This is a genomic window from Streptomyces sp. NPDC001530 (genome assembly GCF_042894545.1).
Lineage (GTDB): Bacteria > Actinomycetota > Actinomycetes > Streptomycetales > Streptomycetaceae > Streptomyces.
In genome coordinates this window covers 1-113395 of record NZ_JBIAVS010000016.1, presented here as the reverse complement: position 1 = coordinate 113395, position 113395 = coordinate 1, and the positions used below count along the sequence as shown (strand labels likewise).

Annotated in this window: 102 protein-coding genes and 2 pseudogenes (1 of these 104 cut by a window edge); 41 read left to right on the top strand and 63 right to left on the bottom strand. The window is 69.6% G+C overall.

Features of this window, described 5'->3' with window-relative positions; translation table 11 throughout:
• Positions 1-109, bottom strand: the 5' end (the start) of a protein-coding gene (locus ACFY0T_RS31255) for an isoprenyl transferase (RefSeq protein WP_388877838.1). It extends 665 nt beyond the left edge of the window; the window shows 109 of its 774 coding nt (coding positions 1-109); the start codon lies at positions 107-109; its stop codon lies beyond the left edge, outside the window.
• A 176-nt stretch (positions 110-285) separates the two neighbouring features.
• Between ACFY0T_RS31255 and mgrA the strand changes: the two genes are divergently transcribed.
• Positions 286-1323: an L-glyceraldehyde 3-phosphate reductase gene (gene mgrA / locus ACFY0T_RS31250; RefSeq protein WP_388877835.1), complete on the top strand. Its 1038-nt coding sequence runs from the start codon at positions 286-288 to the stop codon at positions 1321-1323.
• 536 nt (positions 1324-1859) lie between these two features.
• Positions 1860-2195 carry a DUF192 domain-containing protein gene (locus ACFY0T_RS31245; RefSeq protein ID WP_388877832.1) on the top strand — a complete coding sequence of 112 codons (336 nt, stop codon included), beginning with the start codon at positions 1860-1862 and terminating at the stop codon, positions 2193-2195.
• Positions 2196-2399: 204 nt separating this feature from the next.
• Here the strand turns inward: ACFY0T_RS31245 and ACFY0T_RS31240 are convergent, their stop codons facing one another.
• The gene (locus tag ACFY0T_RS31240; RefSeq protein WP_388877829.1) at positions 2400-2762 is read right to left on the bottom strand and encodes a winged helix-turn-helix transcriptional regulator; all 363 of its coding nucleotides are present in this window, start codon (positions 2760-2762) and stop codon (positions 2400-2402) included.
• A gap of 107 nt (positions 2763-2869) precedes the next feature.
• Here ACFY0T_RS31240 and ACFY0T_RS31235 point away from each other — a divergent pair, with 107 nt between their 5' ends.
• The gene (locus ACFY0T_RS31235) at positions 2870-4021 is read left to right on the top strand and encodes a winged helix DNA-binding domain-containing protein (protein ID WP_388877826.1); all 1152 of its coding nucleotides are present in this window, start codon (positions 2870-2872) and stop codon (positions 4019-4021) included.
• A gap of 3 nt (positions 4022-4024) precedes the next feature.
• On the opposite strand, the gene ACFY0T_RS31230 is transcribed toward ACFY0T_RS31235, so the two are convergent.
• A complete protein-coding gene (locus tag ACFY0T_RS31230) occupies positions 4025-4798 on the bottom strand; it encodes a class I SAM-dependent methyltransferase (protein WP_388877823.1) in 774 nt (257 codons plus the stop codon).
• Between the two features lie 85 nt (positions 4799-4883).
• Between ACFY0T_RS31230 and ACFY0T_RS31225 the strand changes: the two genes are divergently transcribed.
• Positions 4884-5396, top strand: coding sequence for a DinB family protein (locus ACFY0T_RS31225; RefSeq protein ID WP_388877820.1), 513 nt, complete (start codon positions 4884-4886; stop codon positions 5394-5396).
• Positions 5397-5876: 480 nt separating this feature from the next.
• Here ACFY0T_RS31225 and ACFY0T_RS31220 read toward each other — a convergent pair whose 3' ends face one another.
• The 17 genes from ACFY0T_RS31220 to ACFY0T_RS31140 form a co-directional block, all read right to left on the bottom strand.
• Positions 5877-6332: a GNAT family N-acetyltransferase gene (locus ACFY0T_RS31220; RefSeq protein WP_388877817.1), complete on the bottom strand. Its 456-nt coding sequence runs from the start codon at positions 6330-6332 to the stop codon at positions 5877-5879.
• 57 nt (positions 6333-6389) lie between these two features.
• On the bottom strand, positions 6390-7262 hold the full coding sequence (locus tag ACFY0T_RS31215; RefSeq protein ID WP_388877814.1) for an LLM class flavin-dependent oxidoreductase: 873 nt from the start codon (positions 7260-7262) through the stop codon (positions 6390-6392).
• 40 nt (positions 7263-7302) lie between these two features.
• Complete coding sequence (locus ACFY0T_RS31210) at positions 7303-7896, bottom strand: dihydrofolate reductase family protein (RefSeq protein WP_388877812.1); 594 nt, start codon at positions 7894-7896, stop codon at positions 7303-7305.
• Between the two features lie 78 nt (positions 7897-7974).
• The gene (locus ACFY0T_RS31205; RefSeq protein ID WP_388877810.1) at positions 7975-9519 is read right to left on the bottom strand and encodes a hypothetical protein; all 1545 of its coding nucleotides are present in this window, start codon (positions 9517-9519) and stop codon (positions 7975-7977) included.
• Positions 9520-9523: 4 nt separating this feature from the next.
• Positions 9524-10174, bottom strand: a complete 651-nt coding sequence (locus ACFY0T_RS31200) for an OmpA family protein (protein WP_388877807.1) — start codon at positions 10172-10174, stop codon at positions 9524-9526.
• Positions 10175-10177: 3 nt separating this feature from the next.
• Entirely contained in the window at positions 10178-10771 is a 594-nt protein-coding gene (locus ACFY0T_RS31195; RefSeq protein ID WP_388877804.1) for a hypothetical protein, read from the bottom strand.
• A 15-nt stretch (positions 10772-10786) separates the two neighbouring features.
• Positions 10787-11395, bottom strand: a complete 609-nt coding sequence (locus ACFY0T_RS31190) for a pilus assembly protein TadG-related protein (RefSeq protein ID WP_388878229.1) — start codon at positions 11393-11395, stop codon at positions 10787-10789.
• Positions 11392-11592, bottom strand: coding sequence for a hypothetical protein (locus ACFY0T_RS31185; RefSeq protein WP_388877802.1), 201 nt, complete (start codon positions 11590-11592; stop codon positions 11392-11394). The genes ACFY0T_RS31190 and ACFY0T_RS31185 overlap by 4 nt, the downstream gene beginning before the upstream one ends.
• 102 nt (positions 11593-11694) lie before the next feature.
• Positions 11695-12426: a response regulator gene (locus tag ACFY0T_RS31180; RefSeq protein WP_388877799.1), complete on the bottom strand. Its 732-nt coding sequence runs from the start codon at positions 12424-12426 to the stop codon at positions 11695-11697.
• Positions 12419-13912, bottom strand: a complete 1494-nt coding sequence (locus tag ACFY0T_RS31175; RefSeq protein WP_388877796.1) for a sensor histidine kinase — start codon at positions 13910-13912, stop codon at positions 12419-12421. The genes ACFY0T_RS31180 and ACFY0T_RS31175 overlap by 8 nt, the downstream gene beginning before the upstream one ends.
• A gap of 26 nt (positions 13913-13938) precedes the next feature.
• On the bottom strand, positions 13939-14829 hold the full coding sequence (locus ACFY0T_RS31170; protein WP_388877794.1) for a DUF5936 domain-containing protein: 891 nt from the start codon (positions 14827-14829) through the stop codon (positions 13939-13941).
• A gap of 13 nt (positions 14830-14842) precedes the next feature.
• Complete coding sequence (locus ACFY0T_RS31165; protein ID WP_388877792.1) at positions 14843-15784, bottom strand: type II secretion system F family protein; 942 nt, start codon at positions 15782-15784, stop codon at positions 14843-14845.
• Between the two features lie 73 nt (positions 15785-15857).
• Positions 15858-17198, bottom strand: a complete 1341-nt coding sequence (locus tag ACFY0T_RS31160) for a CpaF family protein (protein WP_388877790.1) — start codon at positions 17196-17198, stop codon at positions 15858-15860.
• A gap of 18 nt (positions 17199-17216) precedes the next feature.
• Complete coding sequence (locus ACFY0T_RS31155) at positions 17217-17576, bottom strand: TadE/TadG family type IV pilus assembly protein (RefSeq protein ID WP_388877787.1); 360 nt, start codon at positions 17574-17576, stop codon at positions 17217-17219.
• Positions 17573-19189 (bottom strand): CpaE family protein, encoded by a 1617-nt coding sequence (locus ACFY0T_RS31150; protein ID WP_388878227.1) that lies wholly within the window; start codon positions 19187-19189, stop codon positions 17573-17575. The genes ACFY0T_RS31155 and ACFY0T_RS31150 overlap by 4 nt, the downstream gene beginning before the upstream one ends.
• Positions 19190-19306: 117 nt before the next feature.
• Positions 19307-20020 (bottom strand): Flp pilus assembly protein CpaB, encoded by a 714-nt coding sequence (gene cpaB / locus ACFY0T_RS31145; RefSeq protein WP_388877784.1) that lies wholly within the window; start codon positions 20018-20020, stop codon positions 19307-19309.
• A gap of 70 nt (positions 20021-20090) precedes the next feature.
• On the bottom strand, positions 20091-20990 hold the full coding sequence (locus tag ACFY0T_RS31140) for a hypothetical protein (RefSeq protein WP_388877781.1): 900 nt from the start codon (positions 20988-20990) through the stop codon (positions 20091-20093).
• Between the two features lie 366 nt (positions 20991-21356).
• Between ACFY0T_RS31140 and ACFY0T_RS31135 the strand changes: the two genes are divergently transcribed.
• A complete protein-coding gene (locus ACFY0T_RS31135) occupies positions 21357-23048 on the top strand; it encodes a chitinase (RefSeq protein WP_388877778.1) in 1692 nt (563 codons plus the stop codon).
• Between the two features lie 89 nt (positions 23049-23137).
• Here ACFY0T_RS31135 and ACFY0T_RS31130 read toward each other — a convergent pair whose 3' ends face one another.
• Positions 23138-23506 (bottom strand): hypothetical protein, encoded by a 369-nt coding sequence (locus ACFY0T_RS31130; protein ID WP_388877776.1) that lies wholly within the window; start codon positions 23504-23506, stop codon positions 23138-23140.
• A gap of 213 nt (positions 23507-23719) precedes the next feature.
• Between ACFY0T_RS31130 and ACFY0T_RS31125 the strand changes: the two are divergent.
• Positions 23720-24136: pseudogene (locus ACFY0T_RS31125) on the top strand (hypothetical protein); the annotation flags it as partial.
• A gap of 22 nt (positions 24137-24158) precedes the next feature.
• On the opposite strand, the gene ACFY0T_RS31120 reads toward ACFY0T_RS31125, so the two are convergent.
• Entirely contained in the window at positions 24159-25532 is a 1374-nt protein-coding gene (locus tag ACFY0T_RS31120; protein WP_388877774.1) for an Nramp family divalent metal transporter, read from the bottom strand.
• A 233-nt stretch (positions 25533-25765) separates the two neighbouring features.
• Here ACFY0T_RS31120 and ACFY0T_RS31115 point away from each other — a divergent pair, with 233 nt between their 5' ends.
• The gene (locus ACFY0T_RS31115) at positions 25766-27142 is read left to right on the top strand and encodes a M14 family metallopeptidase (protein WP_388877772.1); all 1377 of its coding nucleotides are present in this window, start codon (positions 25766-25768) and stop codon (positions 27140-27142) included.
• A 15-nt stretch (positions 27143-27157) separates the two neighbouring features.
• Here ACFY0T_RS31115 and ACFY0T_RS31110 read toward each other — a convergent pair whose 3' ends face one another.
• The 6 genes from ACFY0T_RS31110 to ACFY0T_RS31085 all read right to left on the bottom strand — a co-directional run bounded on the left by ACFY0T_RS31110 (position 27158) and on the right by ACFY0T_RS31085 (position 33164).
• Entirely contained in the window at positions 27158-27691 is a 534-nt protein-coding gene (locus tag ACFY0T_RS31110; RefSeq protein WP_388877770.1) for a hypothetical protein, read from the bottom strand.
• Between the two features lie 135 nt (positions 27692-27826).
• The gene (locus ACFY0T_RS31105; protein ID WP_388877767.1) at positions 27827-29071 is read right to left on the bottom strand and encodes a serine/threonine-protein kinase; all 1245 of its coding nucleotides are present in this window, start codon (positions 29069-29071) and stop codon (positions 27827-27829) included.
• Positions 29072-29153: 82 nt separating this feature from the next.
• Positions 29154-30638: a GntP family permease gene (locus ACFY0T_RS31100; protein ID WP_388878224.1), complete on the bottom strand. Its 1485-nt coding sequence runs from the start codon at positions 30636-30638 to the stop codon at positions 29154-29156.
• Between the two features lie 194 nt (positions 30639-30832).
• On the bottom strand, positions 30833-31243 hold the full coding sequence (locus tag ACFY0T_RS31095) for a RidA family protein (RefSeq protein ID WP_388877764.1): 411 nt from the start codon (positions 31241-31243) through the stop codon (positions 30833-30835).
• A 14-nt stretch (positions 31244-31257) separates the two neighbouring features.
• Complete coding sequence (locus tag ACFY0T_RS31090; RefSeq protein ID WP_388877761.1) at positions 31258-32019, bottom strand: IclR family transcriptional regulator; 762 nt, start codon at positions 32017-32019, stop codon at positions 31258-31260.
• Positions 32016-33164, bottom strand: a complete 1149-nt coding sequence (locus ACFY0T_RS31085; protein WP_388878221.1) for a sugar kinase — start codon at positions 33162-33164, stop codon at positions 32016-32018. The genes ACFY0T_RS31090 and ACFY0T_RS31085 overlap by 4 nt, the downstream gene beginning before the upstream one ends.
• A gap of 331 nt (positions 33165-33495) precedes the next feature.
• Here ACFY0T_RS31085 and ACFY0T_RS31080 point away from each other — a divergent pair, with 331 nt between their 5' ends.
• Together ACFY0T_RS31080 and ACFY0T_RS31075 are read left to right on the top strand one after the other, a co-directional pair.
• Complete coding sequence (locus ACFY0T_RS31080; protein ID WP_388877758.1) at positions 33496-34779, top strand: amino acid deaminase; 1284 nt, start codon at positions 33496-33498, stop codon at positions 34777-34779.
• 8 nt (positions 34780-34787) lie between these two features.
• On the top strand, positions 34788-36413 hold the full coding sequence (locus ACFY0T_RS31075; protein WP_388877755.1) for an amidohydrolase family protein: 1626 nt from the start codon (positions 34788-34790) through the stop codon (positions 36411-36413).
• A gap of 18 nt (positions 36414-36431) precedes the next feature.
• On the opposite strand, the gene ACFY0T_RS31070 is transcribed toward ACFY0T_RS31075, so the two are convergent.
• The 3 genes from ACFY0T_RS31070 to ACFY0T_RS31060 all read right to left on the bottom strand — a co-directional run bounded on the left by ACFY0T_RS31070 (position 36432) and on the right by ACFY0T_RS31060 (position 39954).
• The gene (locus tag ACFY0T_RS31070; protein ID WP_388877753.1) at positions 36432-37352 is read right to left on the bottom strand and encodes a serine protease; all 921 of its coding nucleotides are present in this window, start codon (positions 37350-37352) and stop codon (positions 36432-36434) included.
• Between the two features lie 112 nt (positions 37353-37464).
• The gene (locus ACFY0T_RS31065) at positions 37465-39228 is read right to left on the bottom strand and encodes a P-loop NTPase fold protein (protein ID WP_388877750.1); all 1764 of its coding nucleotides are present in this window, start codon (positions 39226-39228) and stop codon (positions 37465-37467) included.
• A gap of 45 nt (positions 39229-39273) precedes the next feature.
• On the bottom strand, positions 39274-39954 hold the full coding sequence (locus tag ACFY0T_RS31060) for a hypothetical protein (RefSeq protein WP_388877747.1): 681 nt from the start codon (positions 39952-39954) through the stop codon (positions 39274-39276).
• A 126-nt stretch (positions 39955-40080) separates the two neighbouring features.
• On the opposite strand from ACFY0T_RS31060, the gene ACFY0T_RS31055 reads away from it, so the two are divergent.
• The 6 genes from ACFY0T_RS31055 to ACFY0T_RS31030 all read left to right on the top strand — a co-directional run bounded on the left by ACFY0T_RS31055 (position 40081) and on the right by ACFY0T_RS31030 (position 46533).
• Positions 40081-41292, top strand: a complete 1212-nt coding sequence (locus tag ACFY0T_RS31055; protein ID WP_388877744.1) for a pyridoxal phosphate-dependent aminotransferase — start codon at positions 40081-40083, stop codon at positions 41290-41292.
• 103 nt (positions 41293-41395) lie between these two features.
• A complete protein-coding gene (locus tag ACFY0T_RS31050; RefSeq protein ID WP_388877742.1) occupies positions 41396-41815 on the top strand; it encodes a hypothetical protein in 420 nt (139 codons plus the stop codon).
• A gap of 209 nt (positions 41816-42024) precedes the next feature.
• Positions 42025-43098: a substrate-binding domain-containing protein gene (locus ACFY0T_RS31045; protein WP_388877739.1), complete on the top strand. Its 1074-nt coding sequence runs from the start codon at positions 42025-42027 to the stop codon at positions 43096-43098.
• 12 nt (positions 43099-43110) lie between these two features.
• Entirely contained in the window at positions 43111-44283 is a 1173-nt protein-coding gene (locus ACFY0T_RS31040; protein WP_388877736.1) for a toxic anion resistance protein, read from the top strand.
• Between the two features lie 146 nt (positions 44284-44429).
• Positions 44430-45929, top strand: coding sequence for a substrate-binding domain-containing protein (locus ACFY0T_RS31035; RefSeq protein WP_388877733.1), 1500 nt, complete (start codon positions 44430-44432; stop codon positions 45927-45929).
• A 16-nt stretch (positions 45930-45945) separates the two neighbouring features.
• Entirely contained in the window at positions 45946-46533 is a 588-nt protein-coding gene (locus tag ACFY0T_RS31030; protein WP_388878218.1) for a hypothetical protein, read from the top strand.
• 10 nt (positions 46534-46543) lie between these two features.
• On the opposite strand, the gene ACFY0T_RS31025 is transcribed toward ACFY0T_RS31030, so the two are convergent.
• From ACFY0T_RS31025 to ACFY0T_RS31000, 6 genes are all read right to left on the bottom strand, one after another.
• A complete protein-coding gene (locus ACFY0T_RS31025) occupies positions 46544-47701 on the bottom strand; it encodes a hypothetical protein (RefSeq protein WP_388877730.1) in 1158 nt (385 codons plus the stop codon).
• A complete protein-coding gene (locus ACFY0T_RS31020; RefSeq protein ID WP_388877727.1) occupies positions 47698-48504 on the bottom strand; it encodes a PP2C family serine/threonine-protein phosphatase in 807 nt (268 codons plus the stop codon). Before ACFY0T_RS31020 ends, ACFY0T_RS31025 begins: the two co-directional genes overlap by 4 nt.
• Positions 48505-48579: 75 nt before the next feature.
• Positions 48580-49341: a hypothetical protein gene (locus ACFY0T_RS31015; protein WP_099499585.1), complete on the bottom strand. Its 762-nt coding sequence runs from the start codon at positions 49339-49341 to the stop codon at positions 48580-48582.
• Between the two features lie 33 nt (positions 49342-49374).
• Positions 49375-50454: a hypothetical protein gene (locus ACFY0T_RS31010; RefSeq protein ID WP_388877724.1), complete on the bottom strand. Its 1080-nt coding sequence runs from the start codon at positions 50452-50454 to the stop codon at positions 49375-49377.
• A gap of 117 nt (positions 50455-50571) precedes the next feature.
• Positions 50572-51036, bottom strand: coding sequence for a hypothetical protein (locus ACFY0T_RS31005; RefSeq protein WP_388877721.1), 465 nt, complete (start codon positions 51034-51036; stop codon positions 50572-50574).
• The gene (locus tag ACFY0T_RS31000) at positions 51023-52009 is read right to left on the bottom strand and encodes a serine/threonine-protein kinase (protein ID WP_388877718.1); all 987 of its coding nucleotides are present in this window, start codon (positions 52007-52009) and stop codon (positions 51023-51025) included. The genes ACFY0T_RS31005 and ACFY0T_RS31000 overlap by 14 nt, the downstream gene beginning before the upstream one ends.
• A 504-nt stretch (positions 52010-52513) precedes the next feature.
• On the opposite strand from ACFY0T_RS31000, the gene ACFY0T_RS30995 reads away from it, so the two are divergent.
• Together ACFY0T_RS30995 and ACFY0T_RS30990 are read left to right on the top strand one after the other, a co-directional pair.
• Positions 52514-53137, top strand: a complete 624-nt coding sequence (locus ACFY0T_RS30995; RefSeq protein WP_388877715.1) for a tetratricopeptide repeat protein — start codon at positions 52514-52516, stop codon at positions 53135-53137.
• Complete coding sequence (locus ACFY0T_RS30990) at positions 53134-54408, top strand: glycosyltransferase (RefSeq protein ID WP_388877712.1); 1275 nt, start codon at positions 53134-53136, stop codon at positions 54406-54408. The genes ACFY0T_RS30995 and ACFY0T_RS30990 overlap by 4 nt, the downstream gene beginning before the upstream one ends.
• 117 nt (positions 54409-54525) lie before the next feature.
• Here ACFY0T_RS30990 and rfbD read toward each other — a convergent pair whose 3' ends face one another.
• From rfbD to ACFY0T_RS30975, 3 genes are all read right to left on the bottom strand, one after another.
• On the bottom strand, positions 54526-55443 hold the full coding sequence (rfbD, locus tag ACFY0T_RS30985) for a dTDP-4-dehydrorhamnose reductase (RefSeq protein WP_388877710.1): 918 nt from the start codon (positions 55441-55443) through the stop codon (positions 54526-54528).
• Positions 55440-56414, bottom strand: coding sequence for a dTDP-glucose 4,6-dehydratase (rfbB, locus tag ACFY0T_RS30980; RefSeq protein ID WP_388877707.1), 975 nt, complete (start codon positions 56412-56414; stop codon positions 55440-55442). The genes rfbD and rfbB overlap by 4 nt, the downstream gene beginning before the upstream one ends.
• Positions 56415-56685: 271 nt before the next feature.
• On the bottom strand, positions 56686-57432 hold the full coding sequence (locus ACFY0T_RS30975) for a hypothetical protein (RefSeq protein WP_388877706.1): 747 nt from the start codon (positions 57430-57432) through the stop codon (positions 56686-56688).
• 329 nt (positions 57433-57761) lie between these two features.
• Between ACFY0T_RS30975 and ACFY0T_RS30970 the strand changes: the two are divergent.
• Positions 57762-57935, top strand: a pseudogene (locus ACFY0T_RS30970) (hypothetical protein); the annotation flags it as partial.
• A 115-nt stretch (positions 57936-58050) separates the two neighbouring features.
• On the opposite strand, the gene ACFY0T_RS30965 reads toward ACFY0T_RS30970, so the two are convergent.
• Positions 58051-58650: a dTDP-4-dehydrorhamnose 3,5-epimerase family protein gene (locus tag ACFY0T_RS30965; protein WP_388877702.1), complete on the bottom strand. Its 600-nt coding sequence runs from the start codon at positions 58648-58650 to the stop codon at positions 58051-58053.
• A gap of 313 nt (positions 58651-58963) precedes the next feature.
• Here ACFY0T_RS30965 and ACFY0T_RS30960 point away from each other — a divergent pair, with 313 nt between their 5' ends.
• Positions 58964-60421, top strand: a complete 1458-nt coding sequence (locus ACFY0T_RS30960) for a DUF2079 domain-containing protein (protein WP_388877700.1) — start codon at positions 58964-58966, stop codon at positions 60419-60421.
• A gap of 332 nt (positions 60422-60753) precedes the next feature.
• Here the strand turns inward: ACFY0T_RS30960 and rfbA are convergent, their stop codons facing one another.
• Complete coding sequence (gene rfbA, locus ACFY0T_RS30955; RefSeq protein WP_388877697.1) at positions 60754-61701, bottom strand: glucose-1-phosphate thymidylyltransferase RfbA; 948 nt, start codon at positions 61699-61701, stop codon at positions 60754-60756.
• Positions 61702-61994: 293 nt separating this feature from the next.
• The gene (locus ACFY0T_RS30950; protein WP_388877696.1) at positions 61995-63818 is read right to left on the bottom strand and encodes a phosphoenolpyruvate carboxykinase (GTP); all 1824 of its coding nucleotides are present in this window, start codon (positions 63816-63818) and stop codon (positions 61995-61997) included.
• A gap of 321 nt (positions 63819-64139) precedes the next feature.
• On the opposite strand from ACFY0T_RS30950, the gene ACFY0T_RS30945 reads away from it, so the two are divergent.
• The 4 genes from ACFY0T_RS30945 (at position 64140) to ACFY0T_RS30930 (ending at position 68209) form a co-directional block, all read left to right on the top strand.
• Positions 64140-64853, top strand: a complete 714-nt coding sequence (locus ACFY0T_RS30945) for a hemolysin III family protein (protein ID WP_388877693.1) — start codon at positions 64140-64142, stop codon at positions 64851-64853.
• Between the two features lie 425 nt (positions 64854-65278).
• Positions 65279-66766: an MFS transporter gene (locus ACFY0T_RS30940; protein WP_388878216.1), complete on the top strand. Its 1488-nt coding sequence runs from the start codon at positions 65279-65281 to the stop codon at positions 66764-66766.
• Positions 66763-67479 (top strand): TetR/AcrR family transcriptional regulator, encoded by a 717-nt coding sequence (locus ACFY0T_RS30935; RefSeq protein ID WP_388877690.1) that lies wholly within the window; start codon positions 66763-66765, stop codon positions 67477-67479. Before ACFY0T_RS30940 ends, ACFY0T_RS30935 begins: the two co-directional genes overlap by 4 nt.
• 4 nt (positions 67480-67483) lie before the next feature.
• Positions 67484-68209: a Mut7-C RNAse domain-containing protein gene (locus ACFY0T_RS30930; RefSeq protein WP_388877687.1), complete on the top strand. Its 726-nt coding sequence runs from the start codon at positions 67484-67486 to the stop codon at positions 68207-68209.
• Here the strand turns inward: ACFY0T_RS30930 and ACFY0T_RS30925 are convergent.
• The 6 genes from ACFY0T_RS30925 to ACFY0T_RS30900 form a co-directional block, all read right to left on the bottom strand.
• Entirely contained in the window at positions 68206-70617 is a 2412-nt protein-coding gene (locus tag ACFY0T_RS30925) for a galactose oxidase-like domain-containing protein (protein WP_388877684.1), read from the bottom strand. The two genes, ACFY0T_RS30930 and ACFY0T_RS30925, sit on opposite strands and share 4 nt — an antisense overlap.
• Before the next feature lie 41 nt (positions 70618-70658).
• Positions 70659-71933, bottom strand: a complete 1275-nt coding sequence (locus ACFY0T_RS30920; RefSeq protein WP_388877681.1) for a glycosyltransferase — start codon at positions 71931-71933, stop codon at positions 70659-70661.
• On the bottom strand, positions 71930-73588 hold the full coding sequence (locus ACFY0T_RS30915) for an ArnT family glycosyltransferase (protein ID WP_388877678.1): 1659 nt from the start codon (positions 73586-73588) through the stop codon (positions 71930-71932). The genes ACFY0T_RS30920 and ACFY0T_RS30915 overlap by 4 nt, the downstream gene beginning before the upstream one ends.
• On the bottom strand, positions 73585-74847 hold the full coding sequence (locus ACFY0T_RS30910) for a glycosyltransferase (RefSeq protein ID WP_388877675.1): 1263 nt from the start codon (positions 74845-74847) through the stop codon (positions 73585-73587). The genes ACFY0T_RS30915 and ACFY0T_RS30910 overlap by 4 nt, the downstream gene beginning before the upstream one ends.
• Before the next feature lie 189 nt (positions 74848-75036).
• Positions 75037-77127, bottom strand: a complete 2091-nt coding sequence (locus ACFY0T_RS30905) for a thioredoxin domain-containing protein (protein WP_388877673.1) — start codon at positions 77125-77127, stop codon at positions 75037-75039.
• Positions 77108-77707: an ArsR/SmtB family transcription factor gene (locus tag ACFY0T_RS30900; RefSeq protein WP_388877670.1), complete on the bottom strand. Its 600-nt coding sequence runs from the start codon at positions 77705-77707 to the stop codon at positions 77108-77110. The genes ACFY0T_RS30905 and ACFY0T_RS30900 overlap by 20 nt, the downstream gene beginning before the upstream one ends.
• A gap of 93 nt (positions 77708-77800) precedes the next feature.
• Here ACFY0T_RS30900 and ACFY0T_RS30895 point away from each other — a divergent pair, with 93 nt between their 5' ends.
• The 5 genes from ACFY0T_RS30895 (at position 77801) to ACFY0T_RS30875 (ending at position 86611) form a co-directional block, all read left to right on the top strand.
• The gene (locus ACFY0T_RS30895) at positions 77801-78175 is read left to right on the top strand and encodes a hypothetical protein (protein WP_388877667.1); all 375 of its coding nucleotides are present in this window, start codon (positions 77801-77803) and stop codon (positions 78173-78175) included.
• A 309-nt stretch (positions 78176-78484) separates the two neighbouring features.
• On the top strand, positions 78485-81685 hold the full coding sequence (locus ACFY0T_RS30890; protein WP_388877665.1) for an AAA family ATPase: 3201 nt from the start codon (positions 78485-78487) through the stop codon (positions 81683-81685).
• 38 nt (positions 81686-81723) lie between these two features.
• The gene (locus tag ACFY0T_RS30885) at positions 81724-84303 is read left to right on the top strand and encodes an AAA family ATPase (RefSeq protein ID WP_388877662.1); all 2580 of its coding nucleotides are present in this window, start codon (positions 81724-81726) and stop codon (positions 84301-84303) included.
• A gap of 5 nt (positions 84304-84308) precedes the next feature.
• A complete protein-coding gene (locus ACFY0T_RS30880; protein WP_388877660.1) occupies positions 84309-85592 on the top strand; it encodes a CHAT domain-containing protein in 1284 nt (427 codons plus the stop codon).
• Positions 85589-86611, top strand: a complete 1023-nt coding sequence (locus tag ACFY0T_RS30875) for a hypothetical protein (protein ID WP_388877657.1) — start codon at positions 85589-85591, stop codon at positions 86609-86611. Before ACFY0T_RS30880 ends, ACFY0T_RS30875 begins: the two co-directional genes overlap by 4 nt.
• A gap of 21 nt (positions 86612-86632) precedes the next feature.
• On the opposite strand, the gene ACFY0T_RS30870 is transcribed toward ACFY0T_RS30875, so the two are convergent.
• Together ACFY0T_RS30870 and mca are read right to left on the bottom strand one after the other, a co-directional pair.
• Positions 86633-86902: a hypothetical protein gene (locus ACFY0T_RS30870; protein ID WP_388877654.1), complete on the bottom strand. Its 270-nt coding sequence runs from the start codon at positions 86900-86902 to the stop codon at positions 86633-86635.
• 1 nt (position 86903) lies between these two features.
• Complete coding sequence (gene mca / locus ACFY0T_RS30865) at positions 86904-87764, bottom strand: mycothiol conjugate amidase Mca (protein WP_388878213.1); 861 nt, start codon at positions 87762-87764, stop codon at positions 86904-86906.
• A gap of 198 nt (positions 87765-87962) precedes the next feature.
• Here mca and ACFY0T_RS30860 point away from each other — a divergent pair, with 198 nt between their 5' ends.
• On the top strand, positions 87963-88361 hold the full coding sequence (locus tag ACFY0T_RS30860) for a DUF4307 domain-containing protein (RefSeq protein ID WP_388877651.1): 399 nt from the start codon (positions 87963-87965) through the stop codon (positions 88359-88361).
• Between the two features lie 168 nt (positions 88362-88529).
• Positions 88530-89027: a transcription elongation factor GreA gene (gene greA, locus ACFY0T_RS30855; RefSeq protein WP_369248848.1), complete on the top strand. Its 498-nt coding sequence runs from the start codon at positions 88530-88532 to the stop codon at positions 89025-89027.
• Between the two features lie 64 nt (positions 89028-89091).
• Here the strand turns inward: greA and ACFY0T_RS30850 are convergent, their stop codons facing one another.
• The 3 genes from ACFY0T_RS30850 to ilvA all read right to left on the bottom strand — a co-directional run bounded on the left by ACFY0T_RS30850 (position 89092) and on the right by ilvA (position 92286).
• Positions 89092-89949, bottom strand: a complete 858-nt coding sequence (locus ACFY0T_RS30850; protein ID WP_388877648.1) for an ABC transporter permease — start codon at positions 89947-89949, stop codon at positions 89092-89094.
• Positions 89946-90956 carry an ATP-binding cassette domain-containing protein gene (locus ACFY0T_RS30845; protein ID WP_388877644.1) on the bottom strand — a complete coding sequence of 337 codons (1011 nt, stop codon included), beginning with the start codon at positions 90954-90956 and terminating at the stop codon, positions 89946-89948. Before ACFY0T_RS30845 ends, ACFY0T_RS30850 begins: the two co-directional genes overlap by 4 nt.
• A 100-nt stretch (positions 90957-91056) precedes the next feature.
• Entirely contained in the window at positions 91057-92286 is a 1230-nt protein-coding gene (ilvA, locus tag ACFY0T_RS30840; RefSeq protein ID WP_388877641.1) for a threonine ammonia-lyase, read from the bottom strand.
• 164 nt (positions 92287-92450) lie between these two features.
• Between ilvA and ACFY0T_RS30835 the strand changes: the two genes are divergently transcribed.
• The 3 genes from ACFY0T_RS30835 (at position 92451) to ACFY0T_RS30825 (ending at position 93950) form a co-directional block, all read left to right on the top strand.
• A complete protein-coding gene (locus tag ACFY0T_RS30835) occupies positions 92451-92957 on the top strand; it encodes a MarR family winged helix-turn-helix transcriptional regulator (RefSeq protein WP_388878210.1) in 507 nt (168 codons plus the stop codon).
• Between the two features lie 244 nt (positions 92958-93201).
• Positions 93202-93705: a sigma factor-like helix-turn-helix DNA-binding protein gene (locus ACFY0T_RS30830; protein WP_388877638.1), complete on the top strand. Its 504-nt coding sequence runs from the start codon at positions 93202-93204 to the stop codon at positions 93703-93705.
• The gene (locus ACFY0T_RS30825) at positions 93702-93950 is read left to right on the top strand and encodes a hypothetical protein (RefSeq protein ID WP_388877635.1); all 249 of its coding nucleotides are present in this window, start codon (positions 93702-93704) and stop codon (positions 93948-93950) included. The genes ACFY0T_RS30830 and ACFY0T_RS30825 overlap by 4 nt, the downstream gene beginning before the upstream one ends.
• 7 nt (positions 93951-93957) lie before the next feature.
• On the opposite strand, the gene ACFY0T_RS30820 is transcribed toward ACFY0T_RS30825, so the two are convergent.
• Entirely contained in the window at positions 93958-95112 is a 1155-nt protein-coding gene (locus ACFY0T_RS30820; protein ID WP_388877632.1) for a cystathionine gamma-synthase, read from the bottom strand.
• Between the two features lie 210 nt (positions 95113-95322).
• On the opposite strand from ACFY0T_RS30820, the gene ACFY0T_RS30815 reads away from it, so the two are divergent.
• From ACFY0T_RS30815 to ACFY0T_RS30805, 3 genes are all read left to right on the top strand, one after another.
• On the top strand, positions 95323-96441 hold the full coding sequence (locus tag ACFY0T_RS30815) for a hypothetical protein (RefSeq protein WP_388877630.1): 1119 nt from the start codon (positions 95323-95325) through the stop codon (positions 96439-96441).
• Between the two features lie 74 nt (positions 96442-96515).
• Positions 96516-97232 carry a peptide-methionine (S)-S-oxide reductase MsrA gene (gene msrA, locus ACFY0T_RS30810; RefSeq protein WP_388877627.1) on the top strand — a complete coding sequence of 239 codons (717 nt, stop codon included), beginning with the start codon at positions 96516-96518 and terminating at the stop codon, positions 97230-97232.
• 227 nt (positions 97233-97459) lie between these two features.
• Positions 97460-99895, top strand: coding sequence for a SpoIIE family protein phosphatase (locus tag ACFY0T_RS30805; RefSeq protein WP_388877624.1), 2436 nt, complete (start codon positions 97460-97462; stop codon positions 99893-99895).
• Between the two features lie 312 nt (positions 99896-100207).
• Here ACFY0T_RS30805 and ACFY0T_RS30800 read toward each other — a convergent pair whose 3' ends face one another.
• Positions 100208-100969 carry a hypothetical protein gene (locus ACFY0T_RS30800; protein ID WP_388877621.1) on the bottom strand — a complete coding sequence of 254 codons (762 nt, stop codon included), beginning with the start codon at positions 100967-100969 and terminating at the stop codon, positions 100208-100210.
• 270 nt (positions 100970-101239) lie between these two features.
• A complete protein-coding gene (locus ACFY0T_RS30795; RefSeq protein WP_388877618.1) occupies positions 101240-102226 on the bottom strand; it encodes an LLM class flavin-dependent oxidoreductase in 987 nt (328 codons plus the stop codon).
• A gap of 130 nt (positions 102227-102356) precedes the next feature.
• On the opposite strand from ACFY0T_RS30795, the gene ACFY0T_RS30790 reads away from it, so the two are divergent.
• The 3 genes from ACFY0T_RS30790 to ACFY0T_RS30780 all read left to right on the top strand — a co-directional run bounded on the left by ACFY0T_RS30790 (position 102357) and on the right by ACFY0T_RS30780 (position 103410).
• The gene (locus ACFY0T_RS30790; RefSeq protein ID WP_388877616.1) at positions 102357-102590 is read left to right on the top strand and encodes a hypothetical protein; all 234 of its coding nucleotides are present in this window, start codon (positions 102357-102359) and stop codon (positions 102588-102590) included.
• Positions 102591-102702: 112 nt separating this feature from the next.
• Positions 102703-103191 (top strand): VOC family protein, encoded by a 489-nt coding sequence (locus ACFY0T_RS30785; RefSeq protein WP_388877613.1) that lies wholly within the window; start codon positions 102703-102705, stop codon positions 103189-103191.
• Positions 103192-103221: 30 nt separating this feature from the next.
• Positions 103222-103410 carry a bleomycin resistance protein gene (locus ACFY0T_RS30780; protein WP_388877611.1) on the top strand — a complete coding sequence of 63 codons (189 nt, stop codon included), beginning with the start codon at positions 103222-103224 and terminating at the stop codon, positions 103408-103410.
• A gap of 501 nt (positions 103411-103911) precedes the next feature.
• On the opposite strand, the gene ACFY0T_RS30775 is transcribed toward ACFY0T_RS30780, so the two are convergent.
• The 4 genes from ACFY0T_RS30775 to ACFY0T_RS30760 form a co-directional block, all read right to left on the bottom strand.
• Positions 103912-105129, bottom strand: coding sequence for a PP2C family protein-serine/threonine phosphatase (locus ACFY0T_RS30775; RefSeq protein WP_388878208.1), 1218 nt, complete (start codon positions 105127-105129; stop codon positions 103912-103914).
• Between the two features lie 433 nt (positions 105130-105562).
• Entirely contained in the window at positions 105563-107194 is a 1632-nt protein-coding gene (locus ACFY0T_RS30770; RefSeq protein ID WP_388877608.1) for a S8 family serine peptidase, read from the bottom strand.
• A 236-nt stretch (positions 107195-107430) separates the two neighbouring features.
• On the bottom strand, positions 107431-107937 hold the full coding sequence (locus tag ACFY0T_RS30765) for a hypothetical protein (protein ID WP_388877605.1): 507 nt from the start codon (positions 107935-107937) through the stop codon (positions 107431-107433).
• 733 nt (positions 107938-108670) lie between these two features.
• On the bottom strand, positions 108671-109519 hold the full coding sequence (locus tag ACFY0T_RS30760) for a hypothetical protein (RefSeq protein ID WP_388877602.1): 849 nt from the start codon (positions 109517-109519) through the stop codon (positions 108671-108673).
• 220 nt (positions 109520-109739) lie between these two features.
• On the opposite strand from ACFY0T_RS30760, the gene ACFY0T_RS30755 reads away from it, so the two are divergent.
• A complete protein-coding gene (locus tag ACFY0T_RS30755; protein WP_388877600.1) occupies positions 109740-110558 on the top strand; it encodes a hypothetical protein in 819 nt (272 codons plus the stop codon).
• Between the two features lie 9 nt (positions 110559-110567).
• Here the strand turns inward: ACFY0T_RS30755 and ACFY0T_RS30750 are convergent, their stop codons facing one another.
• Entirely contained in the window at positions 110568-110954 is a 387-nt protein-coding gene (locus ACFY0T_RS30750; RefSeq protein WP_388877597.1) for a VOC family protein, read from the bottom strand.
• A gap of 209 nt (positions 110955-111163) precedes the next feature.
• Complete coding sequence (locus ACFY0T_RS30745; protein ID WP_388877594.1) at positions 111164-112207, bottom strand: NAD(P)-dependent alcohol dehydrogenase; 1044 nt, start codon at positions 112205-112207, stop codon at positions 111164-111166.
• Positions 112208-112382: 175 nt separating this feature from the next.
• On the opposite strand from ACFY0T_RS30745, the gene ACFY0T_RS30740 reads away from it, so the two are divergent.
• The gene (locus tag ACFY0T_RS30740; protein ID WP_388877591.1) at positions 112383-113297 is read left to right on the top strand and encodes a helix-turn-helix domain-containing protein; all 915 of its coding nucleotides are present in this window, start codon (positions 112383-112385) and stop codon (positions 113295-113297) included.
• The last annotated feature ends 98 nt before the right edge of the window (positions 113298-113395 follow it).

The window sequence follows — 113395 nt, the reverse complement described above, 5'->3', positions numbered from 1 at the left end:
CCATGATGACCCCGATGTGCTTGGGCACCTGGTCGTGGTCGAGGTGGCCTTCCACCCTGCGTGCATAGAACCTGACCAGCAGACGGCGCAGGTTGTCGCGCAGGTTCACGTGTTGTCAGCCCCTCCGTGCGGGATCGGACAGGCGCGAGCGAGCACAGTCCCTGTCCGTATGGCGGTCCCCCGTGGCGAAGCCTACCCCCGGACTGTTGCCTTCCGGGGAACACCCCCGGACCCCCGGTTGGGGGTTGCTGGGGGGTGTCAGTGCGCTCACGTAGTTTCCTCTGCATGAACGACATGTCTGTATACCGCGCCGCAACAAGCCGGTACGACGCGATGGAATACCGGCGCACGGGCCGCAGCGGCCTCAAGCTGCCCGCCGTCTCGCTCGGCCTGTGGCACAACTTCGGCGACGACCGCTCGCTCGACTCCCAGCGCGCGATCCTGCGCCGCGCCTTCGACCTGGGCGTCACTCACTTCGACCTGGCGAACAACTACGGGCCGCCGCCCGGCTCCGCGGAACTCAACTTCGGCAAGCTGCTGCAGCAGGACTTCGCGCCGTACCGCGACGAACTGGTCATCTCGACCAAGGCGGGCTACCTCATGCACCCCGGCCCGTACGGGGAGTGGGGTTCGCGCAAGTATCTGCTGTCGTCCCTGGACGCGTCGCTGACGCGGATGGGCGTCGACTACGTCGATATCTTCTACTCCCACCGCTTCGATCCGGACACTCCGCTGGAGGAGACCATGGGCGCGCTCGCGTCCGCGGTCCAACAGGGCAAGGCGCTGTACGTGGGGGTGTCGTCGTACACCAGTGAGCAGACCGCCGAGGCGGCCCGGATCCTCACCGACATGGGAGTCCGCCCGCTCATCCACCAGCCCTCGTACTCGATGATCAACCGCTGGACCGAGGACGACGCCCTGCTCGACACCCTCGAGGACGCCGGCATGGGCTGCATCTCCTTCGTGCCGCTCGCGCAGGGCCTGCTGACGGGCAAGTACCTCAAGGGCATCCCGGAGGGCTCGCGGGCCACGCAGGGCAAGTCGCTGGACCCGAACCTGCTGAGCGACGAGGTCGTACGCCGTCTGAACGGGCTGAACGACATCGCGGCCCGCCGCGGCCAGTCCCTCGCCCAGCTCGCCCTCACCTGGGTGCTGCGTGACGAGCGGATGACCTCCGCCCTCATCGGCGCGTCCAGCGTGGCGCAGCTGGAGGAGAACGTGGCGGCGCTCGCGGCGCCGAAGCTCACGGACGAGGAGCTGAAGGAGATCGACACGTTCGCGGTGTCGACGCCAGGGACGAACATCTGGGCCGGTCGGAGCTGAGGCCGGAGGGCGACGTGACCGCCGGTGGACGCCGGGGCGGGAGGTCGAGCGGGCCACGGGTGGGCGCCGGGGCCGGACGGTGAGCCGGTCGTCGGTGGACGCCGAGACCGGACGGTGAGCCGGTCGTCGGTGGGCGCTGAGTCACCAGGGTCCGCGTCCGCGGGGCCGAGGGGCGCACGGGGGCGTCCGTCGGGCCGCCGCGTGCGGGCAGAAAAAACGGGCCGGTCCGTGGGGGGGAGACGGACCGGCCCGAGGGGGGTTTCCACCATAACCCTTCGTAAGTGATGCTGCGTGCATCGGCGTGCCACAACTACTCTCCGAAATCGCCCGGCGACGCCCCGGTGGGCCCGGAAGCCCCGGTTCAGGGCCTGATCATGGCTGAATCACGGCGGATTCAAAGGAAATCACGGAGGAACCGGAGAGATCCGACGGGTTTGCGCCCGGTTGCGATTTCCTCGCCGACTTGCCCGGATGTACTCCAGCCGGGTGACGCGCGTGGCGAACGCCTGCTTGACGCCGTCGCTAACTTCGCAGTCATGGCCACGTTCACGACTCCCGAGACGCCCGAGCCGGTGCCACTGGAGCCGGCCGTGTCGGCGCGCGCCCGGCGGCGCGGACTGCTGGGCCGCGACGGCATCGAGGGCGCGCTGCTGCTGAGTCCGGCGAACTCGGTGCACACCCTGGGGATGCGGTTCGCGATCGACGTCGCCTATCTGGACCGGAAGTCGCGGGTCCTGGCGGTGCGGACGATGCGTCCGGGCCGGGTCGGGCTGCCACGGCCGCGGGCCCGGCACGTCCTGGAGGCCGAGGCCGGGGCGATGGAGCGGTGGGGGGTGCGGCGCGGGGTGCGGGTCACCGTGCACGCGGAGTGACGTCCCGTCAGGGAGTGGAGGCAGCACCGCGCAGCCCCCTCCACTGCGCGGTGCCACACGCGCAGCTTTGCTCACGCGAATTACCTTGGTCTGAACTTACGTGAGCCGAACAGTCGAGGCGAGCCGCTCTCGATAACGATGTGGAAAACCTGTGGAGATGGGGGTTGTGATGCCCGACACGCATCCGTCATACGGAGGCGCATCTCACACGCAGTGCTCCGCATTGGGATGTTTTCGGTCAATCAGCTCACGCATGTGTCGATCACCCCATTCGCCCAGCGGCAGCAGGGCGGTGTTGAGGGTCTCGCCGAGGTCGGTCAGCGAGTACTCGACCTTGGGCGGGACCTCCCCGTACACCTCCCGGTGCACGATCCCGTCGGCCTCCAGCTCGCGCAGCTGCTGGCTCAGCACCTTCTCGCTGACCCCGGAGACATGGCGGCGCAGCTCCCCGAAGCGCAGGGTTCCGCCCGCGTGCAGCGCCCACAGGATCATCGGCTTCCACTTGCCGCCGACGACGTCCACGGCGGCGTCGAGACCGCAGGTGTAGGGGCCCTTGCCCTTCGACATGGTCAACTCCTCGTCAGGTTCGGCAGGATGGGGCGTCGGGAAGACCCGCGGAAGGATGCCCGGCGCAGCGGACAGGATCTGACCTCTTCGCGGTCTAGCGTCGCCCCATGACGTTGAGGATCACATGGGACGAGGCGAGCGCGCGGCGGATGGAACGGCAGTTCCTGGCCGTTCCCGCGCGGGCCGGGACGCCGGTCGCCGAGGTGGTCGGCGCGATGCTCGGTGCGCACGCCCAGGTGCTGTCGGCGGCCGAGGTGTCGGTGGGGGTACGGGCCGACGGGGTGACCCGGGCGGACGTGCGCGCGGCGCTGTGGGAGGACCGTTCCCTGGTGAAGACGTACGGCCCGCGCGGCACGCTGCATCTGCTCCCGTCCGCCGAACTCCCCCTCTGGACCGCCGCGTTGACGGCCGTCCCCACCGGTCCGAGCCCGTTCCCGCCGGATGTGCGGCTCACCGAGGCGCAGGCGGACGAGGTCGTCGCGGCGATCGGTGACGCCCTGGACGGCGTGTCCCTCACCCTCGACGAGCTGGGCGACGCGGTCGTGGCACGCACCGGGCCGTGGGCCGGGGACCTGGTGATGCCCGCGTTCCAGGAGATGTGGCCGCGCTGGCGGCAGGTGATGCACCGGGCGGGCCGGCGGGGCGCGCTGTGCTTCGGCCCGAACCGTGGCCGCAAGGTGACGTACACACGGCCTCCGCGTTTCGAACCGCTCGGTGCCGACGAGGGGCTCCCCCTGCTCGTACGGCGCTATCTGCGGGCGTACGGGCCGGCGAGGGCGGCGCACTTCGCCAAGTGGGCGGCGGCGCCGCAGGGTTGGGCTGTCGAACTCTTCGCCTCGCTGGCGGACGCCGGGGAGATCGAAGAGGTCGGCTTCGAGGGCGGCCCGGCGTGGGTGGCGGCGGGCGACACGGAGTTTCCGGGCGCGCCGGTGCGCGGGGTACGCCTGCTGCCGTACTTCGACGCGTACGCCATCGGCTGCCGGCCCCGTGAGCTGCTGTTCCCCGGGGCGGCGTACGAGCGTGCCCTCGCCGGCGGGCAGGCCGGGAACTACCCGGTGCTGCTGGTCGACGGCGTGGTCGCCGGGGTCTGGCACCAGCGACGCCAGGGACGGCGTACGACGGTCACGGTGGAGCCGCTGCGACGGCTGACGGCCGCGCGGGAGCGGGAGTTGGTCCGGCAGGTGGAGCGGGTGGGTGAAGTCCTGGAGGCGAAAGCGGAGTTGGTGGTGGGGAAGGTGACGGCGGGTGCGCATGCGTGAGCCTCACGCCCCCTGTTTGCGCGCCTCGATCAGGAAGCGGGTGCTGTGGGCGACGAACGGGCCCTGCGCCTCGATCTGCTCATGCAGGGGGCGGAGTTGGGGTCCGTACTGGTCGACGGTGAAACCGGGGACCATCCAGATCACCTTGCGCAGGAAGTGGACGACGGCTCCGATGTCGTAGAACTCGATGCGCAGCCGCTCGGAGCGCAGGTCCACGATGTCGAGCCCAGCGGCCTCGGCGGCGGTGCGGGCGCGGTCGGGGTGGCGGCCGTTCCTCACGTCCTCCGGCTGCGGGCCGAGGAAGTACTCGACGAGTTCGAAGACGCTCGCCGGGCCGACCTGCTGGGAGAAGTAGGTGCCGCCGGGACGCAGCACGCGGGCGATCTCCGCCCAGTCCGTGTGGACCGGGTGCCGGCTGGTGACCAGGTCGAAGGCCTCGTCGGCAAACGGCAGCGGCGCGTCCTCCGGAGAAGCGACGACCACGGCGCCGCGCGGGTGGAGCAGGGCGGTGGCCTTGGCGACGTTCGGCGGCCAGCCCTCGGTGGTGGCGGTGAGCGGGGGCAGCCGCGGGGCGGAGGCGAGGACTTCGCCGCCGCCGGTCTGGATGTCGAGCGCGGCGGACGCGCGGGCCAGCCGCTCCGCCATCGCCCGGGCGTATCGCCACGAGGGCCGCTCCTCGGTGGCCCGGCCCTCGAACCAGGAGAAGTCCCAGCCGTCCACGGAGGCGGCCTCGGCTTCGGCGACGAGGTCTTCGAAGGAGCGGCTGGTGGCGGTCATGGCGGGGATCTTCTCAGCGGGCACGCGGGGACGCGAGGGAATTTCCTTCGCCGGGCGTGTCAGTGACCGCTGCTACGTTCCGGGCATGACGTCGAATCCAGGGGTCGTCCGGGTGCCGTACACCGGCGGCGAGAAGGAAAGTCTGCACGCGAGTCTCCACCGGCATCGGGACGCGGTGCTGTGGAAGCTGGAGGGCCTCGACGACGAGCAGGTACGACGCGTGATGACGCCGTCGGGCACGAACCTGCTGGGCCTGGTGAAGCACCTCGCGTCCGTCGAGTACGGCTGGTTCTGCTCGACGTTCGGGCGCGAGGTCGAGCCGCTGTGGTTCGACCCGGCCAGTGAGGAGGACATGAGCGCGGGCCAGGAGGAGACGACGGCGCAGATCATCGAGTTCTACGGCCGCGCCCGCGCCGCCGCCGACCGCACCATCTCCGAGCTGTCGCTCGACGACCTGGGCACGTCGTGGAACGGCACGACGGTCTCCCTGCGCTGGGTCCTGATCCGCATGGTCGAGGAGACGGCCCGGCACGCGGGGCACATGGACATCGTGCGGGAGCTGATCGACGGGCGTACGGGGGATCACCGGCCGGGGTGATCGACGCCCAGGCAGTGGTCGTGGGTCGGGGCCGTGCCGGTACATCCGCCCGTCGCCGGTGGATCAGACGTTGGCTTGCAGGGGCCTGTCTCCAGATCCGAACGTAAGCGACGGGCATTTGATGTACCGGCACGGCCCCTCCCGCGCGTCGGCGACTGCGGGTGCGTCTTTCCGCCCATGGAGGGGGCATGTTCAGCCCGTCCGGCGTTCGAGGACCAGGCCGTGGAAGGGGCATGTTCAGCCCGTCCGGCGTTCGAGGACCAGGCCGTGGAAGGGGCGCGTTCAGCCCGTCCGGCGTCCGAGACCAGGCCGTGGAAGGGGCACGTTCAGCCCGTCCGGCGTTTGAGGACGAGGCCGTTCAGGCCGGAGGGGGGTCTGGGGGCGCAGCCCCCAGGTACGGGACGGGTAGGGGCGGAGGGGGCGAAAAACACAGGTGGTGGCCCAAGCCCCCGGTGCCAGGGGCGGGGATCGCGGGCGCGGTCATGCGTCGAGTACGAGCAGGGCGTACTCGTCGTCGCCGTGCAGGACCGTCCCCGCGTGCTGGAAGCCGTGCCGTTCCAGAAGTCGCACCGAGGCGGTGTTACCGGTGAAGGGGTCGGCGTACAGGGGCCGGTGCCGCTCGGCGCGCAGGAAGAGGGCGAGGGCCCGGGTGCCGATGCCACGGCCCCAGTAGGGGCGGCCGAACCAGTAGCCGATGAAGCGTCGTTGCCCCTCCCACCAGGCGACGATGGAGCCGGCCGGTGCACCGTCGACGGTGACCGTCTGGACGAAGCCGGTGCTGTCGCCGAGGATCTTCGTGCCCCAGTGGGTCATGAAGGCCTCCCGCTCCCGGGAGGGGAACCTCGAACGCCGCACCGCCTCCTCGTCCAGCTGCTGCTCGTAGAACAGCTCCAGATCGGCTTCGTCCACGTCCCTCAGACGTACGTCCTCATCCATGCCCACCGAGTGTGGCACCGGCCACTGACACTCACCCCCAGCAGGCGAACCAGGGGCTCAGGGGACCAGCGGGCGCACTTCCTCGGCCACGAATCGTACGAACCCCTCGGGGTCCGGTTCGTCGGCGGTGGGCTGGAGGATGACGGTGTCGGCCCCGGCGTCCACGAGCCGCTGGACGGCCTGGGCGACGGCGCCCGCGTCACCGGCGACTCCGTGCTCCGGTACCGGATCCTCCCCGTTGGCCTCGATCTCGGCGCGCAGCCGGGCGGCGGCGTCGGGCCCGGTGGCGGTGTGGAGGTAGACGACGACCCGGTGCTGGTCGGTCCGTCCCGCCGCCTTCCGTCCCTCGTCGATGAGTTGGCGTGCCCGCCGTACCCCTTCGGGCGCGGTCGCGGCGGTGAGGATGGTGCCGTCGGCGGCCTCGCCGGCGAGCCGGAGCGTACGAGGCCCGGTGGCGCCGGTGAGGATCTCGGGCGCCACGCTCGGCGGCCAGTCGAGGGCGACACCGTCGAGCTTCACGTATCGCCCGTCGGTGGTGACCCGCTCCCCCCGCAGCAGCGCGCGCAGGGCGTCGAGGTATTCGCGCAGCAGCGTCACGGGCGACTCGGCCCGGGCCCCGACCTGCCCCATCCAGTCCTGCACGCCGTGGCCGACGCCGAGGATGGCGCGCCCCGGGAACAGCCGGTGCAGCGTGGCGGCCTCCATCGCGGTGACGGCGACGTTCCGCAGCGGGACGGGCAGCAGGCCCACCCCGACGCGCAACCGCTCGGTCCAGGCGAGCGCGGCCGCCGCGGCGGAAATCCCCCCTTCGAGGAAACAGTCCTCCCACAGCCACAACTCCTCGAGCCCCGCGTCGTCCGCGAGGCGCGCCATGGCACGCAGTCGCTCGGGAGGCAGTTGGGGCCGGAACACAGCACCGAGAGCAGTCATGCGGCCTTCCTACCGACCCCCGGCGTCACGGACAACTGCTTTACGAGCCCGCGGCGTTGGCGGCGGCGCCGGCCTCGGCGCGCTCGTACCGCAGCTGTGCGACACCATTGCCGAAGACCCGCGCCTCGATGAGCCGGAGCCGGGTCAGGGCGTCCGCTTCCGGGAACAGGGGCTTACCGCGCCCGATCAGCACCGGATGGACGTACACCCAGAACTCGTCCACGAGATCGTGCCGCATGAACGCGGCGGCGAGATCGGCCCCGCCGAGCCCGAGATCCCCGCCCGGCTGCTCCTTGAGCGCCCGGATCTCCTCGGGCACGACCTCGCGCACGATGGTGGTGTGCCCCTCGGCGCGCTGGAGCGTCCGCGAGAACACCACCTTGGGCATGTTCCGCCAGATCCCGGCGAACTCCACCACCTCGGGCGTGCTGTCCGGGTCCTTGTCGGCCGTCGGCCAGAACCCGGCCATCAGCTCGTACGTCACCCGCCCGCTCAACAGGGCCCCCAGCTTCCGGATCTCCCGATTGAAGTGCCGGTGCAGCTCGGCGTCGACCTGATGCCAGTCGATCTCACGGTTCGGCCCCTCGATGAACCCGTCAAGGGACACCGACATCATCAGGATGATCTTTCGCATCACGGACCTCACCGACGTTGTCTCACTGCTCAGGGGCGCGACCAGTCAATCAGGAAGTGCCCCGCCCGGCCCGCTCTGTCAGGCGCAGCGTCCGTCCGGATGGGCCGTCGGGGCGATACGGAGCTTGGCGAGGGGAAGTTTCAGGGCTCGACCACGGTCGGGATGCTTCTTGGTACCGGGCTCCCAGAGGACCACCGTGCCGCCCGAGTCTCCGAGCATGAGGTAGGGCCGGGAGGGCACGAGCGTGCCGCCTTGTACGGGGATCTCCCCCGGCTGCGTGCCGGCGAGGGGACGGGCGCAGACCCATTCCGGTTCGATGCCGTAGTACGGAGCCGGGGTGTCGCCGTACGCGGCCGCGCGGCGGGCGGCGACACCGGCGTCGCGGGCGGGCCCCAGCACCACCGCATCGGACACCCACACCGCCACCAGGATCAGCATCGTCGCGACCAGGGTTCCCAGGACCAGACGGTCCTCGCCCGGTAGATGGTTGTTCCTGATGAGGCCGTAGGCGGCGGGACCGATCAGCAGCACCAGGACCGGCGCCGCCCAACGCAGAGCCGCGTAGAGCTGCCAGAACGCGGGTACGCCCACCTCTCCCAGGTCCACCCCGAACGCGTCCAGGTAGGCGAGGTGCACGAAGGATCCGACCCCGGGGAAGGCGCCGAACGCGAACGGGAGCATGGCGGGCAGAACCCACGGCACCCACGTCCGCCACGTTCTCTGCCGGATGAACAGAATCAGCCCCCGGAAGACGAGGAACACGCCTCCCAGGATCAATGCCGCGACCGTTCCCCTCCATGAGGTGCGGTCGTCCCCGAGCATCCAGCCGAAGGCGAACACCGCTCCCCAGGTCATGAGGAACGCGACAGCCATCTCGCGCCGTCGCATCCCCTCGCTCTCGCGAAGCCACTGCACCAGCAGCAGGACCGATCCCCCGGTGGCCACCACCAACCCGAGGAGGCTGATCATCACGAGGTCTGCGGCCCCATGACCGATCGCGTTGGGCAACAGTGCCGCGCACACCATCGTGACGAGCCACAGATAGATCTGACGTTGAAACATGAGTCGGCGGGCCCACCTCATCCCGTACCGGGACTCGGGTTCCTTGATCGTGGGTCTCACCCGGATCCCGGGCGGGGTAGCCTCCACGCCCGGAAGCGGACGGCGTGCCAGGCTCAAGGCCTCGGCCTCCGTGGCCGCCTGGACATCTCGCCCGGTGTCACGCAGCCGGACACGGATGACGAGACGCCGGACACGGGTCCACGCCCACGCGGGTATGTGCCCGGGCGGCACGGCCGGCAGGTCCACATACGGACGCCACAGGAAGCGCCGCCTGCTGTCGGGCTGCAACCGCTGCGCCGCCAGCGCGTGCAGATCCAGCCGGTACCGCAGTCCGACCTGCTCCAACTGGTACCGCGCGCCGCGCACCGCCCCGCTGTACGCCCCCTGCACCCGCACCTCGACCGTGTACGTCACCTCGTGCAGCCGGCGCCCCGTCGGGTGTGTGGCCGGCTCCAGGATCGGCCAGCCCCGCTGGGCACATGCCTCCTCGAAGAGTTCGCAGTCGGTGCGCAGGCCGTTGAGGCTCACCAGTACGACGATGCGGTGGTTGAACTTGGCCAATCCCTCAGCCCTGTTCGCTCTCTCCCGTGGCCGCGCCCCTCGGGAACGTCACCTCCACGCGACGGTTCTTGCGGCGGCCCTGTTCCGAGGTGTTGTCGGCGATGGGGTAGTCCTCGCTGTAGCCGCGTACCTCGAAAGTGATGTCCGTCGAGCCGAGGGCGGTGGCCAGTTGGTCGTGGACCGCTTCCGCGCGCGCCTTGGAGAGGGTCAGGCCGTGGGCGTACGAGCCGAGGTTGTCGGTGAAGCCGAAGACTCTGACCGTCGTCGCGTTCTGGGCCTTGATCTCGTCCGCGATCGCCTGGATACGGGAACGCGCCTCGGGGTTCAGTTTCGAGCTGTCCTTGGGGAACAGCACCTCGGCCTGCAACGCGAACGTCACGTCCGAGTTGGTGTCCTCGCGCCGCTCCTCGCCGCCGAGATCCTCCACGACGGACTTGATGTCCAGGACCTTGGCGGGGGCCAGGGTAGCGCCGTCGGCGAGCTTGAGGCCGGGGCTGTTGGCGTCCACTTCGGGGGGTGGGGAGGTGGTGACGCTGCCTGGGGGCGCGCTCGGATCCTCGTCGTCGGCGTGGGCCGGACCGCCGGGGAGGCCCAGCGTGACCAGCACGGCCAGGGCCGTGAACGTCGTCGCGGTGGTGCGGCGCGGGAGGGCCATGGGTCACTCGCCCTCGGAGATTTCGATGGAGGCGGGGGGCATGGAGCCGACTTGGAAGTCGACCTTGGTGGTGCCTTCCGGGGGGGCGGGGAATTGGGCGAACCAGTCCGTGGACTCACCCGGCTGGACGCCTCCAGTGAACCTGGTGCACAGGCATCGCCCTTCTGTGTCACGAAGGACGAGGTATTTCTTCTTCCCCGTCTGATCGGTGAGGCTTGCTCCCGCGATCGACCCACCGTTCCTGGCCAGCTCGCGCTCGTCACCGCGCCAGTCTGCGGCCACCCATGACTTGCCGCTACCGTTCGTCACTGTCCCCTCGACAGTCACGAACCCACCCTCGTCACGGGCAGCCGACGTGACTTTGAGAGTCAGGCCGCCTCCCTTGACTTCGGCCAGCACCTGCTCCGACGTGGAGGACTCGGACTCCTTGTCCTTGTTGCCACTGTCATCCTTTGCCGGCGTCGAAGACGACGCGCTCTTATCCGACTTGTTCTGATCGTGTCCCCCGCCGCAGCCGGCCACCGTCAGGACCAGCCCAGTCGTGATCGCCACCGCGGTCAGTGCCCTGCGGCCCTTCATGGTGTGCCGAAATTCCATCGGTACGGCTTCCTCTCACTCGGCCAGATGCACAGAGAACAGCACGGACGCGTCGGGAAGGTCGTCCGGATCGAAATGTTCGGGGTCGATGTCCACGATCTCGCCGTCGCAGACCAGTTCGACGGGCTTCTCGGGATCCGCGTCCAGATCGAAATCACAACGCGGTTGAATGACGGCGATGGCGTGGGCCTTGGCCCTCATGCCCTCCGTGCCGGGAATGATCGAGTCGCCGACCGTGTAGTTGGTCTGGATGTCGGCCTGATACCCGGGATAGCCGTTCTTCGTGACCATCTGCACGCCCTGAAGGGACGAGTCATTCTCGGCGGCCAGCTGTTGAGCTGCGGCAGCCGCACCCGTGCCCTCAGGGTCGAGCTTGCCGTTAAGCCAATCCAGCCAGTTGTCGTCCTGGCCGATGGCGCCCCCCAGGCGGTCCATCAGCTCGTCGCGGGCATCCTGTGCCGCCGCCAACGCCGCAGCGTCCGCCGCGGATTGAGCTCCATTGCGGGCGGACGCTGCTTGGGCGAATGCGAAGAAGGCGAACGCGGCGAAAAGCAGAATCCCCGTCAGCCAGATGTAGATGGGAAGAGTCTGTCCTCGGTCGCCGAAATGTTGTCGTGCTGTCAGCCGCCGATGACGCTGGTCACGGCATCGAGAATCGCTCCCGAGATCAACCCGTCCAACCCCAGCCCGTCGATCAACGTGAAGATCCCCGCGATGATGATCATCAGGCCCGCATACTCCACGAACCCGGCCCCCGCGTCCCGGTTCTTGCCTCGCATCCGGGAGACAACGGTTCGTGTCCACCAGTCGAACCTGTTCATCGTCACTGCCTTCCCACCCGACGCCACTACCGACTTGAGCACCGTATGTGAGAAGGCGCCTACAGTGGGTGGGCCCAGGGGCCCAACTTCTGGTGGGCGGAGTCATCGGCTCCACCCCTCGTGGGTCGTGCCGAGCCAGTGGGCGATGGCTTCGCTGCGCGAGGAACTGTGCAGCTTTGCGAAGATGCGGTTGATGTGGTTCTTGACGGTCTTCTCGCTGATGAAGCAGGTGGCGGCGATTTGGCGGTTGTTCATGCCGGCCGCGATGAGGTCCATCACCTCCACCTCCCTTGAACTCAGGCCGAAGTCCGACCGGTTGGGGGCGCGACGGCGGAGTCCCGTCGCATATGCGGGTCGAGCCTTTGACGACTGTGCCATAGATGGTTGCAGATGCGAAGTGAGTTTGTTCGGTTCGTGTGAAACTCCGAGTGAATCCGGGACAGTCGCCCGGCCATGGCGTACATCGCGTACCGCCGTGATCAGTTCGGTGGCCGTGAACTCCCCGTGGACCAGGTAGCCGGACGCGCCTCGGCGCAGTGCCTCGGCCACGACCTCGGGTTCGCGGCTGTACGTCAGCATCATCACGGGGGCCAGGCGTGCCAGTTCGGGGAGGGCGGTCAGGCCGTCCGTGCCGGGCATGCGGACGTCGAGGAGGACGACATCCGGGGTGAGACGAGTCGCCGCCTTGAGGGCTTCGTCGCCGTCCGGCGCCGCCGCGACCACCTCTATGTCGGGGTGGCCGTCCAGCAGAGCCGTCAGGCCGGCCCGTACGACCGGGTTGTCATCGGCCACGAGTACACGTAGGGGCGGGCCGGTAAGTGCCTGGTCAGGCATGAGCGGCCTCCTCTTGAGGAGTATGGGGAGTGGGGGAGGCGGCGGCCGAGCAGAGCGGGAGGGTCAGGTGGACCTCGGTGCCGCCTTGCGGGGAGCGGTTCAGGGCGATGCGGCCGCCCAGGGAGGCGGCTCGTTCCGTCATGCCGAGCAGACCGAAGTGGCCGGTTCTCGTCAGGTCGTCCAGGGTGTCGAGGGTGAGGGAGGGGGGAAGGCCGCCTCCGTCGTCCTGTACTCGTAGCGCGAACTCGTCTTTGGATAGGGCGAGTTCGACCGTCACCCGGGTCGCGTCCGCGTGGCGGTGGGCGTTCTCCAGGGCCTCGGACACGATCGCCAGGACGTGGTGGGCCGTGGCGTACGGGAGGATCGGGCGCCCGCCCCGGTGTCGTAGGGCTGTGGCGAGCTGCGTGCGGGACTCGAAGTCCGCGATGCGGGCGTGGAGGTCGGACAGGACGTCCGTGTCCGGGGTCGTGAGGTCGGTGTGGCGGCGCAGGTCCGACAGGAGCGCTCGGGACTCCGTCGCCGCGCGGCGCGCCGCGCCCGCCACGACCGTGGCCTGGCGTTTGAGCGTCTGCGGGTCCGAGGCGTCCGCCGAGGCGGCCAGTGCCTCCGCCGCCAGGGCGAGGCCGTGCAGCGTCTTCGCCACCGAGTCGTGCATCTCGCGGGCCAGGCGGGCCCGTTCGGACTCCACGGCCTCCGCCACGGCCAGCCGGGAGTTCGCCTCGGACAGTGCCTGGCTGGCCGTACCGAAGCGGAACATCAGGTTGCGCAGGGTGACGCCGATGATGCCGGCGCCGACACAGAAGCCGGCGATGAGGAGGGTGTTGGCGCCTGCTCCCGGGTGGTGTTCCCAGGCCCTGTAGACCGTGAGCAGGACGATCAGCTGGAGGCCCGTGAAGATGCCCGAGCCTCGCCAGCCGTACAGCAGGCCTGCGAGGAGGGGGGTACAGACCGTCGCGTATGCCAAGGGGGACGCGGGGGATGCCGTCAGGAGCAGGACCGCGCCGAACGTGAGGTCCACGGCCATGAGGGTGGGGTGGGCGAGGAGGCGGGGGCCCAGGCGGTCCCAGTCTCTGAGCATGGCGTACGAGCCCATGACGCCCAGGACGGCTGCGGCGAGGACCGCGTAGCGGGGTGGGCCGTTCGTCGCGTTCGTCATCGCGAAGGGGGCGCCTATCGCTATCGCGGCCAGGCGGACGGCGAAGGCCTGGCGGCAGAGGGCCTGTAGGGCGTTGAGCTGGAGCCTGACACCCCCTGGGGCCGGGGCGTCGTCCGCCAGGTAGCCGGCGCCCTTGTCGGGCCAACTTGCACGTGCCCTTGCTTCCGGTTGCCCGGCGTCCTGGTTGTCCTCGGGGTGGGTGCGCTGCTCGGCGCTTGCGAGGTGCCGCTGTGCCCACCCTCCCCCAAGTTCTCGGCTTCGCTCGAACAGGGGGGACCCCCATCGCCCCAGCGGCACGATTGCCCACAGCTGCGACGGGGTGAGCCGCACGATTGCCCAATGCTCCTGGAGGCCCATCATCGGCCCAGAATCGATCCGAAGTTTGTGCCCGAGCCCAAGAACATGCCCGTCGCGATCAGGATCATCGTGGCCGGGAGCATGAAGACCAGGGTCACCATGGTCGCCTTGGGGATGGTCTTGGCGGCGCGGCGGCGGGCGTTCTGAGCGTCCGTGCGGCGCATGTCCGTGGCGAGTTGGATGAGGGTCTCGGCGATGGGGGAGCCGAGTTCCTCGCCCTGCTGCAGGGCGGAGACGAACTGGGCGACCTGTTCGGAGGAGTTGCGTTTGCGCAGTTCGTCGAAGGCCTGGCGGCGGCTGACGCCCATGTCCATCTGGCGCAGGGTGATGCGCAGTTCGTCCGCCCAGGGGCCCTCGTACTTCTCCGCGACGCGGTCCAGGGCCTGGCGGAAGCCCAGGCCCGCCGAGACCACGACCGCCAGCACATCCAGGAAGTCCGGCAGCGTGCGGTCGATGACCTCCTTGCGTTCCCGGATGGCCTGCCAGATGGCGGCGTCGGCGGCGAGCAGGCCGAAGGCCAACGCCAGGGCCGCGAAGAGGAGTTGGCCGTTGGAGAGGAAGACGAGGGCGAGGACGACGCCGAAGATGCCGTACACCGCGCGGCGGGCGGCATACCGGTTCAACGTCAACCCGCCCGGGTTGCCCGCCATGTCGATGCGGCGGCGTTTGGCGTCGACGCGGCGGGGGCCCATCAGCCGCAGGACCGCGGGCGCGAAGCGCATGCCGAGGCGGTCGACGGCCGAGTCGGCCTTGGAGACGCGGGTCCCGCCGACCTCCAGGGCGAGCGCGAGGTCGCCGGGCAGTTTGGCGTCGGCGCGGATCATGCGGATGCCCAGGAGGACGCCCGCGACGGCGACGCCCATCAGGACGGCGAGCAGCAACGGCAGCAACGTAGCCCCTCCCTCATACTTCGATCTTGCCGAGGCGGCGGATGACGAAGAAGCCGACGGTGTAGAGGCCGAGGGCCAGCAGGACCAGGCCCTGGCCGAGCGGGGAGCCGGTGACGCGGGCCAGGGCTCCCTCGTTCGAGGAGTTGATCAGGACCAGAGAACCGATGCCCAGGAACGGGACCGTGAAGGCGGTCGCGTTGACCTCGGAGAGCATCGTGCGGACCTCGCGACGGGTTTCCTTGCGGTCTTCCAGGGTCTGGGTGAGGTTGCGGAGCGAGCTGACCACCGAGCCGCCCGCCTTGTTGGCGAGGACGAGGGTCGTGACGAGGACGATGAGCTCGCGAGAGGGGAGGCGTTCGGAGAGTTCGCCGAGGGCGTCGTCGATCGTCCTGCCCATCATCAACTGATCGGCTACATGGGCCAGTTCCTCGCCCGCCGGGGCCTCCAGCTCCTCCGCCGCCATCGCGAGGGCCGTCCGCAGGGCCAGTCCCGCTGCCGTGGCGTTCGCCAGCAGGCGGGCCACGTCGGGGAGTTGGTTGATGAAGGCCTCGATGCGTTTCTGGCGCTGCCAGTTGAGGAAGACGGCCGCGCTCCAGACGCCCAGGACGGCGGCGATCGGGCCGAAGAAGGGGGCGAGCGTCGCCGCCGCGATCAGCCACAGCGCCACGACCACGGCGGTGACGTACGTGAAGAACTCCCCCGCCGTCACGTCGAGTCCCGTCGCCGACAGGCGCAGGTGGATGGTGCGGCCGAGGCGGGTGCGGCGCAGCCGGCGGTCGATGCCCGCGAAGCGGCGTACGCGGCCGGCCGCCGTACGGAGGGGACCGCCGCCGGAGAGGCGGTCGACCAGGGCCTGGCGCTGGGCGCGCCCGGAGGCGTACGTGTGCACACCCGCGACGGCGAGTGTGCCGCCGAGGACGGTTGCGCCGAGGGCGAGGAGGGCGGGGTTGTTCACGGCCGCCTCCCTTCGGAGGTGGGGGTCCTTCGGTGGCCTGTCCCGTACGTCATCCGATGGCCCGTCTCGTACGTCATCCGATGGCCTGCCTCGTGTTCAGTACGTCGATGGCCTCCGCGACGCCGAAGGCGGGCGGCAGCGGTTCGTTGGCGACGTACAGCTTCTCCGCGATCTGGCGCGGGAGGGGGAGGTGCTCGAAGTGGCCGTGGACGATGCGGTCGGGGCCGACGGGACGGGGGACGAAACGGGTGACGGGCGTGATGCGGAACTGTTCGCGGCCGTGGGAGACGAGCAGCGCGATCTCCGTGACCTTGCGGGAGCCGTCGGCGTGCCGGGCCAGCTGGACGACGACGTCGACCGCGGAGTTGATCTGGTCCTTCAGGGCCTCGAAGGGGATCTGGACCTCGGACATGGAGCCGAGGGTCTGGAGGCGCATGAGGGCGTCCTCGGCCGAGTTCGCGTGGACGGTGGCCAGGGAGCCGTCGTGGCCCGTGGACATCGCCTGGAGCATGTCGAGGGTCTCGCCGCCGCGGACCTCACCGACGATGATGCGGTCGGGGCGCATGCGCAGCGAGTTGCGGACCAGGTCGCGGATGGTGATCTGGCCCTTGCCCTCCACATTCGGGGGGCGGGATTCGAGGCGGATGACGTGCTCCTGCTGGAGCTGGAGCTCGGCCGAGTCCTCGATGGTGATGATGCGTTCGTGGGACGGGATCAGGCCGGAGAGGGCGTTGAGGAGGGTCGTCTTTCCGCTGCCGGTGCCGCCGCTGACGATGACGTTGAAGCGGGCCCTGACGAAGGCCGCGAGGAGCATGAGCATCTGCTCGTCGAGGGAGCCGAGGCCGATCAGCTCCGGGAGCGTGTACGCGCGCGGGAAGCGGCGGATCGTGAGCGTCGGGCCGGTCAGGGCGAGCGGCGGGATGATGACGTTGACGCGCTCGCCGGTGGGCAGGCGGGCGTCGACCATCGGGTTCGACTCGTCCACGCGCCGGTTGACCGTGGAGACGATCCGCTCGATGGTCTGCATGAGCTGCTCGTTCGAGGCGAATCGGAGGGGGAGCTGTTCGACGCGGCCCGCTCGCTCCACGAAGATCGAGTCCGGGCCGTTGACCATGATCTCGGTGATCGACGCGTCGGCGAGGAGCGGTTCGAGGACGCCCAGGCCGAGGGCCTCGTCGACCACCCTGCGGATCAGCTGGGAGCGTTCCGCGGAGGAGAGGACCGGGCCCTCGCGGCTGATGATGTGGCCCAGTACGCGCTCCAGGCGTACGCGGCGTTCGGCCGCCGCCAGGCTGGACATCTCGGCGAGGTCGATCTCTTCGAGGAGTTTCGCGCGGTAGACGGCGACGAGGTGTCCGTCCTCACGGGCGGGTCCCCCCTCGTCGGGGGCGGCGATACGGGCACGCAGGCTCATGGCTTCGGCTCCTCCCGGTCAGTCGTCGGTGGGCATGGTGGCGTGGCGGACTACGGTCACATCGCCGAAGAGGGGGATGACGGCGGGGACTTTGACGGTGACCGTCGCGGTGGTGACGTCGGGCCCCTGGGGAGCGGACACCGCCGGGTCGAGCCATCCGCTCACCGCGGCCTGTCCGGCCGCCGCGCCGTCGCCGCCCTGCGAGGCGACCCGTGCGGCGGCTCGCGCCCCGGAACCCGCCTGATTGACGCCGTAGCCGACAAGGCCCAGCTGGATGGCGGCCATGCCGATCACGAGCAGGATGGGCAGGAACCCGGTGAACTCCAGGATGGAGACGCCTCGGTCGTCGCGGAGCGCGCGCTGCAGAACGGCCCTCATCCGTCGTCCCCCTCCAGCGCCGCGCCCGCGTCCCCGTCCACGTGCCAGCCCGCGTCGAACCCCGGGAAGAACAGCGGCACGTCGACCTTGACGGTGGCCTTCATCACCGAGCCCGCGGCACCGCAGCTGATCTGCGCCCCGCTCCAGGCTCCCGGCAGATGCTTGCTCCCCGCCGCCGCGCACGCCCCCGCGACATCGCCGTGGACGGCGTACGCCGCTGTCGCCGCACGCGCCGCCTCGTCCGCCGCGTTCCCGGCCAGCGAGTACGAGTAGCCGTACAGCACGCACTGCCACAGGATGGTCATGACGACGAGCAACAGGGGGAACATCCCGGCGAATTCGAGGGTCACCGCTCCCCGGTCGCCGCCCCGTCGGCGCAGGGTCAGCGCGCCCCGGTCCGAGGACGTCTTACGGCGTCGGCCGCCGCCCCCGCCTTCCTGGGCGACCACCAGCCCCAGCTCGCCCGCCAGCGCCCACAGGGCCTGCTTCACCGTCGAGCGGGTGTCCAGGTCCTGGAGCCGGCCCGCGTCGACCACGGACTGGAGTTCCTTGAAGGCGGCGGGAACCGCGGAGCGGGCGACCTTGGTGCCGGTGACGCGTTCGACGAGGGTGGGCTGGATCTCCGTACCGCGGGCGAAGCGGTTGACGACGGTGGTCGTCTCCTCGGCCTTGCGGATCTGGAGGCGGTCCCACAGGCGGACCATGCGTTTGGCGGCGCGGACGGCGACGACGTCCGGGGTGACGAGGAGCAGGGCCCGGTCGGCCATCTCGACGGCGGCGGCGGTCGCGGCGTTCATCTGGGAGCCGCAGTCGACGACCACCACGTCGTGGCGGGAGCGCAGGGCGGCCAGGACCTGGCGGGCCACCCGGTCGGTGACCTCCTCGCCGCGTTCGCCCTCGGCGGGGGCCAGCAGCAGGCCGATGCCGCTGTCGTGGGTGTAGACGGCGTCCTGGAGGACCCGGGGGTTGATGTCGCTGATTCCGGCGAGGTCGGCCACCGACCTGCGGAACTGCACGTCCAGGTACGACGCCACGTCCCCGGACTGGAGGTCGAGGTCCACCAGCGCCACGGAGCGGCCCGACGCCGCGGCCGCCAGGGCGAGTTGGACGGCCGCCAGCGTCGCGCCGACGCCGCCCTTCGCGCCGGTCACCGTGACGACCGTGCCGCCGGGCCCCGCGTACAGCTCCGGCGTACCGCTGCCGAGGTGGCGGCGCATGCCGACGGACCACGCGGCGGCGGCCTGGACGCGTTCGGCGAGGGCGTCGTAGCCCAGCGGCAGGCCGATGATGCCGCGGGCGCCGGAGTCCATGGCGGCGGTGAGGACGCCGGTGCTGGTGTCGGCGGTGATGAGGACGACACCCACGGCCGGGAAGCGCATCACCAGGTCGCGGATCAGGTCCAACGCCGGGACGGGGCCTATCCGTTCGTGGACGAGGACCACCTCGGGCAGCTCGTCGAGGGACTCGGCGGCGAGCCGGGCGAGGGTGTCGAGGAGGGCGGTGGAGTCGGGGACGGGCGGAGCCGGTTCGGCGTCGGCGAGCTGGCTCAGCAGGGTGGTGAGCGCGCGGGCCGAGTCGATGTCCCCGACGGCGGGGAGAATGCGGATGGTCATCGGCACGGCCCCGCAGGCGTCAAGCCAGTGCGCGGCCATCCGCACAGCCCCTCAGTCGTCGGCCTCGTACCCGGCCTTCGGCACAGCCCCGTAGGCGTGGACCTCATGCGCGGCCTCCTACTTGTCCTCGTCGAGGGTGTACGTACGGTCGCCGGGCGCGACGGTCGCGTCGGAGCCGCCCGCGACCAGGGCGAGCCGGACGTGTTCGGCGAACGACTCGGCGTACGCGACGCGTTGGGCGTCGGCGGTGTCGAGCGCGAAGGTGATGGGGACGGCCTGGGTGGCACTGTTGCGCCGGTCGGAGCTGGACTGGCCGGGGTCGAGGGCGGTGAGCTTGCCGACGTCGATGACGCGGGCGTTCTCGACGATGACCTTGGACTGGTCGGTGCCCTTGTCGTTCTCGGCCTTGAAGGTGGCGTAGATGTTGACCCGGGAGCCCGGGTTGATCTTGCCCGCGACGCCCGTCGCCGCGTCGATCATGATCGCGATCTCCTGCTGCCCGGCCGCCAGCTCGGGCCGGTCCACGATCATGTCGGTCTGCAGCAGCGAGCCCTTCTCCAGCTGGGTGACCGCGATCTTGCCGCGGATCTGGGAGAGGCTGGTGACGGCCGTGGACGACAGCCAGCGCTCGGGCATCGAGATCTTCTGGAACTGGTCGGCCGACAGCTCCTTGTAGGGCGCGATGTCGCCCTTCAGGCGGTACGCCGCGACCTCCGGGCCGACCTTGGAGTTCACGTCACGGATCACCGAGAGCACTCCGGCGAAGGCGCCCAGGGCGCACAGGGCCGAGAGGACCAGCAGGATGACGCCGCGGCGCTGGCGTGAGTTCATGATCCGGACAACCTCGATCTGCGGGGGACGGCGGGGTCGAGCGGTCGTGCCTGGTGTTGTTGAGTTGTACTTACGTGGCGCCTCGGGGCAGGGCGCGCACAGAAGAGGCTGCCCGGACGGCGCCGCCCGGAAGCTCCTGCGAAGACGAAGACGAAGACGAAGGCGGCGGTGGCAGCGGCGCGGCACAGAACCCGCAGCGGTCACCGATGAGTTCGAGCCCGCACCAGTGGCACTCCTCCCGCCGGACCGACGAGACGAGCTGGTAGAGCACGGAGACGTCGTAGAGACCGGCGGCGAACTCGACGAGGCGCGGTGTGCCCCACCAGCGGGCCGACTCCTCCGGCAGCGGTACGGTCGCGACGCCCTGCACTCGCCAGGCGGGCGCGAGCGTGGCCGTGACCCAGTCGGAGGGCGCCTGTCCGGCGGCGGCGAGCAGCCGGGTGCCGAACTCGGGCCCGGGCAGCTCCTCCTGGCCGACTCTGATGAGCTGCGGCCGCGGATTGGCCAGTACGGCGAACTGGGCGCCCGGCACCCAGGACTTGGCGTGGGACTTCAGGGACACCGGGACCCGGTCGAGCTTGGCGACGGAGCCGAGCAGGGCGCCGGCGTAGATGTAGTGGGCGAGCAGCCGGGCGGAGGAGGCGAGCACGCCGGGGCTGAAGTCGCAGACCGATAACTGTCGCAACTGCTGGGCGAGCAGGGCGAGTCCGAGCGGCGGCAGGTCGATGCCGAGCAGCGCGATGCGGTCGCTCTCCAGGACGGAGCGGACGGTGTGCAGCCGCCGCGTCACCTCACCGGAGACGGAGGACGGGTAGAGCGAGATGACGTACCCGTGCTGCTCGATGAGCGCGTGCATCCCGGTGAGGGAGCTTTCGAGGGTGTCGAGCGGTTGGACGACGGCGGGCGGGGTCTGCCGGTCGTGCGGCGGGAGCACCAGGTCGGGACTGGTGACGGCTATCGCGGTCGGCACGCTGCACACACCCCGTTCACTGCGGCGGGGTGGTCAACCACCGCCTCAGATCGCCCCTGTTCGGCCATGGACCGTCACAGATGGCCGCAGATCGTCACTGTGACGTCCTCTTGCATCAGCACCATATCCACGGCATGCCCCGCTCAACACCGAATCTCCGAGATCAACTCACGGAAGGTACGGGCTTGATCAACGGAGAGTGAGGCGAATATGCCACAACTGGGCACCCAGGCATGGGCGTTGGAGCTCCAGAGGTCTTGACAACCGAATTGGTCTGGACCAACTTGTATATCCAACGGTGGCCACCGTTCCGTATCCCCCCATCCCTCCCCCCTCACCGGAGGTCCAGTGGACCGCGTATCAGGCATGCCCGGACGCAGACGCAGCTGGGCGGGAGCCCTCGCCGCCGCCGTCATCGCGTCCGTCCTCTCGCTCACCGGCCTGGCCGGCCAGGCCCAGGCCGCGGACGTCAACAACGCCAAGAACGGCGGCTACGAGTCGGGCCTGAGCAACTGGACGTGCTCCGCGGGCAGCGGGACGACCGTCTCCTCCCCCGTGCACGGCGGCTCGGCCGCGCTGAAGGCCACGCCCGCCGGGCAGGACAACGCCAAGTGCACCCAGACCGTCGCGGTCAAGCCCAACTCCACGTACACGCTGAGCGCCTGGGTGCAGGGCGGCTACACCTACCTCGGCGCGACCGGCACGGGGACGACGGACGTGTCGACGTGGACGCCCGACTCCTCCTCCTGGAAGCAGCTGACGACCACCTTCACCACCGGCGCGTCGACGACCTCGGTGACGGTGTACACGCACGGCTGGTACGGGCAGGCCGCGTACTACGCGGACGACCTGTCGGTGTACGGCCCCGACGGCGGTGGCACCGACCCGGCCCCGACGGTCCCCGCGACACCGGCCGGTCTGGCCGTCTCGTCCACGACCTCCTCGTCCGTCTCGCTGTCCTGGAACACGGTGTCGGGCGCGACCGGCTACAACGTCTACCAGGGCGGTACGAAGGTCCAGTCGGTGACGGGGACGTCGGCGACCGTCTCCGGACTCGCCGCCTCGACGTCGTACTCCTTCCAGGTCACGGCGACGAACTCGGCCGGTGAGTCGGCGAAGTCGTCGGCGGTCACCGGCACGACGACCGCGTCCTCCGGCGGCGGCGGTGGCACCGTGCCGAAGCACGCCGTCACGGGGTACTGGCAGAACTTCAACAACGGCGCGACAGTCCAGAAGATCTCCGACGTCCAGTCGCAGTACGACATCATCGCCGTCGCCTTCGCCGACGCCACCGGCACACCCGGCGCGGTGAACTTCACCCTCGACTCGTCCGGCCTCGGCGGCTACACCGTCGACCAGTTCAAGGCCGACATCAAGGCCAAGCAGGCCGCGGGCAAGAAGGTCATCATCTCCATCGGAGGCCAGAACGGCACGGTGTCGATCAACGACTCGGCATCCGCGACGAACTTCGCCAATTCCGTCTACTCCCTCATGCAGACGTACGGCTTCGACGGCGTCGACATCGACCTGGAGAACGGACTCAACGCGACGTACATGTCGCAGGCCCTCAGGTCTCTGTCGTCGAAGGCCGGCTCGTCCCTCGTCATCACGATGGCCCCGCAGACCATCGACATGCAGTCCACGTCGAACGCGTACTTCCAGACGGCCCTGAACATCAAGGACATCCTCACCGTCGTCAACATGCAGTACTACAACAGCGGTTCGATGCTCGGCTGCGACGGCAAGGTGTACGCGCAGGGCTCGGTCGACTTCCTGACCGCGCTCGCCTGCATCCAGCTGGAGGGCGGCCTCGCCCCGTCCCAGGTGGGCCTCGGCCTGCCCGCCTCCACCAGCGGCGCGGGCAGCGGCTACGTCTCGCCCACGATCGTGAACAACGCCCTCGACTGCCTGGCCAAGGGCACCAACTGCGGCTCCTTCAAGCCCTCCAGGACGTACCCCGACCTGCGCGGCGCGATGACCTGGTCGACAAACTGGGACGCCTCGGCGGGCAACACGTGGTCGAACACGGTGGGCCCGCACGTGCACGGGCTTGGCTGACGGCATCCACGCGGTGAAGCGCCTGATCTCGGACGGATGTCTTTGAAGCGCCGACCGGGGTCAGACGCTCTCCACCCTCACACCCTCACTCACCGAGAGAATCGCTGAGGAAGCTCGCCGGAATTCCACAGCCTGTCCAGGTTCTGGAAGAAGCCACCGAAGTCCTTGGCCATGGCGGCTCGTTGTTCCGACGACAGGTTCTCCAGCGGGTCCGTGAAGTCGAAGGTTCCGAGATCAGGCCCCGTCCAGCCTTTGAAGCGCCGACAATTGGCGCACCACATGTAGCTGATCAGCGTGGGGCGTGCTCGGATGTGGCTGCGATACACATAGGTACGGACAGCGGAGTTTCCGCACGCAGGACAGGTCCGCTCCGACTGATCCTCGTAGAATTTCGGCCCCGCCACGAGTTGTCTGACCTGATCCATGTCGAACTCTTGCATTCCTGCTTCCATCTTCACTCAGCCGCCTCGCGCGCGGAATCGTTCGAGCATCTGCTGCCCATAGAGTTCTGCCATTTCCTCGTCGCCCGGAGTGGTGATATACGCCCTTCCGTTGTGGGAGTCCTGCATCCCCCGTCGCGCTGCCTGCTGATGGTGGTGCATGGTCTCGTGGAAGACTGTACTGACCGCTTCGTCCATGCTGCTCAGCCCCATGTCGGAGATTTCGATAATGCGGTCCTGTCCACCCTCGTCTCGCTGCTCCCCAAGGGCGTCAAGGTGAAGGCGAAGGGCGGCCAGGAGAGCGAGTACGCGTATGTGATCGTCGACGACGGCAAGGGCAGGAGCCTCGTCCAGATCAACGTGCAGCCCGACATGTCCGACGTCGAGGGCCAGCTCTTCGGCTCCGACGCCGAGACCCTGCCCGACGGCACGAAGGTCACCACGCGCAAGGAGCCCGGCGAGAAGGGCGGCACGGGGGTCGTCATGTGGACCGCCGACACCATCAGGACCGACGGCATGCGCGTGGTCGTCAGCGCCTTCAACTCCGGGAATCAGGAGACCGCCGCGACCCGCGCCACCCCCGCGCTCACCATGGAGGAGCTGAGGACGATCGCCCTCAGCCCGAAGTGGCGCACGCTGCTCAAGTGACGCGCGGGGTCTTCGACGGGAGCTAGAAGAACTCCGACCACGGCTGGTCCCAGATCTGCTTCACGCACAGCACCAGGAAGAGCAGTCCGGCGACGGCGAGCATGGAGTTGCTCAGCGCGCCGTTGCGCCATTCCCTAGGTGTGCGGGAGGAGTTGAGGAGCCAGACCAGAGTGAGGGCGAGGAAGGGGAGGAAGGCCGCGCCCAGGACGCCGTACAGGATGATCAGGCGGAAGGGCTGGCCCTGGAACAGCAGCACGATGGGCGGGAAGGTCAGCCACAGGAGGTACGCGCGAAACGGCCACGACCTCTCCCGCTCGCCGGTGGCGACCTCCTCCCCCGTCGTCGCCGCGCGCGTGCGGTAGCGCTCCACGAAGTCCGCGAACATCAGGCTCACGCCGTGCCAGACGCCGATCAGCGACGTGAAGGAGGTCGCGAAGAAACCGATCAGGAAGAACTTGGCGGTCGCCGTGCCGTACTCGGCCTCCAGGATGTCGGCGAGCTGGATCAGGCCCTGGTCGCCGCTCGCGATGGCCACGTTCGCGGAGTGCAGGAGTTCCGCGCCGACGAAGAGCATCGCGACGACGAAGACGCCGGTGGTGGCGTACGCGACCCGGTTGTCGAGCCGCATCACCTTCATCCAGCCGCTGTTCGTCCAGCCCTTCGCGTTGACCCAATAGCCGTACGCGGCAAGGGTGATGGTGCCGCCGACCCCGCCGATCAGACCGAGGGTGTTGAGGATCGAGTCCTTCTCGTCCGGGAGGACGGGAAGCAGCCCCGCGAAGGCGTCGCCGAGATTCGGCGTGACGCGGATCGCCAGATAGACCGTGACCACGAACATCACGCCCACCAGCACGGTCATGACCTTCTCGAAGACCGCGTACTTGTTGAACCAGACGAAGACCAGGCCGATGAGCCCGCAGATGATGGCCCACGGCTTGATCGACCAGTCGTCCGGGAAGACGTCGGGGAACAGCGCCTGCAGCGGCAGCGCGCTCGACGACATCGCCGCCGCGCCGTAGACGAAGCCCCAGACGACCGCGTAGACGACGAAGAAGTACGTGGTCCACCGGCCCAGGCTCGCCCAGCCGTCGAACAGCGTGCGCCCGGTGGACAGATGCCAGCGGCCGGCCGCCTCGGCCAGCGAGATCTTGACCATGCAGCCGATGACGGCGGCCCAGAGCAGGGTGTATCCGAAGTTGCTCCCCGCGATGAGCGTCGCGACGAGGTCCCCGGCGCCGACGCCGGTCGCGGCGACGACGATGCCGGGGCCGATGTACTTCCAACTGGCCTTGCGGGGACGGGAGTCGGCCGCCGCCTCCCCTGACGCCGACTCCCCGGACTCCTCGGGCTTACCGGACTCCTCGGGCTTACCGGACTTCCCAGTGGTCTCCGTCATGTCGTTCAAGAAAGCGTAAAGGGGAGGGCGACACAAGGGCGCATGCGCCGATCACCACCCGATGTACACACGGCCGATTTCCGCCACCGACTCTTTGTTGTCTCTTGACCTGCTCATGCCATGGCCTCACCATGAGCGCCACACCCGCACCAGGCACGTCGCCATGAACCACCCCCCGCTCCACTCCCCACATTCCGGAGATCCCGGAATTCCTGGAGAAACAAGGAGACTTCATGCGACTTCGCATACGCGGCAGCGACACCGGCAGCCCAGACGGCAAAGGCAGAAACCGCCGGCGCACCGCCGCGCTCGCCGTGCTCGCGGCCCTCGCCCTCGCGGCACCCCTCACCGCCACCGCCACCGACGCCACGGCGAGCGGAGTGAAGGCCCCGGCGCCCTCGTCGGACGACATCCGCCAATACGAGATCCACCAGAGCACCACGCCGGTGACCCGTACGGCGATCCAGCAGGCCGGCGTCACCGTGGACGAGGCCGACGAGGAGACCGTCGTCGTCTCCGGTCGCGCGGACCAGATCAAGAAGCTGCGCCAACAGGGCTACGAGATCTCCCTGTTGGGCTCGGCGCCCAACCGGGCGAGCGGCGCCGACGACGTGCGCATCCTCGACTTCCCGACGGCGGACTCGAAGTACCACAACTACGCCGAGATGAACACGGAGATCGGCCAGCGGCTGGCTGCGTACCCGAGCATCATGAGCAAGAAGGTGATCGGCAAGTCGTACCAGGGCCGGGACATCGTCGCCATCAAGGTCAGCGACAACGTCGCGACCGACGAGAACGAACCCGAGGTCCTCTTCACCTTCCACCAGCACGCCCGCGAGCACCTCACGGTGGAGATGGCGCTGTACCTGCTGCGCGAGCTCGGCGCCGGATACGGCAGCGACTCCCGCGTCACCAACATGGTGAACAACCGCGAGATCTGGATCGTCCCGGACCTCAACCCCGACGGCGGCGAATACGACATCGCGACCGGCTCGTACCGCTCGTGGCGCAAGAACCGCCAGCCCAACTCCGGTTCGTCGTACGTCGGTACGGACCTGAACCGCAACTGGAACTACAAGTGGGGCTGCTGCGGCGGCTCTTCGGGCTCCACGTCCTCCGAGACCTACCGCGGCGCCTCCGCCGAGTCCGCGCCCGAGGTGAAGGTGGTCGCCGACTTCGTACGCGGCCGGATCGTCGGCGGCAAGCAGCAGATCACCGCCGGGATCGACTTCCACACGTACAGCGAGCTGGTGCTGTGGCCGTTCGGCTACACCTACTCGAACACCACCACCGGCATGACGGCGGACGACTACAACGCCTTCAAGACCGTCGGCCAGAAGATGGCCGCCAGCAACGGCTACACGGCCGAGCAGTCCAGCGACCTGTACATCACGGACGGCTCGATCGACGACTACCTCTGGGGCAGCCAGAAGATCTTCAGCTACACCTTCGAGATGTATCCGACGTCCAGCTCCGGGGGTGGCTTCTACCCGCCCGACGAGGTGATCGAGCGGGAGACTTCACGGAACCGGGACGCGGTGCTGCAGCTGCTGGAGAACGCGGACTGTATGTACCGGTCCATCGGCAAGGAGGCCCAGTACTGCAGTTGACGGGAACGGTGGGCTCTACTCCTGGAAGTAGGAGTCCAGGACCGCGTCCAGCTGTTCCTCCCACTCCTTGAAGCGGCTCCTGGCCGTCGCCTCGATCTCGATCGGGTACCAACGGCGGTCAGGAGTGTGCACCGTGATGGTGAACCGCTTCCCGAAGCGCGGTGTCTCCGTCTCGACGGCGCCGATCTCGTCCCAGCGGAACTCGCACTTCTGGTCGTCCAGGGAGAGCCGTACGCCCCGCCGGTCGGCGACGATGCCCGCGCGGCGGTCGGAGGCCTCGAAGACGGGACCCCCGGCGGCTTCCTCGAGCTCCTCGTCAGAGACGTCGGAAGCGTCGGAGGCGTCGCCCTCCTCGGAGGCCGACTCCTCCTCGGAGACGGCCTCTTCCGTCTCAAGGGACTCCTCGACCTCGACGTCCTCGACCTCGGCGTCCTCCGGTTTGGCGTCCCCCGGCTCGGCGGACACGGGTGAGGTGAGCCCGGGGATGAAAGCCGGGTCGAATCCGGCGCCCTCCAGGGGCTGGCTGCTCGAACCTATGCGCTGCTCCACAGCGGGCAGTATGGTCGACGATCCTGTGTCAGGAACAGTCGCCCCCCGCGCCTCATCGGATTCCGGCCGCCGCAAGCCGACTCAGAGAGCCCACCGGCACCGCGCGATGACCGCCGCGGTCCTCCTTCGCGGTCCTCATGTGTCCAGGTAGTGGCCCAGGACGAGGTCGAGGTCGGCGACCCAGTCGTCGCGAACGCCGTGGCTCGGTGCCTTGATCTCGCAGAGGAAGGGCTCCTGGCTCTGGTACAGCAGCACCGCGACCCTGAGACCCCTGCCGTACCCGAAGCCGGTGGACTCGACGGCGCCGATCTCGTCCCAGGAGAAGTCGGCCTGAGCCAGGCCGACCTTCAAGGTGACTCCGTTCTCGTCGATGGTCACGGAGTTCCGCCCGTCCGCGGCGCCGAAAGTGGGCGCGGGTACGGGTACGGGTGCGGGTGCGGGTACGGGTGCGGGTACGGGTGCGGGCACGGTGGGAGGCACAGGCGGGGGCCCAGGCCGCGCGTCCTCGGGCTGTGGCTCCGGTACCGGGAGCAGGAGCGGGCGTGCGGCGTCCTGCGGGCCGTCGGGCACGAACAGGAGCGGGCGTGCGGCAACCTGCGGGCCGTCGGGCACGAACAGGTCCAGCAGGGCGTCCGGATCTGGCCGGGCCGCCGGATCCTTCAGCAGGCAGGCCGCCACCGCGTCGCGCAGCCCGGCGGGGACCGCCGACACATCCGCGGGCTCGTGCACGGACCGGTACATCAACGCCATGGACGTACCGACGCCGAAGGGGCGCCCGCCCGCCGCCGCGACCACGATCGCGCCGAGGGCGAAGACGTCGGCGGCGCCGGTGACGTCGTCGCCGACGGCCTGCTCGGGGGCGAGGAAGCCGGGCGTTCCGAAGGCGTGTCCGGTGGCCGTCAGCCGGGTGTTCTCGACGGCTCGGGCGATGCCGAAGTCGAGGACGCGGGGTCCGTCCGCCGCCATGATGATGTTGCCCGGTTTGAGGTCGCGGTGGACGATGCCGCAGGCGTGGATGGACTGGAGGGCCTCGGCCAGCGCCGCGCCGAGGGACCTCAACTCCCGCTCCTCCATGGGCCCTTGCTCGGCCAGCAGAGCGGCCAGCGTGGGCCCGGGAACGTAGGCCGTGGCCAGCCAGGGCGGCCGTCCGTCCGGGTCGGCGTCGACGACCGGCGCCGTATGGAAGCCGCTGACCCGGCGCGCCGCGTCGATCTCCGCGCGGAAGCGGATCCGGAAGGACGCGTCGGCGGCGAGTTCCGCCCGCGCCACCTTCACCGCGAGAGGACGGCCCGAGCGGGTGCGGGCCAGGTAGACGGTGCCCATGCCGCCCGCGCCCAATTCGCGCTCGACGGTGTACGGACCGATGTGTGCGGCGGCCACCCTCAACTCCCCCTGCCCTGCCTGCGGGAAGGTCACAGTACTGCTGATCAGGCGTGACCGGGGGAGCCGGGAGACCGGTTGACTAGACGAAGACGCTCAGCACCGCCGCCACCGCGAAGCCCGCGACCGACAGCACCGTCTCCAGGACGGTCCAGGACTTGAGGGTGTCGCGCTCACTGATGCCGAAGTACTTGGCGACCATCCAGAAGCCGCCGTCGTTGACGTGCGAGGCGAAGATGGAGCCCGCCGAGATCGCCATGATGACGAGGGCGACGAAGGCCTGGGAGTGGTTGCCCTCGGCCAGCAGCGGCGCCACGATGCCGGCCGTGGTGACGATCGCGACCGTCGCCGAGCCCTGCGCGATCCGCAGCACCACGGAGATCAGGTAGGAGAGGACGATCACCGGGAGGCCGACGTCGTTGAAGGTGTCGGAGAGGGCCTGGGCGACACCGCTCGCCTTCAGTACGGCGCCGAAGACACCGCCCGCGCCGACCACGAGCAGGATGTTGCCGACCGGCTTGAGCGACGAAGTCGACACCGTCTCAAGGGACTTGCGGGACCAGCCGCGGCGGATGCCGAGGAGGTAGTACGCGAGGAGCAGGGCGATCGTGAGGGCGACGAAGGGGCTGCCGAAGAACTCGATGACCGAGCGGCCGGTGGAGGGGTCGAGGGCGATCGAGGAGAAGGTGGCCGCGAGGATCAGCACCAGCGGCGTACCGATGATGCCGAGGACCGTGCCGAGCGGCACCGGCTTCTCGCGCGGCTCGACCCCTGCCGCCCGCTGTTCCTCGATGACCGCCAGCTTGGCCTCGGCCGCCGCCTCGACCATGTCCTGCGGTACGGCGACGAAGATGCGCTTGCCGATCCAGGCGGAGAAGACCCAGGCGGCGAGTACGGCGGGGATACCGCAGACGATGCCCATGAGGATGACCCAGCCGAGCTGGACGTGGAGGAGACCTGCCGCCGCCACCGGGCCGGGGTGCGGGGGCAGGAACGCGTGGGTCATCGACAGGCCCGCGAGCAGCGGCATGCAGTAGAGCAGGATCGACTTGCCGGACCGCTTGGCAGCGGCGTACACGATGGGCGCCAGGACGAAGATGCCGACGTCGAAGAAGACCGGGATGCCGAAGATCAGGCCCGTGAGGCCCATCGCGAGCGGCGCCCGCTTCTCGCCGAAGAGGTTGAGCAGCCGGGACGCCAACACCTCGGCGCCGCCGCTGACTTCGAGGATCGCGCCGAGCATGGTGCCCAGGCCGATGATGATCGCGACATGGCCGAGGATGCCGCCCATGCCGGTCTCTATGGTCGAGACGGCCGTGGACCGCTGGACCGTGCCGAAGAGTTCGGTGACCGAGAGTCCGGCCGCGAGGCCGACGGCTATGGAGACGGCGAGCAGGGCGACGAACGGCTGGAGTCTGACCTTGATGATGAGGAGCAGCAGGAGGGCGATACCGAGGGCGGCGACCGTGAGCAGGCCTGCGGTGCCGTCGACGAGGAGGAGCAGGCCACCGGTGTGGGGTGGGGTCTCGGGGGTGGCTGGGGCTGTGGCCGCGAGCGGATACGACAGCAAGGGGGACGGCATGGAGGGCCTCTGTTCCGTAAGTGCATGGAGCTTTCAGGGCAGGGGGGATCGCGGCGCGGCGCCCCGGGGATGAGAGGTGAGGGGCGCCGCACCGTGATGACGTACGAAGTACGGGAGTTGAGGGAGCGTCGGCTCGTGGGTGGAGTCAGCTCGTGGGTGGAGTCAGCTCGCGAGTGGCGTCAGCCGAGTACGGCCAACGCGTCGATCTCGATGAGGAGGCCGGCCGGCAGGCCGACGTAGACCGTCGTGCGGGCGGCGGGGGGCGCGGTGAGGCCCTGCTCCTCGAAGTAGTGGTTGTAGATCTGGTTCATCTCGGCGAAGTGGTCGACGTCCGTGAGGTAGACGCGGATCATCATCGCGTCGTCCCAGGTCGCGCCGCCCTCTTCGAGGATCGCCCGGACGTTGGCGAGGGTCTGGAGGGTCTGCTCGCGCAGGGTCGGGCCCGCGGGCGTCGGGGGCTTGCCCTCCTCCGCGGGCAGGAAGCCGACCTGCCCGGCGACCTGGAGGATGTTCCCCTTCTTCACTCCGTGCGAGAACTTGGCGGGCGGGGTGGTGTGGGTCTTGGGCGTGAGCGCGATCTTGTCCGTCATGCTGTGCTCATTTCTTATGGGTTGTCCTTCGCCGGGGTCTTTCCGGAGTAGTCGCGGCTGATGGCGTCGGCCGTGCGGCGCACCAGCGGGAGCAGGGTGAGGAGTTCGTCGGCGGTGACGACGACGTTGGGCGCGGAGACCGACATCGCGGCGGCGACACGTCCGTCGGCGCCGCGGATGGGGGCGGCGACGCAGTTGATGGACTCCTCGTGGCCGCCCAGGTCGGTGGCCCACCCCTGTTCGCGCACCGTCGCCAACTCCTTGAGGAAGGCGGGGGCGTTGGGGATCGAACGGGCCGTGTACATGGGGTAGTCGAGCTTGTCCGCGAGGGCGCGGCGCTCGGCCTCGGGGAGGTCGGCGAGCAGCAGCTTGGCGACGGCGGCGACGGTGATGGCGACGGGCTTGCCGATCCGCGAGTACATGCGCACGGGGTAGCGGCTCTCCACCTTGTCGATGTAGAGGACCTCGTTCTCCTCGTACACCGCGAGGTGGACCGTGTGCCCGCACTGCTCGTTGAGCTTGACCAGGTGGGGGTGGGCGATCTCCCGGATGTCCAGGTTCTCGACGGCCTCCTGGGCGAGGGCGAAGAGGCGGGCACCGAGGCGGTAGCGCTGGTCGGACTGGCGGTAGACCAGGCCGTGCTCGTGGAGTGTGCGCAGGAGGCGGAGCGCGGTGGACTTGTGGACGCCGAGGCGGTCGGCGACCTGCCCGAGGTCGGCGGGTCCCTCGGCGAGCAGCGGCAGGATGCTCAGCGCTCGGTCGACGGTCTGGCTCATGGGGTACGTACCTCCTCCTCGGCCCGGTCGACGGCTTGGTCGGCGGCTTCGGTCCAGCCGGGGCCGAGTCGAAGTCTCCCCCACGCGTCGTCGTCCAGAGCGGCCAGCCGGTCGGCGTGGTCCCGTGCGGGGGGCTCCGCCAGGTCACCGGGGGCGGTGAGCGCGGCGGCGGCCATGAGGTGGCCGTGGCGCAGCCGGTCCCTCGCGGTCAGCCCCCGCAGCGTCCCGGAGAGAAAACCCGCGGCGAAGGCGTCACCCGCCCCTACCGGGGCGACGACGTCGACCTGCAGGGACGGTATGAAGGTGACGGTGTCGCGGGTGAGTGCGGCGGCTGTGGGAGGCATGCGGGTTTTCGCCCCCTCCGCCCCTTCCCTTCCCGTCCCTGGGGGCTGCCGCCCCCAGACCCCCGCTATCGCGCTGACGCGCTCGTCCTCAAACGCCGGACGGGCTGAAAGTGGTTCCTCAGGTCGCTCGAAGAGCGTCGCGCCGCGTGCCCCCTGCTTGACGACCAGCACCCGGGGTTCGGGCAGCGCCGCGCGGATCGCGGACGGGCCGCCGGTGATGCCCCACGCGGCCTCGGCCTCGTCCTCGCCGACGAAGACGAGGTCGCCGCCGCGGGCCAGTTCCAGGAGGACGGCGCCCGGGTCCTGGCCGTTCCAGAGGTTCACGCGGTGGTTCACGTCGAACGAGACGAGAGGGCGGCCGGGGCCGGGAGCGACCAGCGTCCGCAGCAGGGTCAGGCAGTCGTCGGACAGGGCGGCGGTGATGCCGGACAGGTGGAGCACGCGGCCGGAACGGATGGCGGCCAGGTCCACGTTCTCCACCGCCATCGCGGAGGCGGCGGATCCGGCGCGGTAGTACGCGACCTCGTGGGCGTTGGTCGCCCGGTCGCCAGCGGTACGGAAGTAGATGCCCGTAGGACGTGCGGGATCCCGCTGTACGGCGTGCACGTCGACCCCGTACGAGCCGATGCGCTCGACCAGGTGCTGTCCGAAGCCGTCGGCGCCCACCCGGCTGACCCACCTCGTGGTGTGCCCGGCGCGAGCCAGCCCGCACGCCACGTTCGACTCGGCGCCCCCGATGCCCCGCTCGAACGACGGCACGTCGGCGAGGCGGCCCGGGCGGGTGGGAAGGAACGTGACCATGGACTCGCCCAGCGCGACTACGTCAACAAGGCCGTCGAGGCCGACGACGTCGACATCGGCATCGGCATCCGCCTTGTGCGGCGCGGCACCTGCGGGTCCATGGGGGGTCACGATGGCTGGGGCTCCTCGCTCTCGCGGCCAAGGGCGCTTCCGCGCACCGTTGACCCTGCGTTGGCTGGGATGTTAGACAGCAGTAAGCGACATACGCAATGCTCGTTGCACATAGTGCAACGCACCGGCAAGGCATCGGCAGGACACTGGCACCGCACCGCCAAGCCACCGGCAAGGCAACCGCACCGCACCCGCACCGCACCTCATCAAAGGAGGCCCCATGGGCGCCGACACCGCCGCAGCACAGCTCGCCGCTCTCACGGCGGACCGCGTCGACCACCGCTTCAAGGGCCTCCCCCCGGACGCCGCGGGCCTGACCGTCGGCGAGCTGGCCGCCCAGCGCCGCAACCTCTTCACGGACGGCTTCACCACCCCCGTCCTCGCCCTCTCCGCCGAGCGCCTGACCCACAACCTCGAACTGATGGAGACGTACGCGGCCCGCCACGGCCTCGCCTTCGCCCCGCACGGCAAGACCTCGATGGCCCCGCAGCTGTTCTGGCGGCAGATCGAGCACGGTGCCTGGGGCATCACGCTCGCGGTGCCCCACCAGGTGCGCGTGGCGAGGGAGTTCGGGATCGACCGGATCTTCCTCGCGAACGAGCTCGTCGATGCGGCGGCACTGCGCTGGATCGCCGCCGAGCTGGCCGAGGACCCGGACTTCCGCTTCATCTGCTACGTCGACTCCGTACGCGGCGTGCAGCTGATGGACGCCGCGCTGCGCGGGTCCTCCCGCCCCGTGGACGTCGTCGTGGAACTCGCCGCCGGTGAGGGCGCCCGCACCGGCGTCCGTACGGAGACGGCGTGCGGGGCGGTCGCGGACGCGGTCGCCGCGACGCGGACGCTGCGTCTGGTCGGCGTGGCGGGCTACGAGGGCGAGGTCCCGCGGGCGGACCCCGAGCGGGTGCACGCCTGGCTGCGCCGGCTGACCGCGCTGGCGGCCGAGTTCGACAAGGCGGGCCGGTTCACCGGAGGCGGCGTCGAGGAGATCGTCGTCAGCGCGGGCGGCAGCGCCTGGTTCGACGCGGTGGCCGACGTCTTCGCGGAGATCCCCGACCTCTCCCTCCCCGTCCTGAAGCTGCTGCGCTCCGGCGCGTACGTCTCGCACGACGACGGCCACTACCGCAAGCTGACCCCCTTCGCCCGCGTCCCGGAGGAGGGCGCCCTCCACCCCGCCTTCCGCCTCTGGGCCCAGGTCGTCTCCCGCCCCTCCTCCGAGCAGGCCTTCGCCAACGCGGGCAAGCGCGACGCCGCGTACGACCTGGATCTCCCGGAGGCCCAGGTGGTCCGCCGTGACGGCGGCGAGCGTCCGGCCACCGGCATCGAGGTCACCGGTCTCTCCGACCAGCACGCCTGGCTGCGCACGGCCCCGGACGCGGACCTCCAGGTCGGCGACTGGCTCGGCATGGGCCTCTCGCATCCCTGCACGTCCTTCGACAAGTGGCAGCTGATTCCGGTGGTGGAGGCGGACGGGACGGTCGTGGACTACATCCGTACGTACTTCTAGGAGGCACCGTGGAGGACCTGGTCATCCGGGACGCCGATGTCGTGGACGGCACCGGCGGCCCCTCGTACCGCGCCGATGTGGTCGTGGACGACGGCAGGATCGTGTCGATCGTCAAGGAGGCAGCGGCCGCCGGGTGTCAACGCCCCAGCGCCACAAGGGAGCTGGACGCGGAGGGCCTCGTCCTCTCCCCCGGTTTCATCGACATGCACGCGCACAGCGACCTCGCGCTGCTCAGGGACCCGGATCACAGCGCGAAGGCGGCGCAGGGGGTGACCCTGGAGGTCATCGGCCAGGACGGGCTGTCGTACGCGCCGGTGGACGACCGTACGCTCGCCGAGGTGCGCCGCGCGATCACCGGCTGGAACGGGTACGGCGACGACATCGACTTCACCTGGCGTTCCGTGGGTGAGTACCTGGACCGCCTCGACCACGGCTTCGACGGCGAGGGCATCGCGGTGAACGCGGCCTATCTGATCCCCCAGGGCACCGTCCGCATGCTCGCCGTCGGCTGGGAGGACCGCGAGGCGACACCCCAGGAGCTGGACCGTATGCGGCAGTTGGTGGCCGACGGTCTGCGGGAGGGCGCCGTCGGCATGTCCTCCGGGCTGACGTACACGCCCGGGATGTACGCCAAGGACGCCGAACTCACCGAGCTGTGCCGGGTGGTCGCGGCGCACGGCGGCTACTACTGCCCGCACCACCGCTCGTACGGGGCGGGCGCCCTGGAGGCGTACGAGGAGATGGTGGCCCTCACCCGCGAGGCCGGCTGCCCGCTCCACCTCGCGCACGCGACCATGAACTTCGGCGTGAACGAGGGCAAGGCCCCGGACCTGCTCGCCCTCCTGGACAAGGCGCTGGCACAGGGCGTGGACATCAGCCTGGACACCTACCCCTACACCCCCGGCTGCACGACCCTCGTGGCCATGCTGCCGAGTTGGGCGAGCGAGGGCGGACCGAAGGCGATTCTCGCCCGCCTGAGGGACGACGCGACCGCCGAGCGGATCCGGCACCACATGGAGGTCGTCGGCGCCGACGGCTGCCACGGCGTGCCCATCGAGTGGGACACGATCGAGATCTCGGGGGTGAGCGACCCGGCGCTCGAACCCTACGTCGGCAGGACGGTGCGGCAGTCCGCCGACCAGCGGGGCGAGGCCCCCTGGGTGACCGCCCGCCGTCTCCTCCTCGAGGACCGCCTGGGCTCGACGATCCTCCAGCACGTCGGGCACGAGGAGAACGTCCAGGCGATCATGCGGCATCCCGTGCACACGGGCGGCTCGGACGGCATCCTGCAGGGCCACAAGCCGCACCCGCGCGCGTACGGCACCTTTCCGCAGTATCTCGGCCGGTACGTACGGGAGTTGGGCGTCCTGGCCCTGGAGGAGTGCGTCGCCCATCTCACCGGCCGCCCCGCCACCCGGCTGCGGCTGCCCGACCGCGGGCTCGTCCGCGAGGGATACCGTGCCGACCTCGTCCTGTTCGATCCGGACACGGTCGCCGCGGGGTCGACCTTCGAGGCGCCGCGCACACTCCCGGTCGGCATCCCGCACGTCCTCGTCGACGGCCGCTTCGTGATCGAGGACGGGCGCAGGACGGACGTACTGGCGGGGCGGGCGGTCCGCCGTACTCCCCGGTGACCGCCCGCCTCGGCCTCCTTACGGCTTGGGCAGGGTGCACCCGGTGCGGCTCAGGTCGAGCTTGTTGTCGATGCCGAAGCAGGGGACGATCTGGTACGTCTCCTCGGCGTAGTTGGTGCCCTCGCGGACGGTCACATTGCCGTTCGCGTCGACCTCACAGGGGTTGTTCTCGGTGCAGCGCTCGCCGTCCTCGTTGCCGGTGTTGTTGACAGCGACGACCTTGCCGGTGGCGTTGTCGATCACCGGCGAGCCCGAGGTGCCGCCGATGGTCTGGCAGGCGGAGGTGTAGCGGAGCGAGTCCTTCCAGGTCCAGTCGCCTTCCTTGAGGCGGTAGACGAAGCCGTCGATGTTGCAGGCGTAGGTCCGCTTCCAGTAGCCGGAGACGACCGTGATGGCCGTGCCGGCGACCGGATGCGTGTCGGCGAGCGTGAGCGCACTGATGCCGTACGAGCTCTTGATCTGCTCGTAGGTGCGGGTGAGCTGGTAGATCGTGACGTCGGTGTCCGTCATCGTCGAGTACGCGACCTTGCTCGCGCGCAGCGTCCCGACCCGCGTGGCCGAGGCGTTGAGCAGGCCGAAGGTACGGCTGGACGCCTGGTCGACGATGACCTCGCCGGGCTCGGGGAAGCCGGTCTCCAGGCAGTGGCCGTTCGTCATCACCAGCGCCGGGTCGTTGTCCTCGGAGTTCGGGAAGCGGATGACGGAGCCGGAGCAGTTGCTGAGCGAGACGGTGCCGGCGAAGTTGACGGCCTGGATCGCGGGTGCGGCCGAAGTCTTCGTGGCCGCGGCCTTCGTGGTCGCGGCCACCGTGGTCGCGGCCTTCATGACCGCGGTCTTCGTGGTCGCGCCGTCCGTGGTCACGGGTGCCGCGACCGCGGGTGCCACGCCCGCCCCGGCGATCACCAGGGCGAAGAGCGCGGCGACGAGAGGCTTTCTCATGTGGGGGTCCCCTCTTGCGACTTGGGGTGACCGAAGGTTTTCCGGTCACCTTCTGTTTTGTCATGCGCATTGTGAGGGGAGAGGGGTTGGGGGGCAAGGAGTTGTTTTTGGCCTAGGCGGGCGGGGGTGTTTCGCGCCGGGCGGCGAGCGCCGCGTCGACGAACTCGAGCAGTTCGGCGCCGGACATGGTGATCTGCGCATCGAGTTCGCGGCAACGGGCCAGGCGGTTCGGCGTGATACGGCCGGCGAAGAACACCACGGGCCCCTCGTACAGTCCGCGATCGCGCCAGCTCTGCAGTTCGGTGAACCCGGCATCGCCGTCGCTGCCCCGTGCCACGTCGGAGATCAGCAGATCGATACGCGACACCCTGAGCACCTGCTCGGCCCGCGCCCGATCCGGAGCCATCAGGACACGGGCACCCAGGCTCTCCAGCTCCAGGACGAACCGGGTGTTGTTCCCCGGATGGTCGTCCACCCAGAGCACCTGCGCTCCCGCGTACCGGCGGCGACCTTCCTCGCTCTCCCGCTCCTCGTCGGACTGCACGACGGTGACCGGAGCTGCGCCGCTCCGCAGCTGTTCCACCAGCTCACTCGCCTCGTCCATGCCCATGAGTTCCTCGATGAGCACGACGAAGTTGCGATCCCGCTCCAACTGCGGGAATCCGGTGGGCAGATACTCCTCCAGCCGGGCCAGCACGGACCCCCAGTCCTCGGGGTTCTCGCGGGAGGGCACGTTGAGGCCGTGCTCGGTCACGCAGTTGGCCGTTGTCAGCCACGCCTCCTGGTCGGGCTGGACGAACGGCTGGCTCAACACCCGCCTGGCCACTCGGTAGTCGAGGAATTCCCAGGCCGCGTTCCCGTGCGACCGGTCACTCGCGAGCAGGCTCCGATAGAAGTCCGCGTACAGGTACTGGAGCAGCAGCGTCCTGATCACCGCCTCGGAACTGAACCTCTCCCAGACGGGGTTGAGCGCGCATTCCAGCCCGAAGCCGTTGATCAGCCGCTTGATCCGGCGCGGATTGCGGGCCGAGCGGTCGGCGATCAGCTGCACCAGGCTGTCGTCGGCCAGCAGTTCCTGCACCCCTGACCGCTTCGCGCAGTCCCGTACATACGCCTCGACGCCCCGTCCGTCGGCGACCGGCACCCGATAACTGGTCTGGAAGATCTTCTCCATGAACGCGGACCCGGCCGGAGACAGATCCCGCAGCAGCCCGGAGGGCCCGAGCGCCGAGCGGTCGCAGCCGATGACGAAGGCGAGCCCCGGCACGTCCAGATACACCTTGACCGCCTCGCACACCGCGAGGACCGTCTCCTCCGAGCAGCGGTCGAGGTCGTCGATGAAGACGACGAGCATCTGCCGGGTCGCGTACGGCGTGGACTCCGCCCACTGCGTGGCCAGGTTGCGCAGCTCGTCCCGCATCGCGTTGCGGGACTTCGCGTCGACGGAGAGCTCGCGCCACAACTGGTCGACGAGTCCGGCGGCCCCGAGCGGCCCCGCGAGGAGCGTCAGAGCGGTCCGTACGACCCCGATCACGGCCCGCTGCTCAGACACCCGGTGGGCCGCCCGCCGCAGCAGCCGCTTGTCGAACTTCTCCAGGACGGACTTGATCAGGCCCTCCAGCGCGTCCGCCCCGGTCGACGTCCAGGCGTTGTACCAGAAGGTGCGGACACCCTCCTTGGCCTGCAGCTCCGCGTCCACCAGCCGCATCAGGCTGCTCTTGCCCATGCCCCACCCGGCGTCCACCGCCAGGGTGAACGGAGTCGCGCCCCGCGAGTCGTGCAGCAGTCTGGCGAGCTCCCGGGCAGCGCGGCCCGTGCCCAGCAGGTCGTCCTCCGGCCCCGCCACCGGCTCGTCGTTCAACAACGAGAACTCCATGCCCCGCCTCCCCTCCCGGCAGGGCCAACCTACTGGTACCGGCGGCTACTTGGGCCGCTTCGAAGCTCCCTGGCCATGGCCGGGGTTGCCGTTGGCGTTGCTCGAGTCGGAGGTCGTCGTGGAGGTGGCCGTGGCGGTCGCGGGAGCCGTGGACGCCGGGGCCTTGGAGGAGCCCGCGGACACGGACGCGCTCGCGGAGGCATCGCCCGCTCTCTCGGACGCCTCGGGCGACGCGCTGGACGACGGGCCCGCCGAGGAGCCTCCCGCGGTCACGGCGGAGCCCTCCGTGGGTGCGGCGGACCCCGTGGGGAGGTGCACGGGCGGGGCCTGCTGCCCGCCCGTACCGCCCGAGCCCTTGGGCGGCTCGGAGTCGAACGCTCCCGAGATCAGGACGGCGAGGAGGACGACACACCCGGCCCCGCCGGCTATGGCGAGCCGGCGCAGCAACCGGGCACGGCGCCGGCGCAGCAGCCGCTCGTGGCGGCCCGAGGTGTCGCCCGACGGCGCGCCGGGGAGGATCTCGTACCCGCCGGGGACGGCCTCGTGCTCGACGGTGTCATCGCCGTCATGGCGGTCGGCGCCGTCGGCGCCGTCTTCGTAGCCCTTCTGCCAGCCGTGCGCCTCGGCCGGATCCATGTACGCCTCATAGGCCGGGGGCGCCTCGCCGTCGCTCTGCGGGAGGTACACCGTCGGCGGGGCTTCGGGTTCGCCGGTCTGCCAGGACATGGGCGCGCATTGTAGAGAACGCAAGGGCTTGCGGCGTAGCGAGCGGACAAAGATGACCAAACCGGCACGTCTCACGTGGTGAAAAACACGCCCCGCCGAGCGTTACGCGGCCGTAAGCTCACGGACATGCAGGTGATCCAGTCCACGAAGCTCGCCAACGTCTGCTACGAGATCCGGGGTCCGGTTCTCGAGGAGGCGATGCGTCTCGAAGCGGCCGGGCACCGCATTCTCAAGCTCAACACGGGCAATCCGGCGGCCTTCGGGTTCGAGTGCCCGCCCGAGATCCTGGAGGACATCCTCCGGAACGTGTCGTCGGCCCACGGCTACGGCGACGCGAAGGGCCTGCTCGCGGCCCGCCGTGCGGTGGTCATGCACAACCAGACCCTCGGCATCGAGACGGACGTCGAGCACGTCTTCATCGGCAACGGCGTCTCCGAGCTGATCGTGATGGCGATGCAGGGCCTGCTGGACGACGGCGACGAGGTGCTCGTACCGGCGCCGGACTACCCGCTGTGGACCGCCGCGGTCTCACTCTCCGGCGGTACGGCCGTCCACTACCACTGCGACGAGCAGTCCGACTGGATGCCCGACCTCGCGGACGTGGAGCGGAAGGTCACCGACCGCACCAAGGCGATCGTGATCATCAACCCGAACAATCCGACGGGTGCGGTGTACGACGAGGCGATGCTGCGCGGGCTGACCGACATCGCGCGCCGGCACAACCTGCTGGTCTGCTCCGACGAGATCTACGACAAGATCCTCTACGACGGTGCCACGCACACGGCGACCGCCTCGATCGCGCCCGACCTGCTCACCCTCACCTTCAACGGCATGTCGAAGGCGTACCGGGTGGCGGGCTACCGGGTCGGCTGGATGTCGATCTCGGGCCCGCGCGCGCACGCGGACTCCTACATCGAGGGCCTGACGATCCTCGCGAACATGCGGCTGTGCGCGAACATGCCGGGGCAGCACGGAGTGGTCGCCGCGCTGAGCGGACGCCAGACGATCAACGACCTGGTCCTGCCCGGCGGGCGGCTGAAGGAGCAGCGGGATGTCGCCTACGAGTTGCTGACGCAGATCCCGGGCGTGAGCTGTGTGAAGCCCAAGGGGGCTCTCTACCTCTTCCCGCGGCTCGACCCGAAGGTCTTCAAGATCAGGGACGACCGGCAGATGGTGCTCGACCTGCTGCGCCGCGAGAAGATCATGGTCGTCCAGGGGACGGGCTTCAACTGGCCCAAGTCGGACCACTTCCGGGTGGTCACGCTGCCGACGGTCGGGGATCTGACCGACGCGGTGACCCGGATCGGGAACTTCCTGGACGGCTACAGCCAGCCGTGACGCTCACGCTGTGTGCGCGACGCGACCAGTTCCGCGACCAGGCTCAACTTTAGACGAAATCTAAGGTAGGATGGCTTCCTGTCAGAGCACAGGAGGCCATCTCATGTACGAACCGATCCGCACCAAGTCGGTCCACACGATGGCCGGCACCACCCCCTCCGACTTCCCCCACCGGTCGCGCGAGGAGGAGCTGGACATCCAGCTCGCCGGTCACCTCGCGGCGCTGCTCGCGGTCACGGACGAGATCCGCGCGCTCGCGCCCTCCGCCGACCTCGACGCCGCCGCCGAGCGGCTCGCCGGGCAGGTGGCCCGGCTGCGGGGAGGGTCGCCCGTACGGTCCTGGGAGGCCGCCGCCGTCCAAGAACCGCACCTCGTGGCACTCCACCAGCGGGCGCATGCCCTCGCCGGGCGCGCCCTGGTCGTCGCGGCGTCCCGCGCCGACACGGCCGCCGCGATCCTGGCGGCCGAGCAGATGGACGCCCACGCGTCCGCCGCCGAACCCCGCGAGCTCGCCACCCACTGAGCCCCGGGCTCCCCCGAACGGCCCCGGTCCGCGCGTCCCGCAGCGACGCGCGGACCGGGTTGCCACAACACTGCAAGGTTGCAGCGGTGCCGCGACCCCGGGCCACGTAGTGACACCCCCGGTTCCGGTTGCGTACCGGGACCCCTTGGTCACCCCGTGTTCACCCCCGGACACGGGGAACGTTGGATTCCGAGGTGCACGCTCCAAGCGTGAGACGCATCGCAGGGATCGTCCTGGCGGTCCTGTTGATCGGCGGAGTGGTAGCAGCCGTCGTCGCGGGCCGCGATGGTCAGGACAAGGGCACGGCAACGAAGACCGTGCAGGGAGTGATCGGATCGGAGAAGGCGGAGTTCTTCGCCGATCCCGACGTGGTGAAGGCCCTCGCTGCCAAGGGCTACACCGTGAAGACGGAGACCTCCGGGTCCTGGGCCATGGAGGGGCTCGACCTCAAGGGCTACGACTTCGCCTTTCCGTCCAGCCAGGCGCCGGCCGACGAGCTCGCCGACAAGTACCACGTACGGCAGCCCCTCCCCCGGCCCTTCTACTCGCCGCTCGTCGTGGTGGCTCATCGCAGCGCCGCCCAGGTGCTCGCCGCCAACGGACTCGCGGGCCTCGACAAGAACACGGGCACGCTGAAGATGTCCGCGTACCTGGACGCGGCCCGCCGCGACCGGACGTGGCAGCAGCTCAAGGGGGCCACCGCACACGGAGAGTTGACCGGCACGCTCTACGTCGCCACCACCGACCCCGCCACCTCCAACTCCGGCGCCCTCTACCTCGCCGCCGCCTCGTACGTCGCCGACGGCGGACGCGTCGCGGCCGACACCGCCGCCGTCGAGCGCACCGCGCCCCTCATGCGCAAGCTCGTCAGCGTCCAGGGGGCACAACAGACCAGCACGGACGCGGCGTTCCGGGACTTCGTCAGCGGGGCGGGCAACCCGCTCGTCCTCGTGTACGAGTCGCAGGTCGCCTCGCTGCTCGCCGAGGGCCAGGACGTCGGCGACCTCACCGTCCTCTACCCGGACACCACAGCGAACAGCGACCACACCGTCGTACCGCTCACGCCGCAGGGCCGTGCGCTGGGTGAACTCCTCAGCAGCGACCCGACGTTGCGCAGGCTCGCCGTCCGGCACGGGTTCCGGCCGCAGGGCGCGACCGCCGAGTTCACCGCGGCGACCGCGAACCACACCTCGTATCTCAACCAGAAGCTGACCGGCGTCCGGCAGGCGCCCGTGCCCGCCTCCAAGGTGCTGCACGAGATGGCGCGCCGGGCCGGGAACTAGGGGGAACAGCACGTGACAACCGAAGAGACCTTCACCCTCACGCCGCCCGAGGCCGTGGCGGCCGTGCCCCGCGAGAAGGCCGGCGGGCTGGTGCCGGTGGATCCGTCCGTCCAGGACGAGATGGCGCACCGCGCCGCCGAGTACGTCGACGGGCTCGCCGCCCTCGACGCCCGCTCGCCCGAGTTCGCGGGCAAGGTCGGGGAGATCGCGGGCCTGGGCGCCGGCGAGATGCGGGGCGCCGCCGCGCAGTCCAACCGGATGCTGGAGCGCACCCTGCGCAGCCTGCCCGGCAAGGGCGAGGACGCCCAGTCGCATGTCGCCGGCTCGCTCGTCGAACTCCGGCGTGTGGTCGAGGACTTGGACCCGCGCGACCTGCCCGCGAGCAAGGGCCGGAAGTTCCTGTCCCGGCTCCCCGGCGGCAACAAACTGCGCGACCACGTCGCCAAGTACGCCTCCGCACAAGGCACGTTGAACAAGATCGTGGGCTCCCTGCGCGGCGGCCAGGACGAGCTGCGGCGCGACAACGCGGCGCTGCAGACCGAGCGCGTCCGGCTCTGGGAGACGATGGGCAAGCTCCAGGAGTACGTTGTCCTGACCCAGGCCCTGGACACGGCGGTCGAGGAGCACATCGCGGGTGTCGAGGCCGCGGACCCCACGCAGGCCGACACCCTCCGCTCCGACGTCCTCTTCCCTGTCCGCCAGAAGCACCAGGACCTGCTCACCCAGCTCGCCGTCTGCGCCCAGGGCTATCTGGCCATGGACGTGGTCCGGCGCAACAACGACGAGCTCATCAAGGGCGTCGACCGGGCGGCCACCACCACCGTCTCGGCCCTGCGCATCTCCGTGATGCTCGCCTCCGCCCTCGACAACCAGCGCAAGGTCGTCGACCAGGTCAACGCCCTGCGCGGCACCACGGAGGACCTCATCCGTGGCAACGCCGAGATGCTCGCCACCCAGAGCGGCGAGATCCAGCGCATCGCCGCCGACCCCGCCGTCGGCGCGGAAACCCTCCGCACCGCCTTCCAGCAGATCTACCGCACCCTCGACGCGATCGACACGTACAAGGTCCAGGCGACCGAGGCGATGGCGACGACGGTCGAGTCCCTGACGTCCGAACTCCAGCACGCGAGCGCGTACTTGGAGCGCAGCAGGTCGCAGGGCGCGCTTGAGGGAGGGCTCGCATGAGATGGGGTGACTGGCAAGCGAACGTAAAGCGTGTGGGCAGTCGTTCCGCAGGGCGATGGGGGTCCCCCCTGTTCGAGCGAAGCCGAGAACTTGGGGGAGGGTGGGCACACGCGACCCACGGCGCGGCAGCCGCCCTCGCACTCGCATTGGTGACGGCCGGCTGCACGTCAGCAACAGAAGACCCCGCCCCGGCTGAGAGGGCGGAACCCGGCACCCTCCGCATCCTCGCCTCCAGCGAACTCAGCGACATGAAGCCGGTGTTGGAACAGATCCACAAAGACACCGGCATCGCGGTGAAGCCCACCTACATGGGCACCCTCGCCGCCGTCGACCTGCTCGCGCAGGGCAAGGCGGACGGCGCGTACGACGCACTGTGGCTGTCGTCCAACGACTACCTGCGGCTGCGCCCGGACGCGGCGAAGAAGGTCGTCTCTCAGACGCCGGTCATGTCGAGCCCGGTGGCCATCGGGGTGAAGCCGGCGACCGTGAGCGCGCTGGGCTGGAAGCCGGAGGACGTCACCTGGTCCCAGGTGGAGAAGGCGGTGTCGGACGGGAAGCTGACGTACGGCATGACCGATCCGGCCCGCTCCAACTCCGGCTTCTCCACGCTGATTTCGGTGGCATCCGGCCTCTCCGGCGCCCAGTCCGCGCTCACCGACACGGACGTGGACAAGGCGACGCCGAAGCTGCGGGAGTTCTTCAAGGGGCAGAAGCTGACGTCGGGTTCCTCGGGCTGGCTGGCGACGGCGTACGAGCGTCGCGGCACCGTGGACGCGCTGCTCAACTACGAGTCGGTCCTCAAAGGTGTGAAGGGCCTGACGGTCATCCGGCCGCGCGACGGAGTGGTGACCGCCGACTACCCCCTCACCTCCCTCGCCGCGTCCGGCAAGGACACCCGCGAGACCGTCCGCCGTCTCACCGAAGCCCTGCGCACCCCGGCCGTCCAGCGGCAGATCACGCGGCAGACGCATCGCCGCCCGGTCGTCGCCTCCGTGCCCCCGGCGCCCGGGCTCGACACGAGCCGGCGGCGCGAACTCCCCTTCCCCGGCAGCCGATCCGTCGCCGACCGGCTCCTCGACTCCTACGAGAACAAGCTCCGCAGGCCGTCCAGGACCGTCTACGTCCTGGACACCTCCGGCTCGATGAGCGGCGACCGGCTCTCCCGGCTGAAGAAGGCGCTCACCGATCTGACGGGCGACTTCCGCGACCGCGAGGAGGTGACGCTGATGCCGTTCGGCTCGAGGGTCAAGATCGTCCACACGCATGTGGTGCGGCCCGAGGACCCGAAGGCCGGACTCGACGGCATCCGCGAGGACACCCGCGCGCTCAGCGCCGAGGGCGACACCGCGATCTATACGTCGCTGGAGAAGGCGTACGAGCATCTGGGCGCCGACGACGACACGTTCACGTCGATCGTGCTGATGACGGACGGCGAGAACACGACGGGCGAGAGCCCCGACCACTTCGACGACTTCTATGCCGGACTGCCGGGCGGGCAGCGGGAGATACCCGTCTTCCCGATCCTGTTCGGCGACTCCGACCGCGGCGAGCTCCAGCACATCGCCGACCTGACCGGCGGTCGTCTCTTCGACGCCCGCAAGGGCTCGCTCGACGGCGCCTTCGAGGAGATCCGTGGCTACCAATAAGAAGCACCATGGGTTCCTGAACTACCTGGAGTCCCGCAAGAACCTCACCGGCAGCGCCTGCGGGATCGCGGGCCTCGCGCTGACCTTCACGGGCCTCGCGGGCGCGTACTGGCCCGTCGTCGTCGCGGGCCTGTACGGCGCGGGCGCCCTGATCGCCCCGCCGGAGCGTCCGCCCGTCCCGGACTTCCCGGACCCCTCGGCCCAACTCGACGAGCTGCGCGGGGACTTCGGCAAGCTGCAGGAGTACCTGGGCGGTGTCGAACTGCCGCCCGCCGCGGCCGGCCGCCTCACCGAGCTGACCGAGCTCCTCGCCGCCCTGCTGGACCCCGGCTGGGTCGCCGAGGTGCTCGCCCAGGACCCGGAGGGCGTGCACACCCTGTCCCGTGCCGTACGGCAGGACATCCCCGAGGCCGTCGACACCTTCGTCCGCACGAGGTGGTGGACCCGGCTGACCCCCGGCACCGAACCGCCGGAGCGCCACCTGGAACGTCAACTCACCCTGTTGTACGAGGAGTCGGACCGACTGGCGGCCGCGCTGCGGGAGACCGAGGCGCGGCGGCAGGAGTCGCACACGCGCTATCTGGAGGACCGGGGGCGCTCCTAGCGAGGGCTCATCACTTCGGTATCGCGATGAGCACCAGGATCAGCACCACCACGATCAGCAGGGCGACCTTCAGCGCCTTGGGCCACGCCCCGTCCGTCTTCTGCTCCGGCGGCGCGTCCGGCACCGCCACCGGGACCGGCCCATTGAACACGTCGTGCCCAGTGACCGCCGCCCTCGTGCACCACGGGCAGGACGTCAGATGGGAGCCGTACGTGTGCAGCGGGCGGTTCTGGCAGACCCGTACCAGGGAGCGCTCCTTGTCGAGGGCGCGCAGCCAGGCCTCCGCCGGGGGGCGCGCGGCGGGGGCGTGCACGCCGGGGCCGAAGGCGGCCCGGGCCAGGGTGAGGAGTTCGGGGGGCAGCACGGAGGGGTCGATGGTGCCGCGCGGGATGACGACGAGCTCGGGGCGGACGACGTAGGAGCAGCTGGCGGCGATGTTGTCCTTGACGGTCGACTCGGAGGCGCTGTCGTGTGGGACGCCGCCGAAGGGGTGGTTGCCGGCGGTCAGCAGCTGGTAGACGAGGACGGCGAGGGCGAAGTCGTCGGTGGCGCGGGTGGCGGGGCCGCCGGCCTGGCGCTCGGGGGACGAGTAGTCGGTGGTGTGCATCAGGCAGGGGAAGAGTTCCCCGGTCACCGGGTCGTTGAAGGCGATGGAGTCGCAGTCGAGGAAGGTGACGAAGCCGTTGGCGTCGACGACGACGTTGCTGCTGGAGAAGTCGCCGATGACGAGGTTGTCGTAGTGCATGCGGGCGGTCATGAAGGCGAGGTTCCAGGAGACGCCGAGCAGGAAGCGCCAGTCGGCCCGGTCGGGGAAGAGCTTGAGACGCTGGGCGCGGGTGAACAGGCCGATCAGCTGGACGTGTTGGGGTTCGCCGAAGCGGCGCATGGCGTAGCCGAGGAACTCGCCCTGCGGGCCGCGGGCGAGGGCGGTGGGCCAGGCCAGTTCCGGCGGCTGGGAGACGTCGGTGGGGCGGGCGGCGAGCGGCGACATGGTCAGCATCCGCATAAGCCGCCGCTCCTGTTCGACGCCCGGCGGTTCGCGGTAGAGCTTGACGACGATGCCGTCGTCGCCGACGACCGGGAAGACGGCCGCCTGGCCGCCGCCCTTCAGCGGAAGCTCCGCCAGGGTGACGGGCTTCCCGTCCAGGAACACCGTGAGGCCGCTCATGGCCGCGCCTTGAGGACGGCCCGCAGCAACGTCTTGTCGTCGGCGTTCAGGGCGGTGAGGCGGTCCGACCTGAGCAGCGTCGCGAGGCCCTCGTGGGCGCTGTCGGTCACGGGTCCGGGAGCGTCGAGGGAGCGGAACACGGCGTCGACGAAGGAGGTGTTCGGGGACAGCGCGCCGCCCCCGGAGCGGTTGAGCGCGGCCTGCGCGAGCCCGTCGGTGGACAGCAGCACCCCGTCGACCCCGTCGTCGGACACACAGTCGGTGTGCACCCAGCGGGCCGCGTCCGGCGAGGTGAGGAAGACCGTCTCGTTGCTGTACTCGCTCGCCGCCCTGGCCTGCGGCAGCAGATGGAACTGGCGCTCCCCGTCCTCCGTACCGGCGCGCAGGACGACGAAGCCGTCGCCCACGGTGAGATGGCCCAGCCAGCCCGGGGCGAGCACCACGACGGTGAGCGTGGTCGCGAAGTCCGCGGCGTCGGCCCCGGTCCTCTCCAGGAACATCTTGCTGACGTCGTGGAAGGCGTCTTCGAGCAGCTCGTGCACGGCCTCGCCGGGCTGGCACTCCGCCGCCCCGGCGGCCCGCCGCGCGAAGTGCTCCGCGGCCAGCTCCACCGCGAGCCGCGAGCCCTCCTCGGAGCGCGGCCTGCTGCCCGCGCCGTCCGCGACCGCGAGGACCGCCATGGACGCCGACACCGTGTAGGCGCAGGCGTCCTGGCAGGGCAGTCCCTGGCGGCGGTGGCGGTAGCCCTCGACGCTCATGCCGTGGATCCGCCACGGCGACTCACGCTCGTCGACTCCGGTCATCGGTCAGGATTCCCATCCGGTCGTGAGCCAGGACCCGTATCCGGCCGTGAGACCGGATTCGTACGCGGTCATCGTTCAGGATTCCCAGGCCGGGCGTTGCGTCTTGAACTGGCTGAAGATCTTCTCGAAGACCTCGTCGCCGGCGCCCTTCTGCTCGGCGTTCGCGCTCGCGGACATCATCTGGAGCAGCTCGCGGAACGGGAATCCCTGCAGCCGGGCGTTGAACTTCGGTGCGAAGGCCTGGAGCACCTGTTCGCCCATGTCGGTGATGCCGCCGACCCCGATCGCGTACAGCCGGAAGCGGCGGGCGCGCTGCTCGTCGGCGAGGACGGGGATCAACCGGTGCCAGGAGTCGGTGAGATGGCCCGTGCCGTCGGTCGGCAGACCGTCGGTGACCAGGCAGATCTGCGGCCGGTAGTACTGGAGTCCGGAGGCGCGCAGCTCGGCCTTGCGGGCCGCGACGATGTGCATCGACAGCTCCAGCGCCTCCGTCATGAGGGTCACCCCGGCGGCGGTGAGCTGCGGCGGCCGGAACGTGTGCGCGGGCACGAAGGGGCTCACCGGGGCGCGCGGCGCGAGGAGTTGGGGTCCGCGCCAGGCGGCGACGCCCTGGCCGCCGAAGGTGACCACGGCGACCTCGACGCTGTAGCTGAGACTGACGTCGTCGTGCAGTTCCCGGGTCCACTCCATGAGCGCGTTGTTGAGCGTCTGGATGGGCTGTCCCGCCATCGAACTCGACGTGTCGAGACAGAGCACCAGCGGCAGCCGCTGCGCGTTGTTCTCGAACTCGATGTCGGCGTACTCCGCCGGCAGCGTGGGCGGGTATTCGCTGTGCATGGCTTCTCCTGGTGTCGCTGCGCAGTGCGATGGCTATCTGTGACCGGGGCCCTTGGCGTGCCGTCCGGTGGTCGGCGGGAACGCGTACAGGACGTCGGAGTCCCGCTCCCGCGCGTCGGTGACGTCGACGAGTCCGCCGGGGGCGGGCGGCGGCCGCCCGGGCTCGGCCCACACCGCCCGGTACAGCACACGGTCCAGCTCGACATAGCCCTGTGGGTGCAGTTCGGTGCGGACGACGGCGGACCTGGCGGGGCCCGGCACGTTCCCGACCCGCCGTCCGTACTTGGGCGTCGGCGTGACCCTCAGGCGGGTGGTGGTCTCGTCGGGCGTACGGGTGTGCGCGGTGGCGGCGACCGGTACGGCACCGACGCCCGGTGCGACGAGGGCGCGGCGGGACAGGGTGCCCACCGCCTGGGAGGACCTGCGGATCAGGAACAGCAGGACGGCGAGCAGGAGGACGAGCAGGGCGCACAGGACGGCGAGGATCTTTGTGGTGGTGTCCCAGCCCGAGCCGTTTTTGCCGTCGTCGTCTGGCGGAGGTGACGTGGAATGTGGGGCGGAGGGGCCCTTGGATTCGGGTACCACGCCGTCGGCGATGGCGTACGCGTGCTGCTTGGAGAGGTCGGTCGCCTGGTGCTGGGCGATCAGGTCGTGGCCGTTCAGCGGGCCCTTGGCGAGCTGGGCACACAGGTCCCTGGGGTTCTTGGAGTTCTTGGGGTCGCAGACCGGGAGGCTCGCCAGTTCGCTCACGGCCTCGGGCGTCAACTGGTCGACTGTGGCGTCCGGATCGACGAGACGGGCGCCGGGTTTCGCCAGCAGGAGGAGCGCGGTTCCGCCCGCTCCGGTGTGCCCGCCCTTCGGTACCTCGACCACGAGCTTGGCGCGTTCGCGCCACAGCGTCTGCTCGACGTCCTTGCGCTCCTTCGCACTGCCGTCGAACAGCACCGCGTCGTCCAGAGTGACCCGGACGGTCCCCTGGCCGATCCACTGGGACCAGCACTGGAGGCGCTCCTTGAAGTCCTTGCCGCACACCTCGCCGGCCGACGCCGCCCCCGCGGGAACCAGCACGGCCAGCACTCCGAAAAGCACGGTGAAGTAAAGCGAACGCCGCATGGACAACCCCCCGTGGCCTGAAAGGCACACCCCCGTGGCCTTGAAAGGCACTCGCCCATAGTGAGGGCAACCGGCGTGCGCCCGGAAGGGGTTTGGGGCACACGACGGCTTTCACTTCTACAACTTGAAAACCTGATGGCAGCGGGTGAACATCTGTCGCGCCCGTTCCACCCAATCACTGGCCAAAGCATCGAAATCCGCTTGCGTCATCCGGCAGGTCAGCGGGAGATCGCAGACCCCGGCGAGACAGGGCCGCGGCCCTCGTACGTCCCACACGGACAACATGGGGTTCAACTGTTCGGTATTCCATGCGTTCGACGCCGCCGCGGCGACGGCCAGTTGATCCTGGCGCAGATAATGACCGTCGGTGGCAAAAGCGACAAGAAGCCGTTTGGTGGTCATGAATCTCACCGTGACCATCCGTCCCGTTTCCTTGAGATCGAATTGCATGGACACGGAAACGGCGTCGGTCACGGTGTGGTAATTCCGCCGGGCCACCCAGCTCTGCACCAACTGCCGCCAGTGCGTGCCGATTTCGAGGATCTCGTGGCCCCTGCCGGGAAGGGAGTCAGGCGTCGCCACGGCCCACCGCCTCGGCGACCATCGCGTCGGTCAGTCCGGCGTCCAGCAGCGCCTGGGCGTGCAGCAGCAGACAGGAGGGCACGGACACGCTAGTCCCCTCCTTGCGGCGGCTGGCCAGCTCATGGGTGCGCACCTTGATGCTGTGGGCCACGGTGGGCGGCGGCCAGGACGTCGACTTCGGCGTCTGCTCCAGCAATTCGGCGAGGAGTTCGCCCAATGGGGGCCGGTCCTCGGGCCGCTTGGCCAGACAGTGCGCGATCAGCTCCCGCATGGACGCGGGTACGCCGTCGAGTTCGGGCTCGGCGAGGACGACCCGGTAGCGCACCGCCTCTCCGCTGCCGTGCGGCGGGCGCCCGGTCAGCGCGTACACCAGTACCCCGCCGAGGGAGAAGACGTCGCTGGGCGGGCCGACCGGCGCTCCCTTGATCTGCTCGGGCGACATGAAGGGCGGGGTGCCGACGACGACGCCGACCTGGGTGAGGCCGGGCGCTCCGTCGACGCGGGAAATCCCGAAGTCGATGACACGGGGCCCGTCGGAGGCGAGGAGCACGTTCCCCGGCTTCAGGTCCCGGTGCACCACGTGGGCGGCGTGGATGGCCTGGAGCGCCTCGACCAGGCCCGCGCCGAGCCGCCGGACCTGCGGTTCGGGCAGCGGGCCGTCCGTGCGGACGGCCTCGGCGAGCGAAGGGCCGGGCACGTACATCGTGGCCAGCCAGGGCAGTTCGGCCTCGGTGTCGGCGTCGATCACGGCCGCGGTGTACGCGCCGCTCACCACCCGCGCGGCCGCGACCTCGCGGGCGAAGCGCTCCCGGAACTCGCCCTCCGCCGCGAGTTCGGGCCGCACCACCTTCACCGCGACCTCGCGCCCGGCGGGCGAACGGCCGAGATACACCCACCCCATCCCGCCGGAGCCCAGCCGCCCCACGATGCGGTACGGGCCGATCTTCATGGGGTCACTGACAGGTGTGCGCACCCCGCTCACCTCATTTCGGGGTTCGTTCCGGGGTTCGTTGCAGGATGTCCCCGAGTGTGCCGCGAATTCCCGGTCGGGGCACAGGTGATGCCGGAAATGGACACCGGGACTACGTTCGACGCGGTTCGGTACGCGGTGGGCGTCCGCCGCGAGGCATCGGCCCGCGCGGGGCGCGGTCCAGGCGCCACAGCAACACACGCCACACGTCCGCTCGTTCAGCGCGCCGGGCCGCTCGCCGCCGACGTCGCATGACGTCAAGGCAGCCGCCCTCATCGGCGTGAGCGCCGCGATGATGGCCTATCAGAGGATGAAGGGTGCATTCGGGTGGTCTGCAAATCCCAAGCGCCTGCCGCACAGCAGCTCATCAGGACGGCCTCGTAACGTCGGCGGAGATGACGGTGGTTCGGATTCCGGTACCGCTGGCAACGCCACGGTCTTTCGCTATCGGCCACCTGAGATCAGCCGCATCCATCCGTCCCTCACTATTCCACGAGATGTGACCAAGTGAAACGTACGACATTGTGGGCAGGGCTCGCCGGAACCGCGGCGGTTGCCACCGGGGTGACCGTCTGGGCGTTTCAGTCTCCGTCAGCCGCACCCTCGGAGTCCAAGCCCGCGTCAGTGGCCCGGAAGGCCCAGCAGGCCAATGAGCTTTTGCAGACCGGCATTCGGCAGCAGGAGCAGCAAGACCCCAATGGGGCGGCCCATACCTACAACAAGGTGCTGGAACTGGACCCACGCAACACCTTCGCCTGGTACAACCTGGGGGTTATCGCACAGCAGGCGGGCAGGACGGCCGATGCCCGAGCGGCCTACGACAAGGCACTGAAGATCGATCCGAAATTCACGTCGGCTCTCTACAACGAGGCGATTCTGCTGAGGCGCAGCGAGCCCGACCGGGCCATCGAAGTCCTGCAGCGTGCCATTGCCGTCAACCCGAAGGCGGACACAGCCGCCCGTCTGGAACTCGGACAGATCCTGGCGGAAAGGGACCGTGACGACGAGGCCGAGGAGCAGTTCCGTCGCGTTGTCGCGGTCAATCCCTCGCTGCTTGCCAACGTACCGGAGCAGTTCCGGGATTCCGTCAGCCCCTCCCCGACATCGAGCCAAGCAGGGAGCACCAGATGACGTCGACCGCGACTCCGAGGTTCTCTGTCTTCACCCCCAGCCACCAGCCCCGTTTTCTCGATGAGTGCCTGGCGACCTTGCAGGCGCAGACCTGTTCGGACTGGGAGTGGATCGTCCTGCTCAACAACGGCGCCCGGTGGCGGCCGGAGCGCCCCGACGAGAGGGTCCGTGTGGAGATCGCGGACGAGCTCCGCGGCGTCGGCGCGGCCAAGCGCAGGGCTTGCGAACTGGCGCGCGGCGAGATCCTCGTGGAACTCGACCACGACGATCTCCTGGCCAAGGCCTGCCTGGCGGAGCTCGGCAAGGCGTTCGACGCACATCCCGAGGCCGTCTTCGTCTACAGCAACACCGCGCAGATCACCGAGGACGGGAAGCGGGACGAGAGCCGTTTCGACGAGACGTGCGGCTGGCAGTACGAGGAGGTGAACGTCGACGGCCGCAAGCTGCTGCAAGTCATCTCCCTGGCGCCGACGCCGCACAACGTCTCCTACATCTGGTACGCGCCCAACCATGTGCGCGCGTTCCGCAAGGAGAGCTACGAGAAGGCCGGCGGGTACGACGCCTCGCGTACCGTCCTGGACGACCAGGACCTGATGTGCCGTCTCTTCCACGTCGGCGACTTCCACCACATCAACCGCTGCCTGTACCTCCAGCGGGTGCACTCCGCGAACACCCAGAGCGACCCGGAGATCAACGGGCACATCCAGCGCGAGACCGTCGCCCTCTACGACAAGTACATCGAGGCCAACGCCCTCGCCTGGACCCAGCGGCGCGGACTGCTCGCGCTGGACCTCGGCGCGGCCCGCCGGAAGCCGCCCGGCTACGTGGGCGTGGACCAGCACCCGGAAGAGGGCGTCGACATCGTCGCGACCCTGCCCGGGCAGCTGGACCTGCCCGACGACTCGGTCGGCCTGGTACGGGCGGTGGAATTCTTCGAGCACGTGCCCGCGAAGGTGCCGCTGATCAACGAGCTGTACCGGCTGCTGGCGCCCGGCGGCATGCTCCTCGTCCTGACGCCCAGCTCCGACGGCCGCGGCGCGCACCAGAACCCGACGCACGTCGCCCACTACAACGAGAACTCCTTCTGGTACTACACAGACGACCGGTACCGCGCCTTCGTGCCCACGATCGAGGCCAAGTTCCAGTCATCGCGGCTGGTCACCTACTTCCCGACCGAGTGGCACTCCCAGAACGACATCTCGTACGTGGTCGCCAACCTCATCGCGATGAAGGAGGGCGCCGCGCGGTGCGGCGGACCGCTGCTGGTGTAGGACCTGTACGCAGAAGGCGCCCGGCGGAACTGTCACGTTCCGCCGGGCGCTTCCCGCGTTCGCCGGGTGGCTCGTGCTTTCCGGGCCTCTCTCGTCCCGGTCGTGACCTTGGCTTCCTCAGGTCAGCAGGCGTCCGCCGCTCGTGCGCGCCGCGGCGGCCAGAGCGGCGAAGGCGGGCGCCTTCAAGGCCGCGGTCAGCTGGTCGTCCCAGCGCGGCAGTGACGCGAGGCCGGCCCGCAGCCAGTTGCCATGACCGAGTACGCCGAACGCCGGGCGGGCGGCTGGACGCGGGAACTTGGCCGAGTCGACCGGGCGGATGCGCTCAGGATCGAGACCGCTGAGACGGAAGGTCTCACGCGCCAGGCCGCACCACGTGGTGTGGGCGGCCGCCGTGCCGTGATAGATGCCCGCCGGTGCCCGACCGGCCAGGGCGGCACGGCCGAGGGCCGCCAGCTGCCGGGCGAGCGCACGGGACCAGGTGGGCTGGCCGTGCTGATCGTCCACCACATCCAGGGTCTCGCGCCGGGCGGCCAGTTCGAGCATGGTGGCCACGAAGTTGGGGCCGTGCGCGCCGTAGAGCCAGGCGGTGCGCACGATGTAGCCGGCGCTCGGCAGCAGTTCGGCGACGGCACGCTCCCCTGCCAGTTTGCTCCGTCCGTACGCGTTGACGGGTCCCGTCGGTGCGTCTTCGGGGTACGGCCGACGGGCGTCGCCCGGGAACACGTAGTCGGTGGAGATGTGCAGCAGAAGGGCGCCGCTGTCCGCGCAGGCGCGTGCGAGGTGGCGGACGCCGGTGCCGTTCACGGCGGTGGCCGCAGCCTCCGCCCGCTCGGCGCCGTCGACGTCCGTCCAGGCGGCACAGTTGACGACCACCCGGTGCCCGGTGACGGCCGCGCGCACGGCCGTCGGGTCGGTGATGTCGAGCTGGTCACGGCTCAGCCCCGTCACCGCGGCGTTCGGATCGGCGGCCAGCTCGGCCAGCACGTCCTGGCCGAGGAGCCCACGTGCACCGGTCACCAGCCAGGTCGTGGTCATCGCAGCTCGGCCCTCCCCTTCAGCGGCTCCCACCAGGAGCGGTGTTCGCCGTACCAGGCGACCGTGGCGGCCAGGCCCTCCGTGAAGGACACCTGCGGGGCGTAGCCGAGGTGCTCGCGGATCTTGCTGTCGTCCAGCGAGTAGCGCAGGTCGTGGCCCTTGCGGTCGGCCACGTACTCGACCCGGTCCCAGCCCGCGCCGACCGCGTCCAGCAGCAGGCCGGTGAGCTTGTGGTTGCTCAACTCGGTGCCGCCGCCGATGTGATAGATCTCGCCCGCCCTGCCGCCGTGCAGGACCAGGTCGATGCCCTGGCAGTGGTCAAAGACGTGCACCCAGTCGCGGATGTTGCGGCCGTCTCCGTACAGGGGGACCGTCTTCCCGTCGATCAGGTTGGTGATGAAGAGCGGGATGGCCTTCTCGGGGAACTGGTACGGGCCGTAGTTGTTGGAGCACCGGGTGACCACGACGTCCAGACCGTGGGTGCGGTGGTAGGCGAGCGCGAGCAGGTCGGAGCCTGCCTTCGAGGCGGAGTACGGGGAGTTCGGCGCCAGCGGCCATCCCTCGGTCCACGAGCCTTCGCTGATCGAGCCGTACACCTCGTCGGTGGACACGTGGACGAAGCGGCCGACGCCGTGCCGGTGGGCCGCGTCCAGGAGCACCTGCGTGCCCATCACATTGGTGCGGACGAAGGGGCCGGCCCCGTCGATCGACCGGTCCACGTGCGACTCGGCGGCGAAATGCACCACCGCGTCCTGGCCCGCCATCACCTGGTCGACCACGTCCGGGTCACAGATGTCGCCCCGGACGAAGGTGTAGCCCGGATGTTCCGCCACCGGTGCCAGATTGGCCTCGACCCCCGAATAGGTGAGTTTGTCGAGGACGGTGATCCGCGCTGTCGGATCCGAGTCAAGCCGCCGACGGACGTATTCCGAACCGATGAATCCAGCGCCGCCGGTCACAAGGATGCGCATATTTCTCCGAGTTTTCTTGCTGCCCGGCGTTCAGCACCGGGGGTGCCTGGTCACCCAGTATCTGCACCACTACGCTACTCAGGGCTGCGGCATCTCCCTGGCAGGCAGGACCGATTCACGCCGGTGTTGTCGATGACGAGCCGGCGCATTCCTCGATTCCGCGGGCGCGGGCGGAATGCGGACGGTGCCCGCGAGACCGAAGCCTCGGGGCACCGTCGTTCATTCCCAGGTAAAGCGGACGGCCTGTACGGCACCGCCGCTTACATGGGATTTACGGAACCGGGCTGCAGACCACGTAGGCCTGGATGGTGCCAGTGGTCGGGAAGGCGCCGGCGGCCTGCCATCCGTCGTTCGGGCTGCTCTTGAGCGGGATGTTCCTAATCGTCATGGAGACGACGTTGGGGGGCCCCTCAAGGTATCCGCCGCCGGTGACGACATCGTTGCTGTCGAGGCAGAAGGCTTCCGACGAGACCTGGGTCCCGCCGCCCAGCCCGGCAACCACGGGGCCGGTACGAACGTAGGTGGAAATCGAGCCCACGCCCGATGCACCCTGGGCACCCTGCGCGCCCTGCGCACCCTGCGCGCCCTGCGCACCCTGCGCGCCCTGCGCACCCTGCGCGCCCTGAGCACCCTGCGGTCCCTGCACGCCTACGCCCTGAGCACCCTGCGCGCCCTGAGCACCCTGCGCGCCCTGAGCACCCTGCGCGCCCTGTGCACCCTGCGCGCCCTGCGGGCCGCGAGCACCCTGGGCACCCTGCGGGCCCTGGAAGCCCCGCGGGCCGCGAGGACCCTGCGGACCCTGGGGGCCCCGCTTGCCCTCCTTGCCCTCCTTGCCGCGCGGCCCCTGCGGCCCACGGTCACCACCACCACCGGCACTCTTGACGCCGTTCGGGCCGGGAAGCCCCACGCTGGCGTCGGCGCCGGACCGGTGGATCGCGTCGGCGATGGCCGTCGTGCACGGGACGACGTTGAGCGCTACAGCAAGCGCGCTCGCCGACACCAGAGTGGCGGTCTTCACGCGGGAACTTCGGATCGTTCTACGGCTCACCAGAGAACCTTTCTCACGAACTTGGAGTGACCACATCGCAAGCGCGCGCACTCGGTGCGCTTTATCCGCTAGCGTGTCGCGTCGCCTACGGCTACGGACAGAGCCATTCTTCACTCTCCGCGATTGAATGATCGCGCGTTGCTCCGTGTCGCAAACGAGGATCACCCGTGCGGCCTCAATGGCAGACGATCCAGCACGGCCGGGACGAGAACGGCTGAATTCTCCGCGATTTCCTCGCAGTTGCTTTTACGGGGCCGAGAGGTGCCGATTCCGGCGGAGTACTGACTTTTCAAAGCGCGATGTCGTGGAGGCTGACAGTTGGCGATTCGGGCGTCCGGGCGTTTCGGGAGCAACGGCGGATGGTGGCGGCCGAGCGGTTCGCGCGAGGCGACGATGCGACCGTCGTCGCCCGTGACCTGCGGGTCACCGTCCGCTCGGTGCAGCGCCGGCGGAGGGCGCCGACGGATGGCGGCCCGAAGGGTCTGCCCTCCTATGCGCCCGACCTCGACCCGCTCCGCGGTGGCCGCGTGGCTGCGGGCGGCGGGCAGCCCCGCCGCAAGGGCGGGACTCTGCCGAGGGGCGGCCCTCTCAGGCGCTGCTCACGAGACTTCTGCGATAGGCACTGCAGTCCTCGAAGGAGGGCAGCAGACCTTGCCGCCCGGCTTCCTCAAGTGTGGGCGCCGCGGCGTCCTTGTCGGAAAGGCGCGGTGCGAGGTCCTCGGGCCAGGCAATGGCCAACGTGGGGTCGAGCGGGTTGATCCCGTGCTCGCGCTGCGGCGCGTATCCCTGCGAGCACAGATAGACGACCGTGGAGTTGTCTTCCAGCGCCATGAAGGCGTGTCCCAGCCCTTCCGAGAGATAGACGCAGCGGTGCGTCGTGTCATCGAGCTGAACCGCCTCCCACTTCCCGAAACTCGGGGAGCCTGTGCGGATGTCGACCACCACGTCGAGGACGGCGCCGGCGACGCACGTGACGTACTTGGCCTGGCCCGGCGGGACCGACGCATAGTGGATACCGCGGAGAGTGCCGCGAACGGAGCGGGAGCAGTTGGCCTGCTCGAGTCGGAGCCCCTGGCCGAGGGAATCGTGGAACCTGTCGCTCTTGAACCACTCATGGAATCGGCCCCTGCTGTCCGTGAACACCTTGGGTGTGTCCACCCAGGCCCCTTCGATGCCAAGTGGTCTCACGTGATTGCTTCCTTCCACCGCGCAGGTCTCCTTGCCGATTACTACGTCCGTGTCTTCGGGACATCCGCCGTGGGACTTTAGGCCGTACGGCACGTCCGCCTCAGCACGCAGGACACGCGCAGTCACGCCTCCCGGGGGTGCGGCCATTCGGTGGATTCTGACCACACGAGAGTTTGGCCGAGGTCGAATACCGCACGCTGCTGGCATCTTGATGGCCGCCACTCTCGGATTCCTGAAGGGGCTCTCGATGCAGACATCGCCCACCAAAAGCGCAACGGTCCCGACGCAACAACCGCCCTTGCAGAAAGAGGCGATGGCCGACCCACCGCACAAGGGCCGCTTCGACGGCACATGGTGGATCTGGGCCATGGCGGGAGCACTGTTCGTGATGTACGCGGCGGTGTCGCTCCGTCTCCACCAACGGATGCTCTCCAGCAGCTATGACCTGGGAATCTTCGAACAGGTCGTCCGCTCGTACGCGGAAGGGCACTTGCCGGTCTCCGAAGTGAAGGGACAGGACTTTCCCGTCCTTGGGGATCACTTCTCCCCGATCCTGGCACTCGTGGCGCCTTTCTACTGGGTGTGGCGAGGAGCGGAAACGCTCCTCGTCGTGCAGGCCGCGCTCCTCGCCGTGAGCGTCGTCCCGCTGGCTCTTTGGGCGCGCCGAACCCTGGGTGGCCCGGCCGGCGCGGTGATCGGGGCCTGCTACGGGCTCTCCTGGGGAATCGCGAGTGCGGTCGGCTACGACTTCCACGAAGTGGCCTTCGCTGTTCCGCTCCTGGCGTGCTCGCTGGCCGCTCTCGGGAATGACCGGCTGACCGCCGCGGCGTGCTGGGCTCTGCCCCTGCTGTTCGTGAAGGAAGACCTCGGACTCACGGTTCTCGTCATCGGTCTCGTCATCGCCCGGCGGGGCGAGCGCGGGCTCGGAATGTTCACGGCTACGGCCGGCCTCTGCGGGTCGGTGCTGGCGCTGTTCGTGATTCTGCCGGCCTTCAACCCGAGTGGGTCCTTCGCCTATTGGTCCCTGGTCGAGGGCGGTTCTGGAGCACCTGGCGTCGCCGGTGGCGGTCCAGGCGGTCTGCTGGATCTGCTCCACCGGGGCACGATCGGTCTCGTCACCCCCCAGACCAAGGTGACGACACTCCTCCTCGTACTGGCTCCCACCGTGTTCCTGGCGATGCGGTCCCCGCTGCTGTGGGTCGGCCTGCCGACTCTGGTGTGGCGCTTCACGTCGAGCAACTTCCTGCACTGGGGGACCGGCTACCACTACTCGCTCGTCCTGATGCCGATCGTCTTCGCGGCCTTCATCGACGCCCTGGTGCGACGTGGGACGAGCGGGCGCAGTCTGCGCCGTTACCTCGCGGGCTCCGCCGCGATCACCCTCATGACCTTTCCGAACTTTGCTCTGTTCCAACTGACCCAGCCGGACACCTGGCGGACTGACCCTCGCGTCGCCGTCGCCCATCGTCTGATGGACAAGATCCCCGACGGCGCCACGGTCCAGGTGTCCAACGAGCTGGCACCCCAGCTCATCAACCGTACGAGCGTCGGCGTCTACGGCTCGCAGGACGGCCGCCCCGACCCTCAGTGGATCATGGTGGACACATGGGTGCCGGACAACGCACGAGGGTGGCCCGGCGAGCCGCTGAGCGTTGAAGCAGAAAAGTGGCGGTTGGCGGACGATCGCCATGCGGGGTACGACCTGGTGGCAGATCGGGACGGCTTCGTGCTGCTGCACCGCCGGGAGGCGATGCCGCACCACCGGAGCTGATCGGGCATCAAAGCCATTCGGCAGAGCGCCTGTCTGGACCGGGTCTCCGAAGTGCCGACGGTAGCCGCCGTCCACCCACACCTTGCGCAGGGTGGGATGGGCGGCGGCGACCTGATCGCCCCTATGAACGCGGGCGGCCGAGTCCTGCACGTCGGCTGCGGTGACCGGCACCGCCGGCAGCACGCCGGTGAGCTCGGTCCGCCGTCGTGGGCGAGGGCGCTCGTCGGATGGCGGCGGGTACGAACACGACGTCCTTCGACCATTTCGCGAAGTACCCGCACACGGTCTCCGCCGGCGGGAAGTCGTGCGGCAGACAGCGTCAAGAGCCGCCGTTACACAGGAGCGACGCCCGGCCCTGTTCGCAGCAGTTCTTCGCTACGCGATCCGCTGCCTCTTTGGGGCATGACGACGTATCGGGAGTCCTCCAGCAGCCCCAGCAGATAGTCGCCGTATCCGCTCTTGAGCAGCGGCTGGGCCAGCTGCCGGAGCCGGTGGTCGTCGATCAGGCCGGCCCGCCAGACCGCCTCCTCGACGCAGCCGACCTTGAAGCCCTGGCGCTCCTCGATCACCCGGACGAACTCCGAAGCCTGCACCATGGAGTTGAAGGTTCCGGTGTCAAGCCACGCGGTGCCCCGGTCGAGCCGGGTGACGTGCAGCGCCCCGGCTTCCAGATAGACGCGGTTGAGGTCGGTGATCTCCAACTCGCCCCTGGCGCTGGGCCGTAGGTCGCGGGCGATGTCCACGACGTGGTTGTCGTAGAAGTACAGTCCGGGCACGGCATATCGGGACCTGGGCCGGGCCGGTTTCTCCTCGAGGGACAGTGCTTGGCCCAGTTCGTCGAACTCCACCACGCCGTAGGCCGAGGGGTTGGCGACCTGATAGGCGAATACCCTGCCGCCCTTCAGATCGTCGTGGCGGGCCAGCCGTGTGCCAAGGCCGCTGCCGTGGAAGATGTTGTCGCCCAGAATCAGGGCGACCGGCTCATCCTCGATGAACTCGGCTCCTAGCACGAAAGCCTGAGCAATGCCCTCCGGGCGCTCCTGTGCCATGTATTCCAGCCGCAGGCCCAGTTGGGTGCCGTCGCCGAGCAGCCGACGGAATTGGGGCTGGTCTTCGGGCGTGGTGATGATCAGGATTTCCCGGACGCCGGCCATCACCAGTGTGGAAAGCGGGTAATAGACCATGGGCTTGTCGAAGACCGGCAGCAGTTGCTTCGACACCGAGCGGGTCAACGGCCAAAGTCGCGAGCCGGTGCCCCCGGCCAACAGAATTCCGCGCATGACGTCACCATAGGCGAATTACCCATGAATGCGGCTTTTTCGCACCGTTCATGGCGCGCGTTGGGGCAGGCCCGATGCGGATCACGCGAAGCCGCCGACGCCGACCGCATCGTGCCGTATTCGACAACAGGCCCGGTGCTCGCACCGTACGTCGTTGTACGGTGCGAGCACCGGGCCTGTTCGTGATGTCGTCGCCGCGGCCGGCCCTGGCGACGTCGCAGGTCAGGGCAAGTCGGGCCGGCCGCGGGGCTTATTCGTGGGCGTCAGCCATGAGGCCTCGGCCCGTGCGGGGCTCAGCCCAGGCGCTGCACCAGCGCGCGGTACTCGTCCCACAGCTCCTTCGGGGTGTGCTCGCCGAAGGTGTTGAGGTGCTCGGGAACCAGCGAGGCCTCCTCGCGCCACACGTCCTTGTCGACGGTGAGCAGGAAGTCGAGGTCCGACTCGGACAGTTCGAGACCGTTGGTGTCGAGGGCCTCCTTGGTCGGCAGGATGCCGATCGGGGTCTCGACGCCCTCGGCCTTGCCCTCCAGCCGCTCCACGATCCACTTCAGGACGCGGCTGTTCTCACCGAAGCCCGGCCACACGAACGCGCCCTCGTCGTTCTTGCGGAACCAGTTCACGTAGTAGATCTTCGGGAGCTTCGACTGGTCCTTGTCCTTGGCGACGTCGACCCAGTGGCCCATGTAGTCGCCCATGTTGTAGCCGCAGAACGGCAGCATGGCGAAGGGGTCGCGGCGCAGCTCGCCGACCTTGCCCTCGGCGGCTGCGGTCTTCTCGGAGGCGACGTTCGCGCCGAGGAAGACGCCGTGGTTCCAGTCGAAGGACTCGGTCACCAGCGGAACCGCGCTGGCGCGACGGCCGCCGAAGAGGATCGCCGAGATCGGCACGCCCTTGGGGTCCTCCCACTCGGGCGCGATGATCGGGCACTGCGAGGCGGGGACGGTGAAGCGGGCATTGGGGTGGGCGGCCGGGGTGCCGGACTCCGGCGTCCAGTCGTTGCCCTTCCAGTCGATCAGGTGGGCCGGAGTCTCCTCCGTCATGCCCTCCCACCAGATGTCGTTGTCGTCGGTCAGCGCGACGTTCGTGAAGACGGAGTTGCCCCACAGCGTCTTCATGGCGTTGGCGTTGGTGTGCTCGCCGGTGCCGGGTGCGACGCCGAAGAAACCGGCCTCGGGGTTGATCGCGTACAGCCGGCCGTCCTCGCCGAACCGCATCCACGCGATGTCGTCACCGATCGTCTCGACCGTCCAGCCGGAGATCGTGGGCTCCAGCATCGCGAGGTTCGTCTTGCCGCAGGCGCTCGGGAAGGCGGCGGCGACGTACTTGGACTTGCCCTGCGGCGGGGTCAGCTTGAGGATCAGCATGTGCTCGGCGAGCCAGCCCTCGTCGCGCGCCATGACGGAGGCGATGCGCAGGGCGTAGCACTTCTTGCCGAGCAGCGCGTTGCCGCCGTAGCCCGAGCCGTAGGACCAGATCTCGCGGGTCTCGGGGAAGTGCGAGATGTACTTCGTGGAGTTGCACGGCCACGGCACGTCCGCCTCGCCCTTGGCCAGCGGCGCTCCGAGCGTGTGCACAGCACGCACGAAGAAGCCGTCGGAGCCGAGCTCGTCGAGGACCGGCTGTCCCATGCGCGTCATCGTCCGCATGGACACCGCGACGTAGGCGGAGTCGGTGATCTCGACACCTATCGCGGAGAGGTCCGAGCCGAGCGGGCCCATGCAGAACGGGACGACGTACATCGTCCGGCCCTTCATCGAGCCACGGAAGATCCCCTGCTCGCCGGCGAAGATCTCGCGCATCTCGGCGGGGGCCTTCCAGTGGTTGGTCGGGCCCGCGTCCTCTTCCTTCTCGGAGCAGATGAACGTCCGGTCCTCGACCCGCGCGACATCGGTCGGGTCGGAGGCGGCGTAGTACGAGTTGGGGCGCTTGATCGGATCGAGCTTCTTGAAGGTGCCCTTGCGGACGAGCTCCTCGCTCAGTCGGTCGTATTCGGCCTCGGATCCGTCACACCAGACCACGCTGTCCGGCTGGGTCAGTTCAGCGATCTCGTTGACCCACGAGATCAGTTCCGTGTGGTTGGTGGGAACGACGCTGGGAGCCGCGATGTCGCGCGCCACGATTGCTCCTAAATGAGGGGTTTTGTTGTTGTGCCCCGTGGGGGCTGCGACCCGGATGCTTCAGGTGATCGACCTCTGGCGCTCATCCGGTGCCGACCGCACTCATATGATCATCCGACTGAACCGCCCATATGTCCAGAGGACGTCACACGTGAGCGGAGTGAGCATCACCACTCGCCGGAGGGTTTCCTTCCGCACATCCCGGGTTCACCCCGGGTCCGCCTCGCGAGCCCCGGCACCCCGTGAGACCATGGCCACTATTGGCGGTTCATTACGCCGGAGTGATACGTAACTTACGGTTCCGTAGGTACGATTCGGCGCATGACTGCGCCCGTCCCCGACGCGCCCACGGACTCACCGGCCGCCGGCCACGGTCCCCTCGCGCCCGCCCAGCCGCATCCGGTCAAGCCCAAACTCCGCGGCTGGCTGCACCTCGGTATGTTTCCGGCCGTACTCATCTCAGGCCTGATACTGACCGCCCTCGCGGACTCGCCCCGCGGCCGCATCGCCTGTGGGATCTACGTCCTGACGGCCTGCCTGCTGTTCGGTGTGAGCGCGCTCTACCACCGGGGCAACTGGGGCCCGCGCATGGACGGCGTACTGCGCAGACTCGACCACGCGAACATCTTCCTGATCATCGCCGGCACGTACACGCCGCTGACGATGCTGCTGCTGCCGGGCGCCAAGGGGCAGTGGCTCCTGTGGGGCATCTGGGGAGCCGCGGCGGCCGGCATCGTCTTCCGCGTGTTCTGGGTCGGCGCCCCGCGCTGGCTCTACACCCCCTGTTACATCGCGATGGGCTGGGCGGCCGTCTTCTTCCTCCCGGACTTCATGCGCACGGGCGGGATCGCCGTCCTCGTGCTGGTGATCGTCGGAGGGCTGCTCTACAGCGCGGGTGGCGTGATCTACGGGATCAAGCGCCCCAACCCGTCACCGCGCTGGTTCGGCTTCCACGAGGTCTTCCACTCCTTCACCCTCGCGGCGTTCGTCGTGCACTACGTCGGGATCTCGCTGGTGGCCTATCAGCACGGCTGATCTGCGACCCGGCGCCCCGCCGGGTCTTTCCGACCGGCTCCCCCTCAGTGGCCGTGGCTTCGAAGCCACGGCCACTTCGCATGTCAGGACGGCGACGCCGACCGCCACGATCCCCAGGACGGCGACAGCGCCGCCGATGAGATAGCCGCCCACGCAGAGCAGCGCGGCCAGCAGCATCAGCGCCTTCATCGCGACCGTCTTCACTCCGACCTCACCTCCCCACACCACGGTGCGTGAATCACCCCCACCTCAGAGTGACATGCCGCACTGACAATGAACCCTTCCCCACAAAATGACGGTCGCCATGGATTGACAGCATCAATCTTTTGAGAGCTACTCTCATTTCATGCAGACTCTCACTCAGGACGGTGCCGAACGGCGCGACTCCCGGCCGCTGGTGGGCCCTCGGGGCCCTGGTCGCGAGCATGCTCGTGCTCGGTTTCGACATGACGATCCTCAATGTGGCCCTGCCGACGATGGCCCGTGACCTGGGCGCGTCCACCGGCGAGCAGCAGTGGATGGCGGACGCGTACGTCGTCGTCTTCGCCTCGCTGATGCTCCCGGCGGGCCTGCTCGGCGACCGCTTCGGACGACGCCGGATGCTCATCGCCGGGCTCGGCATCTTCCTGGCCGGCTCCCTGGTCGGCGCCCTCGTCGACGACGTCACCCCGTTGATCGTCGCCCGTGCCCTGATGGGTGTCGGCGGCGCGCTCGTGATGCCGCTCGCGATGGCCGTGCTGCCCTCGCTGTTCGGACCCGACGAGCGCACCAAGGCCGTCGGCGCGGTCTCCGCCGCCTCCGCGCTCGGCCTGCCGCTCGGCCCGATCGTCGGCGGCTGGCTGCTCGACCACTTCTGGTGGGGCTCGGTCTTCCTGGTCAACGTCCCGATGGCCGCGATCGGCATCGCCGCCTGCGTCTTCCTGCTTCCCGAGACCCGCGACCCGGCCTCCCCCAAGGTCGACGCCCTCTCCACGGCGCTCACCGCGGCCGGTCTCAGCATCCTGATCTACGCGATCATCGAGGCCCCGAACCGCGGCTGGGGCGACCCGCTGGTCCTCGGCTTCTTCGCGGCGTCCGTGATCCTCCTCGCGCTCCTCGTGATGCGCGAACGCCGCAGCGCCCGCCCGATGCTGGACCTCTCCCTCCTCGCCCAGCGCGGCTTCCTGCTCAACACGCTCGCCGCGACCCTCGTGATGTTCGTGCTGTCCGGGCTGATGTTCGTGCTGCCGCAGTATCTGCAGGCGGTGCTCGGGCACGACGCGTTCGCCACCGGGGTGCGGATGCTGCCGATGATGGGCGGACTGCTGATCGCCGCGAAGGGCGCGCAGCCACTGCTGGCGAAGTTCGGCGCGCGGGCGGTCATCAGCGCGGGTCTCGTCGCCCTCGCCTTCGCCGCGATCCTCGGCAGCCGAACCTCCGTCGACGACGGCTATGGCTTCACCGCCCTGTGGCTGTCCATCGCCGGGCTCGGCTTCGGCTTCGCTGTGGTCCCCGCGATGTCCGCCGCCCTCGGTACGCTGCCCCGCGACCGGGCCGGCAGCGGCTCCGGGCTCCTGATGACGGTGCGCCAGGTGGGCAGCGCGATCGGCATCGCCCTGCTGGGCTCGCTGCTCGCGAGCGCGTACAGCGACCGGCTCGATACCTCCGGTCTGCCGCACGCGGCCGCGGACGTCGCCGGGGACTCCGTGGTCGGCGCCCATGTGGTCGCGGCCCGGCTCGGAGACCGCGCGCTCGCCGCCTCCGCGGACGCCTCGTACATTCACGGCATGGACCTGGTCCTGCTGGTCAGCGGTATCGCCGCGCTGGTCACCGCCCTGTTGGCGGCGGCGCTGCTGCCGAATCCCAAGGAGGCCGCCCCCGCCTCCGAGAAGGACACCGACATGGCCCCGGCGTCCGTGGATGCCGGACAATGAGCACCATGGCCGCCACCGCACACAGCTCCACCGCCGCGGGGCCCCAGCCGGGGCTCCGCGAGCGGAAGAAGATGAAGACCCGGATCGCGATCCGCGACGCGACGTACCGACTGATCCAGGAGCAGGGGTACGACGCGACGACCATCGAGCAGATCGCGGAGGCGGCCGAGGTCTCCCCGTCCACGGTGTTCCGCTACTTCCCGACCAAGGAGGACATCGTCCTCACGGACGAGTACGACCCGCTCCTGGAGGAAGAGCTGCGGGCGCGGCCCGCGGACGAGCCGTGGTTCGACTCGCTGCGGTACGTGCTGCGGAAGGCCGTCACCGTCGGGAACACCGAGGAGCCCGAGGTGACCCGGCTGCGGACGCGGCTGATGGTCGAGGTCCCCGCGGTGCGCTCCCGGATGATGGAGAGCATGTCGGTCACCGGCCGCCTGCTGTGCCGGGCCATCGGGGAGCGCGTCGGCCGCGACCCGGACAGTCTCGAGGTGCGCGTCTTCGCGATGTCGCTGATCGGCGGGCTGATGGAGGTCTCGCTGTACTGGGCCGAGGGCGGCCACCAGGAGGACTTCGCCGACATCGCCGACCGCGCCGTGGACGTCCTGGAGCACGGGCTGACCCCCCTGGCCCGAACCCCGGCCGACCCCCAGGCGCGGTCCGCGCCCGCCCCCGGAAACCCGGAGGCCAGGCACGCCCCCCGCATGACATCCTGACCAAGTGAACGGACCGGAGATCCACGTCGAATTCGCCCTCGCACTGGGCGTGTTCGTCCCGCACGGACGCCGCACCGGCGCCACGCAGGTCGGCACCGACGGCTCCTCCACGCTCGGCCATGTCATCGAGTCGCTCGGCGTCCCGCTGACCGAGGTCGGCGCCCTGGTCGTCGACGGCCGCGAGGTGCCGTTCTCGCACATCCCGGCGGCCGGCGAGCACGTGGAGGTACGGGCGGTCGAGCGCCCGCAGCAGGTCCCCGGCGCCCCGCTCCGCTTCCTCCTCGACGTCCACCTCGGCACGCTCGCGCGCCGCCTGCGCCTGCTCGGCGTCGACACGGCGTACGAGTCCACGGACATCGGCGACCCGGCCCTCGCCGCCCGTTCGGCGGCCGAGCGGCGCGTCATGCTCAGCCGCGACCGCGGTCTGCTGCGCCGCCGCGAGCTGTGGGCGGGCGCCTTCGTCTACAGCACCCGGCCCGACGACCAACTCCGTGACGTACTGGGCCGGTTCGCGCCCGAGCTGAAGCCCTGGACGCGCTGCACGGCCTGCAATGGCCTGCTCAAGGAGGCCACCAAGGCGCAGCTGGTGGACCAGTTGGAGGGCGGCACCCAGCGGTCGTACGACGTCTTCGCGCAGTGCGAGGAGTGCGGGCGCGCCTACTGGAAGGGCGCGCACCACGACCGCCTGGTGGCCATCGTGGAGCGCGCCCTCGCGGAGTTCGGGAGCTAACGCCGCTTCAGATCCGCCTTCCCGCAGGCGAGCCCGTCCTTGTTCGGGTCGAGCCCCAGCGGATCGTCCTTGCCGTTGACCTTCAGCCGCCCGTAGTCGTTCTTCTTCAGCCACGCGCAGCGGGAGGCCGTCGTCTTCTTCACGCCGTCCGGGAAGACGGTCGGTACGCAGACGTTGATCGTCCCGTAGTGCCGGTCGCAGCCGGAGATCGTCGTGCTGACCTTCTGCGACGTGCGCTTCTTGCCCGCCTTCGTGACCGTCCCCTCCAGGGAGTCGGCGAAGGAGTGGACGTGTGCCGAGGCGGTGTCCGCGGCGAGCGCGGACGGGCCCTGGAGGTGCACCCACTTGGCGACCGACGGGACACCGTTGGCGTCGACCGCGAAGAGCATGTACCAGCCGGGCGGCGCCAGGTTGGGGTTGCTCGTCACGTTCAGGTCGACGTTGTTGCCGTCCACGCTCAGCGGCAGGTCCACGAAGCGCTGGTTCGGGTCGGACGAGTGCGTCACCGCGGCGGGCCGGATCAGCTCCGCCTTCACGATGGGCCGGTCGACCGTGATGCGCTGCGTGTCGCCGTACACCCATTCGTTGTCGATCACCGAGGTGATCGTCGGGCGGGTGCCCTTGAGCAGGTAGGGCGGGGTGTAGATCGACACGTTGTGGTTCCAGGTGCCGTTGCCCGGGTTGTCGCCGGTGGCCATCACACGGCCGTCGGGCAGCAGGAACGCGGAGGAGTGGTAGCCGCGGGCCTCCGGGTCGGCTGCCACCAGGTCGAAGGTCGTGGTCGCCGGGTCGAAGATCGACGCCTCGTAGACGGGGTTGGCGCGGTTGTGCAGGCCGCCCCCCGTCTCCAGGACCTTGCCGTCGGGCAGCAGGACGGCGGAGACGTACATCTTGCCCTGGTTGCCGGTCTCGGCCACCTTGCCGTTGCCCAGGTCCACCGTGCCCTGCGGGATCTGCGGGCCGACGGTGTACGCCGGGTTGGCGGCCTTGAGGTCGATGATGTCGGTCAGCCGGTTGGCGTCCGGATTGGAGTCGATGTTGCCGCCGCCGATCGTCAGGACCTTCTGGTCCTGGGCCGGGGGCAGCAGCACGCTCGCGGACTGGTCGCGTTCGTCCTTGTTCTGGAGCCCGGAGACCGCGGTCGTCGTGTTGGCGTCGTAGTCGTAGATCGCCGAGCCCGTGCCCGGGGTGCCGTTGCCGAAGACATGGCTGCCCGAGTAGAAGAGCCGCCCGTCCTGCATCAGGATCATCGACGGGTACAGGCCCCAGAACGACCAGGTCTGATTGACCTGCCACAGCGGCAGCCACTTCTGCTCCGCGGCCGACCAGCGCTCCGCGGTCACCGAACCCGACGAGTCCTCGCGCAGACCGCCGAAGGAGATGATGTCGCCGTTGCCGAGCTCGGTGGCCGACGGATACCAGTGGCCGTCGTTCAGGTCATTGGTCTTGCTGTACGTCTCGGTGACCGGGTCGAAGATGTACGAGTCCTTGTAGCCCTCGTAGCCGTGCCCGCCCGCGACCGGGAACGCCTTGTTGCCGCTCATCACCAGCACGCGCCCGTCGGCCAGCTGGACGTGCCCCGCGCAGAACATGTCCTTGGGCGTGGGGATCGTCTTGTACGTGCCCTTCGCCGGGTCGTAGACCGCGCTGGTGAACGTGCCCGCGTTGAACTGCTCCTCGCTGTTGCCGGAGCCCGCGATCAGCAGCACCTTGCCGTTGTTGAGGACGACGGAGTGCATGGAGCGGACCGGGTTCTGCGTGGGCAGCACCGTCCACTTGCCGTTGGCGCACTCCTCGGCCGTGCCCGTGCAGGTGGCCGGCGGGATCGGGTCGGAGACCTGTTCCATCGTGTAGTCGTCGGTGGTCGCGGAGCCCGTGCCGTACACCGAGACGCCCCAGGTGATGCGGTCGGTGCCCGCCGGGACCGCGGGGGTGCGGACCGAGGCCTGGGTCCAGCTGCTCGCCATGTCGAGCGTCTTGAGGTCGGTCCAGTACTGCCAGCCCGCCGTCGTGTCGTGCCGGAAGAGCGTGAGGGCGGCGTCGGGCGTCGTCGTCTTGTACCAGAGCCCGAGGTCGTACTGCTTGCCCGCGGTGACCACCGGCGCGCAGGTGGTGTCCTCGGTGATCAGGGCCTTGCGGTCGCCGTTGACCCGGCGGGTCAGCGAGACCTTCATGGCCTTGGTGCCGGAGTGGGAGTCGGCGACGGTCGCGAAGCTGAAGTCGTTGTCGCCCCAGCCGGACTTCTCCCAGCAGTACGGCATGCCGTCCGTGCCGTCGGTCTCGAAGCCCGGGTTCTTGACGAGATTGGCGGCGGACGCGGGCTGCGGCGAGATCAGCAGCAGCCCGGCGGCGAGGCTCGCCACGGCCAGTAGTGAGGTTCTCCGACGTGGTCTTGCCCGGTATGTCATGCGGCTCTCCTTGCTGTGCGGCTCCCGCCCGCGGGCGTGGTTCATTTGGTGGCCTCCGGGGCGCTCCAGTCGGTGCCGAGAGCCCGATCGTGCTCAGCCCTTCGGGCCTCCGCGCGTTCGGTCTCTCGGCACCGACGCGCCCCTTCGGCCTGGCCGTTGCGGCGCGGCAGATAGACCAGCGCTTCGGTCCCTACGAAGCGCAGGACGAAGGTCGTCACCAGGGCCAGTGCGGTGGCGGAGAGTGCGCCCATCCCGAAGCGGTCGACGAAGAGCGCGATCAGCGGGATGCGCAACACCAGATCGGCGTTGGCGAGCAGCGCGAACCGGCCGACGCGGTCCCACCAGTGCCGGTGCTTTCGGCGCTCACGGAAGAGCAGGTGCTCGATGAGCAGGAAGTTCCACGCGACCCCGAGCTGGTTCGCGAGGATCTCGGCCGGCACGTAGTGCAGTCCGGCGGCGGTGAGCGCGTACAGGCCGAGCAGGTTCGGTACGAAGCCGGTGGCGCCGATCAGTCCGAAGACCACCATGCGGGCGACCGGCGAGGCGGTGCGCAGCCCGACGAGGTGGCGCAGGAACCGGAAGCCCTCCTGCGCGGTCGACTTGGACTCGCCCGCGAACCGGTCCTGGAAGACGAAGGGCACCTCGGTGACCTGGCGGGGGCGGCTGCGCACGGCGAGTTCGAGGAGGATCTTGTAGCCGAGCGGCTGGAGGACCTCCGCGGTGACCGCGCTGCGGCGGATCGCGAAGAAACCGCTCATCGGATCGCTGATGCCGCGCAGCCTGCGCGGGAAGAGCGTCTTGGTCAGCCAGGTCGCGCCGCGCGAGACGGCGATGCGGTAGCCGCCCGCGAGTCCGGCGCGGCTGCCGCCCTTGATGTAGCGACTGGCGACGACGAGCCCGGCGTTCGCCCGCTCGCCGGTGGCGACCAACTCCGGTACCAGGGACGGCGGATGCTGGCAGTCGCCGTCCATGACGACGATCCAGTCGGACCCGGCCGCCTTCATCCCCTCCACGACCGCCCCGCCGAGCCCGCCGACCGGTTCCTCCCGGTGGAGGACGGTCACCGGGAAGGGGCAGTCCTTCGCCGCCTCGTGGATGACCTCGGGCGTGTCGTCCGTGGAGTCGTCCACGAAGACGACCTCGCAGGGCAGCCGCGCCGGCACCGTCTCGGTGATCTGGTGCAGCAACTGCCGTACGTTCGCGGACTCGTTGAACGTCGGTACGACGATGGTGACGGCGCCGGGCTCGGGCACCTCGGCGGCGCGTACGGCCGGGTCGCCCAGCTCGTCGGGGACAGTGCTCTCGAAGCTGCTCATCGACTGCCTCCGGAACTCGCCATGGTGGTGGTGTCGTTGATCTGCCGGATCTCGATGCGGTCCGCGCCCTTGCCGAAGGTGGCGACCGGCGTCGAGTGCTCGATCGCGGCCTTGACGTTGGGCAGGTCGACCGCGTCGCGCCGTACCGTCGGGGAGGCGACGACGTAGTCGAGGTCGCGCCACCCGCGCGGCATCGTCTTGGTCACCGCGGGGTCGAGATCGGCCTTGTAGAACCAGATGACGCCGAGCCCGGGCCGGTATCCGTCGTGGACGAGGTCGAGCCAGAGGGCGTCGTCGACGAGAACCCGGGTGTTGGCCGGATCCTTCACCTCGGTCTTCAGCCACGAAGAGGCCGCCCGGTAGGGGGCGTTGGCGTCGGCCGTGACGGCGGTGTGGTCGCCGTCGTACCAGCGCGGCACGACATAGGCGCCGGCGGCCACCACGAGCACGGCCGCAAGTCCCCGGCGCCCCCAGGTGACGTACGTCTTCTCCTCGCCGGTGCGCCGGCGGCGCAGCACCGCGTGGGCGACGCTCGCGGTGCCTCCGGCGAGGACGAGCGCGAGGAACGGCAGCGCCTGGATGACGTACATCGCGGGCAGGTAGCCGCTCGGGCGCAGCGCCACCAGGGCGAGGATCGCCACGGTGAGCGCGGGTCCGGCGAGGGCGCGCGCGGTCACCGACCAGCGCCAGGTGACCAGGAGCAGCAGAGCGCCCGCGAGGCCGCCGAGGGGCAGCACGCGGTCGTAGTACAGCCAGGACTGCAGGACGCCGTACGAGCCGGTGCCCTTGTCGAGGATGAAGCCGGAGCCGGGGCGGCTCATCTGGTACGTGATGCCGTCCCAGAGCGAGACGTGTCCCGAGCCCGGGAACAACTCGCCCTTGAGCAGGGCGAAGAGCGGGTACGCCAGTCCGATCAGGGCGCAGGCGGTGACGGCGCCGGTGAGCGCGAACTTGCGGGTGTCGCGGTGGCTGTGCCGCCACATGGTGACCATCAGCGCGGGCAGGATGACGAGCATCGTCTCCTTGGTGAGCACGGCGGCCGCGGCCGCGATGCCCGCCCCGAAGTGGTGCCACAGATGGCGGCTCGGGGACGCGGCCAGGCAGAACGCCAGCAGCGTCCACATCACCGCGATGTTGTCGAGGAAGATCTCGCGCTGGAGCACGACCGACAGCGGGGAGAGCCCGAAGAGGACCATCGCGAGCCCGGCCGCCCACCGCGGCAGCGAGAGGCGGCGTGCGAGGACGTATACGAGGAGCGCGCTGATCGCGCTGATCAGCAGCATCGCGACGCGCATCGAGCCGACGGTCATCAGGGACGGGCTGAGGTGCGCGGGGATCCAGGTGAGTACGGCTATCTGGATCCAGCCGAGCGGCGGGTGGTCGTACCAGTAGGTGTAGTGGGCCATGCCCTTGCCCTGCTGGACGGCCCAGGCCTGGGCGAGGTAGGTGCCCTCGTCGTCGCTGAGGGTGGGGTAGGCGGCGATGTTCCAGCCCTGGACGACGATGATCGCCGTGAGGAGCACCGCGCACAGGATCAGATCGGGGCGCGAGCTGCGAAAGCGCAGGGCCGGACGGTCGTTGGGGACGATTTTGGGCGCACGGGGCCGCTGCGCGGGGACCGTGGTGGTGGTCGCCGCGTCAAGAGTGGAGGTCACGCAGGAACGTCCTCTCGGATCACTTCGGTGAGATGCGCGCCGACATGACTGGTCAGCTCCCAGTCGTTGCGCCCCCGTTGCTCGCGCCATACGGCACGCACGGCGGCGCCCGCCAGCAGCACCTGGTAGAAGGGACCGCCGACAATGAGCTTCAGGTAGTGGATGAAGCGGACGCGAAGCCCGTACTGCTTGCCGAAGTCGTGCAGTCCGACCAGCTCGAAGACGAAGGTGACCAGGGCGGTCACGGCCGGCAGGAAGGTGATGAAGGCGATGCCGACCGGCACGTCGAGGAAGAGCGCGATGGCCACGTTGAGCGGGATGACCACGCCGGAGACGGCCTGCAGATACGGCGTCATGAGCGTGTAGCGGGCGAGCAACCGCTGCCCGAAGTTCGGGAGTTGCTTCCAGTCCTTCTTCCGGTAGACCTGCAGGAAGCCCTGGTTCCACCGGGTGCGCTGCTTCATCAGCGACATCAGGCTGCCCGGCGTCTCTTCCTTGGTCACCATGTCGGAGTCGTACGCGACGACGACCTTCTTGCCGACGCTGGAGAGCCGCACACCCAGGTCGCAGTCCTCGGCGAGGCAGTTGGGGTCCCACCCGTCGGCTTCCCGCAGCACGTCCGTCCGTACGAAGACGGTGTTGCCGCCGAGCGGAATGAAGCCCTTCTGCGCGTGCAGATGGAGCCGGGAGCGGAACCAGAAGAAGTACTCCAGGCAGTTGCGCAGGCTGTACCAGCTGGAGTGGAAGTTGATGAGCTGGACGCCGCCCTGGACGACGTCCGCGCCCGTCGTGCGGAACGCGTGGTCGACGTGGGCGAGGAGCTCGGGATGGACCTGGTCCTCGGCGTCGAAGACTCCGACGACGTCGCCGCGGCAGTGCGGCAGGGCCGTGTTCATGGCCTTCGGCTTGTTCTTCTTCTCGTGGGTGTCGACGACGACACGGACGCGCGGGTCGCGCGCCTCGGCGCTCCGGGCCACCTCGGTGGTCTCCGGGTCGTCGTGCCCGACGATCACGATGATCTCGAAGTCGGTGTGGCTGGACTCCAGCAGCCGCTGGATCGTGTGGTCCAGCACGGCCTGTTCATGTCTCGCGGGCAGCAGCAGCGAGAAGGACAGGCTCTCACCGCCGTCCGGACTGCTGAACCGGGTGGAGGCAAGCACTTCGGGCGTACGCCACGCGTGCATCTGCCACCACAGGGTGAAGGCCGCCATCCAGAAGAGCGCAAGCGAAACGGCAGCGATAAAGACAGACGTGAGCAACAGATCCCCCCAGATCCCCAAACCCCCTGTCGCGACAGTGAGTCACACCTGTCGCGTCACCGTGGAGAGACTAGGGGGGAACTGTGAAACCTATGGGCTGTTCAGATAAATAGAGTGTTTCGGAATCCTCAGTCCAAGAAGGGGATGTATCCGGCTACGTCGGAGGTTTCCGGTCCACGGGTGACTGTTTCAGACGGCGTTTACGCTGCCGAGCGCGTCTTTGAGCCGTTGGACATCGGATGTCGGAGCGTCACAGGTGAAGTTACGGCAGACGTACGCGGCCGGCCTTCCGTCCACCAGAGGTCGACCGGAAAGCAGCGGCAGCTCCTCACTCTCCGGCGCGCCCACGGCGACGACGGCACCCGGAGCGGTGCCCAGAAGTGCCGTACGGTGCAGGGCCTTGGTCGCCGGATCGTCGGCGGGTCCCACGATCGCGACCTCGCGCGGCCCGTCGAGGAGCGCCTCGGCCACCGCCAGCCCCCAGCCGATGAAGCGGGGCGCGCGCGGCCCGAGCGCCTTCACCACGCCCAACGCCCGCTCGGCGGCGGTGCGATGGGGTTCGGCGCCGGTCACGGCGGCGTACGACAGCAGCGCGCCGGCCGCAGCGCTCCAGCCGGAGGGCGTGGCGTTGTCCGTCGGATCCTGCGGGCGGCGGATCAGCCGCTCGGCGTCGGCCGCCGTGTCGTACAGCGCACCCGACTCGGCGTCCGTGAACTGCACGAGCACGTGGTCGAGCAGGAACCCGGCGAACTCCAGCCAGACCCCTTCCCCGGTGACGGACCCGAGCGCGAGGAAGCCCTCGGCAACATCCGCGTAGTCCTCCAACACCCCCGCGTTCGCGCCGACTTGACCGTCCTTGCTGGTACGGGCCAGGCGTGCGCGATCGTCCATGTGCAGCCTTACGAGGAGGTCGGCGGCGCCGATCGCGGCGTCCACGAGGTCGGGGCGCTCGAAGAAGGCGCCGGTCTCCGCGAGGGCGGCGACGGCGAGCCCGTTCCAGGCGGCGACCACCTTGTCGTCGCGGCCGGGGGCGGGGCGCTCGGCGCGCGCGGCGAGCAGCCGCTCGTGGATGGAGGCGATCTTGTCGGCGTCGAAGACACCTTCGCGCTGCGGGAGTTGGAGGACGGAGGCACCCTCCTCGAAGGTGCCCTCCTCGGTCACCCCGAAGTGGTGCGCGGCGAGTGCGGCGTCGTCACCGAGGACGTCGCGGAGCTGCTCGGGCGTCCACACGTAGTACGCGCCCTCGACGTGCCTGCCCGTCCCGCCCTCCCGTCTCCCACCACCACCCTTCTGAAGACGCGCTTCGCGCGGCACCTGCTCTTCGCTGTCGGCGTCGAGGGCGGAGGCGAACCCGCCCTCGTTGGTGCGCAGTTCACGCACCATGAAGTCGGCGGTTTCGAGCGCGACACGGCGGGCCAGCTCGGAGCCGGTGGCCCGCCAGAGGTGTGCGTAGACGCGGCACAGCAGGGCGTTGTCGTACAGCATCTTCTCGAAGTGGGGCACGACCCACTCGCGGTCGACGGAGTAGCGCGCGAAGCCGCCGCCGAGCTGGTCGTAGATGCCGCCGCGGGCCATGCGCTCGCAGGTGTCGGCGGCCATCTGGAGGGCGCCCTCGGAGCCGGTCCGCGCGTGGTGCCGCAGCAGGAACTCGATCACCATGGACGGCGGGAACTTGGGTGCCCCGCCGAATCCGCCGCGCGCGGCGTCGTACTCCCGGGTGAGCCCGAGCAGCGCGCCGGCCAGTTCCTCCTCGCCGGGCACCTGAGCGTCGCCGAAGCTCATCTCCCGCCCGGCGAGATCCCGCACGATCTTGCCCGCGACCTCGGCGACCTCCTCCCGCCGGTCGGTCCAGGCGCTGTGCACGCCCTCCAGGAGCTGCGGGAAGGAGGGCATGCCGTGGCGGGGCTCGGGCGGGAAGTACGTACCGAAGTAGAAGGGCTCGGCGTCCGGCGTGAGGAACACGGTCATGGGCCAGCCGCCCTGCCCGGTCGCCGCCTGCACGGCCTCCATGTAGACGGCGTCTACGTCCGGCCGCTCCTCGCGGTCGACCTTGACGCTCACGAAGTGCTCGTTCAGATACGCGGCCGTCGTCTCGTCCTCGAAGGACTCGTGTGCCATGACGTGACACCAGTGGCAGCTGCTGTAGCCGACGCTCAGCAGCACCGGCACGTTGCGCTTGCGGGCCTCGTCGAAGGCCTCGGCCGACCAGGGCCACCAGTCGACGGGGTTGTCGGCGTGCTGGAGGAGGTACGGGGACGTCTCATGGGCCAGTCGGTTCACTCTTCCACTCTCCCACGGTGTCCGGGACGGCGTAGAAGCGCAGGTGCACCGGGCGGGCTCCGGCGGGGGCATCCTCACGAGCGTGGCCGTACCGGTCGATCAGTGCCCGGTATGCGCGTACGAAGTCGAGGAGTTCGTCCTTGGTCATCCAGTTGCCGGAGCGCTGGACCTGGGTCCAGCCCTCCGGGCCCGCGTACTCCTTGTGGGCCCGGAGATAGAGCTCCGTGTCCATCTCGATCTTCAGGATCGCCACCCCTTCGGCGGCGGCGTACTCCTCGGGGGTCATCGTGGCCGGATCGGGTGTGGTGTGACTGAACGGGAGCACCCGCCACCAGCGTTCACGGCCGCCCGACTTCTCCGGGATCTCCTCGATGAGGCGCTGCTCGGCGAGTTTGCGCAGGTGGTAGCTGGTCGTGCCGGAGCTCTCGCCGAGTTCCTTGGCGAGCACGGTCGAGTTCGCCTCGCCGTGCCGGCCGAGGTAGTCGAGGATGCGGCGGCGCAGCGGGTTGCCGAGGGACTTGTACAGGGCGGTGCGTTCGACGCTGGTCAGCTCGGGGTCGGGCATGTCGGGGTCGGGCATGCGACCACGGTATCTCCGGCCCACTTCCCTCTGCAGAGTGAGTTCTGCAGAATTTTCTTTGCAGAACTCCCTCTGCGGTTCTATGGTGGTGGCATGCGAACGAAATGGGCTTTGGTGTTGCTCGCCGCCACCGCGGTGGTGCTCGTGCCGTGGATGGTGCTCCTCGTCCGTATGCTCCCGGCGAGCGCCGAGGTGCGGAACTGGCAGGTGGCGTGGGTGGGACTCGACGTCCTGATGGCGGCGGGGTGCGCGGCCACCGCCGTGCTGGGATTCCGCCGCAGTCCGCACGCCCGGCTGACCGCGTCCGCGACGGCCGCGGTCGTGGTGCTCGACGCCTGGTTCGACATAACCACCGCGCAGCCGGGCGCCGCTCTCGCCCAGGCCCTGGCCTGCGCGGTGGCGGAGGCGGGGATCGCCTGCGCGTGTGTCTCTCTCGCACTGTCCAAGGGGCAGGCGGTGCGTGAGTGATCGAGCCTGCGCTGCATCGGTGATCGAGCCCGCGCTGCATCGGTGATCGAGCCCGCGCTGCATCGGTGATCGAGCCCGCGCTGCGTCGGTGGTCTGGCAGCCGCCGCGTGGTGGATCAGGCGGTCGTTGCGCTGTGGTTCGGGGCACGCGCCGTGTGAAGGCGCGGGGCAGACCTGCGCGATGGATCAGGGTCGCGCTGTGTGAAGGAGCGGCGCAGGCCTGCCCGAATGATCGCCGGTCCTCTCGCCTTACCGTCCCGCACGAAGGACACTCATCAGCAAAGGAGTTGCTGCCGGAGGGGGACGTGACATGCGGGACAGCCATCGGGCGGAAGCCGAGCGGCTGTTGGCCCGGGCCGTCGAGGAAGAGGTCCGGCGCTCGGGTGGGCGCGTGGACGGGGGTGTGCTGCTGTCCCGGGCACGGGCCGCGCTCGACGCGATGGGGCAGACAGCCGCCGAGGAGTACGAGGCGTATACGCGGGCCCTCGACGAGGCGGAGGCAGGGCGGCTGACCTTCGGGCAACGCTATGCCCGGGAGGGTGCCGGAACTCCCTTACTGGTGGCCGCCGTCGCGGCGGTCGCGGCCGTCGTCGCGGACCTGGCGCTGGGCACGGGCGCGGGCACGGCGATCGGCGCGGGCGCCACGGTCGGGGTGGCGGGTGCGGCGGCCACCGTGCTCAAGGTGACAGCCTCGCATCTGCCGGCCGCGAGCCGCCGGGCCGGCGCCATAGGGCAGCCCGGCGGCCCCGAGCAGCTGCGCCTGCAGTGGCTGACGGCCCTGGAGGTACGGGGTATCCGACCGTTCCTCGACCAGCAGCGGGTGCTCAGCGCCTCCACGGGCGCGAAGCAGGGAGCGCCCCAGCTGCGGCGCACCGACAAGAGCGCGGCGGCGCGGCGGCGCAGCGTCCTGGAGCAGTCGTTCGGCCAACTGCCCGAGCCGGCCGGCCCGTTCGCGGGGCGCCGGGCCGAGCTGTCGCGGGTCGCGCAATGGGTGCACGCGGCGCGGGCGAGCACGGAGACGAAGCCGACGGTCGTGGTGCTGCACGGCGCGCCCGGCTCCGGCCGCAGCACCCTCGCGATCCGCGCGGCGCACGACCTGAGGGACCAGTTCCGCGGCGCGTGCGTGGTGGACCTGCGCGGCGACAGCCCGGACGACCCTCCGCTGACCACGCGCGACGCGCTGCTCCACCTCCTGAACCGTCTCGGCGCGCCGCGCGAACAGCTTCTGTTCCGCGAGCGTTCCTCACAGGACCAGCAGGTCAGGCGGCTGAGTGAGCTGTACCACCAGCATCTGACGGGCCTGCCCGTGACGATCGTGCTGGACGACGCGAGCGATGCCGAGCAGGTGCGCACCCTGGTCCCCGAGCGCTCGGAGAGCCTCGTCCTGGTCACCGCCCGCAAACCGCTCGACCTGCCCGCCGACCTCCCCGCCTGGGTGCACCAGCTCCCCGTCGAGGCACTGGAGGCGGCAGGCGCGGAGGAGCTGCTGAACGCGGCGGCGCAGGACGCATCGGGCCCCTACGACGCCGAATCCACCGACCGCGTAAGGGAGTTGTGCGGCGGACTGCCGCTCGCCCTGCACATCGCGGGCTCCTCCCTCGGCCCCCGCACCCCGCGCCAACTGGCCTCCGACCTGGCGGCGTACGGTCCCGTGGAACCGGTCGAGCGGGTGCTGTGGCTGCGCTACACCGACCTGTCGGAGACGGCGCGCCGGCTCCTTCGCCGTCTGGCCCTGGCCGGCCGTGCCTCCCTGGGCGCGGCCGCGGCGGCGTCCCTGCTGGCCACGGACGAGCCGGAGGCCACCCGCCATCTGACCGCGCTCTCCCAGGCAGGCCTGATCGACCACGTCCGCGGCAGCCGCTACCGCCTGCACGACCTGGTACGGGCCTTCGCGGCGGCCCGTCTCCTGGACGAGGAGGAACCCGCCGAGCGCACGGCCGCGCAGGAACGCCTGATCGTGAACTACGCGGAGCTCGCCGACTCGGTGATCCGCCTGGTCGACGGCAAGACGTCCACGCGCGCCGATCAGTTCGGGCCGCACGGCTTCACCTCCCTCGACGCGGCCCTGCGCTGGCTGGACGACGAGTCGAGCTTCATCACGGCGGCACTGCGGCACGCCGAAGGCGTGAACCAAGCGGCGGTACTGAACCTCCTGGGCGCCCTGTGCGACTACTGCCTCCTGCGCGGCGACCTCTACCGCCTGGGCGAGATCAGCGAGTTGACGCAGGCGGTCGACCAGGGACTGCTCGTGCGCTCGGTCCAGTGGCGCACGGGCATCGCGGCCCGCCAGCTCGGCGAGCTGGACAAGGCGCGGACGACCCTGACCTCGGTCGTGGACCTCTACTTCGAGGCCCACCACGACGCGGGCGCGGCCAGGGCGCTCTGCTCCCTCGGCATCACCCTGCACCACCAGGGCAATCTCACCGAGGCGGCGGCCAAGCTCCAGGAGGCCATGGACCTCCAGGCCTCCCCCGACCTGGCCGCCGACCGCGCCTGGACGATGCACGCGCTCGCGGCGGTGGAGCGCGACCGGTCCCGTCTCGCCCGGGCCCTCGACCTGCTCACCGAGGCCCTGGTCCTGCACCGCGAGGGCGAGTCCGTGCACGGCGAGGCCTGGGCCCACTTCCAGCTCGGCCAGCTGGGCCTGCGCATGGGCGACGTACCGCGCGCGGACCGCGAACTGCGCGAGGCCCTCGACCTGTACGGCCGCACCCGCGACGCCCGCGGCGAGGCCTGGGCGCTCACCCAGCTGGCCCGCGCCCGCCTCGTCGACAGCGACGCGACCGCCGCGGTCGCGGGCCTGCGCCAGGCGGCCTCCCGCCACCGCGAGAACGAGGACGCGCGCGGCGAGGCGTGGACGATCTACTACCTGGGCCAGGCCCTGGAGGAGACCGGCAACCTCGACCAGGCGGTCCGCGAACTGGAGCGCTCCCGCACGATGTTCTCGCGGATGCGCGACGTCTACGGACTGGCCTGCGCCCGCCACCACTCGGCCCGCGTCACCCGCGACCAACGCGCCGCCCAGACGGGTTCGTTGCGCAATTCGGGCTTCGCCCGTCAGCTCCTGGTCGACGCCCGCGCCGACTTCCAGCGCATCGGCGTCGCCCACGGCGAGGCGTGGACCTGCCTGGAACTGGCGGTCGTCGACGCCGGCAACGCCCGTACGCAACAGGCCCTGGCCCTGTGCGACGAGGCGATCGGCCTCTTCACGTCGTACGGCGACCGCCGCGGCGAGGACTGGGCCCGCTTCCTGCGCTGCACCCTCCTCCCGTACGCCGCCCCGGGCGGCTACGAGGTCGGCGCGGCCGTGGCCCAGGAGGAGCTGAGCCAGCTCTCCCGCACCGGCCACGCGTCCCGGGACGGAAAGCTGGACGACTACATCGAGGCGTACCAGCTGTTGCTGGAACGCGGCGTGGACCTGGACGCCGGATGGCAGGCTTGGCGGTTGGGGATGGTGCCGGGACGGCATGCTCGGGATGTGATGGGAGTGGCGGTGACGACGGCTCGGTAGGGCCGTTGGGGTTGTTCGGGGACGAGGGGGATCCAGTGATGTTGGTCGGGCGTACGCGGGAACTGGCGGGTGCGCGACGGCAGTTGGCGAGTGGGCGGCCCTTGGTGGTGACCGGGGAGCCCGGTATGGGCAAGTCGGCGTTTCTCGGCGTGCTCGCGCGGCAACTCGCCGAGGAGCGAGGGCTTCCGGTGCACCGCGTGCGCGTCGCGGACTTCGGGCTCCGTTCCGATGTCACGCTGCTGCGGTTGTTGGGGGCGTGCGGCGAGGCCGGTGCGAGGGCTCTCACCGAGGTGGTCGGACAGGCTCCGGCGGCGGTTCCGAACGCGGTCGTGCACATCTGCCGGCAGCTGTTCCTCGCACATCCGGCGGTCGTGGTCGTGGACGGAGTCCCCACCGGCACCGCGGCGGACGACCTGCTCGCCGACCTGGTCAGCGCCTTCTCCAGGACGCTGTCCTTCCTTCTGGTGGGCTCGGCGGACGCCCGGCCGCCGCAGGGCGCGCACGTGGCGCTCTGTCACCTGCGCGCGCTGGACCGAGCCGACGCGTCGGCGCTCGTCCGCGAGACAGCCGGGCGCCATGGCCTGACAGCCGTGGAGGAACTCCCCGAAGAGCTGGTGGAGACGGCGAGCGGCAATCCGCTGCTGGCCCGGGTCGTGGGGGCCCAGATGGCGGCCGCGGTGGAGAGCGGGCGTCTCCCCACCGTCGTGCGGTTACCGGCCCCCGCATGGGCGAGCGATGAGGCGAGGAGGCTTCTCGACGTTCTGGCCGCCCTGGGCGTCGAGGAGTTCCCCGCGGACCTGGTGCACACGCTGTGGGGCCGGCCCACCAGCGCGGTCTACGAACTGTGCCGGTACGAAGTGCTTCACCTGACCGACGAGGGGAATCTCCGCCTGCCTTCGGTGATCCGTTCGCTCGTCGTACAGGAGTGGAGCGATGCCGAACTGCGCGACAGGACGGCCGATGCCGCACGGACACTCGTCGGCGCCGCAGAGGAGAACCCCGCCGCGTTCGGGGACCATCCAGCCGTCTTCGTCGCCCTTGTCGGCCGCACGAGCGTGGCGTGCGACTTCGTCGGACCTCTGGCGGATCAACTGGCCCAACGTGGTCGGCTCGCCGAGTTGCTCGTCCTGCGGCAGGTCCTGTGGGCCAGGACGGGAGAAGTGGCCCTGGCGGTGCCCCTGGCCGTCGCCACCCGCGAGACCGGGCAGCCGGAGCTGGCGGCGGCGCTCCTGACAGCACACGCATCCGACGACAACGCCCTGTTGCAACGGGCCATCACCGCCCACCACATGGGCCTCCTCGCCGAAGCCGGCCGCCACCTCTCCGCCCTCCCCTCCGGCCGTGGGGCGGAAGCCTGGACCCTGCTCACCCGTGCCGCCGTCCACTGCGACCGGGGCGATCTGCGCGCCGCCGGACCGCTGCTCAGGCGTGCGGTGGAGGCGCACCAGGTCGCGGGTGACCGGCGCGGCGAGGCGTGGACCGTGTTCCAGTACGGGCGGCTGTGTCTGCTGCGCGGCGAGGTCGAGGACGCGGAGAAGTTGCTGCACGCCGCGCAGGAGGAATTCCATGCGCTCGGCGATGCGCGGGGCGTGGCCTGGGCGCACACCGAACTCGGGCGGCTGTCCCTGCAGTTGGGCACGGCCCACCCTTACGAGCTCTCCCAGATCCGCCTCGCGCACGAGAATCTGGGCGACCCACGTGGCGCGGCCTGGGCCCGGCTGTGGTGGGTTCTGGCGAACGCGGACGCACCCGACTTCCCATGGGAAGACGAATTCCCGTCCGTGATACACCACTTCCGCGACGTCTCCGACCAGCTCGGCCACGCCTGGGCGCTCCACCACCACGCCCTGACCCTGGCCCGCACGAACGGAACCGCCGACAGCCGGAGCGAAGCGGATCTGCTGTTCGTCGAGGCCATCCAGCTCTTCAAAGCCACGGACTGCCCCCACGGCAGGGCCTGGACCCTCCTGGAGCGCGGCCTCCACGACCCCACTCGCCGGTTCCTGCACCACCGCTGGGCGGGCGACATCCGCCACTGGTTCCGCCTCATCGGCGACGACGCGGGCGAGGCCTGGCTGGACCTGGCCGAGTCGTCCGTCGGCTCCTCCCCACCGTACGAACTGGCTCGCCGCTTTCCCTCCGTCCTGCTGGACTCGGTCACATGGACCGAGGACGGCGATCTCCTCCTCCCCCGCGCCGCCCGCTACACCCAGCCCGAGCCCCGCCCCGACGCCTACGACCCGGACGCCTTCAGGTCCCGCGTCCGCCTGACCCTCCTCGACGACACCCCCACCCGTATCGCTCTGGAGATCGTCCCCGGCGCCCGGCACCCGTGGTCCACCGGCCCACTCCCCCCGCTCACCGCCCACGCCGTCCCGCTCACCCACGCCGACGTCCAGCCCCCGCACGCCATCAATGCCGACGGCGCGGAGTTCCGCTTCACCCCGCGTCTCCCCGGCCGCCACCGCATCCTCTTCACGATCACCGACCACGCCACCGGAGCCGTCCTCCAGCAGGTCGAGACGGAGATCGACGTGTGGTCGATCGGCCCGGCCCCGCGTATGAGCGCTCCCGCGGCGGCTCCCGTGACGGCTCCCGAACCCGCACGGAGGGCCTGAGCCCCATGGCCCGCGAACTTCCCGCCCAGGTCGTCCAGGACCCCAGCAGCGGCTTCACCCGGCATCCGGCTCCCACCGTCCGTCACCCGGACCTGGTCCTCGCCCTCGACGCGTACGCCGACGACCACATCAGGGCCCGGATGTACGGCCCGGCCACTCCCCCGTCCGCGACCGAGCACGCGGTGAAATTGCAGGTGAAGCCCGCAGTGGTGACCGCGGCCGCCGCGCGTCTGCGGGCACTGTGGAAGCGCGAACTGGTCGACTTCCAGCCCGTCGACGGGCACGGCATCCCCGTCGCGAACCGCCCACTGCTCCCGTACGCCACCTGCCCGGATCTCACGGCGGAACCCAAGGAGGAGCGACGCGAGATCCTCGACGAGCTGGCCCGGCAGGGCAGCTACCTGCTGTACGGCGAACTCCTCGGCGACGGCGGCCAGGGCACCCGGCGCTTCCGCGACATCCTGACCCGCGCGCTGAGCGGCGACGAGCCGCTGCGCATCCGCGTCGACTCCAACCTGTTCCTGCCCTGGCCGATGCTCTGTCTGCCCGAGGACCCCGCCGACGGCCCGGACGACGTCTTCCGCCGCTTCCTCGGCTACCGGCACCAGATCGAGCAGACCGGCAGCTACTACCCGTGCTTCGCCGACGACGAGTCCGCGCCGCCACCCGCGATACCGGTGGTGAGCCTGAACCACGACACGAGCATCGATCCGGACGGCGTCACCAGAGCCGCCGACGTCGAGGCCGCCCTCGCGGCAAGCACCGTTCCCGTCGAACGTACTCTGCGCAAGGAGCTGCTGGACGCCTTCCGATCGGGCGGTCTCGACGAGCAGCTGATGTACTTCTGGTGCCACGGGCACTTCCGGAGCACCCCCGACGACAACTCCCCGTTGTTCGTGGTGCGGTTGAGCGACCAGAAGGACATCGACGCCCCCACCCTCCTCGCCCAGCGCACGACCACCGACCCGCTGCTCCCGCACCGTCCGCTGGTCCTGCTCAACGCCTGCTACGCGGGACTGCCCGGCTCCGCCGAGCTCGTACACCTGGGCGGCGCCCTCATCGAGGCGGGCGCGGGCGGCGTACTGGGGCCGCAGATCGAGATGCCGCAGATGTTCGCCGCCGAGTACGCGTACGCGTATGTCACCCGCTATCTCGGCGGCCGGGAGACCGCCGGCGAGATCGCCCACGATCTGGCCCGGCACTTCGCCGACACCTGGAGCAACCCGCTCGGCTTCGCCTACACGCTGCAGTGCGGCATGGACAACAGACTGGAGCGGACCACCGTATGAGCGCCAAAGCGGCCGGGGTCCACGCACTCGACGTGCGCACCTTCGACCTCGACGAGTCCGGCTGGCCGCTGCGCCCCACCGGCTCCGGCCCGCGCCCGGTGCCCGCCGCGCAGCTCGACGGCTACGTCGCCCAGCAGCTCACGCCGCCGCCGTGGGTCACCGACATCGTCGTGTACGTCCATGGCTGGAACACCTCGCCCGACTCGGCGCTGGCAGCCGTACGCACCCTGCTCGGCCTCGCCTCCCGGCAGTACGACGGGCACCGCGGTATCTATCCCCGGCTCGACCGTCCGGGACGGCCGTTCGTGCCATGGCCGGTGCTGGTCCGCTGGCCGTCGCGCTCCGTGCCGTCGCTGGGCGGCTACCGGCTTATCCGGGACCGCGCCCACGCCATGGCCACCGACGGCCATGCCGCCCGTGTCATCGGGCAGCTGCTCGGCTATCTGGACACCCATCGGGCCGATCCGGCGGCCGCACCCGTGCTGGCGAACCGCAGCGGGCAGTATCTGCACCTGGTGGGGCACTCGTTCGGCTGCCGGTTCCTGTGCGAGGCGGTGCAGTGGGCGGCGAACCGGCGCGGTGGTGCCACGCTCGGCTGGTCCACGCCGAAACCGAAGGGCCGCCCCTTTACCGTCGACTCGATGCTGCTGCTGCAGATGGCCAGCCCCCGGGACGCCTTCGCATCGAGGTTCACCGCCCTCGCCGAGGCCCCGCTGCGCGGCCCCGTCGTGGCGACGTACTCCCAACACGACCGGGCCACCGGTTTCTGGCATCTGCGCGCCGAGCGGCGGGCGGGTATCGGGTACGCGGGGATCGGCACCGCACCCGCGCCCGTGTCGGCCATCACGATGCGGAGCGTCGAGGAGCCGTATCCGCACGACGTCCTCGACCACCGCTTCGTCAGCGTCGACGCGAGCGAGGTCTACACCCGCAAAAGCGGCCCGGCGGGCGCGCACTCCGACCATCTGCGGCCGGAGTCCGCGCACCTGCTGCTGTCCCTGGCGGACCACTCCCGCTGAGCGCCACTCGCACGCAGGGGCTCAGCCCTTCGCGGGCGAAGCCTTCCCGCCCGGGGCGGACCCGGTGGCGGTGCCCTTGCCGGACTTGCCGGAGGCCCCCGCGTCCTGCTCCGGGTCCTCCTCGAAGGTGACCTTGCCCATGTGCCGGTTCATCGACTTCATCAGCCCCCACACGGCCAGGGCCATCACCGCGAAGACGATGAAGCCGAGGACGCCGGGGGTGACCTTGTTCTTGTCGACCTCCTTGGCGAGGGGGAGGACGAGGTGCGTCACTGCCAGGCTTGCGCTCATGTCAGGCATTGTCGCGGATGCCCGCAAAGAGGTCGTCCTCGGGGAGGGAGGTATCGACGAGGGACTTGGCGAGCTCGTACTCCTCGGTCGGCCACACCTCCTTCTGGATCTCCATGGGGACCTTGAACCAGCCGCCGTCGGGGTCGATCTGCGTGGCGTGCGCGATCAGCGCCTTGTCCCGGATCTCGAAGAAGTCGGCGCACGGGACGTGCGTGGTGAGCGTGCGCTCGGTGCGCTCGAACTCGCTCCAGCGCTTCAGCCACTCCCCGTACGGCGACTCCAGGCCGCGGTCAAGGAGGGCGTTGTGAAGAGCTTCAGTCCGCGGGCGGTTGAAGCCCTGGTTGTAGTAGAGCTTCTGCGGCTGGAAGGCCGCGCCGAACTCGGACTCCGGGTACTTCTCGGTGTCCGCGGCGCCCTCGAACGCCACCATCGAGATCTTGTGGGTCATGATGTGGTCGGGGTGCGGGTAACCACCGTTCTCGTCGTACGTGGTGATCACCTGCGGGCGGAAGGAGCGGATCTGCTTGACCAGCTCGCCGGCCGCCTTGTCCACGTCCTCGAGGGCGAAGCAGCCCTCGGGCAGCGGCGGCAGCGGATCGCCCTCGGGCAGGCCCGAGTCGACGAAACCGAGCCACTCCTGCCTGATGCCGAGGATCTCGCGGGCCTCGTCCATCTCCTTCTTGCGTACCTCGTGGATGTGCTCCTCGATGTACTTGTCGCCCTGAAGCTTCGGATTGAGGATGGAGCCGCGCTCCCCGCCCGTGCAGGTCACGACCAGCACGTCCACCCCCTCGGACACGTACTTCGCCATGGTGGCGGCGCCCTTGCTCGACTCGTCGTCGGGGTGGGCGTGCACGGCCATCAGTCGCAGCTGGTCAGTCAAGACTCAAATCCTCGGTCAGTCGGCTGTCGCCTCGGTAGGTCGGCTGTCGGCGCCCGGCATGAAACGGCGCGATGGGCGGCTTCTATAGTGACGGAATCGGAGGGCCAATAATTCCGGGGGTCCGGTCTCTGGGCCCTCACACTGGACCCGCACGCGGCCCCGGCCGAGAGGACGATCATGAGTACGGCGAGCACGCAGCTGCCCGAGGGCCGGTACGGCCGCTCCGCGGACGAGCGCGCCGACCGGAAACTCAAGGTCATCGGCAGCATTCTCGCGGTGGGCCTGCTCGCCCTGGTCGGCTGCTTCGCGTACCACTATGTCGTCCAGAACAAGATCAGCGCCGAGGTCATCACCTTCGACACCTCGGACAGCGCCGTCAAGGTGCACCTGGAAGTGCGCAAGGACGCGGACGCCACCGGCTACTGCACCGTACGCTCGCAGGCCGAGGACGGCTCCGAGGTGGGCCGCGCGGACTTCCGTTTCACCGGGCACGCCACCCGCATCGACAAGGTCGTCACTCTCCGTACGACGGCCCCGGGGACCACGGCGGAGCTGCTCGGCTGCCACGCGGACTGACGTCACCCTTGTCACGTATCCGCTGACCTGCATTGACGTAATTCTGATGGCTTATGTCCTCCCCCTTGGGCCATTGAATTGTTAGGCTCGTGGTTTCGCCCACCCGTGAAGGAACATTCTTCTGGGTAGGGCGATGCTTTGTATTCCCAGTACCTACGAGGAGCACCTGTGACCCAGACCAGCGAGAACGTCACCTGGCTGACCCAGGAGGCGTACAACCAGCTCAAGGCCGAGCTGGAGTACCTGTCTGGTCCCGCGCGCACGGAGATCGCCGCCAAGATCGCGGCCGCGCGCGAGGAGGGCGACCTGCGCGAGAACGGCGGGTACCACGCGGCCAAGGAGGAGCAGGGCAAGCAGGAGCTCCGTGTGCGCCAGCTGACCCAGCTCCTGGAGAACGCCAAGGTCGGCGAAGCTCCCGCGGCGGACGGCGTGGTTGCGCCGGGCATGGTCGTCACTATCGCCTTCGACGGCGACGAGGACGACACCCTGGACTTCCTGCTCGCCTCGCGCGAGTACGCCAGCTCCGACATCGAGACGTACTCGCCGCAGTCCCCGCTGGGCTCCGGTGTGAACGGCAAGAAGGTCGGCGAGGACGCCCAGTACGAACTGCCGAACGGCAAGTTCGCCTCGGTGAAGATCCTCAAGGCCGAGCCGTACCAGGGCTGAGCCCAGGACCAGCGACTACGACGGTGCCCCCGGCCGCGCGGCCGGGGGCATCGTCATGCCCAGGTCACGCGGTGGCGGATCGGTACTTGCGCACCGCCAGCGTCCTGAATATCAGGATGATCAGGACCGAGTAGATCACCGAGGCCCAGATGGAGTGCTGCATGGGCCAGGCGTCCGACTTCGACTGGCCCGGGTTGGCGAAGAGCACACGGCAGGCCTGCACCGTGGCACTGAACGGGTTCCAGTCCGCGATGTGCCGCAGCCACGGCGTCATGTTGCTGGAGTCCACGAACGCGTTCGAGATGAACGTGACCGGGAAGAGCCAGATCAGCCCGCCGGACGTGGCCGCCTCCGGTGTGCGGACGGACAGGCCGATCAGCGCGCCGATCCAGGTGAACGCGTACCCGGACAGGAGCAGCAGCGCGAAGGCGCCGAGGACCTTGCCCGCGTTGGTGTCGCCGTAGGAGCCCACGCGCCAGCCGACCAGCAGGGCGACCACCGCGAGGACCAGCAGGGTCAGCGCGGTCTGGACGAGGTCGGCGAGCGTGCGCCCGGTCAGCACCGCGCCGCGCGCCATGGGCAGCGAGCGGAAGCGGTCGATGAGGCCCTTGTGCATGTCGTCGGCGATGCCCGCGCCGGCGCCCGCGGTGGCGAAGGTGACGGTCTGCGCGAAGATGCCGGCCATCAGGAAGTTGCGGTAGTCGATGGGGCTGGTGCTGCCACCGATCTTCATGGAGCCGCCGAAGACATAGCTGAACAGCACCACGAACATGATCGGCTGGATCAGCCCGAAGATCACCATCTCCGGGATCCGGGACATCCTGATCAGGTTGCGCTTGGCGACGACCAGCGAGTCGCGGATGGACTGGCCAAGCGGGTTCGAGGGCGCCGCGACCTGCACGGCGTCGGTGACGGCACTCACTTGTCGGACTCCTTCTTGCGCTTGTTGCCCTTGGGGGCGTCCGTCGGTCCGTTGCCCTCTTCGCGCTCCTCGGCCACATGGCCGGTCAGCGAGAGGAAGACGTCGTCCAGGGTGGGGCGACGGAGGCCGATGTCGTCGATCTCGATGCCGCGGGTGTCCAGCTCGCGGATGACCTCCGCGAGGAGCTTCGCGCCGCCGGTGACGGGCACGGTGAGCTTGCGGGTGTGCTCCTCGACCGTCGTCTCGCCCTTGCCGAAGCCGCGCAACACCTCGGAGGCGGCCGCTATGTGCTCACGCTCGTGCACGACGACCTCGACGCGCTCGCCGCCGGTCTGCGCCTTGAGCTGGTCGGCGGTGCCGCGGGCGATGACGCGGCCGTGGTCGACCACGCAGATGTCGTGCGCGAGGTGGTCGGCCTCTTCCAGGTACTGCGTGGTCAGCAGCAGTGTCGTACCGCCGGAGACCAGTTGCTTGATGACGTCCCACAGCTGTTGGCGGTTGCGCGGGTCGAGGCCGGTCGTCGGCTCGTCCATGAACATCACCGGGGGCGAGACGACCAGGGCGGCCGCCAGGTCGAGTCGGCGGCGCATACCGCCCGAGTACGTCTTGGCGGTGCGGTCGGCGGCGTCCGCGAGGTTGAACTGCTCCAGCAGCTCGTCCGCCCGGACCTTCGCGGCCTTTGCCCTCATCTGGTAGAGCTGGCCGACCATCTGCAGGTTCTCACGGCCGGTCAGGTACTCGTCGACTGCGGCGAACTGTCCGGAGAGGCCGACCCTGCGCCGTACCGCGTCGGGGTGCTTGAGCACGTCGACGCCCGCGACGACCGCTTTGCCGCTGTCGGGGCGCAGCAGGGTCGTCAGGCAGCGGACCGCGGTCGTCTTCCCCGCGCCGTTCGGCCCGAGCAGGCCCAGCACGGTGCCCTCCGGGACATCGAGATCGACGCCGTCCAGAGCCCTTACGTCACCGAAGGTTTTCACCAGGCCTTCGGCATAGATGGCGCCTGGCATGTGTGTACTCCACGTCGTTGGGGATTTTGCACGAACCATAACGCGATGTATCGCGTTGCTCAACAGGTTTTTCCAACGGAAGACGAGAGTGCTCGTGACCTCAGTCGATGACGGTGTAACCCGCCTCGCGCAGCGCCCGGTTCACCTCGGCGCAGTGCTCGTGGCCCTTCGTCTCCAGGTGCAGCTCGACCTCCACCTCCGTGAGCCCGAGCCGTGGATCGGTCCGTACGTGGCTCACATCGAGGACGTTAGCGTCCGCCACTGACAACACCCCGAGAAGTGTGGCCAGGGCGCCCGGACGGTCCGTCAGCCGCAGCGTGACCGCGAGATAGCGGCCGCCCGCCGCCATGCCGTGGCGCAGGATGCGCTGCATCAGCAGCGGGTCCACGTTCCCGCCCGACAGCAGGGCCACCACCGGGCCCTCGAAGGCTCCCGGCTCGCGCAGCAACGCCGCGACGGGGCTCGCGCCGGCCGGTTCGACGACCAGCTTGGCGCGCTCCAGGCAGAGCAGCAGCGCGCTGGAGAGGTTGTCCTCGGAGACCGTGCGGACCTCGTCGACCAGCTCGTCGACGAGCCGGAACGGTACGTCGCCCGGCCGGCCGACCTTGATGCCGTCGGCCATCGTCGCCGGGTTCTCGATCGACACCGGGCGCCCGGCCGCCAGCGAGGGCGGGTACGCCGCGGCGCCCTCCGCCTGCACACCGACGATCCGTACGTCCGGACGGAGCGACTTCACCGCGAGTGCGACGCCCGCCGCGAGCCCGCCGCCGCCGATACCGACGACGATCGTGCGCACCTCGGGGCACTGCTCCAGGATCTCCAGGCCGACCGTGCCCTGGCCCGCGATGATGTCGGGGTGGTCGAAGGGGTGGATGAACACGGCGCCCGTCTCGGCCGCGTACTCCTGCGCGGCGGCCAGCGTCTCGTCGACCACCTGACCATGCAGCCTCACCTCGGCGCCGTAGTCGCGTGTGGCCGCGACCTTCGGGAGCGGGGCGCCGGTCGGCATGAAGACCGTGGAACGCACGCCGAGCAGCGAGGAGGCCAGCGCGACGCCCTGCGCGTGGTTGCCGGCGCTCGCGGCGACGACACCCGCGGCGCGCTCCTCGGGAAGCAGCCCCGCGATCCTGACGTACGCGCCGCGCAGCTTGAACGAACCCGTGCGCTGAAGGTTTTCGCACTTGAAGTGCACCGGCGCGCCCACCAGCTGGGACAGATACCTGCTGCCCTCCATGGCGGTCACCCGCGCCACACCCGTGAGCATCTTCTGCGCGCCACGTACGTCGTCGAGAGTCACGCTGGGAAAGGGGTCAGCCGTGCTGTAGCTCATGACCACCAGTCTCGCAGTTCACGCGGGCGCACTCCCGCCGTGACCATGCTCCGAGACTGGTTTGCGCAGCCCCGGTACGGCCCGCGCCCCGGCCGCGTACCCTGTCCCCCATCCCAGCTCCCCACGCATGAATTGAGCCCCCGGCCATGCCCACAACACCTGAAATGTCGATGGACATGACGACCGTCGGTGACACCGGTCTTCTCGACACGCTGCAGCACGAGGTCGCGGTCTTCGCGCGCCGTGCCGAACAGACCCGGCTCGGCGGGGTGGGGCAGGTGCGCAACTCCATGGACCGTGCCGCGTACCTGCTGCTCAACCGCCTCGACAAGGAAGGCCCGATGGGCGTCAAGGCGCTCGCCGCGAGCATGGGCATCGACTCCTCGACGGTCACCCGGCAGGTGGCCCCGCTGGTCGACACCGGGCTCGTCAAGCGCACCTCGCACCCCGAGGACGGGCGTGCGGTGGTGCTCCAGCTGTCGCCGCGCGGGCAGGCCCGTCTCGACGAAGTGCGCTCCTCCCGGCGTCAGTTGATGGCCGAGCTGACACACGACTGGGCGCCGGAGGAGCGCGAGGCGTTCTGCACGCTCCTCACGCGCTTCAACAGCGCGCTTTCCGCCCGCCAGGCAGCGCAGGGCCTACCGGTGGCGGAGTCGCAGCCCACTTCCTGAACTCCCCGGGGGCACTTCGCCGTGTCCGGTCGCTGTCTCCGGTTGTCTCCACGCAGTTCTCCACGCGCGCGTAGGTCGTTTTCCGGGTCCCCGCGCTCTCCACGCGTGCGCATGTGCGTCGGACTCTTGACCGGGAGGCGGCGCCTGGCCTCATATGAGACCGGGCCCTTGTCGTACGCGGTGCGGTCTGTCGTACGCGGCCGGGGCCCCGTTTCCCTCAGGGTCACCCTCAGGCGGAGGCGTGGTGCGAGAACGGCATGCGTCCCAAGGCGCCCGCCGGGCCCGGGAGTTCGAGGCGTTCGTCGCGGGCGCGGCAGGGCGGCTGTTGCATGCCGCCACGCTGCTCACGGCGGAGCCCCGGGACGCCAACCCGCGCGCCCGGCGCCTGCTGACGCTGGCCCTCGCCCACACGTACGCCTCCTGGGACCGGCTGCGCGGCGAGGACCCGTACGACCGCGCCCGCCAGCAGCTGGCCGTCCGCTTCGCGCGCTCGGCCTGGCACCAGTACGGGAGCTTCGGGCGGCTCCGGTTCCGCGCCTCCTCCGACACCGTCCTGGCCCGGCTCACGCCCCAGGAGCGGCTGATTCTGGTCCTCAGGCTGTACGAGGGGGTCGCCGAGGAGCAGACGGCGGCCCTGCTCGGGCTCCCCACGGAGCGCGTACGGGCGATCTGCGCCCGCGCGATGGCCACGCTGCTGCACCCACCGCGGGGTCCGGCACCGGCACGGGTGGAGGTGGCACCTTCATGAACCGGCCCGAGCGTGAGGCGGCCGTACGGCGGATGCTGGAGCAGGCGCCGCCCCCGGTGCCGCCCGACCTGTACGCGGACGTCGTACGCCGGGGAGGGCGCCTGCTGCGCCGCTGGACGGTGGCCCGGCGCCTGATGTGGCTGCTGCTGTTCGCCGCGGCCGTCGCCTTCATCGTGTGGGCGTCCATGGCCCGCCCGTGGGTGGAGCCGCCGTCGGAGACGACTCCACCGCTGACGGGCTGGTGACCTCGGTTCAGCCGAGGGCCTGCTGGAGGTCCTGGAGCAGGTCGTCGACGTTCTCGATGCCCACGGAGAGGCGTACGAGGTCGGCGGGGACCTCGAGCGCCGAGCCGGCCGCCGACGCGTGCGTCATGCGTCCGGGGTGCTCGATCAGGGACTCGACGCCGCCGAGGGACTCGCCGAGCGTGAACACCTTGGCGCGGTTGCAGACCTCGACGGCCGCCTCCTCGCCGCCCTCGACCTGGAAGGAGACCATGCCGCCGAACGCCTTCATCTGCTTGGCGGCGATCTCGTGACCGGGGTGCTCCGGGAGGCCCGGATACAGAACACGCGTCACGCGCGCGTGCCGGGTGAGCATCTCGGCGATCTTGCCGGCGTTCTCGCTGTGCCGGTCCATGCGCACCGAGAGCGTCTTGGTGCCGCGCAGCACCAGCCAGGAGTCGAAGGGCCCGGCGACCGCGCCCATCGCGTTCTGGTGGTACGCCAGCTCCTCGCCGAGCTCCTGGTCGCCCACGATCAGGGCGCCGCCCACGACGTCCGAGTGGCCGCCCATGTACTTGGTCAGGGAGTGCACGACGACGTCCGCGCCGAGCGCGAGCGGCTGCTGGAGGTAGGGGGTCGCGAAGGTGTTGTCGACGACCAGCTTGGCGCCCGCCTCGCGCGCGATCTGCGCGACCGCGGCGATGTCGGTGATGCCGAGGAGGGGGTTGGAGGGCGTCTCGACCCAGACGGCCTTGGTCTTCGGGGTGAGGGCGGCTCGTACGGAGTCGGGGTCGCTCGTGTCGGCCACGGACCACTCCACGCCCCACCGGGAGACGACCTTCGCGAAGAGGCGGAACGTACCGCCGTACGCGTCGTTGGGGATGACCACGTGGTCGCCGGGGCTGAGCAGCGTACGCAACAGGCAGTCCTCGGCCGCCAGTCCGGACGCGAACGCGAGGCCGCGGCGGCCGCCCTCCAGGGCGGCGAGGTTCTCTTCCAGGGCCGTCCTGGTCGGGTTGGCGCTGCGGCTGTACTCGTAACCGCCGCGCAGCCCGCCGACGCCGTCCTGCTTGTAGGTCGAGACCTGGTAGATCGGCGGGACGACCGCGCCGGTGAGGGGATCGGCGGTGTTGCCCGCGTGGATCGCGAGGGTCTCGAAGTGCTGACTGATGTGCCTGTCGCTCATGAGTCCCGAGCGTAGTGCGCCTGGGGGGTCGATGGCGGCGGACGCCCGCCGGAGCGGGCCCTCCACGATCGAGCCGACCGCCGGAACCGAACCTTCCGCGACCGGGTTGGCCGCCGGAGGCCGCACCTCCCACGACCAGATCGACCGCCGGAACCGGTCCTTCCGCGACCGGGTTGGCCAATTGTCGGACCCGTCTGGTTCGCTTGTGGCATGGAGATTCTCTGGGTCCTGATGGCGCTGGCCTTGTTCAGCCTGGTCCTGCTGCCGGTGCTCATGCGCAGGCGAGCCGGTATTCAGCAGGTCGCGCCCGGCGACCCGGACGCCGCGGACCCGGCGAACTACGGGTTCCTGCGGCAGGAGGAGCTGGACATCCGCATGCCGGGCCCGGACACGGATCTGCTGGACGTCCTGGACGTGGTGCAGCGGACGCAGGACTACCGGGCGGCCTCGCAGCTCCTGGCCGGCACCGAGACAGCGGGCGAGGCGCGCTGGCAGCGAGTGCAGGCCTTCGCGGGCGCCGCGTCGCTGGAGCTGCGGCAGCGCCCCGGCGGAGTGAGCGAGATCCCCGGCGGCCAGTGGCTGCGGGTGTGGCGGACCGAGGCGCCCAAGGACGCGGGCGGCGCGGCGGTGCACGCGGAGTTCCTGGTGCAGCAGGCATGGCGTACGGCGACGCCGGGGACGGACGAGTTCCGGATCATCATGGAGGAGGCGAAGGCGGCCTGCGGCGACGCGGCGCTGCTGTCCCCCGGTGACCCGATCCCGTACATCATCGAGCTCTCCGTGGCCCGCGGACTGGCCTACCCCCAGCCGGAGTTCGAGAAGCTCTGGCTGAAGATCCTGGACCGCGCGCCGTCCCACATGGGGGCGCATCTGACGGCCCTGCACTACTGGTGCGAGAAGTGGCACGGCTCGCGGGAGGTGGCGTACTCCTTCGCGGAGGCCGCGGCCGCGCGCGCCCCACAGGGGTCACTGCTCGCCGCCATGCCGCTCTTCGCGGTCTTCGAGCACCTCCCCGAGGTGAACCTGGTCCGCAGCTTCTACCAGAGCGAGGTCGTGACCAAGGCGGTGCACGGCGCGCTCTTCGCGGTGCACGCGGCCCGCCCCGACGACCCGATGCTGGCCCACGTCCGCCATCTCCTGATCTTCTTCCTGGTCCGAAGCGAGCGCTGGGCCGAAGCGATGAACCAGCTGATGCACGTGGACGGCCACGTGGGCGCACTGCCCTGGACCCTGACCTCCGATCCGGCGGCGGACTACGCGATATACCGGGCGCTGGCGGTGGCGGGGTACGAGGCCAACGGCGGGAGCCCGGCGACACTGCCGCACTGAGGCGCCGGAATGCCCGAGGGGGTTCACGCGTTGAGCAACACGTCCCCCCGGAACCCGTAAACCGTGGAGAGCGCATGTTCCTGCACAGCCGTACGCCGCAGCTCCCGACCCCCGAGCAGGCCCTAAGGGGTCGCCCGGAGCCGATCTTCACGGTCCCCGAGCGCCACACGCTCCTCGGCAACCCGCTCCTTGGCCCCTACCCCGAGGGCCTGGAGACCGCCGACTTCGGCCTGGGCTGCTTCTGGGGCGCCGAGCGCAAGTTCTGGCAGCTCCCGGCAGGCGTGTACACGACCCTGGTCGGCTACCAGGGCGGCAGCACCGAAAACCCCACGTACGAAGAGGTCTGCTCCGGCCTGACCGGCCACACGGAGGCGGTCCGCGTGGTCTACGACCCCACGAAGATCACGTACGAGCGTCTCCTCCAGGTCTTCTGGGAGTCCCACAATCCGACCCAGGGCTTCCGCCAGGGCAACGACGTGGGCACCCAGTACCGCTCCGCGATCTACACCCACACCCCGGCCCAGGCCGCCGCCGCGGCCGCCTCCCGCGAGGCCTACCAGAAGGTCCTCACGACTTCGGGCTACGGCACGATCACGACGGAGCTGCTCCCCGCGGAGGGTCGCACCTTCTATCCGGCCGAGGGCTACCACCAGCAGTACCTGGACAAGAATCCGGCCGGGTACTGCGGGATCGGCGGGACGGGGGTCAAGCTGAGTACCCCGTTCGAAACCAACTGGGGGGCGTCCTGCCCGACGGGCATCGCGTCGGCGCCGGAAGTATCGGAGAAGTAGCCGAACCAGCCTCAGTCCAGCCCGACCGGCCATGGCACTGATCGTCATTGGCGCGGTGCCATGGCCGAGTCGTCCTGCTGAGGCAACGAGCGTGGCCATCCCATTCGTTGCACGCGCTGAGCGTCGCCATGTCACTCCTGCCGAACCGCCGGGCCGAGAGGAACGGGAGAGTCGCGGACGGAGACCGCGGGGAGGAACATCGGAGTCATCTAGGCAAGGTGGTGGCTATGGGGACGCCGTCGATGCATTTCAGCGAGAGTCCTGAGGATCCGTTCGCCCTCGGGCGCGGCGCCTCGGCTGTGCTCGACGATCAAGGCACCGTGGTCGGCTGGAGCGCACGTGCACAGGAGTTGCTGGGCTATCCGGCCAAGGAAGTGATCGGACGGGCGTGGCAGGACCTCCTGGTAGACGCCCGTGACCTGACGGTCGTGCGGTCCGTCGTCGTAGACGCCATGAGGACGGGGGGCTGGTTCGGGGTCCTGCCCGTCCGACACCGCGACGGACGGCGTGTGGAGATGGGTTTCCGGGCCCGCGCGATCACTCGGGACGGGGACAGTCAGGAGTGGGTCCTGGTCGGAGCCCCCGCCGCGGAGGTCATTGCCTGGCAGCGGGACCGTGCGCTGCTGGACGGCCTGTACCACCGGTCCCCGATCGGTCTGGTGATCCACGGCCCGGACAGGAGAGTGATTCGGGTCAACCGTGCGGTCGAAAAGGCGAGCGGTGTCCCGGCCGAGGCGCCGGTGGGCCATCGCCCTCGCGAATTCATGGTCGACGAGGACGCAGGTCCGGCCGAGGAGCGGGTGCGTCACGTCCTGGAGACCGGCGAGCCGTTGATCTTCACGGAGCAGTCAGCCCGGGCACGCCACGATCCGGGTCGGGAACGGATTGTGTCCGTCTCGGCGTTCCGGATGGAAGACCCCTCGGGCCGGGTTCTCGGCGTGGCCGAGACGATCGAGGACGTGACCGACCGCCACCGGGCCCAACGCAGGCTCGCCCTGCTGAACGAGGCAAGCGCCCGGATCGGAACCTCCCTGGACGTGACACAGACGGCCCGGGAACTGGCCGAGGTGGCCGCCCACGGCCTGGCCGACTACTGCTCGGTGGACCTTCTGAAGCCAGTGACACTTGGTGACGAACCACCCCCCGCTGTGACAAGCCCGCTGCTCCGAGTAGCCCTCTCGCCCCCAGAACGCCGGGTCCCGTACCAGGAGGGCGAGGTGGTCCCGCTCCTTCCGGAATCTCCGCAGGCGCGGTGCTTGGCCGAGCGTCGCCCGATTCTCGACCGGCTGCTGTCCCTCCGCCCCGAGTGGTACGCCATGGACCGGCGGCGGATCGAGATCGCCTTGGGTCTCGGCGTTCATTCGCTGATCGTGGTGCCCTTGGTGGCTCGCGGCCTGGTACTGGGCGTAGTGAGCCTGTGGCGAGTGCGCCATTCGGAGCCTTTCGAGGACGACGATGCCGCGGTGGCCCATGAGTTTTCCTCGCGTGCGGCCGTCTGCATCGACAACGCGCGCCGCTTCACCCAGCAGCAGAGCGCCGCTCTGACTCTGCAGCGCAGTCTGCTGCCGAGCGCGGCGTCCGACCTGCCGGCTGTCGAGGTGGCCTGCCGATACCTCCCGGCGAGCGGTGAACCGGGCATCGGCGGTGACTGGTTCGACGTGATCCCGTTGTCAGGGGCCCGGGTCGCGCTCGTCGTGGGAGACGTGGTCGGCCACGGGATCCACGCTGCGGCCTCCATGGGCCGCCTGCGCGCCGCCGTGCGCACCCTGGCCAGCCTCGACCTGGAACCGGACGAGGTGGTGGCGCGGCTGGACGATCTGGTCAGTCTGCTGGCCACCGAGCTGGAGGCGAACGCTGACGGCAGCGGGTCCGCAGTGGAGCAGATGATCGGGGCCACGTGCGTGTATGCGGTCTACGATCCGGTCTCCCGGCACTGCTCCCTGGCACGCGCCGGTCACCCAGCACCGTTGGTGTCCACCCCGGACGGCGAGGTGACCGTACTCGACCTGCCCGCGGGTCCACCACTGGGTCTGGGCGGGCTGCCATTCGAAACGTACGACCTCGACCTCCCCGAGGGCAGCCTGCTCACGCTCTACACCAACGGTCTTCTGGAGGCGCGCAACGGCGACATCGACGCCGCGCTGGAGCACCTGGACGAATGTCTCACCCACTCCGCCGATCCTCTGGACAACACCTGCCACGCCGTGGTCGAAGCGCTGCTGCCGAAGGAGCACCTCCCCACCGACGACATCGCGCTGCTCATCGCCCGTACCCGGGTGCTACCGCCACAGGATGTCGCCACATGGCAGCTGCCCCTGGAAGCGACCGCCGCTGCCCGTGCCAGGGAGCTGACCACGGCGAAACTGACCGAATGGGGGCTGACGGAACTGGCCTTCACCACCGAGCTGGTCGCCAGCGAGCTCGTCACCAACACCTACCGGTACGCGACCGGCCCCGTCACCCTGCGCCTCATCCGTACGCACTGCCTGATCTGTGAGGTGTCGGACACCAGCCACACTTCCCCTCACCTCCGACGGGCCCTCACCACGGACGAGGGCGGACGCGGGCTTTTCCTGGTCGCGCAGCTCACGGAGCGGTGGGGCACCCGCTACACCCACGACGGCAAGACCGTTTGGACGGAGCAGCCTCTGCCGCACGCATGACCCGCAACGAGGGCGTGTCTGTTCCACCAGGTGCTGTCGCGGCGGATCAAGCTGCCCTGCTCTTTGCGGCCGGCGTGGTCGGTGCCGCCGAGAGCAAACGAGCATGATCGCGATGCTGATCTTCGGCGGGCACCGTCGTCGGGTATGGCCTTGGGATACGTCGGCAGACGGCACTGGCAAGCCCTCGGCGGTCAACTCACCACCGCCCCGGCAGCGGTCGTGGGGAAGCGGCCGCAAGCACGGGCCGTACTGCCACGACACAACTGACTGGCATCGCGCCCGCCGAGACCTGAGGTCGCGGCCCCCAGCCGTTCATGTGGCGGGCCACGTGCCGAGTGCGTGGGCCAGTCGGTCGCTCTGCTCTCGAGTGATGCCCTGGGCCAGGCGGGTACCACACCGCGGGCTCAAGGACCCGTTGCAGTGCAGGATTCCGTGAAAGGGCAAGGACTCCTGTCTTCCCGAGAGCGGGGAGGCGGCAGGAAGCGTCCATTCAGCCGGCTCCCACAAGGGGTGGTCCGCGAGGAGCGCTTCCGCGAGGGACGGCGCCAGCGTTGCGGGGAGGCCGGCTTGCGCCAGCGCGTCGCCGAGTATGTCTGCGGCGTCCTCGGGCATGTCCTGGTCGCCGAGCGTCGGCAGCAGGAGGAGCAGGCGTGCGTATTCGGCGTGGACTCCCGGGGCGTTGAGGTCGGGTGTGCGGGCGATGTGATGGAGCTCTCGCCAGGAGAGTCCCGGGCCGGCCTGGTGGCCGCCGACGGTGGCCAGGTGGCCGTGCCGTCCCCACTCGGGGTGGGTGATGAAGTACTCCGTTCCCGGATCCTCGGGAATGTTGCAGCCGAGGACCATCGCGGTGTGGTCGCCCGCGAACGGGATCCGGAAGACAGGCCACTGGTCCTCGTCACGCAGTGCATCGAAGGCCGCGTCGGCATCGGCCCCGTCGACACCGAACCACGCCGGAACGGGGTCGTACTCCTCTGTCTGGCTCAGCCACATCAGGTAGGCCGCCCAGAACCCCGGCAGTGCCAGCAGTTCCTCCCCCGCGACAACGGGGGCGTTCTCGAATCCCTCTATCAGCACCGGTCCAGGCTCTCACCCGCCTACGACAGTCCGTGCAGTGCTCGGTGGCTCCACCGAGCACTGCCGTCTCTCATAGCCTCAGCCAGTGGGGAACCAGGTGACCGCTGACACTGCTGTCCGTCAGCTGCCGCGCTGGGCGTCCAAGAGGTTGTGAGCGAGGCTTGATGACCCCGCAGCGTACGACAGGGAGACCCACGACGATCCGTGTTCACAACCGCCTCGTGCAGATGTGTCACCGTACGTCAACTCCGGCCCATGTGGTGATCGTTGCTATGACGCCGTCGGCATCATGACGCGCTGTTTGACGAGTTCGTACGACCTCAATCGGTCGGCCAACGCGTAGATGGGCGTCACCAGCATGAGTTCGTCCGCACCGGTCACGTCCACCAGGTCGGTCAGGTGCTTCGCAACGGTCTCGGGTGAGCCGTGTGCCTGTTGGGCACGGAAGCTCGTCAGCGCCTGCACTTCTTCTGCAGTGAACGAGTGGGTCGCTGCCTCTTCGGGCGTGGGGAAGGCGATGTCGCCCCGCCCCTTGAGGAGTCCAGCCTTGACGACATCCATCGGGCCGGCGAGCCGGGCCGCCTCCTTCTCCGTCTCGGCGCACACCGTTTCCACGCAGATCAACACGCGCGGGTGCGCGCACCAGCGGGAGGGGGCGAAATGCTCGCGGTAGTGGCTGAGCGCGGCCAGGGTGTTGTCAGGCCGAATGTGATGAGCGAAGGCGATCGGCAGTCCGAGTTCCGCAGCGAGCGCGGCACCAGCCGTACTCGAGGACAGCAGCCAAGGCTCCGGGAGCGGGCCGAGCGCGACCTCGTCCACCAAGAAACGCAGGGTCGCTGACACGTCGTTGCGGTACTCGTCGTCCGTTGTTGGACCGGCCCCACGGCGCAGAGCCCGCGCCGTGGAGTCGTCGAAGGTACCCGGGCCACGGCCGATGCCCAGGTCGATCCGGCCCGCGTGCAGCGCGGCCAGAGTGCCGAATTGCTCCGCCAGCATGATCGGGGCGTGGTTCGGAGCGAGAACGCCCCCGGAGCCGAGACGGATGGACGACGTCAACGCGGCCGCGTGGGTGGTCAGGACGACGGGCGGGAACGCTCCGATGGCCGGGGAATGGTGATGCTCGGCGTACCAGAGTCGCAGGTAACCGAGGTCCTCAAGGCGTCGGGCGAACTCGGTGGTGTCTCGTAGCGTGTCTGCCGCTCGGGCGCCCCTTTGAACCATGGCCACTTCGAGCGCGCTGAGCGGAACGGTGATCATTCGGTCAGTATAGGAACGTCCATCAGCGCCAACCCCCTTTGCACGCAAGGCCGATCGGCCGCTGACGCCGCCGGTTCGCCTGCTGACACAGGCGAAGGCCAACCCGTTTCGTTCGGATCATCTGGGTCTGGTGCGTCGCTGGCTGACGCGCAGTGGGCACGACCCGATGGCGTGCCGCGTGCTCGTGGACGGCGAAGCTCCGGGCCGCTCGCACGGCGTGGACGTCGACGCGGACGGCAACGGCTTGCTCCGGGACGGCCGTCTCTACCAGCTCGTGCGCGAGCACCACACGGTCCGCGAGCGGATACTGGAGATCACGTTCCTCGAGTCCGGCGCCGAGGCCTACGCGTTCACGTTCGGGTAGCCGGAGACGGCGCCATACGTGACCAACCATCTCCGCGTCCCCGGCGGCGTCCCGCCGTTCGCGGCTTATCGGAGGTCACAACCGAACCGGGCATCCGTCACGGGAGGTCGGCATGAGCAGCCCGCAGTCACAGCAGGACGACGCAACAGACGCCGTCAAAGAACCGGCCATGGATATGAAGTTCGAGGTCACCGCCATCCCTGTCGCCGACGTCGACCGTGCCCTGCGCTTCTACCAGAACCTGGGATGGCGGCTCGATGCGGACTACGAGGCCGGCCCGGGATTCAGGATCGTGCAGCTGACGCCACCGGGGTCGGAAGGCTCTGTTCACTTCGGCCGCGGAGTCACTCCCGCGGCACCAGGCTCCGCCCAGGGCCTCTACCTCGTGGTCCTCGACATCGACCGAGCCCGCGCCGAACTGATCAGCAAGGGCGTTGAGGTGAGCGAAGTCTTCCACCACGTCTACGACACCGGCGTCCAAGAACGGGTGGACGGCCCCGACCCAGAGCGTCGCAGCTACGCCTCATACGCGTCCTTCAGCGACCCGGACGGCAATGGGTGGCTGCTGCAAGAGGTCCAGGTGCGACAACCCGGACGATGACCAGACCCGCACGACCGAGGAGGCTTCACCATGGACATCCCCACGCTGACAGAACTTCTGCGTGAGACCGAGGAGCACCACGGCCCGTACGAGGCGACCGCCCCCGAGCACCACTGGTCGGACTGGTACGCCGCGTACATCGTCTCCCGTGAGCACGGCCGGACTCCCGACGAGGCCGCCGACGACGCCGCGCTTCACATGGAAACACTGCGGCGATGAAGGCCGTCTGCCACGTCACATCTTCCCGGTCACGGCAGCGTGGACAGGGACTGTGAACGCGGCTGGATGACCCATGTCAAGCCGCGTTCACGGAGCGTGTCAGCCGTAGAAGGAGTCTGTGGACGCGGCTTGATGACTCAGGTCAAGCCTCGCTCACAGCCCTTGCTGCGACTGGCGCATACGGCGGGGTCGGCGCTGGGAATGGCAACCGTTTGGACAGTGCGGCCCGGTGCGGCATCGGCTGCTGTCCTCTCTCATCCGATCTTGCCCCCGCACGGTGACCTGGCCTGTGCAAGGACAAAGTCGGTTGAGACGTGGACGTCTCACCATCTCACTTGATGTTGTCAGCCAACATCGTTTCCACGTCCTAGGCCGCCGCACAGCGACGCATTGACTTTCCTCGGATTCCCAGCCCGGACACCAGGGGATGAGGTGCCGACCGAGTACCCGACCCGGCCGGAGACGGCGCACGAGCACAGCGAGGCTCGGCGCAATACCGCGTCACCGGTGCTGCGGACGCCATTCGAAGAGCAGGATGGTCACGTCGTCCCGTAGTTGGTTGCGCTGGTAATCGAGGATGGCGTGGATGAGCAGCCGCAGCACCTCGGCCGGGCGCTGTCCGGCGGAGGAGGAGCGGATGATGAAGTCAGTGAACCGGTCAAGGCCGAACTCCGCACCGTCCGCGTCGCGAGCCTCCACGACACCGTCGGTGTAGAGCAGGACGCAATCGCCCGGTTCCAGGGTCGCCTCGTGGACTTGCCGGGCTGCCGGGGCGAGTGGACCAGCCAGGCCGATCGGCGGCTGTGGGGGGCTGTCCAGCGCCCCGGCGAGCACCCGCTCGGCACGGATCAGCAGCGGTGGGGGGTGACCGCAATTGACCCAGCGCAGCACCCCGGTCTCGGCGTCGAGCCGACACAGCACGCCGGTGCAGAAGGAGTCGGGCAGCCACTGGGCGAGCGCCTGGTCGACGGAGCCGACGACGTCGGCCAGGTCGCCACCGCCCCGGCGCGCGTTGCGCGCCGCCGCCATGGCGACCGACGTGGTCAGGCCGGCGGTCAGATCGTGACCCATGGCGTCGAGGATCATGGTGTGCAGGATGTTCTTGACCACCGAGTGGTCGAAGGCGTCGCCGGCGATGTCGTACGCCGGTTCCAGGACCGCGGTCGACACGCACCTGCTGCTGCCGATGGTGCGGGGTGGCAGGAAGGCCCGCAGCATCTCGGCGGGCAACCGCATGGTCGCAGTGCGGGTGCGAGCGGCGAGCCAGTCGCTGTAGGCGCGCTTGGAGGTGATCAGCATGGCGAACAGATGGGCCAGCATCCGGCTGCGGCGCATCCGCACCCCGTCGAGCGAGGCGGTCCGCACCGCCAGCACGCCCAGCCGCTCCGCGCCATCGACCAGAGGCATCCAGAGGATCAAGCCGTCGTCGGCCTCGGCCACCCGCGGGGAGACCGTGCGGTACGCCCAGCCGGCCGATGAGCGGTCCACCGGCAGCGGCTCCAAAGCCTCGTCGAGTGGGATGAGCAGCTGTTGTTGCAGGTCGACAAGGTAGATCAGCGCGGTGTCCAGGCCGAGGGACGAGGCGCACCGGTTCGCCAGGGCGGGCAGTTCGACTGGCAGGGCAGTCTGCGCCTCGATGATCAGCTCTTCCAGCCGATTCTCGTCGACGGCGGTGTCGGGACCGGAGGACGCGTGCGGTGGGTCCGACACGGAGATCACCCCTTCCGTGCCCAGTTTCACATCGATCCCGTCTTCTCTCACGTCAGCCCGTGGCGAGGGCGAGAGCGACGCCAGGGCGGTCAGCTGAGCTCGGCCGGGCACACCTCATGCGCCAGCCCCGTGGCGTTACGTCGGCTCCGGGCAGGCAGTGCCCGGCAATCCTCTTCCTGACGCGCGACCCCGAGTCCGGCTCCGCCCCGGTCCTGGCTGATCCAGCAGTAGATCGCTGCTCGCCTCGTGACCGTGGAGTTCGTCATCGGTCACACAGGTACACCCTCGTAGGGACGGGCGTGAGCTGCCCCATCGGGGTCGCCAAGGCCACCGAAGAGTGGGCGACCCGCTTCCGGGCGATCAGACGCCGCGGTAAGCCGAACGGCACCCGTCCCTCGTCGGGGCGGGTGCCGTTCTGTGGGGGTTGGCAAAGGAGACGGGCCTAACCGGCCATGGACAGGGAGAAGGGCGACAAGGCGGGAGCGAGCTGCACTCCGGGGGCCAGGCCGAGGGCGACGAGAGCGTCGGGCAAGCCGCGTCCGACGTGGGCCGCCTCCACCGTGCCCGGCGCGGCCAGCTGGCGGCAGCTGGAGGCGATGATCTCGAACAAGTGCTGCACCCGGCCAGGTCCGCGGGGCAGCAGCTGGCCGTGGAAATCCTCGTGGTGAGCGAGAACCAGGGCGGCAAGACCGACGACGTGGGCCGAGGCCGTGCCCGTACCGTCGAGGGCCGTGTATCCGCCCTGCGGCGCGCACGACAGGACCGCCACACCAGGGGCGGCCGCATCGATACCGGGGCCGTAGCAGCCGAACGGCGCGGCGAACAACCCTTCCGGTGTCAACTGCGGCCCTGAATGGGTGGCTTGGGAGGTCTCCTGCGGGTACGACCCGAAGACACCCAGCGCGCCCACGGTGAACACGGTGGGCAGCGAGCCCGGGAACGCGACCGGCCCGCCGGTGTCGCCCGCCGGAGCCACGCAGGCGATGCCCGACGCATAGGCGTCGGCGAGTTTGCGTGAGACCAGCGCCGACGGGTACGGGGTCGCCACCTCGATGTGGGCGATGTCGACCTCGCGTTCAATGCAGTGGTCCAGGGCGGCGATGAGGTCGCTGAAATGCCCGTCGGGCATCACCTGACAGGCCTCGATCTCGGCGTCGACCGCGATTCCGATGACGCCCGTGCCGGTATCCGCCCCGGCGATGATCCCCGCCGCGTGTGTACCGCTGCCCATCATGTCGTGCGCCCAGCCCTCGTCCGTGCCCCGAACGAGATCGGCCCCGGAGCGCACCCGTTCCTTCAGATCGGGGTGCTCGGCACTGACGCCCGAACCGATGACGGCGATCCTGACGCCGAAGGCACGGAACGTAGGGGGCAGCCTGTCCAGCCGCATGGCCTGCTGGCCCCACCCGTACCCCTGCCGGTGCTCCAGCTCCGGGTACACCTTGGTCAACGGGGTGAGAGTGACGACGTTTTCCCGGTCCGCCGACAGGCCGGGGTATTGGATCCAGCGGTCCGTATAACCGCCCTTGGGCCGAACGTAGAGGGACTGCACGGACTGTTCGGATTCCGTCGCGAGCGTGATGGTGACGGTCCCGTCGGCCCGGGTGACGCCCTGGCCCGGCCATGTCGACCCGATCAGAAACACCCCCGCGCCGGCCAGCGGTTCGCCGTCCGGGCCGCAGACGCGCAACGAGATTTCCACAGGTTCTTCCAGCGACATGACCAGCCCCGGATCAGGGAGCGGCAGGATCCCCGCGGTCGGTGTGGCGGCGGGTCCGGTTCCGGACAGCGGCAGGTCCGGCTCGATGTGCACGTGCAGCGACCGCATCGCCGGTACCTGGGCCTCGGCCGCCTCGACGACCGCGATCTCCGGGCAGGAGGGGGGCAGCCCCGCCGACTGGAGCTTCTCCGACGGCCGGAGTCTGCGGGTCACTTTGACCTCGGGCATCCGGTCGAGCCGGTCACACACGGCGTCCATGCTGAGTTCGGGCACTCCCGGTGGGAGCAGATTCTGCGGCAGCGGCGTCACCATGTACCGCCTGCGGCGCGGCTGCACCGTGAGCGGTGCCTGCACCCCCTTCTTGCGTGGCCCCGTTTCTTTGCCCTCGGGTCCCGGCCCACCCGCCCCCGCACCCTCTGACCCGGTCTCGCGGTTGTTTCCAGGCCTTTCTTTGACCATTACGTCCACCTTCACCACGCCTACCTCGTACTTGTGCTCCTGATCCGGCGACGGGCAGCTCGCGCTTCCAAGGTGATGCGGTGTGCCCGGGAACGAGTCCGGGGCACACCGCATCGCGCTCTGCCCTCAGGTCAGCCGATACCGAAGGGCTGACTCATCTGGCCGAAGCCGAAGCCAGGCTGCTGGTACTGGGGGAACTGCTGCCCGTACGGCTGCTGGCCGTACGACTGCTGGCCGAACCCGCCGCCCCACTGCTGGCCCTGCTGGCCCTGCTGGCCCTGCATGCCGAGCTGGCCCTGCTGACCCTGCTGGCTCTGCTGGAGCAGAGCCACGATCGCGGTCGGCAGCGCCTGCGCCACGGACTGCTCCACAGCGCTGCGGACGCCTTGGTGCAGCGTGTGCTGCAGCGCCACAGCGAGGTACGGGTGCGCCTGGTGGGCGATGCCCTGCTGCTGGAGCTGCTGCTGGACCTGCTGGATCTGCTGCAGCGTCTGCTGCATGCGCTGCGCGATCTGCTGGCTCGCCTGCTGGCAGGCCTGCTGGATCGTCTGCTGGACGACCTGCGCGATCTGCTGCTGCGGGGCTCCGGTCTGCTGACCGAACTGCTGCAGGGGTTGGGTACCGGTCATCACCGACATGAATGCTCCATTTCGATGGCTCAGGGAAAGACCGACATATATGCACAAGTCGGTCTTATCGGGAGAATCCGACGTCCCGAACCTAAGTTGGCTTCGCCTCGACCGCAATCGGGATGCCTCCCCGGCCGGAGGCGATCGCCATCGGATCGCCGACGGGAACCGCCCGTAGTCCGCCCGCCAGGAAGGGCCGCCAAACCGCCGCCGAACCAGTCGACCGTCCGGGGCCCGGGACTCACTCCGACGGAGATCGCGCCGCCGACCGAGTGAGCGGCCCGTTCAAGCTGCCGACGGTTCCACGAGCCGCGGACCGGCCAACGCTCAACAGACCTGGAAGGCGTCGCCTGGCTTCGCCCCAGTGCCTCGGGGGCACTGGGGCCGCTGTGGCGGGCGCGGCGGCCGCCGGGCCCGCCCATCGCCCACCGGTTCCGCGATGCGTACGCCGAGCGCTTCCGCCTCTGCACGCGTCTGTACGTCAGCCGACGCCCATGGCAACTCGGCTGCCTCGATCGGCTGTTGCGCGCCGTCGCGGACGAGGATCTCGCGGAAGTCTTCTTCAGCGGCACGGCACTTCGGCGCATCCACCATCCGTACGACGGGGGCTTCACCACCCGTACGACGGGAGCTCCACCACCCGTACAAAAGAGCGGGCTACAGCACGAACACGACGGTGCTGCACGCCGGTCCTCACCGGCGAGCAGCACCTTTCACCCGTTGACCGACGAATCGGGGGCTGTCAGTTCGCGCAGCCCGGCACCGCACCCATCGGGCGGCAGTTGTTGGGCATGTTGCCGGAGAAGCTCGTGAAGTACGCGGTCACCATGGAGCCGGGCTGCTCGTAGATGCCTCCGCCCAGGCCCGAGTTGGACGTGTTGCCCGTGACGCTGCCGAAGGCGAAGGTGGCCTGCCCGGCGAGGTTGACGAGGCCGCCGCCCTGGAGCTGGGCGGTATTGCCGCTGAGCATGGTGTAGTTGGCGCGCAACGTCCCGGAGTTGGCGATACCGCCACCCGCGTCGGCGGTGGACTTGTTGCCGCTGACCGTCGTCATGTCGAGCGTTGCGGTGGCACCGGCCACGTTCTCGAGACCGCCGCCGACCGAATTGGTCTCGTTGTTTCTGATGCCCCCGACTCGTACGTTGAGTGTGCCGTGGTTGCTGATACCGGCACCCATCGCGCCGACGAGTTTCCCATTCCTGACCGTGATGTTGTTCAGCGACAGCTTGCCCCCCATCTCCACCGTGAAGATGCGGAAATTCGGGGTCCCGGTGGCCATGGATCGCTCGATCGTCGCACCGGGGGCCGCGCTGAGGGTGACGTCACCGGTGATCTCCGGGAGCCCGTCCGGCGAGGACGGCTGCGACTCCGACGGATCCACGTCGGTCAGGGAGTAGGTGCAGTTCGAGGCGAGGGCGATACTGCCCTGACCAGCGGCATTGGCGCTGTTGATAGCGGCCCTGAGGAGGGCGACGCGATTACTGCTGCAGGGGACGAAGGTGGACTGGGCCTGGGCATCAGTGACGGGGACCAGGGCCAGGCACAGACTCGCGGCGGCGCTGATTCCGCTGAGTCGCAGGACGGATGTCATGCTCTCTCCTCGATGTGAGGGACGGTGGACTCGCTGCCCTCGACGTTCAGTGGTCGTCAGCCACGCAAGGCGCTCCGGGCGGCCCCACCAGCCAAACCGCGAGTCAAGACACCGCGCCACACAGACTGCCCCGACCGGCGGCCAGGTTCACCCTCCGGCCGGAGCAAGGACCCAACGAATATCCGCAGTGCCGGGTGCGCGACGCCGGTAGTTTGCGGGCATGTGTGTCTCGATGGATCAGGCCGAGTTCTCCGGCACCACGCTGTACGGCGGGCGCCTGCGGCATCCCGTACATGGATTGATTCATGTGCTGGGCTACCAGAACACCGCGGTCAATCTGGCCGACGGCCCCAATGCCATGCTGCTGCACCTGCCCACGTATCGGATGAGTCAGGACAACTTTCTTTCGGTCGGAAGCAGTTCGGACGTTCTTGAGCGGATGGTGGACGCGGTGCGGCCCATCTCCGCTAGGGCACCCGCCGACATGGACTGGATGGGGTGGGATGCCACGCCGGAGGTTCAGGTCTTCGAGCACGACATTTACACGGTGCTGCTCGCTCATACCCCGACCGCACTGCCGGCCGCCCTCGCGCAGGTGCCCGAGCACAAACGGCCGCGGCTCGGCGAGGCGCTGCTGCGGTTCTACGAGGAGCGGTATCCCGGGCGTGCCGTCGCCGTGTGCTGCTTCGACAACGCGCAGGCCAAACCCTTGCTGATGTGGTACCCGCCCATCGACCCGGACCTGCTCACGCTTCCGGCACTGGACTGCCACACGGGAGACGTGCCCGACCTCAGCTCCCAGGTTCCGGTGGACCATTGGGTGCTGTTCGGCACCGACGAGGCGCCGAAGGAGTGGGGCTTCCCCGTCGATCACGACGAGAACATGCGCCACGACCTGCGTCAGTTCCTTCCCAGCACGGTGGTCGGGCGGTACTTCGGCGGCACTCTGCCCAACGGGGACTTCTCCATCGGACACGAGGACCTGCTCGCGAGCGGCCTCGACATCGATCTTGACATCGACGTCGTCAGGAGGACCTGATGTGAGCGGTCAGTCCCCTCCGCTTCCGTACGGTCGCGTCAGTATCTCCAGGTTGTGCCCGTTCGGGTCGTCGAAGTACGCGCCGCGGCCGCCGTCGTTGTGGTTGATCTCGTTGACGCGGCGGTGGGACGGGTCCGCCCAGTAGGTGAGGCCGGCCGCCTGGATGCGGGCGAAGATTTCGTCGAAGTCGTCTTCCGAGACGAGGAAGGCGTAGTGCTGCGGAGTGATCGTCGCGGCCGTGTCCATGTAGTCGAGAGTGACGCCGTTGGGGATCGGGACCGGGATGAACGGGCCGAATCGCGGGCTCACTTGGAGGCCCAGGATGTCGGCGAGGAACTGCGCCGAGGCCTGCTTGTCGTGGGCGGCGACGATCGTGTGGTTCAGCTCGACGGACATCGCGAAGACCTCCCCGTACGCCCCTGTGCTTCCGTCTCCTCCACAGTAGGCATCCCGGGCCCCCGGTCCCAACCCCTTCGAGAGCGACCAAGGTAAGGCTTACCTTGGTCATCGACGGCGTTGGTGCTGGGCCAGGGCGGGGCGCCGTCCCCAGCCGCACGCATGCCCTCAGCTACGACAGCTGCGACGGCGCCCCGTCCGTAGGAGAGCTAGATCGTCGCCGTGTCGATGACGAAGCGGTAGCGGACGTCGCTGGACAGGACGCGCTCGTAGGCGTCGTTGATTTCGGAGGCGCTGATCAGCTCGATCTCGGCACCGAAGCCGTGCTCGGCACAGAAGTCGAGCATCTCCTGGGTTTCCTGGATGCCGCCGATGCCGGAGCCGGCGAGGGTCTTGCGGCCGCCGATCACCGAGAAGAGGTTGAGCTTGACGGGCTCCTCGGGCGCGCCCACGTTCACGAAGGCACCGTCCGTCTTCAACAAGGACAGGTACGCGTCCAGGTCCAGCGGGGCCGAGACCGTGGACAGGATCAGGTCGAAGGTGCCGCGCAGCTCCTCGAAGGTCTTCGGGTCGCTGGTGGCGTAGTAGTGGTCGGCGCCCAGCTTCAGGCCGTCGTCCTTCTTGCGGAGCGACTGGGAAAGGACCGTGACCTCGGCGCCGAGCGCGTGCGCGATCTTGACGCCCATGTGGCCGAGGCCGCCCATGCCGAGGACGGCGACCTTCTTGCCGGGGCCCGCGTTCCAGTGCTTGAGCGGGGAGTACGTGGTGATGCCGGCGCAGAGCAGCGGTGCGGCCACGTCGAGGGAGAGGCCGTCGGGGATGCGCACGGTGTAGTTCTCGTCGACGACGATCTTCTCGGAGTAGCCGCCGTAGGTGGGCTTGCCGTCCTTGCCGACGGCGTTGTACGTGCCAGTCATACCGCCACCGGTGCAGTACTGCTCCAGGCCGGCCTTGCAGTTGTCGCACTCGCGGCAGGAGTCGACCATGCAGCCGACGCCCACGCGGTCGCCGACCTTGAACTTGGTGACACCGGAGCCGACCTCGGAGACGATGCCGGCGATCTCGTGACCCGGCACCATCGGGAAGATGGCCTCGCCCCAGCCCTCGCGGGCCTGGTGGATGTCGGAGTGGCAGATACCGGCGAACTTGATGTCGATCAGGACGTCGAACTCGCCGACCGGGCGACGCTCGATGGTGGTGCGCTCCAGCGGAGCCTTGGCGGCGGGGGCGGCGTACGCAGCAACAGTGGTCATGCCGGGGGTTCTCCTAAGGAGTGGTCTGTCCTGTGCCCGGCTGCCTTCGGTCGGGCACGGGATTCAGCTTGCCTCGGTCCGCTGCGTTCACCCAGGTCACGGTTCTGCGTACGTTCGCTGGTCCTACTACTGGCGGGGTCAGGATCCTCTGCGTACGACCGTGAATACTGGATGTATGGATGAACACCCCCCTCAGGGGCCCGCGGCCGGAACGGGGCAGCCGCTGGACCGCCGTGCCGAGCTCAGCGAGTTCCTGCGCACCCGCCGGGCCCGGCTGAAGCCGGAGGACGTGGGGCTGCCGGACTTCGGGCGGCACCGCCGCGTGCCCGGGCTGCGCCGCGAGGAGCTGGCGCAGCTGGCCGGGGTGTCCGTCGCGTACTACACGCGCCTCGAACAGGGCAACGGGCGGAACGTGTCGGCCGAGGTGCTCGACGCGATCGCCCGCGCCCTGCGGCTGTCCGACGCCGAGCACGCGCATCTCACCCACCTCGCGAAGCCCAAGCAGCACAAGAAGAAGCAGCCGGCTCGGCCGCAGCAGGTGCGGGGGGCCTTGCGGCAGCTGCTCGACGCGTTCGACGGTGTTCCGGCGTACATCACCGGGCGGCGCTCGGACATCCTCGTCTGGAACCGGATGGCCGCGGCCGTGTTCGGGGACTGGTCGGAGCTGGCGCCGCAGGAGCGGAACTGGGCGCGGATGGTGTTCCTGAAGCCCGAGTACCACGAACTGTTCGTGGACTGGGAGCAGAAGGCGATCGACATCGTCTGCCTTCTGCGCATGGACGCGGGCTGTCACCCGGACGATCCGCGGCTCTCGGCCCTGGTCGGCGAGCTCTCCGTCAAGAGCGAGGACTTTCGGCGGCTGTGGGCCACGCACGACGTGAAGGAGAAGACCCATGGCGTGAAGCGGCTGCGGCATCCGCTGGTGGGTGACTTGGCGCTGCAGTTCGAGTCGTTCCGGCTGCCCGACGACAGCGAGCAGGCGTTGATCACGTATCACGCGGAGCCGGGTTCCGCCTCGGCGGAGGCGCTGCGGTTGCTCGCGTCCTGGGGCACGGACGCGACCCGCGCGGGCGCGACGTCACCGCAGTAGGTCTTTCGCCCCCTCCGCCCCTGCCCGTCCCGAACCAGCCTTTCGGCTGCGGGTGGGTGGGGGCTTGTCGCGCAGTTCCCCGCGCCCCTTCAGGGGCG

What these genes read in the sequence shown, in the direction of transcription:
- ACFY0T_RS31200 (WP_388877807.1), bottom strand. Translation starts at nt 10,174, where the DNA reads ATGGCCCTCCCGCGCCGCACCACCGCGACGACGTTCACGGCCCTGGCC.
- ACFY0T_RS31230 (WP_388877823.1), bottom strand. Translation starts at nt 4,798, where the DNA reads ATGACCGCCACCAGCCGCTCCTTCGAAGACCTCGTCGCCGAAGCCGAG.
- ACFY0T_RS30990 (WP_388877712.1), top strand. Translation starts at nt 53,134, where the DNA reads ATGACGTCGACCGCGACTCCGAGGTTCTCTGTCTTCACCCCCAGCCAC.
- ACFY0T_RS30805 (WP_388877624.1), top strand. Translation starts at nt 97,460, where the DNA reads ATGGGGACGCCGTCGATGCATTTCAGCGAGAGTCCTGAGGATCCGTTC.
- ACFY0T_RS30760 (WP_388877602.1), bottom strand. Translation starts at nt 109,519, where the DNA reads ATGACATCCGTCCTGCGACTCAGCGGAATCAGCGCCGCCGCGAGTCTG.
- ACFY0T_RS30875 (WP_388877657.1), top strand. Translation starts at nt 85,589, where the DNA reads ATGAGCGCCAAAGCGGCCGGGGTCCACGCACTCGACGTGCGCACCTTC.
- ACFY0T_RS30785 (WP_388877613.1), top strand. Translation starts at nt 102,703, where the DNA reads ATGAGCAGCCCGCAGTCACAGCAGGACGACGCAACAGACGCCGTCAAA.
- ACFY0T_RS31240 (WP_388877829.1), bottom strand. Translation starts at nt 2,762, where the DNA reads ATGTCGAAGGGCAAGGGCCCCTACACCTGCGGTCTCGACGCCGCCGTG.
- ACFY0T_RS30765 (WP_388877605.1), bottom strand. Translation starts at nt 107,937, where the DNA reads ATGTCGGTGATGACCGGTACCCAACCCCTGCAGCAGTTCGGTCAGCAG.
- ACFY0T_RS30960 (WP_388877700.1), top strand. Translation starts at nt 58,964, where the DNA reads ATGGCCGACCCACCGCACAAGGGCCGCTTCGACGGCACATGGTGGATC.
- ACFY0T_RS30925 (WP_388877684.1), bottom strand. Translation starts at nt 70,617, where the DNA reads ATGACATACCGGGCAAGACCACGTCGGAGAACCTCACTACTGGCCGTG.
- ACFY0T_RS30860 (WP_388877651.1), top strand. Translation starts at nt 87,963, where the DNA reads ATGAGTACGGCGAGCACGCAGCTGCCCGAGGGCCGGTACGGCCGCTCC.
- ACFY0T_RS30845 (WP_388877644.1), bottom strand. Translation starts at nt 90,956, where the DNA reads ATGCCAGGCGCCATCTATGCCGAAGGCCTGGTGAAAACCTTCGGTGAC.
- ACFY0T_RS31080 (WP_388877758.1), top strand. Translation starts at nt 33,496, where the DNA reads ATGGGCGCCGACACCGCCGCAGCACAGCTCGCCGCTCTCACGGCGGAC.
- ACFY0T_RS31010 (WP_388877724.1), bottom strand. Translation starts at nt 50,454, where the DNA reads ATGCGGCGTTCGCTTTACTTCACCGTGCTTTTCGGAGTGCTGGCCGTG.
- ACFY0T_RS31120 (WP_388877774.1), bottom strand. Translation starts at nt 25,532, where the DNA reads ATGACGGAGACCACTGGGAAGTCCGGTAAGCCCGAGGAGTCCGGTAAG.
- ACFY0T_RS30780 (WP_388877611.1), top strand. Translation starts at nt 103,222, where the DNA reads ATGGACATCCCCACGCTGACAGAACTTCTGCGTGAGACCGAGGAGCAC.
- rfbA (WP_388877697.1), bottom strand. Translation starts at nt 61,701, where the DNA reads ATGCGCGGAATTCTGTTGGCCGGGGGCACCGGCTCGCGACTTTGGCCG.
- ACFY0T_RS31160 (WP_388877790.1), bottom strand. Translation starts at nt 17,198, where the DNA reads ATGAGCCTGCGTGCCCGTATCGCCGCCCCCGACGAGGGGGGACCCGCC.
- ACFY0T_RS31065 (WP_388877750.1), bottom strand. Translation starts at nt 39,228, where the DNA reads ATGGAGTTCTCGTTGTTGAACGACGAGCCGGTGGCGGGGCCGGAGGAC.
- ACFY0T_RS31210 (WP_388877812.1), bottom strand. Translation starts at nt 7,896, where the DNA reads ATGCGAAAGATCATCCTGATGATGTCGGTGTCCCTTGACGGGTTCATC.
- ACFY0T_RS30900 (WP_388877670.1), bottom strand. Translation starts at nt 77,707, where the DNA reads ATGCCCGACCCCGACATGCCCGACCCCGAGCTGACCAGCGTCGAACGC.
- ACFY0T_RS31215 (WP_388877814.1), bottom strand. Translation starts at nt 7,262, where the DNA reads ATGACTGCTCTCGGTGCTGTGTTCCGGCCCCAACTGCCTCCCGAGCGA.
- ACFY0T_RS30815 (WP_388877630.1), top strand. Translation starts at nt 95,323, where the DNA reads ATGGAGATTCTCTGGGTCCTGATGGCGCTGGCCTTGTTCAGCCTGGTC.
- ACFY0T_RS30945 (WP_388877693.1), top strand. Translation starts at nt 64,140, where the DNA reads ATGACTGCGCCCGTCCCCGACGCGCCCACGGACTCACCGGCCGCCGGC.
- ACFY0T_RS31225 (WP_388877820.1), top strand. Translation starts at nt 4,884, where the DNA reads ATGACGTCGAATCCAGGGGTCGTCCGGGTGCCGTACACCGGCGGCGAG.
- ACFY0T_RS30885 (WP_388877662.1), top strand. Translation starts at nt 81,724, where the DNA reads ATGTTGGTCGGGCGTACGCGGGAACTGGCGGGTGCGCGACGGCAGTTG.
- ACFY0T_RS31015 (WP_099499585.1), bottom strand. Translation starts at nt 49,341, where the DNA reads ATGCACAGCGAATACCCGCCCACGCTGCCGGCGGAGTACGCCGACATC.
- ACFY0T_RS30920 (WP_388877681.1), bottom strand. Translation starts at nt 71,933, where the DNA reads ATGAGCAGCTTCGAGAGCACTGTCCCCGACGAGCTGGGCGACCCGGCC.
- ACFY0T_RS30795 (WP_388877618.1), bottom strand. Translation starts at nt 102,226, where the DNA reads ATGATCACCGTTCCGCTCAGCGCGCTCGAAGTGGCCATGGTTCAAAGG.
- ACFY0T_RS30825 (WP_388877635.1), top strand. Translation starts at nt 93,702, where the DNA reads ATGAACCGGCCCGAGCGTGAGGCGGCCGTACGGCGGATGCTGGAGCAG.
- ACFY0T_RS31055 (WP_388877744.1), top strand. Translation starts at nt 40,081, where the DNA reads ATGCAGGTGATCCAGTCCACGAAGCTCGCCAACGTCTGCTACGAGATC.
- ACFY0T_RS30745 (WP_388877594.1), bottom strand. Translation starts at nt 112,207, where the DNA reads ATGACCACTGTTGCTGCGTACGCCGCCCCCGCCGCCAAGGCTCCGCTG.
- ACFY0T_RS31180 (WP_388877799.1), bottom strand. Translation starts at nt 12,426, where the DNA reads ATGCCTGACCAGGCACTTACCGGCCCGCCCCTACGTGTACTCGTGGCC.
- ACFY0T_RS31245 (WP_388877832.1), top strand. Translation starts at nt 1,860, where the DNA reads ATGGCCACGTTCACGACTCCCGAGACGCCCGAGCCGGTGCCACTGGAG.
- ACFY0T_RS31050 (WP_388877742.1), top strand. Translation starts at nt 41,396, where the DNA reads ATGTACGAACCGATCCGCACCAAGTCGGTCCACACGATGGCCGGCACC.
- ilvA (WP_388877641.1), bottom strand. Translation starts at nt 92,286, where the DNA reads ATGAGCTACAGCACGGCTGACCCCTTTCCCAGCGTGACTCTCGACGAC.
- ACFY0T_RS30870 (WP_388877654.1), bottom strand. Translation starts at nt 86,902, where the DNA reads ATGAGCGCAAGCCTGGCAGTGACGCACCTCGTCCTCCCCCTCGCCAAG.
- ACFY0T_RS30895 (WP_388877667.1), top strand. Translation starts at nt 77,801, where the DNA reads ATGCGAACGAAATGGGCTTTGGTGTTGCTCGCCGCCACCGCGGTGGTG.
- ACFY0T_RS31020 (WP_388877727.1), bottom strand. Translation starts at nt 48,504, where the DNA reads ATGACCGGAGTCGACGAGCGTGAGTCGCCGTGGCGGATCCACGGCATG.
- mgrA (WP_388877835.1), top strand. Translation starts at nt 286, where the DNA reads ATGAACGACATGTCTGTATACCGCGCCGCAACAAGCCGGTACGACGCG.
- ACFY0T_RS30750 (WP_388877597.1), bottom strand. Translation starts at nt 110,954, where the DNA reads ATGTCCGTCGAGCTGAACCACACGATCGTCGCCGCCCACGACAAGCAG.
- ACFY0T_RS31185 (WP_388877802.1), bottom strand. Translation starts at nt 11,592, where the DNA reads ATGAACAGGTTCGACTGGTGGACACGAACCGTTGTCTCCCGGATGCGA.
- ACFY0T_RS30940 (WP_388878216.1), top strand. Translation starts at nt 65,279, where the DNA reads ATGCTCGTGCTCGGTTTCGACATGACGATCCTCAATGTGGCCCTGCCG.
- msrA (WP_388877627.1), top strand. Translation starts at nt 96,516, where the DNA reads ATGTTCCTGCACAGCCGTACGCCGCAGCTCCCGACCCCCGAGCAGGCC.
- rfbD (WP_388877710.1), bottom strand. Translation starts at nt 55,443, where the DNA reads ATGACCACGACCTGGCTGGTGACCGGTGCACGTGGGCTCCTCGGCCAG.
- ACFY0T_RS30880 (WP_388877660.1), top strand. Translation starts at nt 84,309, where the DNA reads ATGGCCCGCGAACTTCCCGCCCAGGTCGTCCAGGACCCCAGCAGCGGC.
- ACFY0T_RS31115 (WP_388877772.1), top strand. Translation starts at nt 25,766, where the DNA reads ATGCGACTTCGCATACGCGGCAGCGACACCGGCAGCCCAGACGGCAAA.
- ACFY0T_RS30890 (WP_388877665.1), top strand. Translation starts at nt 78,485, where the DNA reads ATGCGGGACAGCCATCGGGCGGAAGCCGAGCGGCTGTTGGCCCGGGCC.
- ACFY0T_RS30835 (WP_388878210.1), top strand. Translation starts at nt 92,451, where the DNA reads ATGTCGATGGACATGACGACCGTCGGTGACACCGGTCTTCTCGACACG.
- ACFY0T_RS31070 (WP_388877753.1), bottom strand. Translation starts at nt 37,352, where the DNA reads ATGAGAAAGCCTCTCGTCGCCGCGCTCTTCGCCCTGGTGATCGCCGGG.
- ACFY0T_RS31095 (WP_388877764.1), bottom strand. Translation starts at nt 31,243, where the DNA reads ATGACGGACAAGATCGCGCTCACGCCCAAGACCCACACCACCCCGCCC.
- ACFY0T_RS30820 (WP_388877632.1), bottom strand. Translation starts at nt 95,112, where the DNA reads ATGAGCGACAGGCACATCAGTCAGCACTTCGAGACCCTCGCGATCCAC.
- ACFY0T_RS31235 (WP_388877826.1), top strand. Translation starts at nt 2,870, where the DNA reads ATGACGTTGAGGATCACATGGGACGAGGCGAGCGCGCGGCGGATGGAA.
- ACFY0T_RS31060 (WP_388877747.1), bottom strand. Translation starts at nt 39,954, where the DNA reads ATGTCCTGGCAGACCGGCGAACCCGAAGCCCCGCCGACGGTGTACCTC.
- ACFY0T_RS31135 (WP_388877778.1), top strand. Translation starts at nt 21,357, where the DNA reads ATGCCCGGACGCAGACGCAGCTGGGCGGGAGCCCTCGCCGCCGCCGTC.
- ACFY0T_RS31220 (WP_388877817.1), bottom strand. Translation starts at nt 6,332, where the DNA reads ATGGATGAGGACGTACGTCTGAGGGACGTGGACGAAGCCGATCTGGAG.
- rfbB (WP_388877707.1), bottom strand. Translation starts at nt 56,414, where the DNA reads ATGCGCATCCTTGTGACCGGCGGCGCTGGATTCATCGGTTCGGAATAC.
- mca (WP_388878213.1), bottom strand. Translation starts at nt 87,764, where the DNA reads ATGGCCGTGCACGCCCACCCCGACGACGAGTCGAGCAAGGGCGCCGCC.
- cpaB (WP_388877784.1), bottom strand. Translation starts at nt 20,020, where the DNA reads ATGAACTCACGCCAGCGCCGCGGCGTCATCCTGCTGGTCCTCTCGGCC.
- ACFY0T_RS31025 (WP_388877730.1), bottom strand. Translation starts at nt 47,701, where the DNA reads ATGAGCGGCCTCACGGTGTTCCTGGACGGGAAGCCCGTCACCCTGGCG.
- ACFY0T_RS31195 (WP_388877804.1), bottom strand. Translation starts at nt 10,771, where the DNA reads ATGGAATTTCGGCACACCATGAAGGGCCGCAGGGCACTGACCGCGGTG.
- ACFY0T_RS31090 (WP_388877761.1), bottom strand. Translation starts at nt 32,019, where the DNA reads ATGAGCCAGACCGTCGACCGAGCGCTGAGCATCCTGCCGCTGCTCGCC.
- ACFY0T_RS30935 (WP_388877690.1), top strand. Translation starts at nt 66,763, where the DNA reads ATGAGCACCATGGCCGCCACCGCACACAGCTCCACCGCCGCGGGGCCC.
- ACFY0T_RS31155 (WP_388877787.1), bottom strand. Translation starts at nt 17,576, where the DNA reads ATGAGGGCCGTTCTGCAGCGCGCGCTCCGCGACGACCGAGGCGTCTCC.
- ACFY0T_RS31085 (WP_388878221.1), bottom strand. Translation starts at nt 33,164, where the DNA reads ATGGTCACGTTCCTTCCCACCCGCCCGGGCCGCCTCGCCGACGTGCCG.
- ACFY0T_RS31150 (WP_388878227.1), bottom strand. Translation starts at nt 19,189, where the DNA reads ATGACCATCCGCATTCTCCCCGCCGTCGGGGACATCGACTCGGCCCGC.
- ACFY0T_RS30740 (WP_388877591.1), top strand. Translation starts at nt 112,383, where the DNA reads ATGGATGAACACCCCCCTCAGGGGCCCGCGGCCGGAACGGGGCAGCCG.
- ACFY0T_RS30755 (WP_388877600.1), top strand. Translation starts at nt 109,740, where the DNA reads ATGTGTGTCTCGATGGATCAGGCCGAGTTCTCCGGCACCACGCTGTAC.